Source organism: Bacillus fungorum (assembly GCF_002746455.1).
Taxonomy (GTDB): Bacteria; Bacillota; Bacilli; order Bacillales; family Bacillaceae_G; genus Bacillus_A; species Bacillus_A fungorum.
On sequence record NZ_NWUW01000001.1, the window covers coordinates 286,862 to 400,310 of the forward strand.

The following is a 113,449-nucleotide window of genomic DNA, read 5'->3' on the forward strand; positions in this document are numbered from 1 at the left end:
CCTACGTATGAAGTAAAGCTAGGTGATGTTGCTCAACTTGCCGGAGATGCTGTGGTAGTGCAGTCGTTACAGGATGAGGTAGTTTACAAAATAACAGCGCATGATAAGACGCACGTTGTAATTGATGTTATGAAAATAATTGAGATTATTGGGCGAAAAGCGGCCCATATACAAATTAATTTACTCGGTTCTGGACAAACTCTTGTTGAAATTATATATGAAAAAAAGAAAGTACATCCGATTTTCTTCGGACTAGTATGGTTGTTACTTTTTATTGGAGCGGCCCTTGCAATCATTTATTTCCATGAAGATGTAAGTATGCAACAAGTGCACCAACGGTTATATTACATGATTACGGGAGAATTTAAGGCGCAACCACTTTTATTTCAAATTCCTTATTCATTAGGTCTTGGGTTAGGTATGGTCTTATTTTTTAATCATGTATTTCAAAAGCGAATTAATGAAGAGCCGAGTCCGTTAGAAGTAGAGATGTTCCAATATCAGCAGTCACTTGACCAATATGTCCTTGTTCATGAAAACAAGGACAATATGAAACAACTTGCCGATGATTGAGTCTGGGCTTGTTATATTAATTGGTTTAGCGGGTGGGATTGCAGTAGGTAGCGGATATGTCGCATTTTTAGCTGTACTGGGTATAATCCCTCGTCTAGCTCAAGTAACGAGAAGTGGAAAGCACATTCAATATTTTGAGTGGGCAGTTATTGCAGGTACGTTAACAGGAGCTTGGTGTAGTTTGAAAAACATTACATTTCAAACGTCGCAATATTGGCTTGTTATATTAGGAATCTTTTGTGGCACATTCATTGGAATGCTCGCTGCCGCATTAACAGAAGTGTTAAATGTTTTACCTATTTTAGCGAAACGAGTAGGGGTAGAGGGGAAAATTGTTGTTTTACTCGTTGCTCTTGTACTTGGAAAAGTAATAGGCTCGTTGTTTCACTGGATTTATTTCGTAAAGTAGGAGGCAATATATAAATGACAGGGCGAAAACTAAAGGATGATTACGTAAATAAAGTGAAGGAATACCATCCGAAACCAAATTATTTTATAAATTGTGTTAAGGCATTTCTTGTAGGTGGACTCATTTGTACAATCGGGGAAGTATTGATGAAATTTTATATACATTATTTTCATTTCAGTAAACAACAGGCAGGAAATCCAACAGTTGCAACTCTTGTACTATTATCGGCGATTTTAACAGGTTGTGGTGTATATGATAAAATTGGTCAATTTGCAGGAGCAGGCTCGGCCGTACCTGTTACGGGGTTTGCGAATTCTATGGCGAGCGCTGCGCTAGAACATAAGAGTGAAGGAATTGTGCTGGGTGTTGCTACAAATATGTTTAAGCTTGCGGGAAGTGTTATCGTTTTTGGAGTTGTTGGGGCATACATTATTGGGTTAATAAGATATACTTTTAAAATTTTTATGTCTTAAAGGAGGGGCTAGTATGAGGTTGACAGGAAAGCAAACGTGGGTATTTCAAAATGATATTTATGTGAATGCAACCGGTACTGCTGTCGGTCCAAAAGAAGCTGAAGGCCCTCTTGGGAAGGATTTTGATATTTCATATGATGATTTACATTGCGGAGAGGAAAACTGGGAACTTGCGGAACGAAGATTAATGTCAGATTCAATTCAACAAGTCGTGCAAAAAGGAAATGTAAAAACATCACAAATTGATTTCTTTTTAGCGGGTGATTTATTAAATCAAACAGTGACAGCAAATTATGTTGCGCGTAAGTGGGGGATTCCTTTTTTAGGAATGTTTAGTGCTTGTGCGACTTCGATGGAGACTTTAGCGGTTGGGTCAGCCTTTATAGACGGTGGATTCGCAAATCGTGTTTTAGCAACGGTCAGTAGTCATAATGCAACGGCTGAAAGACAATTCCGTTATCCAACAGAGTATGGGGGACAAAAACCAGGAACAGCAAATTCCACTGTTACAGGTGCGGGATCCATATTAATTAGTAATGAAAAAAGTACCATTAAAATTACGGCAGCTACGATTGGAAAAGTGCAAGATTTAGGAATTGCGAATCCTTTAGATATGGGGTCGGCGATGGCACCCGCTGCTGCTCATACAATTCAACAACATTTTGAAGATTTGAAGAGAAGTGCAGTTGATTACGATTTGATTGTTACCGGTGATTTATCAGCTATTGGAACACCAATCGCGAAACAACTGTTACTGGAAGAAGGTTATGATATTGGGCATATATATAATGATTGCGGATTAATGATTTATGATTCTGGTCAAGAAGAAGTATTTGCTGGTGGTAGTGGTTGTGCTTGTTCAGCTGTTGTCACATATGGTCATTTATTAAGCGAGATGCAAAAAGGGAATTTACAACGAATTTTTGTCGTTGCTACTGGTGCGTTATTAAGCCCGATGATGATGCAGCAGAAAGAAACAATTCCAGCCATTGCACATGGTGTCGTATTTGAGAGAGTGAAGGGAGAGTGAATTGTGGATTTTATATATGCATTTCTTGTAGGAGGCGCTATTTGTGTAATTGGACAAGTATTATTAGATTTCGCAAAGTTAACACCAGCCCATTTGATGGCTATCTTTGTAGTCATAGGAGCAGTTTTAGATGGATTCGGATTGTACGATAAGCTTATAAAGTTTGCTGGTGCTGGGGCGACAGTTCCTATTACAAGTTTTGGACATTCACTATTACACGGAGCAATGCATGCGGCAGAAAAACACGGATATATAGGGATTGGTATGGGTATGTTTAGTTTAACGTCTGCAGGCATTTCTGCAGCGATATTATTTTCATTTTTTGTAGCACTTATATGTAAACCGAAAGGATAAATCAAATGAGACGAAGGGTTGTTTTGGTCACAGATGGAGATGAATATGCAAAGCGAACAATTGAGCTTTTAACGAAGGAATTTGGGGGGAGGTGTATTTCAGCATCACAAAGTAATCCAACCAAATTGACAGGGAAGAAAGTTGTTGAGCTTATTATGCAAACGCCATATGACCCTGTATTTGTCATGTTTGATGACAGCGGATTTATTGGAGAAGGATCTGGTGAAAAAGCTTTAAAATATGTAGCCACACATAAACAAATTGATGTACTGGGGATTTTGGCAGTAGCGTCTAATACACATCATTGGGAATGGGCACGTGTAGATGTAAGTGTAGATCGGAACGGGAATTTAACGGAATATGGTGTTGATAAATTTGGACTTCCAGATGGTGAAATTGGCAGAATTAGCGGAGATACAATTTATTGTTTAGATGATTTGAATGTTCCTGTCATTGTTGGAATTGGTGATATTGGTAAGATGTGTGGAAACGATGAATGGGAGAGAGGATCACCTATTACTAGAAAAGCGATTCAATTAATTTTGGAAAGGAGTGGTTTTTATGACGAAGCCTAAAAAAGTGGATATCCCTATTTCATCTTTCATAAGTGATAATGAAAATTACTTAAAGCAAACAGCTGGACTGGGTGTTACATACGATGTAGGTATTCGTAAATTTCAAATTTTAAATAAAGAAATTGGTGTGTTATTTGTAAACGGACTTTGTGATACAAATTATATTATCCCTATTTTAGAAGAAGCGGTGGATACAAATGAGATAAGGGATGTAGAAGAAGATACAGTGAAGCTTTTAGAGAATCGTTTAATCCATCAACAAGTAAGTAAAGTGAAAACGATGGATGAGGTAATGCTTCAAGTATTATCAGGACTCATCATTATATTTGTGGAAGGTGAAACGGAAGCGTTTGCAATAGATGTTCGTAGCTATCCAGGACGAACGCCGACAGAACCTGATACTGAAAAAGTAGTACGCGGTGCAAGGGATGGATTTGTTGAAAATATCGTTGTAAATACAGCGTTAATTCGTAGGAGAATTCGAGATCCACGTCTTCGAAATGAAATGATTCGAGTAGGGGATAGATCGCAAACGGATATTTGTATTACATATGTACAAGATGTTGCAAATCCAGATTTAGTAAAGATTATAAAACAAGAATTAAATAACATCGATGTCGATGGCATTACGATGGCGGATAAAACAGTGGAAGAATTTGTTGTAAAGCAAAGCTATAATCCATTCCCGCTTATTCGATATACAGAAAGACCGGATGTAGCAGCAAATCATTTATTAGAAGGACATGTGCTAGTACTTGTTGATACATCACCGAGTGCTATGATTACTCCGACAACATATTTCCATCATTTACAGCATGCAGAAGAGTTTAGACAAAATCCAGCTGTCGGTACATTTTTACGGTGGGTACGCTTTTTAGGTGTCTTATTCTCCTTGTTTTTACTACCGTTTTGGTTAGTGTTTGTATTTGATCCAACCCTTTTGCCAGCAAATCTTGCTTTTATTGGACCGACTAAGATGACACATTTACCAATTTTATTACAAGTATTAATGGCAGAGGTCGGGCTTGAGTTTTTAAGGATGGCTGCGATTCATACTCCAACGCCGTTATCATCTGCAGCAGGATTAATTTCCGCCATATTAATTGGTCAAATAGCAATCGATGTAGGTTTGTTTGTACCAGAGGTTATTTTGTATGTAGCAGTTTCTATGATCGGTGCATATGCAACACCGAGTTATGAATTAGGACTCGGAAATAAGGTTGGAAAATTATTTGTTATTATTTTAACAGGTCTCTTCCATGAGATGGGCTTTGTAATTGGTATGACGATATTGATTTTATTTTTAACGTCTATAAAAAGTTTGCAAACACCTTATTTATGGCCGTTTTTACCATTTGATTGGGGCGCATTAACAAAAATTTTACTTCGTCCGACGATGTCTAGTTTAAAAGTACGACCAAGTATTGTAAGACCTCAAAATGTAAAAAGACAAAAATAAACGGGATTATACACCCGTTTATTTTTTTAGCAAAAATTTATTGTTTTTTAACAAAAATCAAACATTTTTTGTGTACACTTAGAGTAGATATTGTGTATGGAAGGGGAAGAGGACATGATTAAATTATTTGTAAGTGATTTAGATGACACGCTCGTTTACAATGTGAATCATATGCAAAAAGAAGATGAACGTGCAATTTGTTGGTTAGCTGAAAAAGGGACAAATATTTGTTTTGCCTCTGGCCGCTTTACTCATCGAATTGATGAAGTTGTAAATAGGTTTGCATTCCCGTATTACACAACGAGTTTAAATGGGGCGACGATGTTACTGCCGGATGGAAAAATATTTCATGAATCAAGTTTTGAAGATGGGATTGCCCAGGAAATATATCGATATATCCATAAAAAGGGACTAGCAGATATTGTTTGTGCAAATGAGCAACGGTATACAAAAAGAAAGAATGAACATCATCATAATTTTGAAACGTATATGGGCGTGCATATTGCTGAGATAGAAGCATTAGAAGAAGAATTTGGTAAGACTGTACATCCTGCGAAATTGTTTGTTTTTGGAGAAGAAGAGACAATTACAGCATTAGATCAAGAATTACGAGAGACATTTCAGAGCGAAGCGGAAGTTTTTATGTCTGGTAAACGCTATGTTGACATTATGCCGAGGGGAGTAAGTAAAGGGAGTGCTTTAAGGCGACTAATGGAACATTTGCAAATTGAAGCAAATGAAGTTGCATGCATTGGAGATTCTTTCAATGATATTTCTATGTTTGAAGTAACCCCGCATTCATTTACTCTGCATCATGCTCATCCATATGTGAAGGAGAAGGCAAATCATATTGTTCGTTCGGTTGAAGAAGCTGTTATGAAATTACCGTTACTTGTATAAAAAAGAAGCTCGTCCGTGACGAGCTTCTTTTTACTTGAATAACGATTTAACAAAATCAATGATACTTGAGAAGAAATCTTTAACTTTATCTAGGAAACTTTGCCCTTCTTCAGATCCTAAAAAGGCAGAAACATGTTCTTTTGCTTTATTTAACTGACTGCCAACTTGATTCCAATCGATATTAAGATTTTTCATTTTATCAAACAGCGCAACTAAGTTATCTAACTGTTCATCCGTTAATGTAATACCAAGCTGATCCGCAATTTTTTTAATTAATGAACGTAAATCTTCAGTCGTTTTCGGCTGCTCTTTGGCAATTTCTTCCTTGATTTTCGCAACAAGTTGAACTGCTTTTTCTTCACCAATTTTATCGCCGAGCTGGGATGTTTGTACCATTTCTTCATTGGCTACTTTTTTTACTTCCTCAGGAATTGCTTTGTTCGATGTTGTTTCATAGGCTTTCATTAAACCAGTTAAAGCAGCAGTTCCTGAAACTTTAAATGGTGCAGTAATTTGAATTTCTGCATCTTTCACACCTGCTGTAATAAGTGCGTTTGTATACATTGCATCTGTTATTGAATTAATGTTTTTTGAACGTACAATGAGACCAGACCCTGGCTTTGTGTATGTGATCATAGAAGAGGAAATTGCTCTCGTACCAATTTGTGCTTTTGGAACAATCCCTTCTAGAAATTTATGTTCTTCCGCATTAGACACAGTAATGATTGTAGCATCTTTTGGTGCTTTCATTTCTTTTAACAGATCTTGTTTTTGTTGTTCAGACAAGTTTTCTCCTAGTGTAACAATTGATTCTCCTTCGATGATGTCTGCAAATGAAGCTGTTGGCATAATAAATACAGCTACAGCTAGTAGCAGAGCTAGTAATTTCGTTTTCACGAAAAATCGCTCCCTTTCTCTTTCTAAAATTTTCGGGCAACACAGTTATTATAGTATATATTTCTTATTTGTCACCTAGCTTTTTCCACATTTCAAAAAAGAAGTATGTAGATTGTCGGATTCTTTTTGTTTCTAGTCATGAATGTGGTAATATAGTGCTGAGATAATTGAAAGGAGACATATACGTATGAAAACTTTAGGATACATATTAATGGAAAATGGTGAAAAAATCGATTTAGAATTTTTCCCAGAAGAGGCACCAAAAACAGTAGAAAACTTTAAAAAACTAGCAGAGCAAGGATTTTATGATGGTGTGACATTCCACCGCGTTATTCCTGGCTTCGTAAGCCAAGGTGGAGATCCAACAGGAACAGGTGCAGGTGGCCCAGGTTACTCTATCCCATGTGAAACTGATGGAAATCCTCATAGACACCTTGTAGGATCACTGTCTATGGCTCATGCTGGCCGTAACACAGGCGGAAGCCAATTCTTTATCGTTCATGAGCCACAGCCACACTTAGATGGTGTACATACTGTATTCGGTAAAGCAACAAGTGGTATTGAAACAGTATTAAACATGCGTCAAGGTGATGTAATGAAAGAAGTTAAAGTTTGGGAAGAATAAGTTAATGGGAAAAGAGAGCTATTGCTCTCTTTTTTGTTTTTTTAATAGGAATGGGTATTTCGTTTACAGTACATGATACAAGTAGTACTGTTATTGTAGTGAAAATATGTCGCTTATGAGAACAAAATTTTAACAAATTACATAGAATACATTAGATTACATGTTTAAAAAATATTTTTTATTACATTAATTTTGCTAGAGTTCATTTGCTCTAAGGTGATGAATATTGAAGTGATAATGAGCGGTGGATGTTTCTTTTAACTTTCATATAACAGCGTTTCTTCTTTTATCTACTTAGAAAAAATAGTACTGAAACATATATTTGACTTTCTTCTTTTCGCTTTGTATGATTATCAAGTTGTTTTAAGCCCTTCTCACTCTGTTGAAAATATTGTAAAATGAATGTGATATGAAAAGAGTGGTTGAGGGGATTAATAGTTTGTAACTTTTGTAAGAAGGGATAAGGGTTATGTTAATTCGTTTTAAAAAAAGTTATGAAAAGATTGCAATGGGGCTTCTTTCATTTATGCCAACTGAAAAAGATGTGAAAACATTACAATTGACTATGAAAGATTATGAAGCAAAGGATGATTGGCAATTGTATTTGTGGAAACAAAATGAAGATTTTGTTGGGATAATGGGGATTGTAAAAAAAGAGAATCAAGTTTTGGAAATCCAGCATTTGAGTGTGAACCCATCTCACCGTCATATGGGTATTGGGACGAAGATGGTTCAAGAGTTAAAGAGTAAATTTCTTGAGTTTACAATTTGCGGAAATGAGCAAACAGCAAGTTTTTGCAAAAAGTGTAAAGGGCTTGAACAAAATATACATTCGTGAAAGCAGAGATAAGTAGTTTATTATCTCTGCTTTCTTTTTTGTAATTGTTCGTTTCGTTCAGCAATGACTTCTGTTCGATCACGTAATGTGTGCTTATGTATTATATATTCGTTAGAAGTAGCATTCACGTCTTTCCAAGGGAGGTTTTGTTTCTGACATAGTTCCATGCAGTGCTTTTCTAATGCTGTATCCGATAAGGGGAAAAATAGCGGTGTAAAACCTTCTTCTTTCTGTATAGATTGCAATCTATCCGTGAGTAAGAATAGAAGTTGTGTCTGGTTTATTCCTAAACGTAGTAAAGGTGCACTGTTTTTTTCTAAAATCGCTATTGCGCTTTTCATCATCTTTTCTGCGCCATTCCAGTTAGAGCGTCTTTGATGGTATAAAGAAACTGCAATTTGAATAAGACCGACTAAGTAATTATCACGATCTCCCCTTGGTTTTGTTTTCCAATATTCTTCTAGTATTTCGTGGCATTCAAAATAATCATAATCTCCGTGAAAATGAATTAAAAATTGTATGTATTCGGTAGGATACATTTTCTTCACCCCTGTTTAACGGTTATAAATACAAGTGTATCATAGAAATATGAACAATAAACGACTAGGGAATTTTCCCTAGTCGTTTATTGTTCATATTAGCAGAAGCAAGCTGCCCCTACAATAATTAGTAAAATAAACAATACAACAAGTAATGCGAACCCACCGCTAAAACCGCAATCAACGTGACCCATAGTTTTTTGACCTCCTACATTGTTCTTACTACACTGTTATCATATGAAGTGGTGGGCATGATGACATAGGCATCGGTCTATTTTTAATTAAATTTCTTAAAAAGGTTGGATAGAACATGAGTATGCTCTATACTTATGTTGTTATAGAAAAAATGTGGTGGGATGCTTTGTGCAGTATAATTTTAAAGTAGAGGCTTTTGAAGGGCCTTTAGATTTATTGTTACATTTAATACATCGTTATGAAATTGACATATATAATATTCCTGTAGCGGAAATTACAGAGCAATATTTATCTTATGTTCATACGATGAAAGAACTACAATTAGATGTTGCAAGTGAGTATTTAGTAATGGCTGCAACGTTATTACAAATTAAAAGTAAAATGTTGTTGCCGAAACATGAAGAAGATGTACTTGATAACGGTGATGACTTTATAGATGATCCTCGTCAAGAATTGATGGAGAGGTTAATTGAATATAAGAAATATAAGCAAGTTGCTACTGAGCTAAAAGAAAGAGAACAAGAAAGAGCACAGCTATATACACGTCCGCCAATTGATTTTACATCATTGCAACAAGAAGAGGAGACGAACTTGCCTCTTGATGTTACGTTATATGATATGCTAGCGGCATTTCAAAAATTAATGCGCCGTAAAAAAGCAAAGAAACCTGTAACAACACGTATTACTCGTCAAGAAATACCAATTGAACAGCGCATGACTGATATTTTAAAGCAGTTAGAAATACAAGGTGGTCGTCAAAGTTTTTATGATTTGTTTGTTGATGATGAACGGGAAATAATGGTTGTAACATTTTTAGCGGTTCTTGAGCTTATGAAAAATCAACAAATCATAATTGAACAAGAACATAATTTTGATGAAATTTTCGTATCAAGCTATACTAAATCTGCATAGAGTTAGTATGGAAAATGGGATAGAAATACTCTATCTCATGCTAGGTTTGAATGTATCGTTTGGAACAAGAGAAAAAATATTGAACCGAACGCATTAATTGTGATTCGGTTTTTTGATGTGTATTTTTATGGAGAAAATAGGAGGAAGGAGCTCGTAAAATGGATAGAACAGAACAGAAATCAATTATTGAAGGGCTTTTATTTGTTTCTGGTGATGAAGGGATTTATCCAGAACAAATAGCGAAAGTCCTTGAAATTGAAGGAAACGAAGTAATCGATATTTTAGAAGAAATGCAAAAAGAATGTGAAGGTGCACACCGCGGTTTGCAAATTGTACAGTATGCAAAAGTATATCGTTTTGCTACAAAGAAAGAACATGCATCGTACTATCAAAAACTAATAGATATCCCAACAGCTGCTTCGCTCTCTCAGGCTGCTCTAGAAACGTTAGCGATTGTTGCATATCGTCAACCAATTACAAGAACTGAAATGGAAGAGATTAGAGGGGTAAAAACCGATAAGGCGTTACAAACGTTAGTTTCACACTTACTTATAAAAGAAATGGGAAGAGCAGAAGGACCTGGGCGTCCTATTTTATATGGAACGACAAAAGAATTTTTGGACACGTTTGGATTAAAAACATTAGATGATTTACCTCCGCTTTCTGAAGAAAACGAACAAATGAATGAAGCGGATTTATTCTTCGGTTCTTTACAAGAGATATCGAAATAAAAGCTTAGCATTTTGCTAAGCTTTTTTTGTATATCAATTATATACCGTGCCATACTAATTGAAAAAAGGAGACGAGTTATGAGAGGTATGCGAAGTATATTATTATTAGTTTCTGTTTTGTTATGCTTTTCTTTAAATAGTGCATCGGCTAAAAGATATATGATGTCTATTCATACTGCGTCTCCTTTACATATGCAGCGGCAACATTTTGGTAAAATGAAAGTGAGTTTCTTAAAAGTAGGGCAAGGTGATGCAACACTTATTACATTGCCAAATGGACAAACGATGTTAATTGATGGGGGACCTTATGAAGCCGGTGAGGTTATTATCCAAAAACTAATGGAAAAAGGGATTAACCATTTAGATGCTATCGTCAGTACTCATCCTGATATGGATCACATTGGAGGGCTCATTCCGATTGTAGAGCAAATGCCGGTTTCACTTATATTAGATAGTGGAAAAACATATAGTTCTTTTACTTATCACACGTATCGGAATCATATTAAAAAAAGAGGAATTCCTTTCGTTTCAGTAAAAGAGGGACAATACATACCGCTAGATCCGCATGTGTCCATACAAGTATTAAACAATGGGAAATCAAAAGATGAAAATAATGAATCTTCAATTGTGTTAAAGGTACGATACGGAAAAGCGGATTTTTTACTAATGGGTGATGCTGATGTGCGGACGGAAACTGAAATATTAAAGCAATTTGATGTACATGCAGATGTGTTAAAGGTGGGACATCACGGCTCATATACTTCAACAAGTGAAATGTTTATAAAGAAGGTAGAACCACAGTTCGCGATTCTTTCATATGGGAGCAGAAATCCGTATGGACATCCGCATCAGAGTGTAGTGAGACGATTAAAACGACATGGTATAATGATATATGGAACAAATAAACGTACAATAGAAATGGAAACAGACGGCGAGCATATTACAATAGGCTCTAGTGGATTAATGCCATTACTTAAGTGAGTAATATGATAGGGAGTATTCTCCCTTTTTGGAAAAGTGAATAACATATATTATAATTGCAAGAGACGCACCAAATTTCCTTTTTGTTAAACAAAGAGGAAATTTCATTAGAATGTATAGACAACTACTCGTGCATATATTAAGATGGAATTAGGCGAATAAGGTAATAATAACAAGTAGGTATTTCATGGGAAAGGATCGATGAAAATGAAAACGCAAGTTGTCATCAATGCCAAAATTTATACAGGTCAAGAAGTAGTGGAAAACGGATTTATTCGTTACGCAGAAACAATTAAAGAAATTGGTTTGATGGCTCAATATGTATCACAAGAAGATGAAACTGTTTTAGATGCGGCAGGAAAAATTGTGATTCCAGGTATGATTGATGTTCATATTCATGGTGGATACGATATTGATGCGATGGATGCAAATAGCGATGGGTTAGTAACTCTAGGGAAAGAAATGTTAAAAGAAGGAGTTACAACTTACTTCCCAACAACAATGACACAAGCTCCAGAAGCAATTGAAGCAGCACTACATGCTGCGAAGGAAGCGAAAGAAAAAGGAGCACATTTCGAATATATTCACTTAGAAGGACCGTATGTTTCAAAAAAACGTGCAGGTGCACAACCACTTGAACATATTGTTCCTGCGAATATTGAACAATTTAAACAATGGCAGGAAGCAAGCGGGAATCTAATTAAATTAGTAACATATGCACCTGAAGAAGAAGGTGCGTTAGAGTTTGAGCAGTATCTTGCTGAAACTGGTGTTGTTGGCACAATGGGGCATACAGATGCAATTGATGCGCAACTAAAAAATAGAAACATTACACATGCAACGCACTTATACAATCAAATGCGTGGATTACATCACCGTGAACCAGGAGTTGTTGGTCATGTGTTATTAAATCCAGATGTAATGGTTGAAGTAATTACAGATGGTATTCACATTCACCCTGATATGGTGAAATTAGCATATAAATTAAAAGGACCGAAAAAAGTAAGTGTTATTACTGACGCAATGCGTGCAAAAGGTCTTGAAGATGGATTATATGAGCTTGGCGGACAGCCAGTACATGTAAAAGATGGTAGTGCTCGATTAGAAGATGGAACGTTAGCTGGTAGTATTTTAAAAATGGATCAAGCTTTCCGAAATGTAATTGAATTTACAGGTTGTTCAATCGAAGATGCAGTACTGATGACATCAGTGAACCAAGCAGAAGAGTTTGGATTAAATAATAAAGGTGCATTAGCGGTAGGAAAAGATGCAGACTTTGTTGTGATGAATGAAGATTTACATGTATATGATACGGTGCGTTTAGGAATTCATATGAAGGAAGGGAAGTAATTAAATGAATATTCTTGTTGTAAAAACTCCAGAAGAACTAGCAGAAGCAGGTTATAAATTAATTGAAGAAGTTGTAAAAACAAAAGAAAATCCAACATTAGGAATGGCTACAGGAAGCTCTCCATTAGGTATTTATGCAGAAATGCGAAAAAATAAACTTGATACAAGCCGTGTAACCACTGTAAACTTAGATGAGTACGTAAATTTACCACATGAAGATAAAAACAGCTATCACTATTTCATGCAAGAACAGTTGTTTGATCATCTTCCATTTAAACAAACTTATGTACCAAACGGGATGGCAAGTGATTTAGAGGAAGAGTGCAAACGTTACGAGGGCATTCTAGCTGCTAACCCAGTTGACCTACAGATTCTTGGAATCGGTGAAAACGGTCACATCGGATTTAACGAACCAGGAACACCGTTTAATTCTCCAACAAACATTGTTGAATTAACAGAATCTACACGCCAAGCAAACCTTCGCTTCTTCGAAAAAGAAGAAGATGTGCCAACTCATGCGATTACAATGGGAATCGGAAGCATTATGAAAGCGAAACAAATTCTACTTGTTGCTATGGGTTCTAAAAAGGCAGAAGCTCTTAAAGAATTATTGCAAGGTGCATATAGTGAAGCGTGTCCTGCTACAGTTTTACAACGTCATCCGAATGTAACCGTAATCGCTGATCAAGAAGCTCTATCTTTATGCAGTGAGGCGATTGCTGATGAACATCGACAAGTATTCACCATTTCCGATCTATTATCAGATTCAAGAGTGGGTGAAACAGCTAATTGAGGACGGCGAATGGAAGCCGGGAGATAAAATCCCATCTGAGAATGAACTTTGCGATAAGTTCGAAGTGAGTCGTATGACAATCAGACAGGCGATTAATAATTTAGTGGAACAAGGTTATTTATATCGGAAACGTGGAATCGGTACGTTTGTCCAACTTCCGAAAGTGGAACAAAAGTTGCAAGGAATGACGGGATTCACAGAAGATATGATTTCTCGTGGGATGAACCCAAGTAGTCAATTACTTAGTTTCCGCCTAGTTCCAGCTACTGCGAAAATAGCAGACCGGTTGAGAATACAGGAGGGAGAGTCGGTTTATGAAGTGAGACGTATTCGTTTAGCTGATGATGAACCGATTGCTTTTGAGACGACATATTTGTCGCCAGCTCTTGTAAAAGATATTAACGAAGAAATATTGCAACAATCTTTATATGAACATTTAGAGAAAAAACTGGGCTTTAAACTTGTTAGCGCTACTCAATCAATTGAAGCTTCAATTGCAACGGATAATGAAGCTGAACATCTGCATATTCCTAAAAAGGCGCCTGTACTTGTAATGCGCCAGTGGTCATATTCAGAAGGTGAAGTGCCGTTAGAGTATGTGAAATGTATTTATCGCGGGGATCGTTATAAGTTTATTACAAACATCGCACGTAATAAATAATATATTTCAGTTTGTGAAGTACAGTGAAGTGTAAATTGTTTAACATGTAAAGAAATAAAAATACGACTCATCCTTACAAGGAGTGAGTCGTATTTTTATTATGAGCAATTACGTGGTTAACAGCGTCTTTAACCTTATTTACTACATAGTGAGCGTGTTCTTTTACTGCTTCATCTGCTTGAGACATAGCAAAACTGTGAGGAGTTAAAGAAAACATTGGAATATCATTATAAGAATCCCCTATGCAAGCAATTTCCTCTGGTTGTATTTGAAACTCTTTTAATAAAATAGAAATAGCAGAACCTTTACTAATATTAGGTGGCATTACATCTAAACATTGTTCTGCTGAAATGAAGGTACTAACTTTTTCGTGGAATTTTTCATCAATTTTTTTCTGAAGGAGTTGTAAGCTTTCCTTTGTTCCACCGACAGAGATTTTATTTGGGAAAATTGTATCGTCAATTTTCTGTAATAGATGAGGTTCTTCAACAGAAGTCATCGTTATTTGTTGTTCCAGCTCATGAATAAACGGTGTTTTCTCTTCAATGTAATAATTATGCTCATCACTTACATAACGAAAATAAGGATCTTCATTTGTCATTGCTAACAGATCAGGTAGAATACTCGAATCGAATGTTGCGGATAATAGTTGCTTGTTTTCGTGTGTGTACACGAAAACACCATTTACACTAATACGATGGAAATTTGTATTTACAGCTTTCATTAAGCTTGCAATTTCATTATCAAGTCGGCCAGAAGCGAAACAAAGAATAACATTTTGCTCAGCAAGACTACGAAGTGCTACAATATCCTGTTCGTCAATGAAACCTCCATGTTGCATCATTGTACCATCGATATCACTTACAAACATTTTAATCATATTGCGGTCTCCTTTCTATGTACAGTTGCTCTTACATTATACGCATCATATATAAACATGTCTAAAAAATGAATTTTTATGAAATGGTAGATGTTTTACATTGACGACAAAGAAGGATGTTCTGTAACATAAAAGCAGGCTATTTAAGTACGAGGGTGGTGTTATATGAGTAATTATCTAGAAATTAAAAAAGTTTTAAATAATAATGTCATCATTGCTAGCCATCCTGAACACGAGGAAGTAGTAGTGATTGGTAAAGGAATTGGATTTGGAAAAAAAGCGAAAGATGTATTGGAGCAAGAACAAATTGAAAAAATGTTTGTTTTAAAAAATGAACGTGATCGTGAACAATACAAACTGTTAGTGCCGCATGTGAGTGAAAAATTAATTGAATTAATGAATGATATTATGTTCTATATTCAAGAAAAAGCAAAATCACCATTGAATGAACATATTCATATCGCTTTAACAGATCATATTTCTTTTGCAATTAAGCGATTAAAACAAGGACTTACAATTGATAATCCTTTTTTAGTTGAAACGAAAATGCTCTATCCAGAAGAGTATGAAATTGCTGAAGGTGTTGTAGACCTTTTAAATTCTCGTTTGCAAATTACATTGCCAGAAGGAGAAATTGGTTTTATTGCACTCCATATTTACAGTGCACTTACAAATTCAGATTTATCTTCAGTTAATCAAAACTCCCGTCTCATTGCACAGCTTGTATCTTTAATTGAGACAAACTTACAAATTACATTAGACCAAGAAAGTATCCACTATTTACGCCTTATTCGTCATTTGCAATATGCTATTGAACGGGTGAAAAAAGGAGAGAAAGTAGAGGAATCACAAAGTTTTGCTGAGTTATTAAAGGCGGAATATCCTGTCTGTTATAATTTAGCTTGGAAGCTAGTTAAGGTCATGCAAACAGAATTGCAACTTCCTGTATATGAAGCAGAAAGTATATATTTAACGATGCACCTGCAGCGCTTAATGAAAGCAGAGCATGTGTAAAAAGACATATATTTTTGTCTAAAATGAAAACGTTAAAAAAAATCATTGAATCGCTTACAATAGTTATGTATAATAACTATTGCAAAGTTATACAATTTTCGACAAACACATTAAGGTAAGTAACGAAAACGTTTGCCGTAATTATAGTGAACTTATACGTAAAACTATTTTTGACACGTGTTACTGATTCGATCAGGCATGAGTGGAGAAAAGCAAGGAATGTAAGCTAGAGAAAGGGATATACTACCCTTTGTATAGCTATCGTTCTATCTTTTTTTCCTCATGCCTTTTTGGCGTTTGTCGGAAGGTATCAATATAGATAAGAGAGGAAGGGTTTCCATGTTTAAGAAGATCTTTGGTGTTCTTCAAAAAGTCGGAAAAGCGTTAATGCTTCCAGTAGCGATTTTACCGGCAGCAGGTATTTTACTTGGATTTGGTAATGCATTTCAAAATCCACAGTTAACAAATGTTATTCCTGCATTAAAAGCAGATTGGTTCGTAATGGTAGCAAAAATTATGGAACAATCTGGTGATATTATTTTCGCTAACCTTGCATTATTATTCGCAGTTGGGGTAGCAATTGGTTTAGCTGGTGGAGATGGAGTAGCTGGTTTGGCAGCATTCGTCGGCTACTTAATTATGAACAAAACGATGAGTGTGTTCTTAGAAGTAGATAAGCTAGTAAAAGTAACAAGTTCTGGAGCAGACCCAGTAAAAATTGGATTTGCAGATCCAGCATATGCAAACGTATTAGGAATTCCAACGCTACAAACTGGAGTGTTTGGTGGTATTATCGTCGGTATAGTAGCGGCATATTGCTACAATAAATACTTCAACATTGAATTACCATCATACTTAGGTTTCTTCGCAGGTAAGCGTTTCGTACCGATCGCAACTGCAACATTCTCTTTAGTAGTAGGTATTATCATGTGTTTCATTTGGCCATACATTCAAGGTGGCTTAAATACGTTCTCACATCAAATGATTGATGCAAATAGAACATTAGCGGCATTCATATTCGGTTTAATTGAACGTTCATTAATTCCATTTGGATTACATCACATTTTCTATTCACCGTTCTGGTTCGAATTCGGTCAGTACACAAATGCAGCTGGCGAATTAATCCGTGGTGACCAAAAAATCTTTATGGCACAGTTAAAAGACGGTGTAGAATTAACAGCAGGTACATTTACAACTGGTAAATATCCGTTCATGATGTTCGGTCTTCCAGCAGCAGCTTTAGCAATGTACCATGAAGCACGTCCAGAAAATAAAAAATTAGCAGCAGGTATTTTAGGTTCTGCTGCATTAACATCTTTCTTAACAGGTATTACAGAACCACTTGAATTTTCATTCTTATTCGTAGCACCAGTACTATTCGGAATTCATGCCGTATTCGCTGGTCTATCATTTATGACAATGCAAATTTTAGGTGTTAAAATTGGTATGACATTCTCTGGTGGTTTAATCGACTTTATGTTATTCGGTGTACTACCAGGCCGTACAGCATGGTGGTGGGTAATTATTGTTGGTCTTGTACTAGCTGTTATTTACTACTTCGGATTCCGCTTTGCAATCCGTAAATGGGATCTAAAAACACCTGGTCGTGAAGTAGCAAATGCTAATGACGGTGCAGGGAAAGCAGAAGCTGGTGAACTTCCTCGTGAAGTATTAGTAGCACTTGGTGGTAAAGAAAACATTGCTTCTTTAGACGCTTGTATTACTCGTTTACGTGTTCAAGTTAACGAACAAAAGAATGTAAACAAAGATCGCTTAAAAGAGCTTGGTGCAGCGGGTGTACTTGAAGTTGGAAATAACATTCAAGCTATTTTTGGACCGAAATCTGACACATTAAAATCACAAATTCATGATATTATGTCAGGTCGTACACCTCATGTTGAAAAAGAAGAGCCTGTAGAAGTAGAAGAAGCTCCTCAGCAAGTTGATGCAAACGAAACAATCGTTTCACCAATTGAAGGGAAAATCTTACCGATTACAGAAGTACCTGATCAAGTATTCTCAGGGAAAATGATGGGAGACGGATTTGCAATCGAGCCAACAGAAGGAACAGTAGTTTCTCCAGTTAACGGTGAGATCGTGAACGTATTCCCAACAAAGCATGCAATTGGTATTCAATCTGAAGGCGGAAAAGAAATTTTAATCCACTTTGGTATTGATACTGTAAAATTAAATGGTGAAGGTTTTGAAGCACTTGTAGCACAAGGCGACAAAGTGAAACAAGGACAACCATTATTAAAGGTAGATCTTGCATTTGTAAAAGAAAATGCACCATCTATCATTACACCAATTGTCTTTACGAATTTACAACAAGGGCAACAAGTCGAATTGAAAAAAGATGGAAATGTCAAGAAGGGCGAAAACGCTATTATTGACATTCAGTAGGAATTTGACGCAAAATGTTTATAATTATAATAGGCGATGTGGTTGACCGAACATCGCCTATTATATACAATAGATGATGTAGTACTCACGTCTATACAACTAAAAAATACTGTAATTTAAAGGAGATAAATTATCATGGAAAAAATCTTTAAAGTAACTAGCGACTCAGGAATTCATGCTCGTCCAGCAACTCTACTTGTAAACACTGCAAGCAAATTTGGTTCTGACATTAACTTAGAGTATAACGGAAAGAACGTTAACTTAAAATCAATCATGGGCGTTATGTCTTTAGGTATTCAACAAGGCGCAGAAATTAAAATCACTGCAAATGGTGATGATGCAGCTCAAGCACTAGCAGCTATCGAAGAAACTATGAAAAACGAAGGATTAGGAGAATAATGACTCTTAACATTCAAGGGATCGCTGCATCAAGTGGGATTGCTATTGCAAAGGCTTTCAGACTTGAAAATCCTGAATTTAACATTGAAAAGAAATCAATTACAAACGAAGCTGCAGAAATTGCACGCTTAGACGCTGCGCTTGAGAAAGCAAAAACTGAATTAGAAGCTATTAAGGACCACGCTTTTGCTGAGCTAGGTGCTGATAAAGCTGCGATCTTTGAAGCACATTTATTAGTGTTAAATGATCCAGAACTAGTAAACCCAGTAAAAGATAAAGTAAATAGTGAAAAAGTAAATGCTGAATTTGCAATGGATGAAGTTGCATCAATGTTTATTTCTATGTTTGAAAATATGGATAACGAATATATGAAAGAACGTGCTGCGGACATTCGTGACGTAACAAAACGTGTTCTTGCACATTTACTAGGAATTAACTTCTCAAATCCTGGTACAATTTCTGAAGAAGTAATCATCATTGCTGAAGATTTAACACCATCTGATACAGCTCAGTTAAACCGCAAATATGCAAAAGGTTTCACTACTGATATCGGTGGACGTACATCTCACTCTGCAATTATGGCTCGCTCTATGGAAATTCCGGCTGTTGTTGGTACGAAAGTTGTTATGGAGAAAATCCAAAACGGCAATATCGTAATCATCGATGGTTTAGATGGAGAAGTAATTGTAAATCCATCAGAAGAAACTCTTCGCTCGTTTGAAGAAAAGAAAGCGAAATTTGAAGAGCAAAAAGCTGAATGGGCAAAATTAAAAGACCAAGCTACTGTCACAAGTGATGGACATCACGTTGAGCTTGTTGCAAATATCGGAACACCAAATGATGTACAAGGTATTATCGATAATGGCGGAGAAGGCGTTGGTTTATACCGTACAGAATTCTTATACATGGGCCGTGACAATCTTCCAACAGAAGAAGAGCAGTTCGAAGCTTATAAAGCAGTTCTTGAAGGTGTAAAAGAAGGTCAACCTGTTGTTGTTCGTACACTTGACATCGGTGGAGATAAAGAACTTCCATACTTACATTTACCAAAAGAAATGAACCCATTCTTAGGATACCGTGCAATTCGCTTATGTCTTGATGAGCAAGATGTGTTCCGTACACAACTTCGTGCATTACTTCGTGCTAGCGTATACGGTAACTTAAAAATTATGTTCCCAATGATTGCAACTCTTGATGAGTTCCGTCAAGCGAAAGCGATCTTATTAGAAGAGAAAGCGAAACTTGTAGAAGCGGGTACAACTATTTCTGATTCTATTGAAGTTGGTATGATGGTTGAGATCCCAGCTTCAGCAGTATTAGCAGACCAATTTGCAAAAGAAGTTGATTTCTTCTCTATTGGAACAAATGACTTAATCCAATACACAATGGCTGCAGATCGTATGAACGAGCAAGTATCATACTTATACCAACCATATAACCCATCTATTTTACGTCTCGTAAAAATGGTTATCGATGCTGCTCATAAAGAAGGCAAATGGGCTGGTATGTGTGGTGAGATGGCGGGAGATTCACTTGCTATCCCATTATTATTAGGATTAGGTTTAGATGAGTTCAGTATGAGTGCAACATCTATTCTTCCTGCAAGAACACAACTAAGCAAGTTGTCAAAAGCAGAAATGGAAAGATTAGCAGAAAAAGCATTAACGATGTCAACTGCTGAAGAAGTTGTTGAACTAGTTAAAAGCATATAATCAATAAAAAACCTGAGTCGATTTGAAATCGGTCTCAGGTTTTTTCTATGAGAAAAGTGAATCTTATTTTCTTACTATAGAAGATAAGGAACAGAATTAGATAGCGATAGCAACGATATCAGTTGGGCATACACGTAAAATACCAGTAAAAGTATTGTTGTGACGGTTCTTATCATCTTTATTGTTATCTTTATGATCTTTGTCATGACGAGCTAAAGCAGAGAAAAGAGCAACACCGTTACAGAATCCTTCAAAAATTACATTGCGGAATGATTCGTGACCTCTAATGATTAAAAGAGAAAGTTCTGTTCCAACTGAAATGCTAGCAAGTACGTTACATACAGCTGGTTGTTGTGGTCTAACTACTTCTCTCTCTTTTTCACGATGGTTGTGCTCTCTTTCACGATGATGACAGTCTCTAAAGTTATCACAGCATCCAAATGATCCAAACATAATCCTCATCACCCCCTTCACACTTATAATCTATGTAAGTTCAGTAGTTGGTGATTGGACAGAGCGTGGAATTTTTCTAGGGGATTTTCTCATTTTAAAAGACTAGGTGGGTATTTAGTAAGGAATGATGTTTAAAATAGGGGAAGTATCACAAAAAAAATGTAAAGACCACCGGAATGAATGAAATAGGTAGCCTTTACACTTTTTTGCTTTTATATAAAACGATGATATATACAGGAAGAGCTAAGAGTAGTGGTAGAATGGATCGTGCAGTATGTTTTTCTGATTCTAATTGAAACGCTTCTTCTTTTGGAAATTGTAATACTGAAATGTTTGCAGCATCGCCAATAAAATATAGAAGCAGTACAGTTACTATGTAACATAAAAGTGCAATAAAGCTTCCGTATGAACTCAATGAAAATCCCTCTCTTGTTATCTATTTGTTATCATTGTATCATAATTGTAACAAAAACACACGGTTATATTTCGGTGTTTTAACAAAATTCGACACAAAACGCCATTTTTGTATATGGAAATAGCATAAAATTTACTATTTTTTTATGTATTGATGTCGAATAATACATTGTAATATTACGGATGTGTGACAGAACAGAACAGAAAAGAAACGAAGGTAATGAAATTACCTTCGTTTCTTTTCTGTTCTGTATTAACGGGCAGTAAGTCCCCTACTGATTAAAGTTATACTTTATTATTTTGCCCATTCACTCACTTGCTCTACGCTCATTCGTGGTGCAGGATGGCCTTTTAAAGTTGATTCACCAATTGTAATAAGCATAATTGGTACGTAACGAGATGAAACATTGAATTTTTCTGTAAGTGCTTGAGGGTTGAAACCACCAATAGCACAAGTATCCCAGCCAGTTGCTTTAGCTGCAAGCATAAGTTGCATTGCTGCTAAAGATGCATTTGAAAAAGCTGCATCTCTTGGGAATTGCTCACGAGCATATGCAGACTCAATATTTTTAGCTAAGCGCTCTTTTGCTTCTTCTTTCATAAATCCTTGTTCTACAATTGGACCATAAACTGGTTCAACGTTTTTATAAGCTTCTAAATCACCTAAAATAGCGACTACAGCAGAAGCATCAAGAATTTGTTGCTGGTTATAAGCAATTGGATGTAATCGTTTCTGTACATCTTGACCTTGGAATACAAGGAATTTCCAGTGCTGCAAGTTCCAAGCAGAAGGTGCTTGAGCAGCGCCCTTTAAAATCTCGTGTAACTCTGTAGATGAAATTTCTTTCTCTGGGTTGAATGCACGTGTAGATGTGCGTTCGTATAGAACATTAAAAAAGTTGTTGTTTGTCATTATATATCCTCCAAATTACATATTAAATTATGAAAAAATATATGTAATATATTCTACTTACATTTTGTAAGTTATCGAATTTAAGAATATAATATCTTTATTTTAATTGTCAAGTTTTAAAGAGGAAGCTAGGGCATTCATACAAACGATACAATTCCTATAATCATACACTAAAAAAGGAATTTATAGAGTAAAAAAGCGAAGAGAACATTCTCAATTAGCTTGTTAACATGTATCCCTCACTTATTAAAGTTTTTAGAGTACATTCTTTTATAAAATGTTTGTGAGGAATTCAGTAGAACAAGATATATGAAGTGAGTGAAGACTAGTGATGAACATACTACATTTTTTATTAGAGAATACGGTTTTCCAAAATGTATTACAAGATCTTCAGTTAAATGTCCTTTATATAGAAAATGGATGCACACATCAACAAACGATAGAAAATATCCATCCAAAATGTATGTTTATAGCAAATAGTTTTGAAGAAGGGGAATTGTTGTTTCAGAGGACTAAACCACATATTGTAATTGTGTATGTAACAGAATTTTCTCAAATAAAATATATAAAAAATATGTATAATCCACAGAGTACTTTTATTGTTATTTGGGATCAACAGATAACAAGCGAGTTTGCAGAGGTGCTTACGTTAGGAATACGTAATATTGTGATAGCCCCTGTGACTCCACAAATAGTGTTAGAGGAAGTAAATAAGAGTTTGTATCAGCTTTCTTTAGTACGACAAGTAAGTTTGCAACAAGAACTACTTCAAACGATGTTTGATTTTCAAAATGACCTATTATTTATAGTAGAAGACGATGAGATTGTTGATTGTAATACAAATTTTTTAGAGTTTTTCGGATATGAAAATTTGTTTGCCTATCGTGAGCAACATTTAGTATTTGCTGAACATTTTATTAAAGAAAACGGATACTATTCAACAACTCATGATATAACATGGTTAGATGATACATTATCATATGATAGAAGAATTAGGATGTCCAATTATGAAGGGGAAGTGTCAACCTTTTTATTGCGTGCGACACAATTGCCAGAAGATTTATCAAGATTTATTGTGAAATGTACAGAGATTACAGAATTAGATACAATCTATCAAGAACAAGAAAGGCTTGCTATGATAGATTCGTTAACAGAGATTTATAATCGTTTGAAGTTCCAACAAATACTAGAGGCAGAATGGGATAATGCGATGCGTAACAAGGAAAACATAGCACTTATTTTATTTGATATAGATAATTTTAAAACAGTAAATGACACGTATGGCCATGATTTTGGTGACTTAGCATTAATTCAGCTTGCAGAGCTTATGAAATCTAAAGTGGAGCAGCGACATGTATTTGCAAGGTGGGGAGGAGAAGAATTTATTATATTAGTAACTAATACAGTAGAAAAAGAAGCATTTCAGGTTGCGGAATCATTACGGTTTTTCATTGAAACAAAGCAATTCTCAGGGATTTCGAAATTAACAGCGAGTTTTGGAGTCGCATTATATGAACAAGGGATTACAAGAGAAGAATTAATGCAAAGAGCGGATATTGCATTATATGAAGCGAAAAAAAATGGGAAAAATCAAGTGTGTGTATATAGAAAAGAAAAAAAGTGATTTTTCGCAACAAATTGTTGCGATTTTTTTTTTTTGTTTGATAATAGAAGATGGGGGTTATGAACGAAGGAATTATGGAGGAACAACATGATAAAAAAAATAGTGACGATGGCTTTGCTGTCTGCTGTAGTTTGTGGTGGAGTATACTATTTTCTCTATAATACCAATATAAAGGAAAGCACTGTATTAACAACTAATGTGAATCCTATTATTGAATCGGAAGTACAAGAGAATATAGAAGAAAAAGAAGAACAGCAAATTGATTATGCTAGTATATCTCAAAAGTTAGATCAATATTTAATAGGAAAGCAATTTAATGGAACAGTTTTAGTAACAGATAAAGAGCATGTTATATTGAATAAAGGATATGGATACGCTGATGTTCAAAATAAGATAGAGAATACGCCTCAAACAAAATATCGTGTCGGTTCTATTACGAAAACAGTCGTGGCTACATCTATTTTGCAGCTGCAGGAACAAGGGAAGCTAAATATTCAAGATAATGTAAATAAATATATTCCCTCTTTTCCAGTAGATAAAAATATCACCTTATATCATTTGTTAACACACACATCAGGTTTACCGGAAAGTGGAAAAGGGAAAGTGAATGCGGCTTCCCGTAAAAATTTAGTAAATTGGATTGGAAGTCAAACATTAGAATTTCCACCAGGCGCAGGCTGGAGATATACAGATTATAATTATATGGTGCTTGCCTATATTATAGAAAGTATATCAAAAAAACCTTTAGGAGATTACATAAAAGAAAATATATTTACTAAAGCAGAGATGCATGAATCTGGTATGGGAAATATGGCTGAGGGAGATCAGTATTTTACTAAAGGATATGTAAAGAAAGAGAATGTACTTGAACCTGCACAGAAATTATTAATGGATTGGTTATATGGATGCGGTGAGATGTATACGACAGTTAGAGATATGAAGAAATTAGACGAAGCGATTATAAATGGGAAACTTCTTTCTGAACAAAGTATACAAGCGATGTTTTCACCTTCATCAGAACGAAAATATGCATTTAGTTTTTATATATACCCGGATTATTTTTATAATCATGGTGTACTATCTGGTTGGAACACTTTCAATAATTTTAATAAAGAAAAAGGGACCTTTGTTATTTTATTTTCAAATGTGAAAAACAGTATGGATGATGATTTTAATAAAGAATTTCGAAAGATGGTAAGTGATTTATTAGAACAAAGGGGATGAGAAAATGGAAAATAAAAATTTATCAATAGGTTTCATCGGTATTGGTGTAATGGGAAAAAGTATGGTGCGTCATTTAATGCAAGATGGTCATAAAGTATATGTATATAATAGAACGAAAGCGAAGACAGATTCTTTAGTGCAAGATGGTGCAAATTGGTGTGATACACCAAAAGAGTTAGTAAAGCAAGTTGATGTTGTAATGACTATGGTTGGATATCCACATGATGTAGAAGAAGTGTACTTTGGGATAGATGGTATTTTGGAGAATGCAAATGAAGGCACGATAGCAATTGATTTCACGACATCTACACCAACATTAGCAAAACGTATTAATGAAAATGGTAAAAGTAAGAATATATATACGTTAGATGCGCCTGTATCTGGAGGAGATGTTGGTGCGAAAGAAGCAAGACTCGCAATTATGGTCGGTGGCGAGAAAGAAATATATGAAAAATGTTTACCGTTATTTGAAAAACTAGGAACAAATATTCAGTTGCAAGGACTAGCTGGAAGTGGACAACATACAAAAATGTGCAATCAAATTGCGATTGCTTCTAATATGATTGGAGTATGTGAAGCAGTTGCCTATGCGAAAAAAGCTGGACTAGATCCAGATAAAGTATTAGAGAGTATTTCAACGGGGGCAGCAGGTAGCTGGTCATTAAGTAATTTAGCTCCTCGAATGTTAAAGGGAGATTTTGAACCAGGGTTTTATGTAAAGCATTTTATGAAAGATATGAAGATTGCTTTAGATGAGGCTGAAAAATTGCAATTACCAGTACCAGGTTTAAGTTTGGCGAAGGAATTGTATGAAGAGCTAGTGAAAGATGGGGAAGAGACTAGCGGAACACAAGTATTATACAAAAAATACATAAGGGGGTAAATGAGATGGATCTTCAAAAATTTGATGAGATGATTGATGCTGTACAACGAGCAACTTGTATACAAATTAATGAAAAACAAAAAGAAGCTTTTAAGCAAAAATATGATTTTGAACCGAAATTCGAATATGGAAGAGATGAGGAAGGGCATTACGTTATTCGAACTTCAAAAAAGATGCTAGAAGAGATGGAGTTTTATTTAGCATTGAAATATGATCGAGATGGAGTTGACCTTTATATGCAAGCAGAGATTGACGGTATATGCCACGTATCGGTTAGCTATAGTGAAGACGCCTTGCATTTACAAGAATTGTTTCAATTTCTAGAAGAAAATAAATAAAAGTCCTCGAATGAGGACTTTTATTTATTTAAGTATATTTAATTTTATAATTATAAGCTAGAAGCACGGCGGCATCGTTCAATTGGGAATGGAATAACTTGCGCGATGTGATTAGGACCAAATTGTTTTGTACGAGCATGGCGTATTATATAAAATGCACACAGAATTGAAATAGGAATAGCACCGAACAAACCAAAAAATAAAGCGCTTACACAAGATGCAACAAAACCTAAAACACCAACTTCTAATTCTTCCATAATAGCTCCTAGAATAATAGGAAGTGCTCCACACGTAACCCCTAGTATAAGTGCGATAAGTAAACTCATGATTATCCCCCTCTGTTTGCGATATTTTTTCCTTCTTAGTTAATTGTAGTATATCATATACAAAACAGAATTTTCAGAAAAAATTCAAAAAAAGTTCAATAAATGTTCAAAAATTGTTAAGAAATACACTTGAAAAATAGAAGGATAAGATCGCTTTTGAAAGGAAGGACGCATATGTTTGAGAAAATAAAAAATCAGGCTTATTTCATTTTTTGAAATAAGCCTGCTCCATAGGAGGATGTATATATGTAGAGTGAATAAAAGGTTGGAAAAGGGGGTCCAAGTCCTTTTATTCAACTAACTACCTTAATAGATTGGAACCCAGCCTTCAGTTGTAACAAAAATACGAATAGCTACAACTTGACGATCATCTTGCAAGGTAAAATAATGTCTTGCATTTTCAGGAACAGATATGAGATCGCCTGGCTCAAGTTCAACGTCAAAGAATGTTCCATCTTTGCCTTCAATAGCAAAGATGCCATGCCCACTAACAATAAAGCGAACTTCATCATCAGTATGATGGTGTTCTTTTTGAAAATTAATTAATAATTCGTCAAGGTTAGGTGTGCTATTTGAAAGTGAAATTACATCATGTGCTTTATAACCTCGGCGTGCTGAAACATCAGCAATTTCTTTTGAAAACACAGCTAATATTTCAGCTTTGTTTTCATCTGTTAATGAGTAATTTTCTTTTAAATGAGTAGGAAGTTTGGAAATATTCCATTTCTCATATAAAACGCCTTCCTCTTGTAGAAATTTTGATACTTCTACCTCATTTTCAATGCGAGTATTTATTTCATGAATACGAATTTGCGCCATTAGAAACGCCTCCTTGAATTAATAATAGTTTTATATGAAATTGGAATAAAAACTCATAAGCTTCTAATCTTTTCTTTGCATCAAAGCTATCTCGGCCCCATACGGTAATACCATGGTTACGGATTAATACTGCCCCCGAATCTCCCTGTATATGCTTGCGGAAGTTTTCTCCAAGCGTTGGGATATGAGCATGGTTTTCGATAATAGGAATGTGAATTGTTGCACCTTCTTCCCAAATATCGAGAGCTTTAATAATTTCTTGATTTTGAAGTGTGACGGCATCACTATATAAATTTGTGATGACATTATTATCAGTTGTATGAACATGAAGGACGCACCCGGCATTCGTATTGTTATAAATATGTGTATGCAAGATTGTTTCTGCTGAAGGACGTAATTCAGTCTCTAATACGGGAACCCCTAGATGATCTACTAATAGAAAATCATCTGGAGTCGTTTTTGTTTTATCTTTACCACTTGCTGTAATGAGAAAAGTGAGTGGTTCATGACTAACCTTTATAGAAATATTACCACTCGTTGCTGGAAACCAATTTCGTGTTGTTAATTCTTTTTTTATCTCGCTTAAGTCATACCATTGACGAAAAAGTTGTTTCATAATTTCACCTCCAACAAATGTTTTAATGCAGTTTGAACATCGTGAAACGTTTCAAATGCTGTATAAGAAATATGATTTTCTTCACATTTTGTAATAAGGAAATCACGAGCGAACACTTTATCCGCTTGTTTCGCAGCTTGTAAATCAGTAATTGAATCTCCAATTACAATATGGAAGTCATTTGTATCACTCAATTTACGGATGAGTGATGATTTACATAATCCGCAATGATTTTGACAATGATGATCACAAGGATGAGGCCAATTCACCGTAATGTATTCATTTGAAAAATCTGTTTCATTACAGTAAATTTGCTCTTTCGGAATGAGTCCTTGTAAGAGTGGATAGACAAAGAAATCCATTCCACCTGATATAACATAAAAGGAAATATGGTTTTCATTTACAAATTGTATAAATTCATGAAAACCATTCCGAATTTCGGCAGTCTCTATTAAAAATTGAATAATTTCATCGTGCAGATTAGTAGGTATTAATTGAAATAATTGAGAAACACCTTCTTGAATAGATAGCTCTTGTGATAAAATTCTATTCTTTACTTCTTCAGCTTCTGGTGGTGCGAATTTCTCCATAATGGACATAATGTTATCATTATTTGTAATCGTGCCATCGAAATCACAAAATACTTGAATACTCATAATTTCACCTCATGAGAGGGATTTCCCCATATTTGTAGTGCACTATGCAAATTTATGTCATCTACTTCATGGAGTGGTTTATTTTGCAAAGTAGCATCAATTGCAGTACGGAAAGCTTTACCGCCGCCCTGCGCTCCATTTGGATGTCCGTGTATTCCACCGCCAGCATTAATAACAACATCTTTACCGAAATCTCGTATAATAAAGGGAACGAAACCAGGGTGAATACCAGCAGATGGGACAGCAAAACTTTTCTTGAAAAATGCATCTTCCTCAGTTAAATAATTTGAAATGTTGAGAGCCTCTTCTTTTTCTAGCGCAACACTTCCATATGGAGATGGGAATAAAGAAAAATCAGCTCCAGCATAACGTAGTAGCTTTCCGAGTAATAATGGAGACGAGATTCCATATAACTTCGATGCTGAATAAGCACCACTTACAGCAGGATGTGCCATAATAGGAACTGGGATTTCATCATCTTCTGCAAGTGATTGTAGTACATCTAGTCCGTAAGCAAATACGTTAAATAATAGGATATCAGCACCAGCTTGCACTGCGCGTTTCGCATTTTCTTTTAAATCAAAAGTTCGTCCTGTTAAATTTACGGCATATAAAGTTTTATGGCCGTATGTTTCATAGACTGATTGTAAAACTTCTTTTCCAGATACTATTCGCTTTGTGAGTGGTGTTAATGAATTCTCAAATAATATTTCATCATCTTTTACTATATCTACACCACCAATTGCTTGATCACGTAATTGCGTTTTTAAATACCCAATATTTCGTCCAATCATTCCTTTGAAAATACTCATTAAAAGAGGACGATCATGCACTTGTAAAAGGTTTCGGATACCATCTATACCGAGCTTTGGACCAGGGAAATGTTTTTTTAACTCGTCTGAAAAAGTTAAGTCAATTAATTTTACTTCGCCATCAAGTGATAGCTTTCCGAATGTAGTTGTTAAAATCGCTGGTAAGTCTGGACTGAAGTTTAATAACGGATATTCGATTTTAATAATCCCACGTTGTACCTTTTTGCGTAGATATGAATTTGTATGTTCTTGTTCATTTAATTCCTCAATATGGATCACGTTGCCTTTATGTTGTTTTAATTGTTCTTGCAATAAGTGTGGCAAATGAGTCCAAGAGCCAATTGTTAAACCGAGTGCAATTTGCTCAGCCTTTTTTTCTAAGTTATGTGAATCGTCATGAATTAAATACGTCGCTATAATTCCGCTCATAGTTATAACCTCCTAGTTAAATAAAAAAACCTCTCAGCTAAGGAGAGGTTTTTTTACAACCAGCTCCTTATCTGTCAGCATAACGCTGCGAGAATTAGCACCGTGTCTACAATTATGTAGATCGGTTGCCGGGCTTCGTCGGGCTCGTCCCTCCACCTGCTCTTGATAAGAAGTATTTAGAAATGTTTAAATTTTTAAGATAACTGAATTTTGTCAGATATTTTTCATGTTGTCAATTACTTTTTGAAAAAATTTAATTTATCAATTCGATTAATGGCTTCTCGTAATCTATCTTCTGTATGCAAGAGACCAACACGGACATACCCTTCGCCATGCTCACCAAATCCAACACCAGGAGCAACTGCGACATGTGCTTTTTCTAGTAAAATATCAGAAAATTGCTCAGAGGTATATCCTTTTGGAACAGGAAGCCATGCAAAGAATGATCCTGTTGGAATGTCTACATTCCAACCAATTGAGTGACAGGCTGAAATAAGAGCGTTTCGTCGAGATTCGTAACTATTTACAAGGTCTATTACGCAAGACTGTGAACTTAATAGTGCTTCGCGGGCAGCATCTTGAACTGCACCAAAAATACTAACATACATATGATCTTGCAATAGGTTAATTGTTTCAATCACACTTTCATTCCCCACTGCAAAGGCAATACGCCATCCAGCCATATTAAAAGTTTTTGATAATGTATAAATTTCAATTCCTGTATCTTTGGCGCCGTCTGCTTGTAAGAAACTAACTGGTTTTTGACCATCAAACCCAATAGCGCCGTAAGCAAAATCGTGAACGACTAATATATTATGTTCATTAGCAAAATGAATGGTTTCGTCAAAGAAATCTTTTGATGCAGTAGCACCAGTAGGATTATTAGGATAGTTTAAAAACATTAATTTTGCACGCGCGGCAATAGATTCATCAATTTTTGTATAATCCGGTAAAAAATTATTTTCTGCAATAAGTGGCATTGTTTCAAAATGAGCTTTTGCTAAAGCAACTCCTGATAAATAATCCGGATATCCTGGATCTGGAACGAGAATGGTATCGCCAGGGTTTGTAAAACAAACTGGTAATTCTACTAACCCAGCTTTTCCGCCAAATAAAATGGCAACTTCCGTTTTGGGATTTAATTCTACGCCGTATTCACGTCGATAGAATGTTGCCACAGCTTCTTTTAAACTTTCATGTCCGCGAAATGGCGGATATTTATGATGAATGGTCTTTTCGGCAGCATCTTGTAAAGCTTTTACGATATGCTGCGGTGTTGGTTGATCCGGATTACCTTGTCCTAGATTAATAACATCGTGACCTGCTGCAACGACTTTGTTAACTTTTGCAACAAGTGAAGCGAAAAATTGTGTTGGCAATGATGTTACTATCTCAGAAGGTTGAAATAATTTCATACTTTCCACCTCTTTTGAAAGTTGTTACAATTCTAGTGACAAATGATATAATCTTTCCAGTATTTTGTAAAGAAAAAATTAAGAATGGGGCTGACAAAATGAAAGTCGCATGTATTCAGATGGATATTGTCTTTGGAGATGTAGAAAAAAATATTGAGAATGCTAAAAATAAAATAAGCGAAGCAATGAAGGAAAGACCAGATGTTATCGTCCTACCAGAACTATGGACAACAGGTTATGATTTAACGAGGCTTTCTGAAATTGCAGATAAGGATGGATTGGAAACGAAAGAAAAATTGATAGAATGGTCGAAACAATATGGTGTACATATTGTTGGTGGTTCTATAGCAAAGCAAACAGAGCAAGGTGTTACAAATACAATGTATGTTGTAACTAATAAAGGAGAACTAGTCAATGAATATAGTAAAGTGCATTTATTTCAGCTTATGGATGAACATAAATATTTAATCGCTGGAAATAGTACTGGTGAATTTAAGTTAGATGATGTAGAGTGTGCCGGCACAATTTGCTATGATATTCGTTTTCCTGAGTGGATGCGGGTTCATACTGCTAAAGGAGCAAAAGTTTTATTTGTTGTAGCAGAATGGCCATTAGTTCGTTTAGCACATTGGCGTTTGCTATTGCAAGCAAGGGCAGTTGAAAATCAGTGTTATGTTGTTGCATGTAATAGGGCAGGAAAGGATCCAAATAATGAGTTTGCCGGTCATTCTTTAATTGTCGATCCTTGGGGCGAAGTTGTTGTAGAAGCAAATGGAGAAGAATCAATTTTATTTGGAGAGCTTACATTCGGGAAAATTAAAGAAGTACGCAAAGGAATTCCAGTTTTTGCAGATCGACGTCCAGAATTATACAAATAAAATGTTGACAAGTGATTTTTATTCTTGGTATAGTCTTCAACATAAAGTTAAAAATTCTAAAAAATTATACAACTCTTATCAAGAGCAGGTGGAGGGATTTGGCCCGATGAAGCCCAGCAACCGACCGTAATACCATTGTGAAATGGGGCGTTTATTTACGCCAAAAGGCACGGTGCTAATTCCAGCAGAAAGTTTACTTTCTGGCAGATAAGAGGGGAGAAGATAAACTTCAAACCTCTTTCTTAGTGGAAAGAGGTTTTTCTATGTTAGAAAAACCTCTGAATTTAAAAAGGGGGAGAAGACGATGGGATATTATTCATTAACTGAAACAACAGCTATACAATATGCGAAAAATCATGGCTATTTTGAAGCGAAGGCAAATGTCATTTGTCATGAAATTGGAGATGGAAATTTAAATTACGTGTTCAAATTAGATGATGGAGAGAAATCAATTATAATAAAACAAGCACTGCCTTATGCGAAAGTAGTTGGTGAAAGCTGGCCGTTGTCTATAAAAAGAGCAACGATTGAAAGCAAGGCATTACAAATTTTTGCGAAGTATGTGCCGGAATATGTGCCGGTAGTGTACAGTCATGATGAAGAGTTAGCGATAACAGTAATAGAAGACTTATCAAGACTAACAATTACAAGAAAAGGATTAATAGACGGAGAAGAATATCCGCTTTTATCCCAGCATATCGGTCGTTTTCTAGCACATGTTTTATTTTACACTTCAGATTTTGGTTTACAGTCAGAAGAGAAGAGGGTACTAGAAGGTACCTTTGTAAATCCGGACCTTTGTAAAATTACAGAGGATTTAGTGTTTACAGATCCGTTTGGACATTATGATACAAATGATTATGAGCCAGATTTACAGCTCGTGGTTGATGAACTTTGGAGTGATAAAACTTTAAAACTAAAAGTAGCACAATATAAATATAAGTTCTTAACAAGAAAAGAAACTCTTATTCATGGTGATTTACATACTGGTAGTATTTTTTCGTCACCTTCTGAAACGAAAGTGATTGATCCAGAATTTGCGACATATGGCCCATTTGGATTTGACATAGGTCAATTTATTGCAAATCTATTATTAAATGCTTTATCTAGAGAAGAAAAGAGAAGTGTACTATTTTTCCATATAGAAAAGACGTGGAGTTATTTTGTAGAGACTTTTACAAAGTTATGGATTGGAGAAGGTGTAGAAGCATATACGAAAGAAAAACAATGGTTACCAATTATTTTGCAAAATATTTTTACAGATGCCGTTGGATTTGCTGGATGTGAGCTTATCCGTAGAACAATTGGCCTAGCGCATGTAGCTGATTTAGATGAAATAACAAATAAAGAAACAAGAATTCAAGCTAAGAAACAAGCGTTATCTTTAGGTAAAGAACTAATAAAATATGAATCTAAGAACGCTGATATTCAGTTGTTCCGGGCATTATTTCAACAGACGGTTTTTGGAGGCGTAAAAGCATGAGTACAATTGTTACTATTCCGAGGTCTGTCAGTTGGAAAGGTGATGCCATTGCAGTATTAAATCAAACAAAGTTGCCGCATAGCACAGAATACAAAACATTAACGACGATTGAAGAGGTATGGAAAAGTATTGTCATGCTAGAAGTACGAGGAGCACCTGCAATTGGAATTGTAGCTGCATTTGGCTTGGCGCTTGCATCGAAAAAATATACTACTTTACATATTGAAGAATTTCAAAAGAAGTTTAATAGAGATTGTAATTATTTAGGTACGTCACGTCCGACAGCAGTCAATTTATTTTGGGCAATCAATCGCATGAGAGAATCGATTCGAGAAATTACTACAATAAAAGAAGCACAAAAAATATTAGAAGAAGAAGCGCTTCTCATTCAGCAAGAAGATGAATCAGTATGCCGGAGTATTGGAGAACATGCCTTAACATGTTTTAAAGACGGTGATAACATTTTAACAATTTGTAACGCTGGCAGTATCGCAACTGCTAGATATGGTACTGCATTAGCACCGTTTTATATTGGGAAAGAAAAAGGTGTACATTTACGTGCATATGCGTGTGAAACGAGACCAGTTTTACAAGGTGGCCGCTTAACGACGTGGGAATTGAAGCAAGCAAATATTGATGTGACTCTTATTACAGATAATACTGCGGCTCATGCTATTCAAACGAAAGAAATCAACGCGATTATTGTAGGAGCGGACCGGATTGTCGCAAATGGAGATACAGCAAATAAAATAGGGACAATGAATTTAGCTATATTAGCAAAATATTTCGGTATCCCGTTCTACGTTGCAGCTCCGTTATCTACATTTGATATTACGAAACAAACAGGCACTGAAATTGTTATTGAAGAAAGAGACGAAACAGAAGTTACGAAAATTTTTGGGAAACAAGTGGCACCAATTGGAACTGATGTTTATAATCCTGCATTTGACGTAACACCGCATGAATTAATTACAGGTATTATTACTGAGAAAGGTATTATACGTGGAGATTATAAGCGAGAAATTGCATCATTGTTTGAAAAAACAAGCTAATGCATAATAGCTTGTTTTTTTATGCCTAAATGTGTTCTTTTCTCTTATTTATATAATGAAAGGAGGCGAGAAAGATGGAAGAGTGGATCAAGATGATAGGTAATGTAGGGTTTCCTATTGTTGTAACATTATATTTACTCCATCGAATTGAAAGTAAATTAGATGGGGTAATTGTTGCAATAGAAAAGTTGCCGCGGCAATTACTACAGTATGACGATCCTCGGGATAAAAAATAAAGTTTGCTCTTCGTGAGCAAACTTTATTTTTTTATTGAGCAGTATAACCACCATCGATAACGACAGCTTGTCCAGTTATACCTTTAGCTTTTTCACTCGCTAAAAACATTGCATAATCAGCGATTTCTTGTACTTGTAATAAGCGTTTTTGTGGTACAAGTGGATAAATGACATCTTCTAAAACATTTTCAAGTGGTACATTTCGTGTAGTGGCTAAGTCTTGTAATTGATTACGTACGAGAGGGGTATCGACATAACCGGGACAAAGGGCATTTACAGTAATACCATGGGTAGCGCCTTCTAAAGCGGCAACTTTCGTTAATCCAATTATGCCATGTTTCGCGCTATTATAAGCAGCTTTTCCAGCAAATCCAACGAGGCCATTAATGGAAGCGACATTAATAATCCGGCCATATTTTTGCTTTTTCATAATCGGAAAAGCATGCTTAATTGCGATAAACGGAGCAACTTGCATAATTTTAATTAGTAGCTCGAATTTTTCAGTTGGAAAGTTTTCAATGGGTGAAACGTGTTGCATTCCTGCGTTGTTAATTAATATATGTAATGAACCGAAATGATTAACTGTTTGAGAAATTGCGGCTGTAATTTCTTCTTCAGATGTAACATCACATTTTAAACCGATAGCTTGGTAGCCTTCTTTTTGTAATTGTTCAGCAGCTTCTTTTGCACGTTCTTCAAGACGATCGGTAATAACAACTTTTGCACCTTCTTTTGCAAAAGCGTTTCCCATTTCATAACCAATACCACTTGCAGCGCCTGTTAAAAAAACAACTTGATTTGTAACCATGATGAAAAACATCCCTTCATAATAAAATTCTCATATTGCTCTATTTAGAGAGTGGATTATAAAAATCCTGCAAAGATTTGGAAAAATAGTGTTAGCTATCTTGTTTTGCAAAATAGTCTCTGCTATACTATTTTGTAAAGCAAGATACTTACGCTTATCTATCTTGTAAAACAAGATAGTGGGAGGATTTGAGTTATGTCGACAAGTCAAATGCTGAAAGGGATTTTAGAAGGATGCTTACTTGCTATTATTTCTGAAGGTGAAATATACGGTTATGAAATGAGTGAAAAACTAGCAACGTATGGCTTTACAATGGCGAGTGAAGGAAGTATTTATCCGTTATTAATACGAATGCAAAAGGAAGGATTAATAATAAGTGTAATGAAGGAATCTCCATCTGGTCCAAAGCGAAAATATTATACATTAACAGAAAAAGGCGAGGAAGCACTTGATGAATTTATGGATCGCTGGGAAGCGATGCAAAGTAGTGTAGAGCGTCTACTTGAGGGGAAGGGGAGTAAAAAATAATGCTATCAAGTGAAGCACGAAAGTTTTTATTAGATATGAGATTATTTTTAGCGGCAAAGAGTGTGAAAGAAAGCGACATTGAAAGCTTTATCGAAGACGCAGAACTTCATTTAATAGAAGGTGAGACTGATGGGAGCAGTGTAGAAGAAATTTTCGGAAGCTCACCGAAAGAATATGCAAATGAACTTGTAAAAGTGATGGAAAGAGGTAGGCAAGAAACGTGGAAGCAAATTGGTTTTACAGTAATGAATATCGTTTCGTTTTGGATTATTGCTTCTATCCTAATAGTGAATAACGGATTATTACAGATGTCACTTATTCAGTGCGTGGGGTATAGTTTGTCATTGATTTTAGTTGTTATAGGTCCTAATTTTCTACTTCGCAAAATGACCTTCGTAACAAGTTTTACAAAAACGTGGTTTTCTATGTGGTTTTTAGTTATGATTGCGCCAATGTTTTTAATGGGGGTTGTTACAGTATTAGATGTGATATATCCTACAAAAATGTTTATATTCACCCAAATGCAAAGTTATATATTAGCTGGTGGTATTTTCATCATTACAGTAGCGATAAATATATATTTTGATGGATGGTTTAAAAACTTATATTTAATCATTCCACTTTCGATTATGTTAGTGTTTAAAACATTTACATCAGAAGATCTCGTGCCGATGTTATTTCAACTTATATGTTTATACGGAAGTTTGTTTGTTTTAATTTTCCTTGAAATTATGATGAAGACGAATAGAAGAGAAGCGATTAACTAAGGGAGGGATTATCATGAAGATTTCTAAAGAAGGAGAAAAGTTTTTAATTGATACGAAAGTGTATTTAATAATAAAAGGAATTAAAGAAGAAGATGTGGACGCTTTTCTAGAAGATGCAGAGCTTCATTTAATAGAAGGAGAGCAAGAAGGAAAGACGGTAAGTGATATATTTGGTGATTCGCCAAAAGAGTATGCGGAAGAATTAGCGAAAGAGATGGAGAAGGATAAAGGTGGAAGTATAAAGACTATTTTAGGAATGATAATTGGAATAGGGGGATATTGGTTACTTACAAATATTTTATTTGAAAGCCCAAATCATGAATTTACATTAACGAATGTACAATTGATTGGATACCCAATTGTTTTAATGATTACGATTGTAGGAATTATATTTGCTTTTAAAATGTCATCATTTAAGAGTAAAATAAAAGAATTTAGCATTATTTATGTAGCATCTTTGCTACCTATTTTATTGCTAGTATTATTAATGTTTATGAATAAGTGGTATGGGACACCTGTATTGCAATTAACTACTATGCAAAGTTATATATTAGCTGGAATTGTCTTATTAGTGTTGTTAATTGGTGAAGCGTACATACTTGGATGGATTGGAATATTAGCTGTTATCGTGCCATTATTCATTATGTTTGTATTTAAAGGATTGGGAGAGAAAAATCCATATTGGGGAATGTTAGAGTCTATACTTCTGTACGGTAGTTTATATGTATTAATGCGTTGGTCTTTCAAAAATGAGGAGAAAAAAACTGTAAGCTAGTAGTTTGGAAGGAGGGAATGCGATGCTTTCTCAAGAGTCACGAGATTTCCTTGCAAATACAGGTACTTATTTAACAGCAAAGGGGATAAGTGAAAAAGATATTGAATCCTTTTTAGAAGATGCAGAAATGCATTTAACTGAAGGTGAAAAAAGTGGTAAGAGTGTAGAGGATATATTTGGTGATTCACCAAAGGAATATGCAAATCAACTTGTAAAAGAAATGCAAGTTGATTATAAACGGAATTTAGGATGGCTAGCTACAGCTATTATGAGCATATTATGCTATTGGACTGTTCCAGATCTTTTATTTCGAAATTTAAATGAACCTTACATCATTTCTTTAATAGGGTTAATTGGATATCCGATTATCTTAGTGTTAATGATTGTGGGAGGGATATTATTTTTAAGAGGTGCTAGTTTTCAACGGAGTATGTTGAAAAAGAGCTTACTGCTATTTGGAGCAGTAATACTTACTTATTTACCAGTATTAATAATGTTTTTAAAAGATTGGTATAGTTTTCCTTTTTATGAAATCCCTCAATTAGGAAGATATTTAATTGGAGGAGTTCTACTAGTGATAACAACGATTGTGAATGTTCGGTCTCTTGGTTGGGTTGGTTTGTTTGTGTTAGGAATCCCAATTTTTATGATAGTGATGGTTGAACAACTAGTAAGAGTATTTTTCTAATGAGAAATTCTAGAAATAAAAGAAGAGGATGAGCATATATGTAAATCATACTTATATGTATATTAACTATTATGTTTCTAGAATTAATGACTTTAGGAATTTATACTGCCTTCACCAAAAGAGCATAATTAATATTTTAAACATCACGATATATTTTGTTCCTCGTTTTAATAGGAAAGTGGCTGCTCTGGATATACAATAAATTATTTCCAAAGAAATACTATATTTTGATTTTTAGAGGGATTCTGCTTAGGTGTATAATGTATCCTTTGCAGCCGGTATATCGTTAATTAATTGGAATAGATTGTTTTAAACAATAACAAAATCGTTACTATTTTTTTCTTTGCAATAAAGCACTTTGTAAAGAGAGTGCTTTTTGTTCGTTTGTTAATAGCGACTGAATATGAACATTTTCAGGGCGCGGGACTATCGGATACATAAGATTTGTTGGAGAAGGATGGTGCTCCGAGCCAGTTGGGGAATGGGGATCTGAGTGAGTAAGTTTTCCGTGAACACGTCTTGTAAATAAAATATGACCAATTTCGTGAGCGAGCGTATATATATTTTTCATAGGAGCAGCCGAGTTCGTTAAAACGATATACCCTGTAAGTTGCTGCTGTTTTGCTAAAGAGTAAGCACAGGCAATTACTGCTGTTTCTTTGAAATAATCACTGCCAATATAACAAATGTAAAGGTCGCATGCAGGAGCTTCATTTACACACGTTTGAAAAAAGGATGCTAATTTTTCCTGGCTTTGAATAGAATTTTTATAACTAATTTCACGGTCAGAAAAACGGAAAAGTTCATTTAAAACAATTACTTTTTGAATTTGAAATGTAATCGGGTGCCAAATTGACTCTGCAACTGCTAAATCTTTTGCGATACGGTCATTAGAAATATCGGCGCCTGGAGTAATGCAAATACATATATTGACGTATGGATCCATAAGGAACACCTCAACTGAAAAAATTCTTCCTATAATATATGTTGGGAAAAGACCCTATGTATGGATAAACGCCTTGTTTATTACAAGTCGAAAAAATTTCATAGTTCTATAACGTAGTGTGATCATCTTTTTGATATAGTAAAGAAAAGGGGGAGAATATATGTATACATTAAAAATCGTTTCAGACAGAGAAGCTCTTTATCAATTTGCAAGTTATGTAAGAGTTGTGCAAGGGGTGGAAGATGTATATGTAGAGGTGGGAGAACCTTTATATGAACATCCATTAATGAAATTTTATGTACATATTAAGCTGGAGGAAACATATGACCAGCATAAAGCGTTACAAGAAATAGCAAGATTAGTAGAATTGGGACGCTTTACATATGTTCATTATCGTAATGATGAAATTGAAGAAGCTTTTGAAGCTGTAAAATATGAAAGTTTTAAGAAATAAAGGTGAAAAAAGGAGGCGAAAGCTTCCTTTTTTTCTTTAAAATTACATCAACAAAAGGAGAAAAATTTTGTTATGATAAGGAAGGGTGAGGAAAGGAGAGTTTACATATTGGGGTATATTGAAGAGTTACGCAAAGTCGTTGGTACAAGGCCGCTTATTCTAGTAGGGTCAGCAATTATTATCTTAAATGATAATCAAGAAGTATTGCTTCAATATCGTTCAGATACATATGATTGGGGTGTACCTGGTGGCGCGATGGAGCTAGGAGAAACGACAGAAGAAACTGCACGCAGAGAACTATTTGAAGAGACGGGACTAAATGCGAAAATTATGCAATTTATCGGGGTTCTTTCGGGAAAAGAAGTGTACTTCCAATATCCAAATGGAGATGAAATTTTTAATGTAATTCATTTGTATCAGGGTCATCATGTGAGTGGAGAATTAAGGCTTGATCATGAAGGATTACAGCTTCAATATTTTCCGGTAGATAAGTTACCGAATTTGAATAAAACAACAGAGAAGATTTTACAAAAATTCCTATACGCGTTAACAGAATAGAAGGTTAATTCCTTCTATTTTCATTATATTAAATATTTTGATTTTTTAGTATGTTTATAGTATGATAGGTGTAGACATACATCTTATGGAATTTCACCTAAAAACTGACTAGGGTACATAAGAGAGGGGCAAGTGCAAAATGCATAATGTTGTTATTACAGCTGCAGTTCGTTCGCCAATTGGAACTTTTGGGGGAGCGCTAAAAAATGTAACGCCAGTAGAATTAGCTGTTCCTGTACTTCAGGAAGCTGTAAAACGAGGCGGGGTAGAACCACACGAAGTTGATGAAGTGATTTTAGGTCATTGTATTCAAAGAACTGATGAAGCAAATACGGCGAGAACGGCTGCATTAGCGGCAGGATTTCCTGACACAGTTACAGGTTATACAATCCAACGCCAATGTTCTTCAGGTATGCAAGCAATTATGTCGGCTGCAATGCAAATTCAATTAGGTGTAAGTGAAGTTGTCGTTGCAGGTGGAGTAGAAGCAATGAGTTCAAGCCCTTATGCATTGAAACAACACCGCTGGGGACAACGCCTACAACACGGAGAAATTCGTGATACGGTGTGGGAAGTGTTAGAAGATCCAATTCATCATATTATGATGGGGGAAACAGCGGAAAATTTAGTTGAACAATATGAAATTACAAGAGAGGAACAAGATGAAGTTGCGCTTCGCAGTCATACATTGGCGCTAAAGGCAATCGAGTCTGGATACTTTGACGATCAAATTGTTCCTATTACGATAAAAGAACGTAGAAAAGAAGTAGTATTTTCGAAGGATGAACATCCACGTACAGATATTACAGCAGAAAAATTAGCAGGATTAAAACCAGCTTTCCGTAAAGATGGATCTGTAACTGCAGGGAATGCATCTGGTCTGAATGATGGAAGCGCGGTTCTAGTATTAATGAGCGAAGAAAAAGCGAAAGAAAAAGGCTTACAACCGTTAGCTAGAATTGTTGGATATTCAGTAGCTGGAGTAGATCCGAAAATTATGGGTATTGGACCAGCACCAGCAATTCGTAAAGGATTAGAAAAAGTAGATTGGTCATTAGAAGATGCAGATTTACTGGAAATTAACGAAGCTTTCGCTGCACAATACTTAGCTGTAGAGAAAGAATTAGGCTTAGACCGTGAAAAAGTGAACGTAAACGGTAGTGGTGTAGGACTTGGACATCCAATTGGTTGTACAGGAGCTCGTATTACAGTAAGTTTAATTCACGAATTAAAAAGACGTGGTTTAGAAAAAGGAATTGCCTCTTTATGCGTTGGTGGTGGTATCGGGGTTGCCTTATTTATAGAAGCACTATAAAAAAGAAGCAGCTATTGCTGCTTCTTTTTTTACGATTCAAATAGATGATGAAATAATCGATCACGATTTTCAAAGAAAAGTTTTGTTGTTTGGTAATGCTCGGTTTCTTCTAATGTGGATTCGTGAATTCCCTCTTGTGTTAAAGAATATATAGTGGATTCAGGATAAGCCATTAAAATAGGAGAATGCGTCGCAATAACAAATTGTGAACCTTGTTCCGCTAGTTCGTGCATTCGAATGAGCATGGAAAGTTGTCTCATCGGTGATAGAGCTGCCTCAGGCTCATCTAAAATGTATAAACCTTGTCCTGAAAAACGATTCATAAATAAGGAGAAGAATGACTCACCGTGTGATTGTTCGTGAAGTGAAACACCGCCATAAGATTTTATAGCATCTATTTCATCAATATAAGAAGCAACATTATAAAATGATTCAGCACGAAGAAAGAAACCGTCGTTTGGTATATTGAAACTTTTGGAAATTCGAAGGTATTCATGTAAAGATGAATGTGAATCGTTTGTGCTAAAGCGAAAGTTTTTCGTTCCACCTTCTGCATTAAATCCTAAAGCAATTGCAATTCCTTCTAGTAATGTTGATTTACCCGTTCCGTTTTCCCCAATAATGAATGTTACATTTGGGTGGAAAGCTAGTGATTGTAATGTTCGGATAGCGGGTAAACAGTAAGGATATGCAGAGAAACTAGGAATATTTTCTTTTTTTAATGTGACATTTTTTAAAAAGGGTACGTCAATCAATATATAAACCTCAATTCATAAAGGATTTTGATTCTAAAAAGGCAGCAAATACAAGTGTAAGACAGCTTGCGGCTAGAATTGTATACTGAAGTGCGCCAAAACCGAGACCTTCCCAGCCGAAAGTCATCCTCTTCCATATAAAAATGAAAAGAACGCTCATAAAGCCAACGAGAGCAGGCGTGTATTTTATAATTTTTAAGTGCTTCCATAGAAAAAAGCTGGTGTATGTACTTAAAAACAAGATAAACAGAACAAGAAAAAAGACAAGTGTTAATGACACGTAAATCCCTCCTTATTTTCTGAATATTTCATGTGGATTATAACATGTAAAATATCATATTCCAATGTGAAAATAAATATTGCATCAAGATCAATTCTCTCGTTATGATAGATGGTATTCTATTGAAAATATGAAGAGGAGTTACAATATGCCGTTTGCATTTGCACATCCAGCAGCAATTCTTCCTTTTGCGAAAAAGCATTCTCAATATATTTCAGTAACGGCTCTTATATTTATCGTTCATGCGTTCGTAAATCCCTATTTTCATATTTTCCAAATTGGAGGTATAATAGTATCTGGACTGACAAGTTCATTTTGTGGACTTCTCATTGTTTCTATAGTTTACAAGGCAAGGGACTAATTTTATATTCATGAATGATAGTGTTAGGAGAAATTATATGATGAAAGCATGGAAAAGTATTTTTGTTTTATGTAGTTTTCTTCTTATGTTAAGTGGTTGCTTCCATCAAGAAGAAAAGAAAGTTGAACCGAAGAAGAAAGAAGTTATTCCTGAAACAAAGGAGTATGGCGGGCGTGAGCTGAAAAAAGTAGGACAAAAAGTGAAAGAAACAGGGTGGGGTACTTTTAAGTTAGAACAGATTCATTCTGTGAATCAAACATTTGAAGTAGCGCCAATGAAAATTCACGTACAAGATGTGAAAGTAATCTCATTATCACAGATGAGTAAAGAGGCAAAAAATACATTAAAAGTATATACGGCATTAACTCCTGAAGAAGTAAAGCGTAGATTAGGAGATAAAGTAAGTCAAGAAGATGCGGATTTATATGCATCGCTAAGTGGAACAGAGATTAGTGATACGATTCGTTACGTTGAAATTACATATAAGGTGGAAAATAGCGGGAATAAAAATATGCAATTTTTCTCTATGAATGATGTTACGATTAATGATAAGCAACATTTTAAAGTAGCAACGCAAAACTTTTTATATGATGAAGATACGCTCGTTGGTACAAAAAATGTATCAAGAGAAGACTACAAGCCTGGTGAAACAAGAGATGGTATTATCGGTTTAATACTTGATGATGGAAAAGAAAAGGTAAAGGATATTAAGTTTACAACAGATAATGTAGTGGCAGGAGATACAGAAACGCAAGATGTTGTAAAAGAGCAACAAACTTTTAATATCTCACTTTCTGAGTAAGATATTTTTAAAAACATGTAAGAAAAAACAGTCAGCACTTATAATATTATGCTGACTGTTTTTTCTGTTCTTTTATGTATGAATCTACATTTTGAAAAGGTACCTTAATTTTAAATGCATCTTTTTGTTCACGAAATTGCTTTTCATTATAGGGGCCAAAACGTTTATTATGCTTTACGTCAATAATCCAATAATGCTCACTTTTTTTATTTGTAATTGCTGCGTCAGGATTATTCGGATCTGACTTTTCCTCAATTTGTTTTGCAATAATGTATTTATCATCCCAAGCAATGTCTGTAATTTTTGCAGGAATGTATTGTGTGGCATATACAGCATCTTGCGTGGGGAAAAGTTCAAATGCATTTCCAGAAGTACGTATGAGTTCATATTCATCGTTAATCGTATAAGTTATATGATTTGTATTTCCAGCACAACCGGCTAATAGGAAAGCGACGAATAGGATTATCCATTTTTTCAATATGGGAACCTCCTTTACAATGCTGTTGTAACACATTGTACAAGAAAAGTAAGAGAAACGCTAGTTTACAATGTTTTTTAGAAGTGGTACGATGAGACGGGTAAAGAAGGATATGAAGGAGTCGACATAAAATGAAGTTAAAGATGCATCGTCCAGCGCTTGTAATGAATCGCATAGGTGCTTCCCTAATTGACATGTTTTTAATCTCGGTTATGTATGGTGCAGTAGTAGCTATTATGACCGGAAATTATAGTGCTATTTTTAATCGCTTTAATATTAGTTTTGGTGATTATAGATATGATCTTGCAGTAGTTTTTATATTAATGGTGATATATTTTATTTTATTACCTTTTATTTGGAACGGTGTTACCCTTGGTAAAAAGGTAACGAGAATAAAATTAATTTCACTGAAGAGTGAAAAGTTAACAATACAAACATTAATCATACGATTTTTTGTATTGTTATTACCTAACATATTATTACTTGGAATTCCAATGTTATGTAACGTATATATGATGTTATTCCGCAAAGATAATTGTGGTTTTCAAGATTTAATTACAAAAACGAAAGTGATAAGTCTTGTATAAGAAAAAGACCTTTTTATACATATTATAAAAAGGTCTTTTTTTCTTATTATATATTTTAAAGGGTATATAATAAGAAAAGGTTAATTCGATATCATTTTTGTTTTTAATAGATTGAAAATTAAGAAAATGTTACAATAATTAAAATAATATCTTTATATAATAAGGGGGAAATTGAAATGACTGGAGGTAGCGTAATCTTTTGGGGGATTTTAATTTTCATCGGTTTAGTGTTCGATCAGCGTAATAGTAAGAAAAAAGAAGGAGTAAAAAAGTAATCGCTTACAAATGAATAAGCAACTTTTCTTGCTTGCAGACTAATCTCATAAAGGAGTATACTGAATGACGGTAAGACTTATAGAAGGGGTAATGAAAATGAAGCTTGCAGGAAAAGTTGCCATCGTAACTGGCGGTGGCATCGGTATTGGACGTAATACAGCTCTTTTGTTGGCTAAACAAGGCGCAAAAGTAATTGTGACGGACATTGATCAAGAAAGTGGACAAGCAACAGTGGAGGAAATTACGAATCTAGGCGGAGAAGCACTTTTTGTATCCTATGATATGGAAAAGCAAGGAGATTGGCAACGCGTAATCAGTATTACTTTGAATGCATTCAGTCGCATTGATATGCTTTTTCAAAATGCTGGTTTATATAAAATAGATTCTATATTTTCACGCCAACAAGAGAACGATTCCAATGTACTTTGTATTAATGACGTATGGATAGAGATAAAACAATTAACGTCATCTTTTATGAAACAGCAAGAAGAAGTGGTGCTGAGTGACTTACCGATTTTCGGTATTATTGGCACGAAAGGACAATCATTTCATACAGTAGAAGCCCTCGTATAATAATGAAAACCGCCCTCAATATATGTGGACGGTTTTTTTGTATGTTATATTGTAGGAAATTATTTTTTAACGAATACGTTGTTCGGTTTGGCTATCAAAGAAATGCGCTTTATTCATATCAAATGCTAGTTTAATTTGGTCACCAGGTGAGAATGTATGTCTTGCATCAACACGTGCTGCAAAATCTTGATTTCCAAGTTTCATATATAAAATAGATTCAGCACCTAACAATTCAGCAACTTCTATTTTTGTTGTGAAGGCAGTAGATTGTGAAGCTTCTAAAAATAATAGTTCATCATGAATGTCTTCAGGACGAATACCTAAAACAATCTCCTTATTTACATAGCCTTGTTCACGTAATAGTTTCATTTTTCCTTCAGTTACTTTAATTTTTATTGCATTGTCTATAACGAAATCGGTTTCAGTTAATTTACCACGGAAGAAATTCATCGCTGGAGAGCCGATAAATCCACCAACGAAAATATTTTCAGGTGTTTCATATACTTCTTTTGGAGTACCGATTTGTTGAATTTTTCCGTCTTTCATAACAACAAGACGAGAAGCCATTGTCATCGCTTCAGTTTGATCATGCGTTACATAAATTGTTGTCGTTCCAAGGCGGTGGTGTAACTTAGAAATTTCTGAGCGCATTGCAACACGTAATTTAGCGTCTAAGTTAGATAAAGGCTCGTCCATTAAGAACACTTTCGCGTCTCGAACGATTGCTCTCCCTAACGCAACACGTTGACGTTGTCCACCGGATAAAGCTTTCGGTTTTCTATCTAAATATTGTTCCAGTCCTAAAATTTTTGCTGCATCTTTCACACGACGATCAATTTCATCTTTTGGTATTTTTCTAAGTTTTAATCCAAATGCCATATTATCATACACACTCATATGTGGATATAGAGCATAGTTTTGGAAGACCATTGCGATATCGCGATCTTTTGGAGGGACATCATTCATTAGCTTACCATCAATTGAAAACGCTCCTTTTGAAATATCTTCAAGTCCAGCCACCATTCGTAATGTTGTAGATTTTCCGCATCCAGAAGGACCGACAAATACGATAAACTCTTTATCTTGAATGTGTAAATTAAAATCTGTTACAGCTGTTACGTTATTATCATATATTTTATAAATATTTTCTAATTTCAGTTCTGCCATGGTATTTCCCCCTAGAAATAATTATGCAAACGTTTTCTTTGAGTTCATTATAAACTAATAGATTCAAAAAATAAACAAAAAAATAAAACGTTTTCATACATTGGAAGAATATTAGTAAATTTCGTATGTTTTCTTAGAAAAATAAGAATAAAAGTTGTAAGCGCTATTTTAAATTAAGATAGAATCTGTTATCATTCATTAATGAAAACGTTTGCGCCTTAAAAAAGAAAATCGAATTATTAATGAAATGGGGTAGCATAATGGAAAAACAGTGGTGGAAAGAAAGTGTAGTATATCAAATTTATCCTCGTAGCTTTATGGATAGTAACGGTGATGGTATAGGTGATCTTCGTGGTATTATCTCAAAGCTAGATTACTTAAAAGAATTAGGAATTAATGTAATTTGGTTATCACCGGTATATGAATCTCCAAATGATGATAATGGTTATGATATAAGTGATTATTGTAAAATAATGAATGAGTTTGGAACAATGGAAGATTGGGACGAGCTATTACATGAAATGCATGAACGTAATATGAAACTTATGATGGACTTAGTAGTGAATCATACTTCTGATGAACATAATTGGTTTATTGAATCACGTAAATCAAAAGATAATAAATATAGAGATTACTATATATGGCGTCCTGGAAATGATGGAAAAGAACCGAATAACTGGGGAGCAGCCTTTAGTGGATCTGCGTGGCAGTATGATGAAATGACAGATGAATATTATTTACACCTGTTTTCTAAAAAGCAGCCAGATTTAAACTGGGATAATGAAAAAGTAAGACAAGATGTTTATGAAATGATGAAGTTTTGGTTAGAAAAAGGAATTGATGGATTCCGTATGGATGTTATTAATTTCATTTCTAAAGAAGAAGGGTTACCAACAGTTGAAACAGATGAAGAAGGGTATGTTTCAGGTCATAAGCATTTTATGAACGGTCCAAACATTCATAAATATTTACATGAAATGAATGAAGAAGTATTGTCTAATTATGATATTATGACGGTTGGTGAAATGCCTGGTGTAACGACAGAAGAAGCGAAATTGTATACTGGGGAAGAACGAAAAGAATTACAAATGGTATTCCAATTTGAACATATGGATTTAGATTCGGGAGAAGGTGGAAAATGGGATGTGAAATCATGTTCACTCCTTACCTTAAAAGAGAATTTAACGAAGTGGCAAAAAGCATTAGAGCATACGGGATGGAATAGCCTGTATTGGAATAACCATGATCAGCCTCGCGTTGTATCTCGTTTTGGTAATGATGCAATGTATCGCACTGAATCTGCGAAAATGTTAGCGACGGTTCTTCATATGATGAAAGGAACACCGTATATTTATCAAGGAGAAGAAATCGGAATGACGAACGTTCGATTTGAAACAATTGATGAATATAGAGATATTGAAACGTTAAATATGTACAATGAAAAAGTGGTAGACCGTGGTGAAGATAGAGGAAAGGTAATGGAATCTATTTATATAAAAGGCCGAGATAATGCTAGAACGCCGATGCAGTGGGATGATAGAGAACATGCTGGATTTACAACAGGTGAACCTTGGATTACGGTAAACCCTAATTACAAAGAAATTAATGTGAAACAAGCAATCCAAGATAAAGACTCAATTTTTTATTACTACAAAAAATTAATTGAGCTACGCAAAAATAATGAAATAGTTGTGTATGGATCATATGATTTAATATTAGATAATAATCCTTCTATTTTTGCATACGTAAGAACATATGGAGAAGAACAACTTCTTGTTATTGCAAACTTTACTGCGGAACAATGTGTATTTGAATTACCTAAGAACATTAGTTATAGTGAGGCAGAGTTATTCATACACAATTACGACGCGGGAAGCGCATTGATAGAAAACATGACATTACGTCCATATGAAGCAATGGTATTTAAATTGAAATAAGAGAAAGCCTTATACTACTTCGGTATAAGGCTTTTTTGTCACCATTTTAATATAGAAAATCCATATGGTGGAAGTGTAACTTGTAATACACTTGCTTCCGCTGAAAATTCTTCGTTTGTATAAATGTTAATGATTTTCTTTCCAGTAACATGGAGAGGCAGTGAAGCTGTAATGTCACTATTAGTCGGATTTAAAACGAAAAAGATAGTTTCATCTTCAAATGTTTTCGTATAAGAAATATAATTATGTTCATCATTTGCTTCGATGAATTGGAAAGTACCATGTCCTCCAAATGCTTTATACTGCTTTCGTAATGAAATTAATGTTTGTACATGTGTAAATAATAGATGATCTTGTTCTTTCATATCCCAAACCATACATTTGCGGCAATCTGGGTCCATACCGCCGTCCATACCAATTTCGTCTCCATAATAAATACAAGGAGAGCCGATGAAAGAAAGGTGGAATACATAAAGTAACTTTAACTTATTTTTATCTCCGTTACATGTTGTCAATATTCTTGGTGTATCATGGCTGTCTAATAAATGAAATGCTGCTTCATTTACATTCATAGAGTAGGAATGGAGAGATTCTGTTATTTGTTTCATAAATTCATTTGCCTTAATGGAATCGTTAGCAAAGTAGGACAGTAGAGCGTTTGTAACAGGATAGCTCATTACAGCGTCAAATTGATCTCCTTGTAGCCATGGAAGTGCATCGTGCCAAATTTCTCCTAAAATATATACTTCAGAATTTAATGCCTTTATCTCACTTCGGAATTCTCTCCAAAAGTTATGGTCGACTTCATTTGCTACATCAAGGCGCCAACCGTCTATATTGAATTCTCTTACCCAATAACGCCCTACTTCAAGTAAGTATTCTTTTACATCCGGGTGTGCTGTGTTTAATTTCGGCATATACGGTGTAAACGCGAAAGTATCATAATTCGGGAGTGGCTCAGTTCGAATTGGGAACTCATGAATATGGAACCATTCTTTATATGCTGACTGCTCACCATTTTCTAGTACGTCTTGAAATTTATCGAAAAAGTATCCACTATGATTAAATACAGCATCGAGCATTACTTTTATACCGTGTGTATGACATGCCTGAACGAGTGCTTTGAACGTTTCTTTTGTGCCAAATTGCGGATCGATTTCCATGTAGTCAATTGTGTCATATTTATGGTTTGAATGTGCTTTGAAAATAGGTGTGAAATATATTCCCGAAATTCCAAGCTTAACAAGGTAATCAAGGTTTTGAATAATACCAGCAAAATCTCCGCCGAAAAAATTAGTTGGAGTTGGCTCAGCGCTGCCCCAAGGAAGGGTGTTTTCTGGATTTAGCGTACGATCTCCATTAGCGAACCGTTCTGGGAAAATTTGGTACCAAACAGTATCTTTAATCCAGGAAGGTGCTTTGAATACATCATTTGCATGAATAAATGGAAAACAGAAAAAGTTACCAACGTCATCATTTGGAATGCTGGAAAAAAATCCACGTTCGGCATAAATAAGCGTTTCTGTCTCCGTTTTTAATTTGAATCCGTAACGTAAGCGCTTAAATTTTGGCTCGATAGCAATGGACCAATAATCAAACAATGCAGTAGAACCAGTTTTTTTCATCGGTGTACTTGAAGAAATCCACTTCCCGTCTTTCCATTCATAAGGATCACCATAAATAAGAGTGGCGCTTTGAACATCGTCTCTTTTAGTACGTATTCGGATGTGAATCGTTTTTTCATCGTAAGCATATGCATAATTATCTTTTGGCCTATGATAAACGGCTTCTTTAAGCATATAGAAAATCCCCCTTTAATATCTCCATGCATATTGTTCCCTTAAGTATAATAATAAAGCATATGTTGCAAACGATTGCTTTTTGCATAGCTTTAATATTGCTTATAAGAGTAGTATTCATTTCATATAAAGTCAATGTATAAAGAGTGTAGTAATAATATTTTTAAATTAATATTTGCAAAATGAATAAAAGAATGTATAATGATAGACAAATAGCGCAAACGTTTTCATAGATTGAGATGTTGTTTGCGCTTCTATTAAACTATCCAATGCAAACGTTTTCAATTATTAAGGTACATATACAATTCAGGGAGGTTTTTGGGATGAAGAAAGCATTATCATTATTAACGGTTTCAGCATTATCAATTGGTATGTTATCTGCATGTGGACCGAAAGATTCAGGGAAAAAAGAAGAAAGTAAAGCGAAGAAAGATTACGATCTTCTCGTTTGGGAAGATGATAAAAAAGGTGTTGGTTTAGAACCAGCAGTGAAAAGCTTTGAGGAAAAATATAAAGTAAAAGTAAAAGTTGTTGAAATGCAAATGACAGATCAAGTGAAAAAGTTACGCCTTGATGGTCCAGCGGGGACAGGACCAGATGTTGTAACATTGCCACATGATCAAATTGGTAACGCAGTAACAGAAGGTTTACTTTCTGAAGTGAAAGCTGATGATGCGGTAAAGAGTAAATTTACTGATTCATCAATAAAAGCACAGACATATAACGGAAAATTATATGGTTTACCAAAAGCAATTGAGACACCAATCTTTATTTACAATAAAAAATTAATGCCAAAAGCACCAGAAACGATGGACGAGCTGTTTAATTTCTCAAAAGAATTTACGAAGGATGGCAAGTACGGATTTTTAACATTAGGAGATAACTTCTACTTTGCTAATGCTTTCATGGCAGGTATGGGTGGTTATGTGTTTGGTGAAAAAGATGGAAAGCCAAATGCAAGTGATGTTGGATTAAATAATAGCGGAGCAGTACAAGGTGCTGAATATCTTCAAAAATGGTACAAAGAAAAGTTATTCCCAAAAGGTATTATCGGTGAATCTGGTGGACCTGCTGCTGATGGGCTATTTAACGAAGGAAAAGCAGCATCTATCATGAACGGCCCATGGGCGTTCCAAGCAATGGAAAAGAACGGAATTGATTATGGTGTTGCTCCAATGCCGAAATTACCAAATGGTCAACCAATGAAAACGTTTGTTGGGGTTAAAGGATGGCATGTAACAAGTTTCTCTAAACAAAATGATTTAGCTACAAAGTTCACTGAATGGGTAACGAATGAAGAAAACGCAAAAATTAGATTTGAGAAAACAAAAGAAATTCCTCCAGTAAAAGCAGTAATGGAAGATCCAATTATTAAAGATAACGAAGCTGCAAAAGCAGTTGCAACACAATCTGAAAATGGAATTCCAATGCCAAACATTCCAGAAATGCAAGAAGTATGGAAACCAGCTGGAGATGCGCTTCAATTAGTTGTTACGGATAAAGAGGCACCAAAAGCAGCGCTTGATAATGCAGTGAAGCAAATTAAAGGTAATATTGAGGCAAATCATAGTAAGAAAAAATAAGGTGAAATTCGTGCTTCTAATATGAGGGGCACGAATTCTCTCCCAGAAAAAAGGGGGAAGGAACATGCAAACATCTATGGAACCAGCAAACGGCCTAAACGGTTCAAAACATAGGAAAATGGCAACCATGTTATCAATCATTCCAGGCGTGGGCCAAATGTATAATAAACAATTTGTAAAAGGTCTTATTTTTCTAGTATTAACAGGTTCATTTATTGTAGCCTTTGCTGATTTATTAAATATGGGATTATGGGGAATTGTAACGCTTGGGACAGAAGTTCCACGTGACCATTCTGTCTTTCTATTAGTAGAAGGAATCTTGGCACTCATTGTCATCGTGTTTGGACTTGGAATATATGCATTTAATTTATATGACGCATATCAAAACGGGAAGAAACGTGATATAGGAACACCATTAAACTCTGTAAAAGAGCAATACCGTAATTTACTAGATCAAGGTTTTCCATATTTAATGGTTTCACCAGGTTTTCTATTACTTATCTTTGTAGTTGTATTTCCAATCATCTTCGTAATTTTAATTGGATTTACGAACTATGATTTATATCACTCTCCTCCGGCTAAATTAGTAGATTGGGTAGGATTTAAAAACTTTATTGATATCTTTACATTACCGATGTGGAGAGAAACGTTTTTAAGTGTATTTTCTTGGACTGTCATTTGGACATTCGTTGCAACGACATTACAAGTTGCGCTTGGTATTTTCTTAGCGATTATCGTAAATCAGCCTGGTATTAAAGGGAAGGCAATTATTCGAACAATCTTCATTTTACCGTGGGCAGTTCCAGCATTCGTATCTATTCTTGTTTTCTCAGGTATGTTTAATGAAACATTTGGAGCAATTAACAATCAAGTATTGGCTTTATTCGGAATTGAAAAGATTGCTTGGATGACAGATCCATTTTGGGCGAAGGTTGCTTTAATTATGATTCAAACGTGGCTTGGATTCCCATTTGTCTTTGCAATGACGACAGGTATATTGCAATCGATTCCAGGAGAATTATATGAAGCAGCTACAGTGGATGGAGCTACTGCTTGGCAACAGTTTCGTAAAATTACATTACCACTTGTTCTATATGCAACAGCACCAATATTAATTACGCAATATACGTTTAACTTTAATAACTTTAGTATCATCTATCTATTTAACGGCGGAGGTCCTGCTGTAGCTGGACAAGACGCAGGTGGAACAGATATTTTAATTTCATGGATTTATAAGTTAACGATGACTTCGGCGCAGTACGGGAAAGCAGCAGCTCTTACAATGATATTATCGTTAATTGTTATTACAGTTGCGTTATGGCAATTTAAGAGAACAAAATCATTCCAAGAAGAGGATATGATGTAAATGAATATTAAAAGACAAAAGATGTTACGTCTCTCATTAAGTTATCTCGTTATTTTCGTAATGTGTGCCATCATTTTCTATCCATTATTATGGATTATTGGCTCATCGTTTAATCCGGGTGATAGTTTATCTGGATCAAGTATTATTCCGCAAAATGCAACGTTAGATCATTATCGTAAGTTATTAGATTTAGAGAATAGTAATTATTTACTATGGTATAAAAACACATTAAAAGTAAGTGTTTTAACGATGATTTTTTCAGTGTTAGCAATTAGCTTTACTGCTTATGCATTCTCGAGATACCGTTTTGTTGGAAGAAAAAATGGTTTATTAACATTTTTAATTCTGCAAATGATTCCAAACTTTGCAGCGTTAATCGCTCTATACGTATTAGCGCAGTTAACAGGATTAATTGATACGCACCTTGCATTAATTTTAATTTATGTAGGCGGGGCAATCCCAATGAATACATGGCTTATGAAAGGGTATTTTGATACGATTCCGAAAGAATTGGATGAGTCAGCTCGTATGGATGGGGCAGGACATTTCCGTATTTTTTGGCAAATCATTATGCCACTTGCAAAGCCGATCGTAGCGGTTGTGGCGTTATTCACTTTCATCGGTCCATTTACAGATTTCATTTTAGCGAGTATTATTTTGCGCACACCAGAAAATTATACGTTAGCAGTTGGGTTATATGAAATGGTAGCGAAGAAATTTGGTAATGAATTTACAACGTTTGCAGCGGGTTCAGTATTGATTGCAATCCCAATTTCAATTTTATTCCTATCATTACAAAAATACTTTATCTCTGGTTTAACTGCTGGAGGTACGAAAGGATGAAAAATGGGACATTACGTCCCATTTTTCTTTTCATCTCCCTATAAAAAATTTTATAGGGAGATGAAAAGAGATTTGACATCACATATGAAAAGAAGTGAAATAAATAGTATATTATAGTATAGGAAAAAAGAGCTATATCCCTTACAATACATGGAGAGGGAGAATAGGATAGGTTTTGCAAGATAGAATCAATGAAAGTTTATGACTTCTCCTATTACTTGCAACGGGTGCAAGATAAAAATATATACAAAATGGCAGAGAATTGAAAGGAGGGGGATTTTTATGACAGTTACAATTAAAGATGTGGCGAAGAAGGCGAATGTAGCACCATCCACCGTTTCTCGTGTAATTGCTGATAATCCAAGTATAAGTGAAAAAACAAAGCGTCGTGTTCGGAAAGTAATGAGTGAACTAGGGTATCATCCCAATTTAAACGCAAGAAACCTAGCTAACCAAACAACAAAAACACTTGGCCTTGTTATGCCAAGTTCTGCAAGTAAAGCTTTTCAAAATCCGTTTTTCCCAGAAGTTATAAGAGGGATTAGTTCATTTGCACATGTGGAAGGGTATGCGCTTTATATGTCGACAGGTGAAACGGAAGATGAAATTTTTAATGGTGTTGTAAAGATGGTGCAGGGACGCCAAATTGGTGGCATTATTCTTTTATATTCAAGAGAGAATGATCGGATCATTCAATATTTGCATAAACAAAATTTCCCGTTCGTATTGATCGGGAAACCATATGATCGTAAAGAAGAAATTACATATGTAGATAATGACAATTATACAGCTGCAAGAGAAGTGGCAGAATATTTGATTTCATTAGGTCATAAACAAATCGCGTTCATCGGCGGTGGATCTGATTTACTTGTAACGAGAGATCGTTTGGCTGGTATGAGTGATGCTTTAAAATTAGCAGACATTTTATTGCCGAAAGAGTATATTTTACATTTTGATTTTTCAAGAGAAAGTGGTCAACAAGCCGTGGAGGAATTAATGGGGCTAAAGCAACCACCGACAGCAATTATGGCAACGGATGACTTGATTGGACTTGGTGTGCTAAGTGCACTTTCTAAAAAAGGATTCGTTGTACCGAAGGATGTTTCTATTGTAAGCTTTAATAATGCTTTATTATCAGAAATTGCGAGTCCGCCACTTTCGACAGTTGATGTGAATATATACCAGCTAGGATATGAGGCAGCAAAAGCTTTAGTTGATAAAGTAGAGAATGCGGAGTCTACTGCAAAGTGTATCATTATTCCGCATAAATTACTGAAGCGTCAAACTTGCGATCATTATGCATAAAAAAAGCTAAGAGTTTAACTCTTAGCTTTTTGTTGTAGAAAAGCTTCTAAACGGTCACAGCCTTCTTTTAAAGTTTCGATACTATATGCATAAGACAAGCGAAGGTAGCCTTCACCATATTCAGAGAATGCTGTTCCAGGAACGACGGCAAGTCCAGCTTCTTTGACAAGGTCAAGTGCAAAATCAAATGATGAAGATGTTAAATGGCCAACATATGGGAATAAGTAAAATGCACCTGTTGGCTTTTCAACTGTTAAGCCCATTTGAATGAGTCTATTATATACGTAATCAAGGCGTTTTTTGTATTGATGACGCATCATTTTTGGTGCATCTTTAGCAGCTGTTAATGCTTCAATTGCAGCATATTGAGCGATTGAAGTAGCGCACGTTACGTTGTATTGATGAACTTTTAATATATGCCCAGCTAAATAGCTTGGTGCGAATAATAGACCGATACGCCAGCCAGTCATAGAATGAGATTTTGATAAACCGTTAATGACGATAGTCTTTTCACGCATTTCTGGGAAATGAGCGATAGATGTATGCGTTTGTTCATATACAAGTTCGCTATAAATTTCATCAGAAAGGACGAAAATGTTTTTATCTTTTAAAACATGTACAATATCTTGTAGTTCTTCTTTTGATAAAGTTACACCAGTTGGATTAGAAGGATACGGTAGTACGACGCATCTTGTTTTTTCTGTAATGGCATTTTCTAGTGCATTGGCTGTTAAACGGAAGCCAGTTTCACGAACATCGATAAAAATAGGTGTTGCGCCACATAACCGAATAATCGGTTCGTATCCTGGATAAATAGGGGCAGGTAAAATGACTTCTGTTCCTGGCTCTAAAATCGTTCGAAATGCAACATCAATTGCTTCACTGGCACCGATTGTAACGATGGTTTCGTTTTCAGGTGAATAATGTAAATCGTAGTTATCTTTTACAAAGTTACAAGCTGCCTTGCGTAATTCTAGTAAACCAGCGTTATGTGTATAGCTTGTATAGTTTTCTGTAATAGCCCGTTTTGCTGCTTCTTTTACGAGAGAAGGTGTAGGAAAATCGGGTTGTCCAATTGTTAAAGAGATAAGATTATCATAGTTTTGAATCATGTTAGAGAATTGACGGATTCCAGAAATTTGGATGTCCTTTACTCTAGGATTAATGAATTGTTCCATTGTATCTCCCTTTCTTCCGTTTGAAAATTAAGTTCATTTTAACATATTTTCTATGATTTCGCTTGCGTATATATTATGTAGAAAGAGAGGGTTAACAGAAAAAAAGCCGCTGTAAGCGACTTTTTAATATCCGTATTCCCAATCTATTTCATCTTCATTCCAAAGTACAGAGGATACTTTGCCAAGGTTAACGACTGATTCATTCACAGCACATGTGCAATTTTCTTCTCCTGTTTTATGCTGTAACTCTTCATATACTGATTTCTCAACATTTTCTAGAACGACCAAATTTTCTTCTTTTAAAACAAGCGTAGTACCCGCCATATTTATCTTCCTCCTACTAAAATAATGATCACTTATTTGTAAACATAGATAGTATGGATTATATGCTGTATTTTGCTATAGTTGTCCGTCTCATGAAGTATTTTTTATTTTCTTTGTAATCCGTATTCATTGTATACTGCCGGGCAGAAATTTGGTACAGGGTTTACATTCATTTCGAAAATCTGTAACAATTATTATGTGTTGTTAACAAAGAATTAACAAATATGTTAAGAAAAATCAAAATTTTAAAACAAATAAACCCGTAAAATGATATAATCATATCAAAATACATATAGGGGATGAGAGGCTATGGAGCTGATCCGTGATTTAATGATCCAAATTGCCATCATTATTTTGCCACTATTTTTATATGAAGCGATTCGTTTAAATCGTTATCAAGAAATGCCTCCGAAGCCGAACCGCTACTTTATTATGTTTTTATCTAGCATTACACTCGTTCTCTCCATGACATACTCTATTTGTTTTGGTGATGTTTGTGGGTATAACTTTCATCTAATCCCAATTGTTAGTGGTTTTCTATATGGCGGGATTGTTGGTGTAATCCCGGCCGTTATTTTTGTTGCATATGAATGGGCGCTAAAAGGAGTGAGCCTTCTTCCAGTCATAGAAGTAATATTCCTATTGATAGTTCCACTGTTTTTATCAAAGAAATGGTCTCTATTTTCAAGGGATAAGAAGCTGATTTTAGCATTTATGATTTCATCATTGTACGTGCTTGTTTCTTTAGTGATTGGCATGATTAACGTTCTGTTAGAAACAGGGTTTACACCGTATATTTCGCACCTATATAGCGGATATATATTTGCTTCGCTTATTATGGTTATGACAATGGTATTTCAGGTGTACTTAACAGAATATTTAAACGAAAATGCAATACTACGTACAGAGATGCAAAAGTCAGAAAAGCTTAATATTGTAAGTGAGTTAGCGGCAAGTGTTGCACATGAGGTTCGAAATCCGCTCACTGTTGTTCGTGGTTTTATACAATTGCTAGAAAGTACGGAAGATGTGAAGAATAAGGATTATATGCGTCTTGTACTAGCCGAATTGGACCGAGCGGAACAAATTATTTCAGATTATTTGAATTTAGCAAGGCCACAAATTGAGAAAAAGGAACACATTTGTTTATCGGCGCAATTAATAGAAATGACTACACTTATGTCATCATTTGCAGCGATGCAAGGTGTATATTTGCAAGTTGAGATTTCTGAAAGTCTTTATACAATCGGTGATAAGACAAAATTGAAGCAAGCAATTATGAATGTTGTTAAAAATGGTATTGAAGCCATTCAAGGAAATAAAGGATATTTAAAAGTAACGGCTATGCAAAAAGATGAAACGATTGTAATACGAGTTAAAGATAGTGGTGTTGGAATGACGAAAGAGCAGTTAGCAAGGCTCGGACAACCGTATTATTCTTTAAAAGAAAAAGGAACAGGATTAGGGCTTATGGTAACATTTAGTATCTTACAAGCGCATAATGGTACGCTGGAATATAAAAGTGAAAGTGGGAAAGGAACTGAAGCAATTATTATATTACCAGCTGTAAGAAATAAGGAATAAAAGTTACCGATGGAGGGTAACTTTTTATTTTATATTGTTTATTCATTTGTTTTTTCTTGTTTTGCTCGGCTAAATAAGCCTTTAAATGATTGCAAGAATCCTTGTTCTTTTGAGGCAGCAACCATTCTTTTTGTTTCTTGAATTTCACGAATAACTTGCATAAGTTGTGCATCACGATTAATGTCTTTATTATAAATTTGATTTACGAGTTTATTCATTTTTTCTTCTTGCTTAGATTCTCGTTTATACATATGATTCATTAATAAGTCCATCTTTTCTTTCTGAAGGGCATCTGTTTGAGCGGCATGAACCATTAACTCTTGTAGCATTTTTTCTTGAGAGCCTTCTTTTACATAAACTTGTTGCATCAATTCATCTAGCTTTTCATCTTTTAAACGATTTTGGGTAATAAGGGTAGAATTTTGATGAATAATTGCTTCATTTAACTGAGCGAGCATTTCAAGTTTTAACATGAACTCCTCAAAGTTACGTCCATCTTCTTTTTCTTTCGGTTGTATCTCTTGCTTATCTTGTATAACTGGTACAGGTGGGGCCTCTTTTTCTTTTAAAATAATTGGTATCGTTTCTGAAATGTCTTCTTGCAATGTAGCAGCTCTTTCATGTATAGATTTCAATAGTTTCAAATCATCCAGTTTATAAATACGAGCATCAGCTGTTTTGGAAATCATATAACCATGTTCCTCTAACAGTTGACTATATTTACGGACTATATGTTTTGGGATGCCTGTTTTATTCGTGACATCTTTCGTTTTATAGGTAGCTTCCATGATATTTCCTCCCCAAAAAGTATCGTATATATCATTTCAATCTTTTATGAGGACTTCCTTTGAAAAAGAATGTCGGAAGGTTATTAGTTTTCTACAGCATTAGTGAAAAGGTGAAGAAAAATGATAGTTTTTGGCGGAATGGCAAAGAAGAGCTAAAATAATGTCTGAAAACATATACAGGAGAAGTTTGTTATAATAACTGAGGAAAAGAAACTGGTAGAATCATGGAGGTATACATGAACCAATTAAAAGGTATTATCATTTCAATTATTGCAATTCTTTCTATTTTAGTAGCGGTTTATGAAGTACTTGTTCCAAAGGAAACAAGTATCAAAAAAACAAATGCGTATGATCAAGTTCTAGAATTTCCGAAAGAGAGATATCCAGAAACAGGGAAACATATTACGGATGCGATAAAAGAAGGACATTCAGAAGTTTGTACAATCGACCGTGGTGGTGCTGCGGAGAGAAGAAAATTATCGTTAGCTCCATACCCATCAAAAAAAGGGTATGATCGTGATGAATGGCCAATGGCGATGTGTAAAGAAGGCGGAAAAGGAGCACATATCCAATATATAAGTCCAGCAGATAACCGCGGAGCAGGGTCTTGGGTAGGAAATAAGTTAGATAAATACCCAGATGGCACGCGTGTGAAATTTGACGTAAAGTAGTAGTTGCATATTTCATAATGAAGGAGGAGGGGAACGATGGAGTTAACAATTTCTTATTCGCAATTAATGTTGATGAACTATGACGGTGATCAGCCTTACGTTGACTGGACGGATGAGGATTTTGAAAGAGGTTATGCGAAGGCGGATGGAACTGTTATTTTTGAAGCACTTTCTGATTATACTTGTGAAATAAAAGTAACTTGCGGGAAACATATTGAGAAAGAAGAAGTGGTTAGAACGGTTACAGTTCCTTTTACAGTTGAAAATGAATGTATCGTTGTAACAAGTATTCTTTCAAATAAATTTCAAATCCCTATTCCGAATGGTGAGTATACAGTTGTATTACAGGCAACTCCTCTTGAAGAACCAACGGATGATGAATTATATAAAATACAATATGAATTCTTTTTTGAAAGTAAAGAATAAAAAATGGGTTATCCTTTTTGAGGATAACCCATTTTTGTTATGCGTTTGTTTTTAGTAGGGAACGAGCATCTTTTGCTGCTTGCACCATGTGTTCTAAAGCTGGAATAACTTCTTCTGTTCTTCTCGTTTTTAAACCACAATCAGGATTAATCCAGAAATATTTAGGATCGCATACTTGTAAAGATTGTTCTACGATTTTATACATTTCATCTTTGCTTGGTACACGTGGGCTATGAATATCATATACACCTAGACCGATGCCTTTTTCATATGTTGTGTGTTTTAATGTATCAATAAATTCTCCGTGGCTTCTGGATGTTTCAATAGAAATCACATCTGCATCTAATGCGCGAATCGCGTCAACGATATCTTCGAAGTTACTGTAACACATATGAGTATGAATTTGTGTTTCATTTGCTACAGAAGAAGTTGCTAAAAGGAAGGATTGTACTGCCCATGTAATATAAGCGTCCCAATCTTTTTCTTTTAGTGGCATACCTTCACGAAGTGCTGGCTCATCGACTTGGATTACTCGAATTCCGGAAGATTCAAGTAGTTCAATTTCATGACGAAGAGCTAATGCGATTTGATACGAAACTTCTTTTCTTGGAATGTCATTTCGAACGAAGGACCAATTTAAAATCGTAACAGGTCCAGTTAACATTCCTTTTACAACTTTCTTTGTTAAGCTTTGTGCATAAACAGTTTCCTTAATAGTCATTCCGTTAATAAAGGCTACATCACCATAAATAACAGGTGGTTTTACGCAGCGGGAACCATATGATTGTACCCAACCGTTTTTAGTGAATGAGAAACCAGCAAGGCGCTCACCGAAATATTCGACCATGTCAGTTCTTTCGAACTCACCATGAACAAGAACATCAAGACCAATTTCTTCTTGGTAACGAATCCATTTTTCTGTCTCTTTTTCAATAAATTGTTCATATTGTTCATTTGAAATGACACCGTTACGCCATTCTTTTCGTGTTTGACGAACTTCAGTTGTTTGCGGAAAGCTACCGATAGTTGTTGTTGGTAACAACGGTAACTCCAGAGCAACTTGTTGTAATTCGTATCGTTTTTCAAATGGAAGAGGACGTGAAAAATCTTCTTCTTTTAGTGCTGTTCGTGCTGCTTTAACATCTTCACGGTTACGTGCAGCAGATGAGCGAATTGTATGATGTACATTTCGATATGTTTCTAGCTCATTACTGATGCTTTCTGTACCTTGAGTCAGAGCAGAATGAATAAGAACTAACTCTTCTAATTTTTGATTTGCAAATGCTAGCGCATCAAATAGCTCAGTCGATAAGTGGGTTTCTTCTGTTTTATCGATTGGTGTATGCAATAAGCTACAAGAAGGCTGAACGATGAAATCTTTCGTTTGGACTTGTTTTTGTAACGTTGTAAATAACGTAAGAACTTCATCAAGGTCAGCTCTCCAAATGTTACGGCCATCTATACAACCGATAGCTAAAGTTTTATCGGCTGGAAATCCATATTTTGAAATAGCATTTAGATTACCCTCTTTACCATGAACGAAATCTAATCCAATACCGGACACAGGGAATGTAATAATTTCTTCGTAGTTTTCTTCTACGCTATCAAAATATGTTTGTAAAAGAAGAGTCGCATTTGGAACTTCTTTACGAATAGCTTCGTAAATTTCTTTTGCATGTTGAATTTCATCTTTAGTTAAAGAAGCGAAAATCGGTTCATCAACTTGAATGACTTGTGCACCAGCTACATGTAGTTCTGAAAGCAGTTGTACGTATGGTGCAACTAACTGTTTTAAAATCGTAGCAAATTGTTCTTGTGTATAACCTTTAGCTAATTTCAAGAAAGTATATGGTCCTAAAATAACAGGCTTTCCATCTACTCCTAATTCTTGTTTTGCCTCTTCGTATAAGCGAAGTGGACGATTATCTTTTAAAGAGATTTGTAATCCCTCTTCATATTCAGGAACGATATAATGATAGTTTGTATTAAACCATTTTGTCATTTCGGAAGCTACGTGATCTTTAGAGCCACGCGCCATTGCAAAATATACATCAAGGTAAGATGTAAACTCAGAAAAACGTGATGGGATAAATCCTAGCATATAAGCAGTATCCAAAACGTGATCATAATATGTAAAATCGCCAATTGGAATGAGTTCAATCCCTTTTTCCTGCTGTACTTTTACATGTTGAAGGCGAATTTCTTTCATTGTTGTTAAAAATTGTTCTTCATCGATTTTATTGGACCAAAAAGCTTCCAATGTTTTTTTCCACTCTCGTTGTAGTCCGATACGTGGATAACCTAAGTTACTTGTTTGAATTGCCATTTTAAATTCCTCCCTAATTGAAAGTAAGCATTTCCGTTTACTAGGAAATACCTATAACAAAAAGTACAAAGGCATAGAAAATAAGCCTTCCTTTTTGTTTTAACACCTCATCATCATCCGTGAATCTATCAGTGTTGTTAAAACAGGCAGGTCTCCTGACTTATGCTTCATATAATTTCTTTCACCTTCCCGTTTTCACAGTGGCACTAACAAAGAAATCTCAGCATTTACAGTGGCGGGACCGTGTTGGAGTTTCACCAAGCTTCCCTTTTAAACACGAAACGAAATGTTCGTGTACCTATTTTCCTTTTGAAAGGAAGTTAACAAGCAATATGATATTGAAACAAATTCTAACACAATTTTTGGAATTTTGTCTACTGTTTTAAAATAAGAAAATTCTAAAGTTTTTTATTTTAATCATTTTTATTTTTCTGATTTTTCAAAGTGAAGAAAAGTGAGTACTTGTATAGAAATAAGACGCCAGTATGTTATTTGAAAAACAATTTATATTCTGGAATAAGAGAGGGGATTGGATGGTTCATTTCGAAATAGTAAGTTATCACAAAAAAGAACAAGATTGCTGTATAAAGATGAATATACTAAGTTTATAGAAAAGTGAGATTTTATGAATTTCAGACAAAGAATTGAATACAGTTTGGATGAAAACCAACATCCTTTTTATATAGAATTTTAAGAAATAACTTTCCATTATGGGACGTTAGTGATGAATAAATCTTAGATTTTCAAACGACTGTATTGTTATATTTTTGAGCACCGTGAAGTATCTTATATCGAAAATTAAACAGCTATATGATACCCCCGTCCTAAATTAGAACGGGGATATGCTTATGTTAGGTTTTAAAATTAAATAACTTTATTGTCTTTTTACAGTTTTTTCTTTGTAAGTTTAATCCTCATCTATATCAATCTCTGAAAGCCGCCCTGCAACTGCATCTGTAAGAAGGGTGTTTAACCATTGCAATTCAACTGTAATATGTTCAATAACGCTTTGTAAAATATATAGTTGTGCACGTGGAATTTGTCCTTTACTACAATCATAAATAGTTTGCATTTTATGTAAATATTGAACGGTATCATTTTTCTTCTTTTCTAAAATGGGAATTAACTCTTGATCATCACCAAAATGAGCGAAAGAGAGTGCTGAATAAATTGGTTTATATATTTGATTTTTTGCCTCGAATTGTTTTAATAGTAACGTGTGAAATAACCGTTTTCCTTCTTCTGTTATATGAAAGATTGTTTTATCTGGTCTATTCGTATCTCGAACAATTGTGGTAATACGAATTGCACCCTGCTTTTCTAATTGCTCGAAGGCGTAGTAAAGTGATCCTTTTGCATATTTAATATAACAATCCATTTGTCTTTCTTTCATGATGTGCTGCACTTCATATGGATGTTTATCTCCTTCGAGTAGCAAGCCGAGAATGACTAATTTCATGCTCATGCTGTTTCAACTCCTGTATATAGAAACTTAATCCCGATTGGTGAGGGATTATAATCAGTGGGAATGGTTCTTTACTGATCAAAGATTTACTTTATATATTATAAACGGCATACCCTTTTTCATAAAGGGTATGCCGTTTCTTTTTTCTATACTAACTTACTTGCTTTTGTTTTTGTTTCGTTTTTGGTCCGGTAAAGAGGCGTTCATTTCCCATAAGTAAAATACAAATAATACTTAATACAGCCGGGATAAGTGCCCAGAAGAATGTACTGGCAATAGATGTAGCAAGAGCTTCTTTAATACCAGTTAATATTTCAGCTGGCATTTTATCGGTAGCACCTGGTGATAATAAGAAACTTGTGTCTCCGCCCTTTGGAGCTAATTTTGCTAGTTCAGGAGGGAACACAGTGTTTAGTTTATCTGTAAAAATATGATTTTGAATGGTACCGAAAATCGTTACACCAAGGGTCATACCGAGTGAACGGAAGAATGAGTTTGTTGATGTAGCAGAACCACGGTCTCTCATTTCTAATTTGTGGATAGAAGACATACTTAAAACTGAGAATGAGAAACCAACACCAAGTCCAGCGAGAACCATAAATAGCGTTACGAGTACACGTGGTGTGTCCATTGTTAAAGTACTTAGTAAATAAATACCAAGAACGAAGAAAACACCAGACATAATCATGATATTACGATAACTTGTTCGAGAAGCTAACTGTCCACCTGTTTGACTTCCAATTACAGAGCCGACCATCATAGGTGTTAAAATCAATCCAGCATTTGAGGCTGAACCACCGAGAACACCTTGAACGAAGATTGGGATATAAACTGTACAGATGATAAAAGCGGCACCATAGAAAAAGGCAACTCCTTGGCTAGCTGCGAATAAAGGTTTTTTAAATAGATGGAAAGAAATGATAGGCTCAGTTGCTTTTCGTTCTACGAAGAAGAAAATAATAAGCATAATAACAACTGTTGTAAATAAACCGATAATTACAGTGGAATTCCAAGCGTATTCTTTACCACCAAGTTCTAAGGCGAACATTAAGCAAACGATACTAATAACAAGTGTAATAGCGCCAGCCCAATCAATTTTTTGTTTACTAAATTCTAGAGATTCACTGTAGTATTTAGTAATAAAGAAGAAGGAGATAAGTCCTAATGGAATATTAATATAGAAGACCCAATGCCAACTTATATAGTCTGTAATATAAGCGCCTAATAAAGGACCGAATACACTAGATGTCCCGAAAACCGCACCGAATAGCCCTGTCATTTTTCCGCGCTTTTCTGGTGGGAATATATCGTACATAATTGTGAAGGCGATAGGCATAAGAGCACCGCCACCAATCCCTTGAATTGCTCTATAAATACTTAGCTGCTCAATACTAGATGCTGTTCCACAAAGTGCAGAACCAAATAAGAAAAGAATGAGGCCACCAATATAAAAGCGTTTCCGTCCGTACATATCAGAAAGCTTTCCGAAGATAGGCATACCCGCCATTGTTGCTACCATATATGCAGACGTGACCCAAACGAACTTGTCAAATCCTCCTAGGTCTCCAACAATTGTTGCCATTGCTGTTGCAACGATTGTATTATCCATTGCTGCCATTAAAATACCAAGTAGTAAACCAGCAACAACAAATTTTGTCTTGTTGGAGTCTTTTTTTGATAATTGAGATTCCAAATATAACCCTCCTTTAATAATAAGTACACTATATTAAGTTTTGAGTGCAGCGCATAAAGATTTGAAGTATAGTTCTTTCAAATAATTTACACAAGTGCACTGACAAAGCCATAAATAATATTATAGTCAAATTTGACTATAAGGCAAACTTTTTCTTCCGTCAAAATATTCTGTTGTATGGGCAGCGAAAGAGTGAGTAATACTTAATATTGGTATAAAGTCAATGAAGGAAATTGTAAAAAAATATTTCAGTAAGAATCCCTTCTGTTAACAGAGGAAAAATGGTTTTTTCTTTATATTGTCGAATAGGATAAAAGGAAGAGTAATAACTATATATCGTTTGTAACAAGCGTTACTAATATCGTGTAGGGAGACAGAATAAGGTCGTATGGATGATGCATCTGAAATGGGGTGAATATTATTATGAAAATGTGGAAACGAATTTCGGATCAAGGAAGGCGTTCAATCCAGCTACAACCGGTATTATGGATTGATGGCTCAAAAAAGGAAAATGAATGTCCTAATGTAGCAGTTACATTACAAATCCGTAGTATGTATAAAGAAAAATTTTCATATGAACTGACCTATGATGTAAACGACATACTTATTATTCGAATTGAAGTCGAAAATAAAGGAATGGAAATGATTTCACGAGTTGTAGTAAGTCATATGATTCGAGATTATTTTGCATATATTCCAAATTCATTAAAGGTTGATAAGGGGATGAGCGAGTTTCTGTTCCAACTTGTAAGGTGGCGAATCGATAATTTATTACCGAATGAGAAGGTAGAACTAATTTGTAAAATAAAAGCAAATAAAGATAAAGCACTCAAAAATGCATTATTTCAGGCTACATATACATTTCAATATAAAGGATTGCCATATGGTCCGCAGCAAACAAATGAAGTTGTTGTGCGGCAATGATAAAAAGGAACCTGTATGAAAGGTTCCTTTTTTAGTGAAGGTTGTGTTTTTTGAGTATTTTTTTTTGCTCGACTCCTTTTTTTCCTACATAATTATTTTTATAACCAAAATATAGAATGAAAAGAAAAGAAATAACATTTACAATAGCGTCAATTTGATCATTTGTAATAAAGTTTACTCCGAAAGAATTAAATAGTAATTTTAAGGATAACAGAAATCCTGCTAGTAAACGTATAATATCTGATAGATTTTCTTTTTGTAGCAAATAGGTCCCTCCTTTCTAAAAACGATATATAGTATATATATGAAATAAAATAGAAATGGTAGACAAGCTTAAGTGAAAATGTACACCTAATATGTACATTTTTTTATTTTGTAGAAAAACATAATTGTTATAGAAACATATATTGTTATAGAAAGGAGGGGAAGTATGAAGCATAAAGGGAAAATTAGTGGATTATTACTTGGGAATACAGTGGCAGTTACAGAATGGATTGCGCTTCAGGATGTAATTACAAAACTGGATTCGCGATCATTTTATACCGTCTTTATTATTTATATATTGCAAATGATACTCAGTTATTATTTTGGACATTGGTATGATAAAAGAGCGAGTGGGCGTATGGATACGGAAGTAGGAGGAATGGCAAGTAATGATTTTGTAGTTGATTTTTTTGAGAAAGTAGCTGCTTTATCAGAACGGGATTCTCATTATATTACAGTGTACATTCTTTCTGTGAAAGAATGGAAAGGACTAAAAGAAACAGTGCAAGAAAAAAAAATGGAGGTGTTAGTACAAAAATTGGAGAGTACGATTGTAAAGACAATTCGTAAAGGGGATGTCGTTACTAAGTGGGATGAAAATAAGTATGTTATTGTGGCAGTTGATAACGGACATGAAAAGTCGACAATAACAAACCGATTAATGAAAAATATTGAAAGTGAAATAGAAAATGGCTTGTTAAGTATGACTTTATTATTTGGAGCTGCTAGTTATCCAGTTGAAGGAAAAACTTTTGAAGAATTGTTAAGAAAGGCACAAAATCAATTGTACCAGCATAGGAATTTGTAAGGAAATAAATAAAACTTTGATTTAAAGAAATATGATATAAAGAAGTTTTGAATGTAACATTTTTTTGACTTTTATTACAAAAAGAACTTTTTTTGTAATAAAAGTCTTTAAAAATATATGGAATAAGCATATAATTATGATGGATGTGTCAATGCATTTTGCACAATGTGTTTCATTTTAAAAGTGTAGAGGAAAGCATGCTCTACACTTTTCCTTTTTAGGGAATGACAAGAATAATTGTAAGTTGTTGCAAGGTAGCGTTTGTACTGTGTAAAATGAACAAAGAGATTATTTGATAGAAAGCGGGAAAGGGAATGATAGAATGATAGACGTGAGAGAACAACGAACATCTTTTATCAGGTGAATGATTACTGTTGTTCTTCAAATTATTATGGCTGTGATGAATTCCGTTGTACTTTTATGTAATACATAGTATGAACAGGTTTTAGAAAGTGCCAAGTAAAAGATGGATATGAAACTGCTATTGAGTTCAAAAACGTAAAATGTAATTTCAAGTAATACAATTTGTACAAGCATTATAAACAATATCAATGATTTTCGTAAAAAAGGTGCGAGTGTGGAGTTTATAGAAGGATATATAATTTCATAGCTTTTTACACGATGATCGTATATAAGTAGGAGGAAAAAGATGTTGAAATATAGTAAATTAGCAATTGTAACTGCATTATCAATGATTTTACTAGCCGGTTGTTTCGGACCGAAACCAGAAGAGGAATTATATGTAGCGTTTGAAAATGCTGCAAAGCAAGAAAAAACAATGTTTGAAGATGCAAAGAAACTTGAAACTTTAGAGAAAGAGGGACAAGAATTATATAACCAGATTGTGCAAGAAGGAAAAGATAATAATCAAACTGTTAAGGAAAAATTGAATCAAGCAGTGAAAAATACAGATGAACGAGAAAAAGTGCTAAAAAAAGAAAAAGAATCTTTAAATAAGGCACAAGAAGAAGTGACATCAGCAGATAAATATGTGAAGAAAATTGAAGATAAGAAATTAAAAGATCAAGCGGATAAAGTGAAAAGCACATATGAGAAACGACACGATTCATTTAACAAGATGTATGATAGCTATAATAAATCGTTAAAACAAGAAAAAGAATTATATACAATGTTACAAGATAAAGGTACAAAATTAAAAGATATAAGTGAAAAAGTAAAAGTAGTAAATCAATCTTATAAGGATATTGAATCAGAAAAAGATAAGTTTAATGAATTCACGAAATCTTATAATACAGAAAAAATAGCTTTTTATAAACAAGCAAATATTAAAATTAAAGAAGAGAAAAAATAAAACAGTTTGGCCTACACTTGGCCAAACTGTTTTATTTTTTTGTATAAGTACGACTATACCATGGGACAGGTTCACTTAATTTTTTTTCTTGTTTTAGTGCTTCAGGACCAATATAATCTTGAAGTGTTTTTTTTGCTACTGTTAAAGATAAGGTTGTTTTCGGGTTTCGATAGGAGGATTCAAGGTGACCAAGATGTGGTAGGATTCGAAAATCTTCTTTCGTAGGAGGGATATGGAAAAAATAATCGCCTAAACGTATAAGAACATCAGATTGTTGTTGGCTAAAACGTGGATTTCTAGAAAAATGTAATCCTTCTTTAATAGCTTTTTTTTCAGCAATTAAACGTTCTAAAGCTGTTTTTTTTAACCAGTATAAATACTTAGGATTAGTTGCGGCTTTAGCATGACGATTCACAACGAAAATAGATTGAGCTAGTCGATTAATAGAATGTTGGTTTTGTAATTGAGATTGTGGTTGTGAAGGTTTCATATTGAATCTCCTTTCAATTTTTCATTATTATACCATAAATAAAATAGGTTTTTATTATATGCAAAAAATGATTGTATATATTTTCAATATTAAAGCAATATTGTTACAAAAAACAACTATTTTGTATAATAGTAATAGAATGTGTTTTAGAAATTTGATAATGAAAGAGTGAGAAGTTTGAAAGAAATATTAAAACAACAATACGCCATTATAGATATTGGCTCTAATACAATGCGTTTAGTTATTTATGAAAAGCAAAACGGAGGTTTTTATAAAGAGATTGAAAATACGAAAGTGGTCGCTCGGTTAAGAAATTACTTAGTCGATGGTATGTTAATTCAAGAAGGAATAGAAGTATTGTTACAAACATTATTTCAATTTCAAGAAAGTACACGATTCCATCAGTTGCATCATGTACTTTGTGTTGCAACAGCGACAATTAGACAGGCCGAGAACCAAGAGGCAATTAAAAAACTTGTTGAAGGACAAACAGACTTTACTCTTAGAGTATTATCAGAATATGAAGAAGCACGTTACGGCTATTTAGCAGTTATGAATTCAACTTCGTTCTCTGAAGGAATTACAGTAGATATTGGTGGAGGGAGTACAGAAGTTACATACTTTCGTAATAGAGAGATTTTAGAGTATCATAGCTTTCCTTTTGGAGCACTTTCTTTAAAGCAACAATTTATTAAAGAGGATATACCTACTGAAGAAGAGTTGGAAAAGATTCAAACGTACTTAGAACATCAATTTCGAACATTACCATGGTTAATTGATAAGAAATTGCCTCTTATTGCAATTGGTGGTAGTGCGAGGAACTTAGTAAAAATTCATCAAAATTTAATTTGTTATCCTATAGCAGGGGTACATTTATACAAGATGAAAGAAGAAGATATTAAAAATGTGAAAGAGGAATTGGAAGCATTGTCGTTCATAGAACTTCAAAAATTGGAAGGATTGGCAAAAGATCGAGCAGATACAATTATTCCAGCAGTCGAAGTATTTCATACGCTTGTTAATGTGATAGAGGCACCAGCATTTGTATTAAGTAGAAAAGGGTTACGAGAAGGTGTTTTCTATGAAGAGTTGACAAAAGATTTGGGGATTTCATATTATCCGAACGTAGTTGAAGAAAGTTTGTATTTATTATCACATGAATATGAAATGGATATGGAATTTGTAATGCAGCTTATTAAACATGGAAGATTGATTTGTCAACAGCTTGAAGAAACAGGACTGATTTCTATGTCAGTACAAGACTGGAAAGTATTCCATCAAGCAGCGAAAGTATTTAATATAGGTAAATATATAGACGAAGAAGCGAGCCGCTTACATACGTTTTATTTATTAGCGAATAAAACAATTGATGGTATGATGCATAAAGAGCGAGTTAGATTAGCGCTTATTGCGTCTTATAAATCAAAAATGTTATTCAAACAACATTTGTCTCCATTTGAAGGATGGTTTGATAAAAACGAACAAAAAAAAATTCGCCTATTAGGGGCTGTTTTACAATTTTCAGCAGCTCTAAATATAAGACAAAGATCGCTTGTTGAATCGATATCTATAACAGAAAGTAAAGAAGGATTAACATTTAAAATTGTATGTGAGCAATCGGCATTAGCGGAAAAAGTGCAAGCTGAAAAGCAAAAAAAACAGTTGGAAAGAGTATTGAAAACGACTATTAACTTATCCTTCGAATCAAAATGTTAAGTTGTACGGATGTCTTTACAAAAAATTAACACTTTGGAATATTGTAATTTGTTAAAATGAAAGTAACTAAATTATAGTAAAAAAGTTTCAAGGGGAAGTGTGAAGAGGATGGAATTATTGAAGGGGAATACAGTAAATTTAAATGATACAGCTTATTACAATAATAGAGAATTAAGTTGGTTAGCATTTAATGAACGTGTACTACAAGAAGCACAGGATGAAACGAATCCGCTCTTGGAAAGGTTAAAGTTTATTAGCATTTTCAGCTCAAATTTAGATGAATTTTTTATGGTACGCGTGGCAGGATTGAAGGATCAAGTGAGTGCCGGTTTTAACCAACCAGAGAATAAGGCTGGCTTAACACCAAAAAAACAATTAAATAAAATTACGATAAAGACCCATGAATTAATGACTGTACAATATGATACGTTTAAAAATTATGTGTTGCCAGCGCTGGATCTAGAGGGGATTGAGCGTTTAACATTCCTTGATTTAACGAAAGAACAGAGAGAATTTATAGAAGAGTATTTTGATGAGCAAATTTTCCCAGTCTTAACACCTGTAGCTATCGATGCATATCGTCCATTTCCGATGTTATTAAATAAAAGTTTAAATCTAGCTACTCTTTTATATGATGAGAAACAAGTGGAGGAAGAAAACCGTACGAAGTTAGGAATTGTACAAGTTCCTTCATTACTCGAACGTTTCATATTTTTACCGAGTGAAGGGCAGAAGCATAAATTCATTTTATTAGAAGATGTAATTAGTGGTTTTACTCATAAATTATTTACAGGATATAAAGTATCATCTGTTACTCGTTTCCGTATTACACGCAATGCAGATTTAACAATTCATGAAGAAGGTGCGAGGGATTTATTAAAGGTGATTGAAAAAGAATTGAAAAAGCGTAAGTGGGGAGCTGCTGTACGTTTAGAAGTTGGCAAAGAGCATATTGATGAAAGAGTATTAGCATTATTATATGAGGTGTTGGAAGTAAAAGATGAAGATGTGTATATAATGGATGGACCGTTAGATTTAACATGTCTATTTTCTTTATATAAAAAGCTAGCTCCTTTATATGAACATCTAGTATATCCGGCTCTTATTCCGCAACGTCCTCAAGACTTAGGTGATGCGGAAGATGTATTTGAAAAAGCGATTGAGCATGATATTTTATTACATCATCCTTTTGAATCGTTTCAGCCAGTAGTTGATTTTGTCCGTGATGCGGCAGACGATCCGAATGTACTTGCGATTAAACAAACGTTATATCGAGTAAGTGGGGATTCGCCGATTATTCAGGCGCTAAAGATAGCGGCTGAAAAAGGAAAGCAAGTGACAGTATTAGTCGAATTAAAGGCAAGGTTTGATGAAGAAAATAATGTGCATTGGGCTAAAGAATTAGAACAGGCGGGCTGTCATGTTATTTACGGTGTAAGTCACTTGAAAACACATAGTAAAATTACGCTAGTTGTACGAAGAAAAAACGGAAAAATTGAAAGGTTCGTACATCTTGGGACTGGAAATTATAATGATGCAACAGCAAAGTTATATACTGATTTCGGGTATATTACATCACGAAAAGACTTTGGGGTTGATGCAACAAATTTCTTTAATTATTTGAGTGGTTACACAACAAAGCCACATTTTCATCATTTATCGGTTGCGCCATTTGATATAAGAGAGCAATTTATGGATTTAATAGATGAAGAGATCCGTTATCATAGGCAATATGGAAATGGATATATTATCGCTAAGATGAATTCATTAACAGATAAACCATTAATAAAAAAAATGTATGAAGCATCACAAGCTGGAGTAAAGGTAGAGCTCATCGTTCGAGGAACATGTTGTTTAAGACCTGGCATTCCAAATGTAAGTGAAAATATTCGGGTAGTTAGTGTTGTCGGGAGGTATTTAGAACATAGCCGAATTTATTATTTCCATCATAATGGAGAAGAGAAAATATACTTATCTTCAGCTGATTGGATGACGCGGAATATGGAGAAGCGAGTAGAAATATCTTTCCCGATATTAGATATTGAAATGAAGGCGAGAATTAAGGCGATTTTACAACTTACATTAGCTGATAATGTGAAAACACGTGAACAGAATAAATCTGGTGACTACTACTATGTTATTAATAGTAGTACAGAAGAAATTGATAGCCAAGTGAAGTTGTTTAAGATGGCGTATCAAAACACAGATGCTGAATAATGAGAACAAAGTAAAAAACCTCTTAAAAAAGAGGTTTTTTACTTTGTTCTCTACTTATTATACGTTCTCTAAATAGAAGGATGTGTAGAGAGAATAGTTTTTATTGTAAGCGTGTTAATGGGTCATGAATCGGTTAAGAAAGGGAATAACATTGGTAGAATTGTTGCGGTACATTAATAATAGTATGGTTGTTGACAAGGTCCACCATAACAAGGATAAGGTGTTGGCGGTGGGAAAGGTGGTGGATATGGTGGATATGGTGGATAATATGGTCTAGGACCGAAAGCTAATGCTCCACCGAGCAGTCCACCAGCAATGCCAGCCAGAAATGGAACGCCAAAAAACGGAAAGAAGCGTGAGTCGCCTACTGGACCAATAGGTGCTGAACGGACTGGGATTGGTTGATAATATGGATACATGAACAAACCTCCTTTATTGGACTCACTTTTATCATATGGTAAATGAAACGTGGATGAGCGCGTACAAGAAAGGATATGTAAGAAATTAGGCGGATTATTACGAATGTTGGAGCTTGAAAATCGTAATTTCAGGTTTTGACATAAATCGGAATGGGACACGTGTTCTTCCAAGACCTCGATTGACATAGAGAGCTAAATCTTGAATTGTATAGAAACCTTCAACATAGTTTTTAGCAAGTGATGGAGTAATAATAGCACCTAAAAAAGGAATTTGTACTTGGCCGCCATGGCTATGACCAGAAAGTTGTAAGTTAACTGGATAGTTAGCAATTTGCGGTGCAATATCTGGCTCGTGAGCAAGAACAATGTTATAAGTGTTTTGCCTCGCGTGTTGTAGTGTCTCCTCTATTTTTGGTTTGCCTAATAGTATATCATCAAGACCGAAAATGGAAATTTCACTATTATCCAGTAGACGGATTCTCTTTTCACTATTTAGTAATAGTTCAAATCCAGATTCACGCATGATATGTTCGTAGTATTCTGTTCCATATCCGCCGTGATCATGGTTACCATAAATAGAAAATTTACCGAAAGGTGCTTGTATATTTTTTAAAATGGATGCAACGAAAGGAGTGTCAGTATATGTTTGATAATTATCAATGAGATCGCCAGTAAAAAGAACAATGTCGGGATTTGCAGCATTAATTTTAGAAACGATTTGAGATAAATGGTGAAGAGAGAAATAGTATCCGAGATGTAAATCGCTAAATTGAAGAATCTTCATACCGTGAAAACTTTTTGGGATGAGTTGTGATTTAAGTGTATGCTCTGTAAAAGAGATTAAATGTGGCTCAATATATTTAGCGTAATAGTATCCGATGCTAGTGGTTATAAGTGAATATAGACAAGTGCGGATTCCAGTTTTTAAAAAATCTCTTCTTGTAATTTTCTTCATAAAAATATGAGTATACCTATTTGACTTATATCACATATGTTCGTTCTATTTACAGGTTACCCAAATCTCCTTTCAGTTTATTTAAAATATATTTTAAATAATAAAAAAGTAGTATAGATTAAGGAAAAATGAATGAAAAGAAACCTCTTTATGTTAAAATATCAGAAAAATTTAAAAATATAAAGATTTCTATTAAATAAAATGATAAAATGAATGTGTATTCATTTTTTGGAGGGGATGTATGTGAAAGAAAAGGTAGTTATTATAACAGGTGGATCGAGCGGAATGGGAAAAGGAATGGCAACTCGTTTTGCAAAAGAAGGGGCACGAGTTGTTATTACAGGACGTACAAAGGAAAAATTAGAGGAAGCAAAGCTGGAAATTGAACAATTTCCAGGGCAAATATTACCTGTACAAATGGATGTGAGAAATACGGATGATATTCAGAAAATGATTGAACAGATTGATGAGAAGTTTGGACGAATTGATATTTTAATAAATAATGCAGCTGGAAACTTTATTTGTCCAGCAGAAGATTTATCCGTGAATGGCTGGAATTCCGTAATTAATATTGTGTTAAATGGTACATTTTACTGTAGCCAGGCTGTCGGAAAATATTGGATTGAAAAAGGTATAAAAGGGAATATCATTAACATGGTAGCAACATATGCATGGGATGCAGGTCCAGGAGTTATTCATTCGGCTGCAGCGAAGGCTGGAGTATTAGCAATGACGAAGACACTCGCTGTTGAGTGGGGACGTAAATATGGAATACGAGTTAACGCTATCGCGCCAGGACCAATTGAACGTACGGGCGGTGCTGATAAATTATGGATTTCAGAAGAAATGGCTAAGCGTACGATACAAAGTGTTCCGCTTGGAAGACTAGGTACGCCAGAAGAGATTGCAGGTCTAGCTTATTATTTATGTTCAGATGAGGCTGCATACATAAACGGAACTTGCATGACAATGGATGGAGGACAACATTTACATCAATATCCATTTTAAAAGGGATGAGAAAATGAATATTTGATTTATTTTTTTACGGTTAAATGTGACGGAATTGTGACATATGAAAGAAAAGTGTTTACAAGAGGTCATATATACGTTATATTTAAGACCTCTTTTTTCTTCATAGTAGAATTGCTAATTCCCCTTAGCATTTTACCCCTCTAATCCCTTCAGGAAAACTGAAGGGATTTTTTATTATTTTTCCGTAAATATCATGTTATAATTTTGAAAAGTAAAGGGAGGGAAGCACGTTGATAGATGCATTAGATGTAATGAGTAACTTAGATAAAGTCCTTCCTTATTATCAAGCTATTTTTAGTGCTGATGAGCATACTGTAATTGGATATGAAGTAGTAGGACGTATTCAAACAGAAGAGGGCATACAAAGTTTAGCGTCTTTCTTTCATGATGATTCTATTCCAAGTGAGTTTCAACTGGAAGCGGATAACATTATAGTAGAAAAAGCTTTAAACCGTTATTTAGAAAGTGATCAAAAACTATTATTATTTATACATCGGAATGCTAACGTATTAATGAACGATGATGATGAAAGTTTGCTTCAACTTTTATTGATGTATGAAAAACAAGGTTTAAATTTGAAACACATTGTTTTAGAGATTACAGAACATGAATGTAAAGAAGATATAGAGCAATTTAATCATTTGCTTATGTATTATCGTACATATGGTATTCAAATTTCGATTAATAAAGTCGGAACAGGTACAAGTAATTTAGAACGTATTAGCGTGTTAGCACCGGATATTTTAAAGGTAGATTTAACAAACTTAAGACAAACTGCACTTTTACAATCTTATCAAGATATTTTATATTCTTTATCATTACTTGCTAGAAGAATTGGTGCGACATTGTTATATGAAGAAATAGATGCTTTTTATCAACTACAATATGCTTGGAAAAACGGTGGTAGATACTATCAAGGGAATTATTTGAAAGAATGCTTACCTGATTTTATTGAAACGAACGTTTTGAAAGAACGACTTGGTAATGAGTGTCATCAATTTATTCAACATGAGAAGAAGAAGTTACAAAAGATTTATAATTTAACAGAAATGTTACGTGATCGAATTGGTGATGTTCTAGCCAAACAGAAAAAGAATGAAGATATAAATGATTGGTTATTACAATTTAGTCAAAGTGTATCACAGTGTAGTTTTCGTATATTTATTTGTAACGAAGATGGTTTCCAACAATCAGGAAACGTTATGAAAAAAGATGGGGAATGGATTGTGATGCCTGAGTATTATATGAAGAACTGGAGTTGGCGTCCGTATTTTCTAGAAAACATCATGAAAATGCGTTTTGAGAATAAGGCAAGACTTTCAGATTTATATGCTGATATTGAAACCGGTGAGATGGTACGAACATTTTCTTTCCCAATTGATGATGAAAACTTTTTATTTATAGATTTATCGTATGAATATTTATATGAAGAAGATGTTTTATTTTAATGCACGAAGAGATTCGTGCATTTTTTGTTTGTTTTTATCATAAATTGGTAATAGTGAAAATGGTGATGAAAATGCTGTCTATCGTTGTAAAGATTTTACGAACGAAACAAGCCCTTTCTTTGCATAATCATTGTTACAATGAATACTACAAAGACAAGTTTTCTTAAAAGGAAGGTGAAAAAATGAGGAAATATGGAATATGGTTAGTGCTATTTGTATGCGTTGCCTTTCTAGTTGGTTATAGTGTTACAACTGTTTTAGGAAAAGAGGAAGTGAAAGTCGATCGGAAAGAAGTGTTTACAACGATCCAAAAGGGTTATGAAACCCAATTTTCAATTCGTGGGAAGCATTTGCCGATGAATAAAATGATAGAAACGTTATCACCATATTTTACAGAGAACTTCCTTCAAGTATTTACAGATGAAAATAGTAGAAGTGATAAACAAAGTGGGGAATATCTACTTCCAGCAAAAGAAGCACCGTTTTCGTTTAATTCAGAAACGAAAATGTCATATGATGAAGAGCATAAAATTTTATATGTATATGAGCGGGCAAAAAGTGGGCAATATCAAATAGTAACATTGCAAAAAGATCAAGGAAAATGGAAATTGGCCGGTTATCATGAAAGCCAAGAACTTTTAACTGAAATAAAAAGATTACAACAATTATAAAGTGAAACTTTAATCAGTGGGGGGCATCTCCCGCTGATTATTAGCCGCCCAAATCGGGTGTTTACTTCCTGAAAATAGCGGGATAAAAATAGGAATAGGTCTTTACCTATTCCTATTCTATATTGAGTAGCTGTTGTAATTTTTCAATTTGAAAACCAGCAACAACTTCTCCATCAATTACAACCGTTGGAGTTGAATAAGAATCATAGTCATATAACAGACGATTGCGTGCAGCGGCGTCTTTTTTTACGTCAAACTCTTCATATACAACGTTATTATGCTTTAAAAATTCTTTCACAATGACACATGGCGGACAATCAGGTTGTGTGTAAACCTCAATTTTTTTCATTGTATTTCCTCCTCTTTTCTGTTTTTTATTATATTCTTCCAGTATAAAAATCGCAATAAAGAAGGGAAAAGATGTTCTTTCTGTTTTTTCCTTCGTATTTCGACAAATTTTTAGTTGAGTTTCTGGCCAATAACCTTTATCCTAGAGTGTGGAACATTTTTTCTGTTATGACGGATAGAATGAGTATAGCTGTAAAACCTATTGGTAGGAAGATCAGAGAAAGGAGAGATTTCATGTCTCTACTCCAAGGAATTTTAACTCGACTTGTTAGTCTACAAGAACAAGCTGAAAGCGGTGAAGTAGCACAACGCTATTTTGAAGTGAACGGTGAGCGCAAATGTAGCGTGAAATTTTTCGATAAAAGTGAAATGTATGAGTTAGAAGTGTATCAACAAGGTGAAAAACCTCAAGTGTATCAATTCGATAATATCGACATGGTTGCAATTGAGATTTACGATATCATTTCTTGATACATATAAAAAAGGTGCTGCCATATGGCAGCACCTTTTTTAGTTCTATTACTTTTTAGTATATATGTATAGGGATTTTTCATTTTTCCTACAATGGTAATAAAGTGAAATTGTAATTAGTGGAGAATCTTCGTCCTATACTGCTTATTAGCCATCACCAATTGGGTGTTTACGTATAGTAAATGGTGGGATGAAAATCATGAGGGGGTGTGTTGTATGGAACGTTTACCAGTGGTGATTTGTCCTAATTGTCACAATGCTGCGGAGATTATTCATGTATTAACGGCTCAATCTAATCAAAATGTAATTTATACGTGCCCAGTTTGCCATTATGTAATTCGGAATATTGAAACGAATAAAGGGTAGGAAGTTATAATTTTTGTTTTTGTCCCATACAATGAGAATACGAAAAGTCTGTCTAATTGAAAGGACGTGACTATGTGGCCGGTGAACATAAATTTTATAATGTTTCAGAGAGACATTTAAATTTTGATATGGTCTTTACCCGTATTTGTAATTTCATTGAAAAGGATCCACGAAATTTATATCGTTTATCCATTGGGACAGACTCACAAGCGCATCAAAAGGATACGAGGTTTATTACGGCAATTCATATTCATCGCGTTGGAAAAGGCGCCTGGGGGTGTTTACACCATAAATCAGTAAAAGATAAGCCAGCAACTTTACGTGAGAAAATATATTTAGAGACGCAATTTAGTCAAGAAATCGCATGCCTATTTACTCCAAATCATATACAAACAATATGGGATTTATTGCATCCATATGCGCAAGATGGGGCTGGATTTATAATGGAAATTCACTTGGATATCGGAAATGATGGTTTAACAAAAGAATTTATTCTAGATATGACAGCGAAAATTCAAGCGATGGGATTAACAGCGAAAATTAAGCCGGATGCTTATGCAGCGTTTAGTTATGCAAATCGATATACGAAATAAAAATAATTTTTATATATCCTTCGCAAAAAACTGAATATTACATCTATTAAATAGGCTGGAAATTTTATATAATAAGAGTAACGATGCGAGTATAAGGAGAGGGGTATATGAAAAGGGAATTTGTTTTAACGGAAGAAGAGGAAAGTTTGTTACTAGATATTTTATTTCAGCAAAATTATGCGAGTGAAATTTTAGCTGTGGAACTTACAGATATTGAGAATGGTTTAAAAAAGACAGATGTGATGCAATATAAAAAAATTACAAGGTTATTTTACAGATTAAAAAATAAAGGGTATTAAGCGCTACCGAAATGGTAGTCTTTTTTTGTGTTGTATGCTAAAATAACTGTGTAATTTTGTTTTTATTGAAATAATGTAAGGACAAAATAATAATGTGAAAACGCTGTCATAAAATATGAATAGAGCCGGTAATTATAAGCAGGAAAAAGGGAAAATGGGGGATGTAACATGATTAGTATTCCGAAAGACGAGTTTCAACAAATTTTTGTGAAAGATTTAATCATTTCATCAGAAAAAGTAGCACATGTCCAAATAGGGAATGGTTTAGAGCATGCTTTGCTCGTTCTTGTGAAATCTGGATATTCGGCGATACCTGTTTTGGACCCGATGTATAAATTGCACGGGTTAATTAGTACTGCTATGATTTTAGACGGTATGTTAGGGCTAGAACGCATTGAGTTTGAAAGACTTGACGAAATGAAAGTAGAACAGGTGATGAAGGAAGACATTCCGGTTCTTAAGTTAGAAGATTCATTTGCGAAAGCTTTAGAAATGACAATTGATCATCCTTTTATTTGCGCTGTTAATGAAGAGGGATATTTTGAGGGGATTTTAACACGTCGAGCAATTTTAAAATTGTTGAATAAAAAAGTAAGGCAGTATAATCGATAATGTGAGAAAAGTGACTTCATAGAAACGGAGAAGTCACTTTTTTTCGTGCATATCAGTTGTGTATGTATTATATTTAAAAAGATAAAAAATATAAGAGTATGTAGTTAAATTAAGGATGAAAAGCTTATTGAGATAAGGTGTATGGAAGCTAAGGAAAGAGGGAGAAAGTTGCAAATTGATGATTTTCAAATGATGGTTGTGTTAGCTCAGGAATCAAATATGAGAAAAGCGGCGGAACGTTTATTTGTTTCACAACCTGCGCTTAGTCAACGATTACAATCTATGGAGAAACAATGGGGAATGAAGTTTTTTATTCGTTCACAAAAAGGATTGACAATTACACCTGAAGGGGAAAAAGTCGCAAATTATGCAAAAGAAATGTTACAAAGGGAAGAGGATATTAAAAGTGAGCTAGCTGTTTTTAGAACAGAAACGCACGGAACATTAAAAATAGCTGTTGCATCAGTTATTGGTCAATATTGGCTTCCTCCTGTTTTGAAGAAGTTTGTGCAAAAGTATCCTTCTGTGAAGATATCGCTGTTTACTGGCTGGAGTAGTGAAGTGCAAAAGCAATTTTATGAAGGAGACGTTCATGTTGCTATACTGAGAGGATCACAAGAATATAAAGGCCAGAAGCAACAATTATTTGAAGATGAACTTTATTTAGTGGATAAAGAAATAAAAGATATTTCGATGTTAAAGGAAACAAATAGACCATTTATTCAATTTAAAAGTGATTCGACTTATTATGGACAAATACAAAATTGGTGGTATGGTTTATTTTCTAATCCACCTAAGCGAACAATTGTCGTTGATCAAATTGAGACTTGCAAACAACTCGTTTTAAATGGTATAGGCTATGCTCTTTTACCTTCTACTGTTTTAAAAGAAGTACAGGAAAATATGTATGAAACACCTGTTCAATTAACGAGAGAAACATGGTTATTGACGAGTGAATCAGCCAGACAATTAAAGCAAGTACAAGCATTTTTAGAAATTATAGAAGAAATTCAAATGGAAAAATAGGATTATTATCTTGCTACTCGCTCTATCGTTTGGTAGAGTAACATTATAAATGGATTTAGGAGGCAACAAGAATGAAAATGGTGGACGCTAACGAGATTATTTCGTTTATTCAAAAAAGTGAAAAGAAAACTCCTGTAAAGGTATACATAAAAGGGGATTTAAAAGAAGTAACATTCCCTGAAACGGTACAAGCATTTGTAAATAAAAAGTCTGGTGTATTATTTGGAGAATGGTCTGAAATTAAGACAATTCTTGATGAAAATAGCAAGCACATTGTTGATTATGTTGTTGAAAATGACCGTCGTAATTCTGCAATTCCAATGCTTGATTTAAAAGGTATTAAAGCTCGTATTGAGCCAGGCGCTATTATTCGTGACCACGTTGAAATCGGCGACAACGCTGTTATTATGATGAATGCAACAATTAATATCGGTGCTGTAATTGGTGAAGGTTCTATGATCGACATGAACGCGGTACTTGGTGGACGTGCAACTGTTGGTAAGAACTGTCACGTAGGTGCGGGTGCAGTACTTGCAGGTGTTATTGAGCCGCCTTCAGCAAAACCAGTTATCGTTGAAGACGATGTTGTAATTGGTGCTAACGTAGTTGTGTTAGAGGGAGTTACAGTAGGTAAAGGTGCAGTTGTAGCAGCGGGAGCTGTTGTAACAGAAGATGTACCTCCATATACAGTTGTTGCGGGTACTCCAGCGCGTGTAATTAAAGAGATTGATGAGAAGACAAAAGCAAAAACTGAAATTAAACAAGAGCTTCGTCAATTAAACCCAGAGAAATAAAAACAAAAAAAGCGTAAGGGCATAAACGGGCTCTTACGCTTTTTATAGATAGAGGTGCAAAAATGGCAGTGAGCAAATTCGTTCAAATTCGTAGAGACTTACACAAAATACCGGAAATTGGATTTAAAGAGTGGAAAACACAACAGTATATTTTAGATTACATAGGAACGCTTTCGAATGAACATGTGGAAGTGAAAGTATGGAAAACGGGTGTCATTGTTAAAGTAAATGGAAAAAATCCAGAAAAAATTATAGGTTATCGTGCAGATATAGATGGTTTACCAATTACAGAAGAAACTGGATATGAATTTGCTTCTATTCATGAAGGAATGATGCATGCATGTGGACACGATGTGCATACAACAATCGGTTTAGGCCTTCTAACAGCAGCTGTAACAGAAAGAATAGATGATGACCTTGTGTTTCTATTCCAACCAGCTGAAGAAGGGCCAGGAGGGGCTCTTCCTATGTTAGAGAGTGAAGAGTTAAAAGAATGGAAGCCGAATATAATTCTTGGTCTTCATATTGCACCTGAATATGCTGTAGGAACAATTGCAACAAAAGAGGGGCTATTATTTGCGAATACATCAGAGTTATATGTCGATTTAAAAGGGAAAGGTGGACATGCAGCCTACCCGCATACTGCAAATGATATGATTGTTGCAGCAAGTCATCTTGTGACACAACTTCAATCCGTTATAAGTCGTAATGTGAATCCTCTTGATAGTGCAGTAATTACAATCGGAAAAATAACAGGTGGTACAGTTCAAAATATCATAGCAGAAAAGTCTCGGTTAGAAGGAACGATCCGAACGTTATCAGTGGAATCAATGAGTCGTGTTAAAAGTAGGATTGAGGCAATTGTTGCAGGTATAGAAGCTTCCTTCCAATGTGAGGCGGTTATTGACTACGGAGCGATGTATCATCAAGTATATAACCATGAAGCATTAACGAGAGAGTTTATGCAATTTGTAAGTGAAGAAACTGATATGAATGTAATTACATGTACTGAGGCGATGACAGGTGAAGATTTTGGTTATATGCTTCAAGAGATTCCTGGATTTATGTTTTGGCTTGGAGTAAATTCAGAATATGGTTTACACCACGCAAAATTAAAACCAGATGAAGAGGCTATTGAGAAAGCTATCGTATTTTTAGATCAATATGTGAAGTGGAAAGGAACTAGAAAGTGAACTTGTTCACCAACTTTGCAAAAATTTAAAATGGGTACTTGTTAGTTCCAGGGCGAAAACAACTTTCATATTTGCTTTGGATAGACATTGGCATACAAATGGATAAAGTAATGAGCAGTGGTTTTGAGCCGCTGCTCATTATTCATTATCGCTTATTGAGAAGATGATTAGCTAACTAGCTTATATATGTTTACATTTCATGTGGAAAGTGTGTAAAATCAAGGTGAAACATAGAAAAAAGGGTGGGGAATTACGTGCAAATTAGCAGTGCAATGTTGTGTTTCGTCTTATATGCGTATGTTATTATTGCGGCGGTGTATTTTGGGATAAGTTTTTATGCCTACCGTCTAGTAGATAATCATGAATATGACGAAACATATAAATGGGTGAAGAGATATTTATCCCCTGTATTAGAAATTATGAATGGGTTTGTGCTCTTTTTATTTATTGGATTAATTGCTTTCTCAACGAGTTTGGTAGGGAATAAAACGACATTATTTGTACTAGGTATCATTATTTTTATGTTGTTAGGAATACGGATTGGTAACACAGTGTTTTGGAATGAAAGAAAAGTAGATGGTTGGACTGGAATGTTAATCCCCTGTATGTTAGCGGCTATCGTGACAAACATAGAGCATGAGTATTATCAATTACATTTTTGGCTCATTATCGTTTTAACAATTCTTTCAGTTTTATACATAAGTACGGTAGTACTAACATACATTGCGCATGAAAAAGGTGATGTTAAAGGAACTCGCTTCTTTAGAGGACGAGCATTATTTTGGAGCGTGCCAACGATGGCGGTTATAGGGATTATTGCGATATTAGTAAATGGGTATCAATTTACTAATTGGCAACTGTTTTTAGAAAATTGGTGGATTTTCATTCTTTCGTTTATCGCTTTTTTAGGTGCAACGCATTATTTATTCCATCAACATCATTATATACTGGCATTGTTATTCGCATTTACACAACTATTATTTGCTTTCTTCGGACAAGAAACGTTATTATTCGTTTTTGAAACATTTAGTTCATTTGGGAATATATTTGTATTTGGTATGTTAATTTTTAGTATCGCATTTTATTTACAACAGTATTTTTATATGCAAAAACAAAAATAAGAAAGATATACAGGTTTTTGTAGTAAATCTAAAGTATGTTACAATAAAAATACATAGTATTCGATGTTATTGGAGGAATTCCTGTGGGTGAAAAAGAGAAAGAATTTGCTGTCATTGGGCTTGGACGTTTTGGTGGAAGTATTTGCCGGGAACTCGCTCAATTAGGTATGGAAGTCATGGCAATTGATTCAGATGAGGATAAAATTAATGAGTTTGCAAATATAGCTTCGCATGCTGTAATTGCAGATTCAACAGATGAGATGGTATTAAAAAGTCTTGGTATTCGTAATTTTGATCACGTAGTCGTTGCTATTGGAGACAATTTAAATTCAAGTATTTTAACAACGTTAATTCTGAAAGAGTTAGGTGTAAAAAATATTACTGTAAAAGCTCAAAATGATTACCATGAAAAAGTATTAAGTAAAATAGGGGCAGATCATATTGTGCACCCAGAGCGTGATATGGGAAAAAGGATTGCTAATAATATTGCATCAAGTAATGTATTAGACTATCTTGAGCTTTCAGATGAGCATAGTATTGTAGAGATTATTGCAAATAAAAAAATTGATGGTCATTCTTTAATCGAATTAGATATTCGTGCGAAGTTTGGATTGAATATTGTAGCGATTAAACGGGGTAAAGAAGTTATTGTGTCTCCTCGAGCTACGGAAAATATTCAAGCGGGAGATATATTAATTGTAATTGGTCATGACGATGAAGTAGATCGTTTTAAACACTTTTTAAGATAATGGAAAAGGACAATACCATGAAGGTATTGTCCTTTTTCTTATATTTCCATAATGATTGGTAAAATCATTGGACGACGTTTCGTTTTCTCGTATAGGAATGGTGCTAATGTATCTGTAATTTCATTTTTAATTTCAGACCATTGTGTTGTTTTGCGTTCCATTACTTTTTCTAAATGAGTTGTAATTAATGTTTGAGCATCATTAATTAAATCACTACTTTCGCGCATATAAACGAAACCACGTGAGATAATATCAGGTCCTGCTGCAACTTTAAACTCTTTCATATCAATGCTTACAACTACAATAACAAGACCTTCTTCAGAAAGAATACGACGATCGCGTAATACGATATTACCGATATCTCCAATACCATTTCCGTCAATGTAGACAGATCCAGATGGTATTTTACCAGCTACGCTTGCTTCATCAGAACGCAGGGCAAGAACATCTCCATTATCCATGATGAAACAGTTTTCTTCTGGAATACCACAATCATTTGCTAACTTCATATGCATACGTTGCATACGATATTCACCGTGAATTGGCATGAAATACTTCGGTTTAATTAGACGAAGCATTAGTTTTTGTTCTTCTTGCCCGCCATGTCCACTCGTATGAATGTTTGACAGTTTTCCGTGGATTACATCAGCACCAGCACGATACAACATGTTAATTGTACGGCTTACACTAATTGTATTACCAGGGATTGGTGAAGAAGAGAAAACAACTGTGTCGCCAGGAATGATTTGAATTTGACGATGAGTACCATTAGCAATACGTGAAAGTGCTGCCATTGGCTCACCTTGACTACCTGTACATAAAATAACAACTTTATTAGCCGGTAGGCGGTTTAGTTGAGATGCATCTATGAATGTATCCTTCGGACAACGAATATAACCGAGGTTTTGTCCGATTTCAATCGCTGCCTCCATACTTCGGCCAAATACAGCCACTTTACGGTTGTTTTCAACAGCCGCTTCGACAACTTGTTGCAAGCGATGGATATTTGACGCAAAGGTTGCGAAGATAATACGACCTTCTACTTTGCGGAAAATATCTTGAATACTATCACCAACACGGCGCTCAGACATTGTAAAGTTTGGAACTTCACTGTTTGTACTGTCAGATAAGAGACAAAGTACACCGTCTTTTCCGATTTCAGCCATTTTTGTTAAGTCCGCTGGTTCGCCGACTGGTGTGAAGTCAAATTTGAAATCTCCAGTATGAACCACTTGTCCTTGAGGTGTTTTCACAACAACTCCGTATGAATCTGGGATACTGTGAGTTGTACGGAAGAAGGAAACAGATGTCTTTTTAAACTTAATAACATCATCTTCTTGAATTTCATAAAGTTTTGCTTTACGAAGTAATCCGTGCTCTTCTAATTTGTTTTTGATTAGTGCAATTGCTAATTTTCCGCCATAAATCGGAATGTTCACTTGACGTAATAAGTAAGGAATTCCACCAATATGATCTTCGTGACCATGTGTAATGAATAATCCTTTAATTTTATCTTCGTTTCGCACAAAATAAGTGTAATCTGGTATTACATAATCGATTCCGAGGAGTTCGTCTTCTGGAAACTTAATTCCAGCGTCAATTATAATAATTTCATCTTGAAATTGAACAGCATATGTATTTTTACCGATTTCACCAAGTCCACCTAAAGCAAAAACGGCTGCTTGATCATTCTTTAGAAATTTCATATGACTATACGATTTCCGCTAATGTTAAATCAGCGTTTTCTTTTTCATATTCAAGATGATTGCCAGTCACAGACTGAACGAATTCGATATTATATGCGAACTTATTTAATTTTTTACGAACATCCTTTTCAGACGTAGCCTCTAAGTATAAAACTTTTGTATTTTCACGTACCGGAACCTCAGTTAATTTTTCTTGATAAAATACTTTAAAAATCATTTGGAAAACCTCTCCTTGTCTATGTTTTGCATTATCTGTTACTTATTATAAAGCAAACAGTCACGATTTTCATGTTTTTTCGAATGAGAATGAAGAAAAAGCCCGAAATGGGCACAATTTAAGCGATTGTCTTTTTACGGACTAGATCTTTTAAATAACGCTTGAGCTTTTTCTTCAGCTTCTTCAGCATGATTACTCCTTCCTTTCCTTATTTTAAACATGCATATTACTAGTGAAAATTCCATCTCTGCTATAAGAAAGAGGACAAAAGTGAATGTTGAATCTTGTCCTTTCTCATACAGGGAAAGTTATTCTATAGTAACGATTAGTAGCCGTTAGTTATAGGTATAGTATGAGAAAAAATAGAAAAGAAAATTCATACGAACAAGTATCCACATTTTTTACTAATATATATGCGGGTTTCATAAATAAGGTCAGAAAGTGAACGCTTTCTTCACAGATGTTTAATATGTTATACTTTTTTTTAGCATTTGAAAAGCGATAATCAAAATAGGAATATAGAGTAACAGAAAGGATTTTGACAAATGAATCATAAAATTGTCTTTTTTGATATTGATGGAACATTATTAGATCATGATAAAAAAATTCCGCAATCTACAAGAGATGCAGTAAAAGAGTTACAAGAGAAAGGTGTGCATGTAGCAATTGCAACAGGGCGTGCGCCATTTATGTTTGAAGATATTCGTAAAGAACTTAATATACATAATTATGTTAGTTTTAATGGACAGTACGTTGTATTTGAAGATGAGGTAATATTTAATAATCCATTACATCCAGATGCTCTTCATAAGTTTACTCAGTTTGCAAAAGAAGAAGGATATCCACTTGTATATCTTGATCATCAAGATATGAGAGCATCAGTGGAATATCATGATTATGTGAAAGAAGGTTTTGGAAGCTTACACTTTGAGCATCCGGCATACGAACCTAATTTCTATGAGAAACGTAATATTTATCAAACACTTCTTTTCTGTGAAGTGAATGAGGAGGAAAAGTTTATTAATCAGTACCCAGACTTTCATTTTATTCGCTGGCATGCGTATTCAATGGATATCATTCCAAATGGTGGCTCTAAGGCAAAAGGGATTGAGAAATTCATTGAAAAATTAGGGTTTAACCGTGAACAGGTGTATGCATTTGGAGATGGCTTAAATGATTTAGAAATGATTGAAGCAGTTGGGACAGGTATTGTGATGGGGAATGGTCATGAAGACTTGAAAAAGCTTGCAAATCATGTGACAAAGGATGTTAGTGAAGACGGTATATACCATGGATTAAAATGGGCTGGATTGTTATAAACGAATATGGAACCCATTTCATATAGTAAAAAGGCGGAAGATTATCTCCCGCCTTTTTTATTATCGCTCTAGAGGTTTTGAATCGTCAGGAGCAGCAAATGGATTTTCTTTATTAATGTGGTCATAGAACATAACACCATTTAAATGGTCAATTTCATGCTGAAATACAATTGCTGGTAAACCTTTTAAACGTAATTTTACTTCTTCGCCGCTGATAGATGTTGCTTTTACTGTAATTCTTGTGTAACGAGGTACATAACCAGGTACTTCACGGTCTACTGATAGACAGCCTTCACCACTTTGTAAATATGTACGTTCAACAGAATGACTAATGATTTTTGGGTTGAATAATGCATGACTATATAGCGTACCGTCCGTATCTGTTACATGAACCGCAATCATTTTTTTTGAAATACCGATTTGCGGAGCCGCTAATCCGATTCCAGGGCGTAAACTATATTTTTCAGCCATTTCAGAATCTTGGCTATTTATTACAAATTCAATCATTTCTTGAAGTGTATTTGTATCTTCTTCGCTCGCTGGTATGACTACCTCTTCTGCAACGTTTCGCAAAATAGGATCTCCTTCGCGAATTATCTCTTTCATTGTAAGCATATGTAATCTCTCCTTTCCCCCTTAGTCTATCAAAGGAGATGGAAAAAGTCATCGGCAAGTAAAGGGAAGCGCTTTGGAAAGCGTTTTACTATAGAGTATGTATGTAATAAAAAGAACAGACGGCAAAGCCGTCTGTTTCTTTCAATAGTTGTTTCATTTTACATTAGCGAATGCAAGCAGCACCAACGATAATTAAAAGAATAAACAACACAACGATTAAGGCGAAGCCGCGTCCAGAACCGCCACAAGAACCGCCATAACCGTAGGAAGGGTATGAACAAGTTGGATAGCAATATGAGTATCCGTACATGAGATGACCTCCTTTATCATTTCCCGCTAATACTGCGGTTACTATAATGTATGGGAAGAGGAGTAAAAATGTATGGGTAATTACCTATAAAAGGAAGAAGAGTTTGTATATTTTTGCTAAGAAGAGAGAAAAACTAAAGAGAATTAAATCGTTTACATATTATTCTAAGAGAAAAAACAAGTTAAAAAGGGAATAATATAACAGTAGGTTAATGCTTACTAATACAGATGTGAAAAATAAAAACACGTTTGTGTAAAAGAAACCTGCAGATTATTTATAAAAAAACGTATTCAAAGTAATTGACATCGTAATTAGAATAGTTGTAAACTAAAAAACGTGATCAAGATTGTATTAATATGTTTCTGAAAAAACATTAGTACAGATTGTTAGGTACACAAAATTATTCTCAACCGACAGAGAAATTTGTTGGTTTACATTGTTGCGTTTTCAGTCTAGCTAATAGATAGTGAAAGCGTTTCAGAATATGGTTCAAGAGAGGAAGAGGTGAACGGAATGGGTACTAAAACAAAAAAGACCCTATTTAATGTTGATGAGCAAATGCAAGCTATCGCAGCTCAATTTGAAACATTACAAATTTTAAATGAAAAAGGCGAAGTTGTGAATGAAGCAGCTATGCCTGAATTATCTGATGATCAATTAAAAGAATTAATGCGCCGTATGGTGTATACTCGCGTACTAGATCAACGTTCTATTTCTTTAAACCGTCAAGGACGTTTAGGTTTCTACGCACCAACAGCTGGACAAGAGGCTTCTCAATTAGCAAGTCATTTCGCACTTGAAGCAGAAGATTTCATCTTACCAGGATATCGTGATGTGCCACAATTAGTATGGCACGGACTACCATTATACCAAGCATTCTTATTCTCTCGTGGACATTTCATGGGTAACCAAATGCCTGAGAATGTAAATGCACTTGCTCCACAAATCATTATCGGTGCGCAAATCATCCAAACTGCTGGTGTTGCGTTAGGTATGAAACTACGTGGTAAAAAATCTGTTGCAATTACTTACACTGGTGACGGTGGTGCTTCACAAGGTGACTTCTATGAAGGTATGAACTTTGCGGGTGCATTCAAAGCTCCAGCAATCTTCGTTGTACAAAACAACCGTTATGCAATCTCTACTCCAGTAGAAAAGCAATCTGCAGCTAAAACTGTAGCACAAAAAGCAGTAGCAGCAGGTATTTACGGAATTCAAGTAGACGGTATGGATCCATTAGCTGTATACGCAGCAACTGCTTTCGCTCGTGAGCGTGCAGTAAACGGTGAAGGCCCTACTTTAATCGAGACTTTAACATTCCGTTACGGTCCACATACAATGGCTGGTGATGACCCAACTCGTTACCGTACAAAAGATATCGAGAACGAATGGGAACAAAAAGATCCAATCGTACGCTTCCGTGCATTCTTAGAAAACAAAGGCCTATGGTCTCAAGAAGTTGAAGAGAAAGTAATCGAAGAAGCAAAAGAAGATATCAAACAAGCAATTGCTAAGGCTGACCAAGCTCCAAAACAAAAAGTTACTGATTTAATGGAAATCATGTACGAAAAAATGCCTTACAACTTAGCTGAACAATATGAAATTTACAAAGAAAAGGAGTCGAAGTAAGCCATGGCTCAAATGACAATGATTCAAGCAATCACTGATGCTTTACGCGTTGAAATGAAAAATGATCCTAACGTACTTGTGTTTGGTGAAGACGTTGGTGTAAACGGCGGTGTATTCCGTGCTACTGAAGGTTTACAAGCTGAATTCGGTGAGGATCGTGTAATGGATACTCCACTTGCAGAGTCTGGTATTGGTGGACTTGCAGTTGGACTTGCATTAGAAGGATTCCGTCCAGTTCCAGAAATCCAATTCTTCGGTTTCGTATATGAAGTAATGGATTCAATTTCTGGTCAATTAGCTCGTATGCGTTACCGTTCTGGTGGACGTTGGACTGCTCCTGTAACAGTTCGTTCTCCATTCGGTGGCGGTGTTCATACTCCTGAACTACATGCTGATAGCTTAGAAGGATTAGTGGCTCAACAACCTGGTCTAAAAGTTGTTATTCCATCTACTCCATACGATGCAAAAGGTCTTTTAATTTCTGCGATTCGTGACAACGATCCAGTTATCTACTTAGAGCATATGAAATTGTACCGTTCATTCCGTCAAGATGTACCAGAAGGCGAATACACAATTGATTTAGGTAAAGCTGATATCAAACGTGAAGGTACAGATGTATCTGTTATCGCTTACGGTGCTATGGTTCACGCTGCATTAAAAGCTGCTGAAGAACTTGAAAAAGAAGGTATCTCTTTAGAGGTTGTTGACTTACGTACAGTTCAACCATTAGATATCGAAACAATCATCGCTTCTGTTGAAAAAACAGGCCGCGTAGTTGTAGTTCAAGAAGCACAAAAACAAGCTGGTATTGCAGCTAACGTTGTAGCGGAAATTAACGACCGTGCAATCTTAAACTTAGAAGCTCCAGTTGTACGTGTTGCAGCTGCTGATACAGTATTCCCATTCTCTCAAGCTGAGAGCGTATGGTTACCAAACCACAAAGATATTGTTGAAGCTGTTAACAAAGTAATGAACTTCTAATTTTTAGTTATTCATGTGCAAAAGAAATCAGCACATGCTGATTTCTTTTGCCATATTCCATAATAAAGAAATGAATCAGGGGGCTGAATTCCGTGGCATTTGAATTTAAACTACCAGATATCGGTGAAGGTATCCACGAAGGTGAAATCGTAAAATGGTTTATTAAACCAGGCGACGAAGTAAACGAAGATGACGTACTTCTTGAAGTACAAAATGATAAAGCAGTAGTAGAAATCCCTTCTCCTGTTAAAGGTAAAGTACTTGAAGTACTAGTAGAAGAAGGAACAGTTGCAATTGTAGGAGATACATTAATTAAATTTGATGCTCCTGGATACGAAAACCTTAAATTTAAAGGTGACGATCATGATGCAGCTCCAAAAGCAGAAGAAGCAGCAGAAGAAGCTCCAGCAGAGGAAGCTACTCCAGCAGCAACTGCAGAAGTAGTAAATGAGCGTGTAATCGCTATGCCATCTGTTCGTAAATATGCTCGTGAAAAAGGTGTAGACATTCATAAAGTAGCTGGTTCTGGCAAGAACGGTCGTATCGTAAAAGCTGACATCGATGCATTTGCAAATGGTGGACAAGCAGTAGCAGCAACTGAGGCTCCAGCAGCAGTAGAAGCTACTCCAGCAGCAGCGAAAGAAGAAGCACCAAAAGCACAACCAATCCCAGCTGGTGAATATCCAGAAACTCGTGAGAAAATGAGTGGTATCCGTAAAGCAATTGCGAAAGCAATGGTTAACTCTAAACACACAGCTCCTCACGTAACATTAATGGATGAAGTAGATGTAACAGAACTTGTTGCTCACCGTAAGAAGTTCAAAGCTGTTGCAGCTGACAAAGGTATTAAATTAACTTACCTTCCATACGTTGTTAAAGCTTTAACATCTGCATTACGTGAATACCCAATGTTAAACACTTCTTTAGACGATGCTTCTCAAGAAGTTGTTCATAAACATTACTTCAACATCGGTATCGCAGCTGATACAGACAAAGGTCTATTAGTACCAGTTGTTAAAGATACAGATCGCAAGTCTATCTTCACAATTTCTAACGAGATTAATGATCTTGCTGGTAAAGCACGTGAAGGTCGTTTAGCTCCTGCTGAAATGAAAGGCGCTTCTTGCACAATTACAAACATTGGTTCTGCAGGTGGACAATGGTTCACTCCAGTTATCAACCACCCAGAAGTAGCAATCCTTGGTATCGGCCGTATCGCTGAGAAGCCAGTTGTGAAAAACGGTGAGATCGTTGCAGCTCCAGTATTAGCATTATCTCTAAGCTTTGACCATCGTTTAATTGACGGCGCAACTGCTCAAAAAGCATTAAACCAAATTAAACGTCTATTGAATGACCCACAATTATTAGTAATGGAGGCGTAATAACAATGGTAGTAGGAGATTTCCCAATTGAATTAGATACAGTCGTTGTTGGTGCAGGTCCTGGTGGATACGTTGCGGCAATTCGTGCAGCACAATTAGGTCAAAAGGTAGCAATCATCGAAAAAGCTAACCTTGGTGGCGTATGCTTAAACGTTGGATGTATTCCTTCAAAAGCGTTAATCAATGCAGGTCATCGTTATGAGAATGCAATGCATTCTGATGACATGGGTATCACTGCAGAGAACGTAAAAGTTGACTTTACAAAAGTTCAAGAATGGAAAAACGGCGTAGTTAAGAAATTAACTGGCGGTGTTGAAGGCCTTCTTAAAGGTAACAAAGTTGAAATCATTCGCGGTGAAGCTTACTTCGTAGATGCTAACACATTACGCGTAATGACTGAAGATGCAGCTCAAACTTATACGTTTAAAAATGCTGTTCTTGCAACTGGTTCTACACCAATCGAAATTCCAGGATTCAAATACTCTAAACGTGTTATCAACTCTACAGGCGCTTTAAGCTTACCTGAAATTCCTAAAAAACTTGTTGTAATCGGCGGCGGTTACATCGGTATGGAATTAGGTACTGCATATGCTAACTTCGGTACAGAAGTTACTGTAGTAGAAGCTGGCGACGAAATCTTAGCTGGTTTCGAAAAAGCTATGAGCTCTGTTGTTAAACGTGCTCTACAGAAAAAAGGTAACGTAAATATCCATACAAAAGCTATGGCTAAAGGCGTTGAAGAAACAGAAACTGGCGTAAAAGTTAGCTTCGAAGTTAAAGGTGAAATCCAAACTGTAGAAGCAGATTACGTATTAGTAACTGTAGGTCGTCGTCCAAACACTCAAGAAATCGGTCTTGAGCAAGTTGGAGTTAAAATGACTGACCGCGGCATCATCGAAATCGATGAGCAATGTCGTACAAACGTACCAAACATCTATGCAATCGGTGATATCGTTCCTGGACCACCATTAGCTCACAAAGCTTCTTACGAAGGTAAAGTAGCTGTTGAAGCAATTAGTGGCCATGCGTCAGCTATCGATTACATCGGAATTCCTGCAGTATGCTTCACTGATCCAGAATTAGCATCTGTTGGTTACACTAAGAAACAAGCTGAAGAAGTTGGAATGACTGTAACTGTATCTAAGTTCCCATTCGCTGCTAACGGTCGTGCATTATCATTAAATAGCACTGACGGTTTCTTACAACTTGTAACACGTAAAGAAGATGGCCTTCTTGTAGGTGCTCAAGTTGCAGGTGCAGGCGCTTCTGATATTATTTCTGAGATTGGTTTAGCTATCGAAGCTGGAATGACAGCAGAAGATATCGCTCAAACAATCCACGCTCACCCAACATTAGGTGAAATCACAATGGAAGCAGCTGAAGTTGCTCTTGGAATGCCAATTCACATTGTAAAATAATTTAAGTAATGAAAATAGCCCATCTCTTATTTAAAGAGATGGGCTATTTTTTATCCTTTTCGGCAAGAAGACTCCATCTGATTTGTGTTACGGGTGAAGTCCAATAATTCAGGTGGAGATGAATTACCGCCAGAAGGTAGACCAAACACTTTTGTTTCATTCATAACAATTTTCCCGGGGCGAATATTTGTTTCTTGTTGTCTTACGATATAATCTGTCGTAGATAAGGAGGGAATAGATTGTAAGACAACGAAAGTGGATAATAATCATCATTCGGTTACTTGGGCCAAAAGGAATTACGATGGAGACCATGTTCACATTTTGCTCCGTTTCGTTCCAAATATTGATTTGTCAAAAGTGATTAACAATTACAAAATTATTTTAATGAACTCTCTAAGAAAGGTGGTGAAAACAATGGCTAGAAAGAAAGCAGTGAAAGTATTACGTAAACAAAAGAAAAAAGAAACCGTGCAACGATTCACTCAGAAACAGAATATCGGACGTGCTTGTTTTACTGCAAAAGAATTTCGCTTACTGCAGCGCATATCACATAGTTCAAAAGCGTTGCGAAAAGTTGGCTTGTACACCATGAAACAAAGTTATTTGAACTATAGTAAAATGGCTACTGTAAAAGAAGTGGACACTGCTATGCAAAACGATATGAATTACTCGGGCATTCAATCAAACTCTGTTCAAGCAATTCGTAGAGCCTTATTTACACAAGTGAAGAGCTTTTTTAAAGCATGGGAACAGTGGAAGAAAAAATCTGAAGCATTCACAGGTCGTCCTAAGTTTCCGAATTATTCTGGTTCAACTGACAAACGAATCATTGAAATCTATCAAGTTCCAAAAGTGGATGATAACGGGTATTGGATGATTCCAATGAATGTGGCATTCAGAAAAAAATTCGGTTCCATTAAAATACGTATGCCTAAAAACTTAAGGAATAAAAAAATCTCCTACATTGAGATTGTACCGAAGCAAAAAGGTCGGTTCTTTGAGGTGCATTACACATATGAAATGCACGTTTCTCAAATGAAGAAACAATCCACGACTATTAGTAATGCTTTGAGTTGCGATTTAGGTGTAGATAGATTATTAAGTTGCGTGACAAATACAGGTGATACATTCTTAATTGATGGGGAAAAATTAAAATCCATTAACCAATACTTCAACAAAATGATACGTAATCTACAACAGAAAAATATTGAAAATGGACTTTCAAAACGCGTTGTAACAAATAGAATGGCTGCACTTTGGCATAAACGAGAAAGACAAATAAATTGAATCGTTAGAACATATATGAATCCAAAAGCCATATATATGCTTTCGTATAATATGTAATTGATTCAAACTTAATCCCATATATTAATAAAATAGAGCATGTCAAAGGAGAAGGTTCCATGAGAATATTACATGTTATATTTTATCATTTTTTATTATGGAGTGGTTTTTCTGTTGTATTATCATTGTCAAATGGTGATAAGTTGCATTACAAAGTCATTCTATTTTTTGTATTTCTTTATTTAGCATATGTGATCGCATATTTTGTATTGCAAATTAGAAAGCAGGCATTATTCCTTACGTGTTCAAATTGCATACTTTTCTTAATTATATTTTCTATTTTTTAAATTAACGTTTATAGAAATACATTGTTCTTCCATTAAATAATTGTAACTCTCCTTCTAACTTCTTCGCTAGAAAACGGCAAAATTCATTTGCTTTCCCTTTATCACCAAATGTTGCATTAGGTGGCAAAGAAACCTGAATATAAGATTGTTCCTTTTCTATACCAACACCAACATAAATGGAGTCATATCGATCGTGAGTAGATTGTAGTTTTAATGTTGTTGCTGATGTATCTAAAATTTCATAAGGAAAAGCGGTATTTGTATAGGCGTAATTAATTTGAACACCAGTTTTGGAAGTAACTGTTTTATAATGATGAAAAAGTTGTTTTATATCATCTATTGAAACGGATTGTTGATTGGATTTAGGTACAAGCGTAATAAAGGCATGTTGCATATAAGTTCCCCCTAACGTAGTAGAATACTATCATTCTACATCCTACTGAATTTTTTGACAATTAAAAGGAGTATTCCTTTTTTTGTTTAATATACTAATGAAAGGTGATGTGGAAAGGTGGAAACCGATGTTTGAAAAATTGTATGATGAGCATGAAAGTGTGAAGGTACGATTTTTGGGGTTTATGACACATGATACTCGTTATGATTTTGGTGTTATTTATACAAATATGTTTTTTGGAAAGCCACTCATTGTTTGCATGCAAACAGGAAGATCTACTTTACTTGGACGAGATGATGTAGAGAATGTTCAATATTTGCAGGAAATTTTTAAGTTAGGATCAGAAGGCGAAGCAGCGGAGTTAGCTCAGTTTTTCTCATTTCTAGTTCCAACGACTTCTTTGCATGCGGAATATGAAGAATAATTAACAAAAAACAGTCGTACGTATAAATACGGCTGTTTTTTGTTTTGAATATCGCATACTAATTTAATTTAAAAATATTTAATGTGTTATACTGAAAACCTATTGACGTAAAAAGTATAACATATTAAAATGAAGACAGAAAGTTAAGCGGTTACAAAAAAGTTTTTGGGATTATAAACTTAGGGGGAAATGAAAAATGGGAACGATCGTATGTCAAGATTGTGAAGGTACAATTGCACACTTCGAGGATGAAAAAGTAACGGTACTTTACGGGAAATGTGGATCTTGCGGATGTGATCACACAGAGCATACAAAAGCCCAATAATGGATAGGAAATAGACAGCTAAAAGTTTTTAGGACCATAAACTTAGGGGGAAATGAAAAATGGGAACAATCGTATGCCAAGTATGTGAAGGAACAATTGGACATTTTGAGGATGAGAAAACGACAGTACTATACGGAAAATGTGGAACAAATTGTGACTGTGCTAGTAGAGATAATGCGAAAGCTTAATGATAAATAAGTAGATTACTATTAAAACTTAGGGGGAAATAAAAAATGGGAACAATCGTATGCCAAGTATGTGAAGGAACAATCGGACATTTTGAAGATGAAAAATCAACAGTACTATACGGAAAATGTGGATCTCATTGCGAATGTGATCATAAAGAACATACAAAAGCTTAAATAAGAAAAAGCGTCTACATATGTAGGCGCTTTTTTTAATAAATTGTAGTTGTATGGCCAACTGTTGCAACGATTGCATCATCTCTAATTGGAATAAACCCTATGGATGTCTGTGGAGTGCTAGGAGAAGCGTGGTGGCTCATGAGACGGCTATCAATACGGGTAATAGTATCGGTCAAGAAAGCTGAAATGAAAGCGTAAGGGACTCGTCGCTCATTTAACGCGTATATAATTTCCTCTTTTGTTTTTACACCTACGCCATGTCCGTAAAAAAAGAAATTTCCTAGATAGATTGTATTTTCTCCTTGCCACTCGATTGTAGCTGGATTTACTTGTGGATTTTTAAAATAAACGAGATCACCTGGGACAAGATCGCCACCTGTTTTTGTTATAAGCTTTAAATCTTGATCGTAGTCCCACGTATAAAGTAAAAGGTTTGCAAATAGACGATTGAAAGTTTCTGCATTGTACAATGATAGTAAAGCTTTGTAAAAAATAATGATCATAGCGGTGGCGCATTCAGTTCCATATAGTTTTCCATTTTTAAAAATATCTTGTATAGCAATGGAAGGGGGTATGTTTGGAAGGAGTTCGAATCCTCCACGTGACGTTCTTTTCCAATACTGTGGGTTACAAAAGGATTGTTGAAATGTACGAAACTGAAATCCACTTTGAAAAAGTTCTAATGCAGAAGTAATAATATTAACTCGTAAATTTAGATCAAAGCTGAGTTCATCAGCTGTTCGGAAGGAATAAACTTCTTGATTTCCTGCCATTATCGATAAAATTTGTTGTTTCTCAGATGCAAAGGGCTCATATTCATTTGTGATATAAGGATGTACAATAGAACGGCCTATTACAATCATAATAGTATCCCCACCTATACGTTACATTACTTAATATCGTATGAGGGAAAGGAAAAAGGGTGAAAGAAAAGCCTATCAACTGATAGGCTTGTACTCTTTAATCACACGTAATGTCTGTAATGTCATATCTTCAGGACCTTGTACAGGTAAACCTGCTTCTAAGTTTTTACGAATATACTCTAAGTTATCTTGTGTAATAATTTCCCCCGGAGTAAAGATTGGAATCCCTGGCGGATAAACCATAACGAAATCAGCTATAATACGACCTGCTGCATTTTCAAATGGAATGACTTCTGTTTCCGAATAAAAAGCATCTCGAGGAGAAAGTGCTAGCACTGGTATTTCTGGAATTTCTACTTGTATTCGAACACCTTTATCAGCTTTATTTCTAAATGTTGCTGATAAATCTTGTAATGCTGCAATAAGTGTATTTGTATCACTTTCTGTATCTCCAAAAGTGATAAGACATAGTATGTTGTATAAATCTGAGAGTTCTACTTCAATGTTATATTGCTCTCTAAGCCATACTTCAGCCTGATGGCCTGTAATACCTAAATCTTTTACAGATACAATTATCTTTGTAGGATCATAGTTAAAAGTAGCATCCGTACCTAGCATTTCTTTTCCAGGACAGTAAAGATGCTCAATATCATTTATAGCATCACGAACTTGTCCTGCTAATTGTATTGTTTGTTCTATGAGTGCCGTTCCTTCTGTAGCAAGACGTTTTCTAGCAACATCTAGGGATGCTAACAAGATGTAAGAAGTTGATGTAGTCGTCAGCATGCTAATAATAGATTGAACATGTTTTACGTTCACAAGACCTTCTTTCACATTAAGAATAGAACTTTGTGTTAAAGATCCACCTAATTTGTGAACACTTGTTGCTGCCATATCTGCACCGGCTTGCATCGCTGACATTGGCAGTTCATCGTGAAAATGAATATGGACACCATGAGCCTCGTCAACGAGTACAGGAATATCGTAAGAATGTGCTAATTGTACAATCTGTTCTAAGTCAGCAGCAAAGCCAAAGTATGTTGGGTTAATAACAAGTAAGCCTTTCGCATCTGAGTGCTCTTCAAGTGCTTTTTTGACAGATTGAATTGTAATTCCATGTGAAATACCGAGTTTTGGATCGATCTCAGGGTGCATAAAAATCGGTTTTGCACCTGAGAAGATAATAGCTGACATTACTGATTTATGCACGTTTCGTGGCACTAGGATTTTGTCACCAGGACCGCAAACGCTCATCACCATTGTCATTATTGCGCCACTTGTACCTTGAATGGAAAAAAAAGTATGATCTGCACCAAATGCAGCGGCTGCTAAATCTTGTGCTTCTTTAATCATACCTTTTGGATGATGTAAATCATCGAGCGGCGCAATATTAATTAAATCAATTGCTAATGCATTATGCCCAATAAATTCGCGAAATGTAGGATCCATGCCCTGTCCTTTTTTATGACCAGGAATATGGAATTGAATTGGATTTCGCTTACTGTGCTCAACTAAAGCGGTAAACAATGGTGTTTCGTATTGGGACAATCTATACACCCCTTCTTCTTCGTAATATTTAGTATTATTTGTTTTATATAATCCTGTTCTAAAAAAGTTAAGTCCTTTTTTAGGATGAGACTTGTTTTTCTGCCATTCACAAAATCGTTTTTGAGATGGTAGGTTCACTTTATTTTCTATAAAACAAAAGCATTATATCACCAATAATTATAGATGTATAGAAAAAATATTTTTACAGTGGATATGTTGAATGATTATTTCGAATTTATTTGCAGAGGAAGACAATTCCACCATAAGGAATAAATAGTGTATAATGCAAAGTGGCTATAATGAAGAAGAAAGACTCTCTTTAAGAGAACCTATTGAAATAAGAAGAAATGATAAATGAGGTGCAAAATGGAATATCAATATCCGTTAGATTACGATTGGTCAAATGAAGAAATGGTTGCAATTGTGAAGTTTTATGAAGCAATCGAGAAAGCATATGAAAAAGGAATTATAAGAGAAGAGTTAATGGGATTATACCGTCGTTTTAAAGAGATTGTTCCATCAAAAGCAGAAGAAAAGAAAATTGATAAAGAGTTTCAAGAAGTAAGTGGGTATTCTATATACCGTGCGATTCAAAGGGCTAAAGAAATTGAAGAACAAAAGCTCGTTAAAATGTAAAAAAATTTTGAAAAATAAAAACTGAAGTGATATAATGTGATAACAACTAAAAACGGACAATATAAATTGTCCGTTTTCTACTATCGATTACAAAGTGCATATAAAGGAAGGAGTGATTGCATCGTAGATTCAATCTTAGCAAGGAATTGTTCGTTGGTCATTGCTGAAAACTCCTCTGGTGATATATGAATACCAACTAATAATTCTGCTTTTTTCACAGTAGCTAGACGTTCAATCATCTTTTGTAAGTCTTCTGTTTCAAGTGTTTTATGTAATTTTACACTTGGTTTAGTATGGTCAATGGACCAAACGAAGTCATTTGGAATATTTGTTTTTAAATCATTTAAATGTTCTAAGAAGGCGTGAGCCGTCTCCACTTTTTGTGGACACTCATAGATTAAACCAAAGTATATGAAGGCATGAGTACCCCATAATCCAATTTGGAAATGTGGTAGCATTTTATATCCGCGTTTATTTGTTGAAAAAGCAACCCAAGTATCGTTTGGTGGATTGACTTTGCGACGTGCATGTTTTGCTACATGATAAAAAAAGTTTTCATCAGTTTGTTTGGATAAATACGCTGCAAACTGTTCCCCTAAAGCTTCTAGCTTAGGATGAATGTTCGTTTTAATTGCACTCATTCGTTCTTCGAGACCATCAACTGTAAAAACCTCAAAATCAGTTGATTTGAATGTTTGTAGTGTCATGATTGTTCCTCCAACTCCTATTTTGCTTTTATTTTAGCATAGCTTGTACTATTCATAAAAAAAACAGCACAAAAAAATTTAAATAAAAAAATATAATTTTGTTGCATAGATGATTTATCCAACATAGTATAGTATAAAACAAAAAATCAGAAAATTTAATCAATTATAGTCCGAGGGCAGACGAATATTGGGAGGAGGCAAATAATATGAGACAGGTGATTAATGCGTTAAAGAGAACAGATGCTGAAAAGAGAATACCGGTGCTACGTTTGGAGCTAGATTATGAATTAGCGACTTTATATGATGCGATGATGGAAAATGATAAACAGAAAAAAGAAGAGTGTGTACAAAAGTTAGAAGTGTTAAGACTTGAAATGATTCGTTTAGAAGCGTAATAATAGTATATGTATAAAAAATTAGTTGGTGCGAACCTTATAAAGGGTTCGTTTTTTCTGTGAACAGTATAGATCGGAGTGTTTAAACATGCAAGAAGTATGGAAAGACATCGATGCACATGCCAAACAGTGGATTCGAGATGCAGGAGAGCGTTTAATGGCATCAATGAAAAAAGCACTTATTATAGAAACGAAATCCAATGCAGCTGATTTAGTAACAAATATGGATCGAGAAATAGAGCAGTTTTTAATTGGGAAAATTAAAGAAACATTCCCGAAGCATAATATTTTAGGGGAAGAAGGTTACGGAGATGAGATAACTTCTTCTGCTGGGGTTGTTTGGTTAATTGATCCAATTGATGGCACGATGAACTTTGTTCATCAAAAAAGAAATTTTGCAATTTCAATTGGAATTTATGAGAACGGTATCGGAAAGATTGGACTTATTTATGATCCAGTTCATGATGAATTATATCATGCGCTAAAGGGGGCTGGAGCATTTTGTAATGAAGTACCAATACCTTTATTAGAAAAAGGGACTGTAGAGCAAGGTATTGTAGCTTTAAATGGGATATGGCTTACCGACAATCCATTGCTTAATATGGAAAGTATGATGGCGCTTGTTAAGAAAGCAAGGGGCACGAGATCATATGGCTGTGCAGCGTTAGAGATGGTATACGTTGCAACAGGAAGAATAGATGCATATGTAACGCCGAGATTATCACCATGGGATTTTGGCGGGGGACAGATAATAGTAGAGGAAGTTGGAGGTAAGGTGACAACATTCTCTGGAGCCCCACTTTCTATTATAGAAAAGAGTAGCGTATTGGTTGCAAAACCAGGTGTGTATGAAGAGGTGCTACAATTTATATCGGAGTAACAAAAAAAGTAAGAGGCTGTATACAGGCTTCTTACTTTTTGACGTTATTGCGATTTACGCATTTTTCTTTTTGTTACAAAACCGTATCCAACTGTAACAAATGTGCCGATAATGCAAATAATAATACCGATGGGACTGTTTTCAGCAATCATAATGCCGATACCGATTAAGAAAATAACACCGATAATTGCAGTTAATAAAAAGCGATATTGAATGTGTTCCATTTCTTCACCCTCCAATCTCATTTTACTTTCACAAAAGTAAGAATACAACTATATTTTCATTCTTGATTTTATTTTAATTGCTATTGTATCCCCTTCGCTCTTATAATAGAGAAGGATTAAAAAGACATTAGGAGTTGGACATGTTGAAAAAACGACAAGATTTACGTAATATAGCAATTATTGCCCACGTTGACCATGGTAAAACAACACTTGTTGACCAGTTATTACGTCAAGCGGGGACTTTCCGTGCGAACGAACACGTTGAAGAGCGCGCAATGGATTCAAATGATCTAGAAAGAGAACGCGGTATTACAATTTTAGCGAAAAATACTGCGATTCACTATGAAGATAAAAGAATTAACATTTTAGATACACCTGGTCACGCTGACTTCGGTGGAGAAGTAGAACGTATTATGAAAATGGTTGATGGCGTTTTACTTGTTGTTGATGCATATGAAGGTTGTATGCCACAAACACGATTTGTTTTAAAGAAAGCTCTTGAGCAAAACTTAACTCCAATCGTAGTTGTAAACAAAATTGACCGTGACTTCGCTCGTCCTGATGAAGTAGTTGATGAAGTAATCGACTTATTCATCGAACTTGGTGCAAACGAAGATCAATTAGAGTTCCCAGTTGTATTTGCATCAGCAATGAACGGAACAGCAAGCTTAGATTCAAACCCAGCAAATCAAGAAGAGAATATGAAATCATTATTTGATACAATTATTGAACATATTCCAGCACCAATTGATAACAGTGAAGAGCCACTTCAATTCCAAGTAGCACTTCTTGATTACAACGACTATGTTGGACGTATCGGAGTTGGACGCGTATTCCGCGGTACAATGAAGGTTGGACAACAAGTTGCTTTAATGAAAGTAGACGGAAGTGTGAAACAATTCCGCGTAACAAAATTATTCGGTTACATTGGATTAAAGCGTCAAGAAATTGAAGAAGCAAAAGCTGGAGATTTAGTAGCTGTTTCTGGTATGGAAGACATTAACGTTGGTGAAACGGTATGTCCGGTTGAGCATGAAGATGCGTTACCATTATTACGTATTGATGAGCCAACACTACAAATGACGTTCCTTGTAAATAACAGCCCATTTGCAGGTCGTGAAGGTAAGTACATTACATCTCGTAAAATTGAAGAGCGTCTTCGTTCACAATTAGAAACAGATGTAAGTTTACGTGTAGACAATACAGATTCTCCTGATGCATGGATCGTATCTGGACGTGGAGAGTTACATTTATCGATTTTAATCGAAAATATGCGTCGTGAAGGCTATGAACTACAAGTATCTAAGCCAGAAGTAATTATTAAAGAAGTTGATGGCGTAAGATGTGAGCCTGTAGAGCGTGTACAAATCGATGTACCTGAAGAATACACTGGTTCTATTATGGAATCTATGGGTGCGCGTAAAGGTGAAATGTTAGATATGGTGAATAACGGAAACGGTCAAGTTCGCCTTACTTTCATGGTTCCAGCACGTGGTTTAATTGGTTACACAACAGAATTCTTAACATTAACTCGTGGTTACGGTATTTTAAACCATACATTCGATTGCTACCAACCAGTACACGCTGGACAAGTTGGTGGACGTCGCCAAGGTGTTCTAGTTTCACTTGAAACAGGAAAAGCATCACAATACGGTATTATGCAAGTTGAAGACCGTGGTGTAATCTTCGTTGAACCAGGTACAGAAGTATATGCTGGTATGATCGTCGGAGAACACACTCGTGAGAATGACTTAACAGTTAACGTTGTGAAAATGAAACAACAAACTAACATTCGTTCTGCAACGAAAGATCAAACTTCAACAATGAAAAAACCACGCTTAATGACTTTAGAAGAGTCGTTAGAGTACTTAAACGATGACGAGTTCTGTGAAGTAACTCCAGAATCAATTCGTTTACGTAAAAAGATTCTTGATAAGAGCGAACGTGAAAGAGCTGCTAAGAAAAAGAAATCTGTAGAAGCGTAAAAAATAGAACAGCTACCTTAAATTAAGGTAGCTGTTTTTTTATGTTTATTTTTTAGAATATTTACTCTTTTTTAGTGGACAGTATTTTTTTCACGGGTTACTCTTGTATTAAGTACATAAAGAAATTTTGTTTTTTATGAGAAGGGGGGATAAATAGTGTTAGAAAGAATGTCTTTTTTTGCGAAATTATGTAAAGTTGATGAAAATCCAGAGCTAGGGATGTGGTTACTGTATGGCATCATTATAATATTAAGTGCACTTGTGTATAATTTAGGTTTTGCAAGAAAGCTATCCATAATAAAAAATATAGTGATATATATATCGTTAGCGATTGGATGTACAGTTTTAACTTTCTTTGCAGTTTTTTTACCTGTTGGAGAGGGACTTGTTGTAGCGACAATTGTGCTTGGGATTTATAGATTGCGATTACATCAAGCAAGACAACAAAAAGCAGGGTGAGGGGGCGAAGTTTTATGCGTTCAGTGCAAGATGCATTATATAATTGGTTAACAATTAAAACAGTTGCCGAAGCACGTCCAGATGATAATGCAGCAAAAGAAACGTATTTACTATTTCAAAATATGATATATGAAGAGCACAAATTAAAGAATGTGGAAGTTGAAAAGAACGAAGAAATGTATTTGATTTCATATGAAATGAATGGGGAACGAAAATCTGCACGGTTTCCATTAGAAGCTATTGATTGTTTCTTGGATCAAATGAATCGTGAACCTGAAAAATATAAATAAGTCCTTATCTATATGATTAAGGACTTATTTACATTTTACCAATCGTCTTCGACTTTTTTATCACGATATAGTCGGAAGTTACCACTTGCATGACGTTCTAGCGTACGTTCTGCAATTCGTTCCGAACATTCCATGCACATATATGTATGAATAGGGCGATTACGCAGTTTTTTTGCCGTAGGATTTTCATCATCTAACATATCTTTTTTATCACAAATCATACATTTGACTCTCATTTCGTCACCTCAATACGAATTCTATCAATATAAGTATATCATGGAAGTATAATGTTTTTGAATAATAGCGGGAAAAAATAATATTTTCGCAATTCAAAAAATAAGTTATGATAAGGATATATTAAGTATATTTGGAGGTGGAAATATGGCGAATGTAGTAGAGCCTACATTAACAGATGATTTAGTACAAATGTTACGTAAAGAGTGTATTGTTATGGTAGCAACAACAGATTTTGAAAAACAAGTTCCTAACGTAAGTGCTATTTCTTGGGTGTATGCAGTGAGTAAAACTAGTATTCGATTTGCGGTAGATCAACGTTCTCGTATTGTGGAAAATATACGGCATAGTACTGGGGTGGTATTGACTATAATGGCGAATGAATCCGTATTTTCCATAAGTGGTGCAGGCGAAATTTTGACTGATAGAATGGAAGGCATTCCTCTAAAATTAACTGTAATAGAAGTAAATGTACAAGAAGTACGTGATGTTATGTTTTATGGTGCAAAACTTGCAACTGAACCAACATATGAAAAAACATATGATCTTCGGGCAGCAAAAAAGCTCGATAACCAAGTGTTAGTAGGAATGAAAGAATTATAAATGCGATAAATAGGAAAGCCAGTTAGTAACTTTTGTAATTAGTTATTGTGATTTTATGTTAATAATTATAATTAAAAGTAATATATTGAATAGAAATGAATAAAAAATAAATAAAAGGTTTAATGGCTATACATTTCGATTCTACCTCGTTTATACGGTACATATAATTATAACAATGGTTCGTCCATATTTTCTGGATGAAACCCTTGTTCTACAAATTTAAAAGTGGAGTCAGGGGGTAACAGGTTGGATAAAATTTATGTGTTAGATACGAATGTACTTTTGCAGGATCCTTTATCTATTTTTTCATTTGAAACCAATGAAGTAGTGATTCCAGCAGTTGTATTAGAAGAGGTGGATTCGAAAAAACGTTATATGGATGAAGTAGGACGAAACGCTCGTTATGTATCTAAGTTAATAGACAAATTTCGTGAAATAGGAAAGCTGCATGAAAGTATTCCGCTAGAAAACGGCGGTACATTTCGTATTGAATTAAATCATCGTTCATTTGTTCAACTACAAGATATTTTTGTAGAAAAAACAAATGATAATCGAATTTTAGCTGTAGCAAAAAATCTATCTTTAGAAGAACAAGAAAAAGAGGACGGGAAGTCTGTTATTTTAGTAAGTAAAGACGTGCTCGTAAGGGTAAAAGCTGATGCGATTGGTTTGAAGGCGGAAGATTATTTAAGTGATCGTGTAATTGAAGTAGATAATATATATTCAGGATTTTTAGAAGGATATATATCAAAAGAGCAATTAGATTATTTTTATGAAAAAGGCGAATTGCCTTTATCCGAAATTGCAAATCATCCTTTTTATCCAAATCAATTTGTAGTAATGAAAGATGCATTAGGAGGATCTAGTTCAGCACTTGGCATTGTTGATCACTTAGGTAAGAAGGTAAAGAAACTTATTTTTCACAATGAACAAGTATGGGGAATACGACCACGAAATGTACAGCAAATTATGGGATTAGAATTGTTGCTTCGTGAAGATATTCCGCTAGTAACATTAACGGGGAAAGCTGGTACAGGAAAAACATTACTAGCTTTAGCTTCGGGGCTCATGCAAACGGAAGATTTAGGACTATATAAAAAACTACTCGTTGCAAGGCCAATTGTTCCAGTCGGAAAAGATATCGGTTATTTACCAGGAGAAAAAGAAGAAAAGTTAAGACCGTGGATGCAACCGATTTTTGATAATCTAGAGTATTTATTTAATACGAAAAAGCCAGGAGAGTTAGATGCTATTTTAGCTGGAATGGGTTCGATTGAAGTAGAGGCTCTTACTTATATACGCGGAAGAAGTATTCCAGATCAGTTCATTATAATTGACGAAGCACAAAATTTAACGAAGCATGAAGTGAAAACGATACTAACAAGGGTAGGAGAAAAAAGTAAAATCGTATTAATGGGCGATCCTCAGCAAATTGATCATCCGTATTTGGATGAGTATAATAACGGTTTAACATATGTTGTAGAGAAGTTCAAAGAACAACGTATTAGTGGTCATGTAAAATTTGTTAAAGGGGAGCGATCTAATTTAGCTCAACTAGCAGCAGATTTATTATAAAAGGAGTGAGCCGAGGCTCACTCCTTTTTCTTCCAAGTATACACTTTAAATCATTGTAAATTTACGGATGTTACGGATTGGATTTTGTCTATTAGATCCATCATTGTAATATAGATGAACAGGTCCATCCTCTTTTAATGGTTTTCCTTCTTTTGAAAAACCAAGAATAGCATTTTTGACAGTTTCTAATGGAAGCGTTATTGTATGGTCTACTGTTTCGATCTCGACTTGCGTAGCGTCCTCTAAAATTTCGGCGTTAGCAAGAAATGGATGAAATGGTATACCAAATGTCCCAGTAATCAGTTGTTCTTTTTTATATTTCTTTACACTTTGCTGTATTGGCGGGAAGGCAGCACCATCACGGATTTCACGATCCCAATGTTCTGAAGTGTTTTTTAAGTAAGCTTCTAGTTCAGACGTGTTTTCTCTCGTTTCATCAAAGTAAGTTGTCAAATCTACTTTTCGATCATCAAAGATCCAAACGGTTGGATCAATAGTGATTGGAAAACGAACTTTTCCATTAATAAATAAAATTTCGCTCATTGTGGTTCCCCCATTTGTGTTATACTCCCACTTTTCAGTATAATAGTATTAGACACGGTTGTCACAAAAAATGTTTCTATTGCAATTTATTAAAACTATCGCTAATATTAATAGATAGGAGAGAGTAGGACGGAAACGGAGGGAATCAATTTGGCGTCTGAGACAGTATCAAATCATCAGGAAAAGGCACTAGCCCTTCTACAAGCGGATGCGGAGAAGATTTTAAGACTTATTAAGGTGCAAATGGACCATCTTACAATGCCGCAATGTCCATTATATGAAGAAGTGTTAGACACGCAAATGTTTGGACTATCCCGCGAGGTCGATTTTGCAGTTCGCCTTGGTCTTATTGCAGAAGAACAAGGGAAGGCAATGTTAGGAGAGCTTGAACGTGAGTTATCTGCACTTCATGAAGCATTTACAAACAAACAACAATAACGGGTTCAAATAAGGGGGCTCAAACTGAAAAAGTTTGGGCTTTTTATTTGTATAATAAAGCAGGAAGAATCAATGTACATATGGAATACAACAATAATTAAATTGGAACAGAGAGAGGAAATGAAATGAAAAGAGTATGGAAATCAATGGATTATTCATTATTACTTCCTCTTGTTATCTTATGTGTGTTGGGAGTTATAATGGTATATAGTTCTAGTTCCATTGTCGCGATTTCATCGAAATATAACTGGCCAGCAGATTACTTTTTTAAAAAACAATTAGTTGCTCTTGCTATTGGAACGGTAATGCTTGTGATTGTCGTTATAATCCCTTACAAATTGTGGAGGAAAAAAATAGTTCTTACAGCAATGGGGTTAGGGAGTATCGGCTTACTAACAGCAGCTTTCCTTTTCGGTAAGGTAATCAATGGTGCAAAAGGGTGGATACTAGGTATACAACCAGCTGAGTTTGTAAAAATAGCAGTTATTATTACGCTAGCAAGTTTTTTTGCTAAGAAACAAGAGAGGCAAACCCCTTTTTTCCAAGGGATAATACCTCCCCTATTTGTTGTCGGTGGATCGATGGTATTAATTTTATTACAAAATGACTTAGGGACTGACATATTAATAGGTGGAACAGTGTTAATTATGTTCTTCTGTTCAGGAGTTAATGTTAACTTGTGGATAAAAAGATTTTTATTAACATCTGTCGTGTGGATTCCGGCGTTGTATTTTATCGGAAATTATAAATTAAGTGACTACCAAAAAGCTCGATTTTCAGTTTTTCTTGATCCATTTAGTGATCCGCAAAAGGATGGATTTCAATTAATAAATTCATTTATTGGAATTGCCTCAGGTGGGTTAAATGGTAGAGGATTAGGAAATAGTATACAAAAGTATGGCTACTTACCAGAGCCACAAACGGATTTTATTATGGCGATTATATCTGAAGAACTAGGTTTTGTAGGTGTAGCTATCATTTTAATCTGTTTATTACTTATTATTATTCGCTCGTTTAGAGTGGCACAAAAGTGTAAAGACCCATTTGGAAGTTTAATTGCGATTGGAATTGCAAGTTTAATTGGAATACAAACTTTTGTTAATGTTGGTGGTATGTCTGGATTAATACCGCTTACAGGAGTACCTTTACCGTTTATTAGTTATGGTGGTAGTTCCTTATTGGCTAATCTAATCGCGATGGGTATATTATTAAATATTGCTAGTCATGTAAAACGACAAGAGAAACAACAAAATGAGATAACGAAAGAAAGAGAGCAAGATGGACCACGTCTTGTAGTTGTAAAATAAAAAACACATTGTGCTTTAGAGCGCGATGTGTTTTTTATTTTAGAAAGGTTAAATATGATGTATTAATTGGCTGTGATAGCAAAAAATATATCACATTTAATTAAATGTGATATACAATTAAGTTGTTAGAAAAGGAATAGTTATGCTATACTATTTTTGTGAAACAAATTGATCAGAAAACTTATCATTTGTTAAAAAATAAGGTATGATGGATAAAAATAAAGTGAAGCTTTCTAAGTATAATATAATGTAGAAAGTGAAGAACTTCACGCTCTTTATGGTGTGTATATATTTTATCTCTAGAGTGGTAGGAAAGTAGAGGGGGAAAATCATGACAAAGCTGCAACGTATTCAAAAAGTATTGGTAGCTAACCGTGGAGAGATTGCAATTCGTGTGTTTCGAGCTTGTTCGGAACTTGGATTAAAAACAGTTGCAATCTATTCTAAAGAGGATAGTGGTTCTTATCATCGTTATAAAGCCGATGAGTCCTATTTAGTTGGGGAAGGGAAAAAGCCAATTGATGCTTATCTAGATATTGAGGGCATTATTGAGATTGCGAAAAGTAATCATGTAGATGCAATCCACCCTGGATATGGTTTCTTGTCAGAAAATATTCAATTCGCAAAACGTTGTGAAGAAGAAGGAATTATCTTTATCGGTCCAAAGAGTAAGCATTTAGATATGTTTGGAGATAAAGTGAAAGCAAGAACACAAGCGCAGCTAGCACAAATTCCAGTTATTCCTGGTAGTGATGGTCCAGTAGATTCAATAGAAGAAGTCGAAGAATTTGCTGAAAAGTATGATTACCCGATTATTATTAAAGCTTCCCTTGGCGGTGGCGGTCGTGGTATGCGTATTGTACGAACTAGTGAAGAATTAAGAGAATCGTATAATAGAGCAAAGTCAGAAGCAAAAGCAGCCTTTGGTAATGATGAAGTATACGTAGAAAAATTCGTTGAAAAACCTAAACATATAGAAGTTCAAATTTTAGCAGATGAAGAGGGCAATGTTGTTCATTTATACGAGCGAGACTGTTCTGTACAACGCCGCCATCAAAAAGTAGTAGAAATTGCACCTAGTGTGTCGCTTTCAGATGATTTGCGTCAGCGTATTTGTGATGCCGCTGTTAAGTTAACGAAAAATGTAAATTATTTAAACGCAGGAACAGTTGAATTCCTTGTAAAAGATGATAATTTCTATTTCATTGAAGTAAATCCACGTGTTCAAGTAGAACATACGATTACAGAAATGATTACAGGGGTAGATATCGTTCAATCACAAATTTTAATAGCTGATGGACATGCATTACATAGTAAAATGGTAGGCGTTCCGAAGCAAGAGGAAGTTGTTGTGCATGGATTTGCAATCCAATCTCGTGTAACGACTGAAGATCCACTAAATAATTTCATGCCGGATACAGGGAAAATTATGGCATACCGATCAGGTGGGGGCTTTGGAGTTCGTCTTGATACAGGTAATAGTTTCCAAGGCGCTGTTATTACACCGTACTATGATTCTTTACTTGTAAAAGTTACAA

Annotated in this window: 129 protein-coding genes, 3 pseudogenes and 3 riboswitches (2 of these 135 cut by a window edge); of the genes and pseudogenes, 90 read left to right on the top strand and 42 right to left on the bottom strand. The window is 35.0% G+C overall.

Annotated elements, in window-relative coordinates:
• From spoVAA to CO726_RS01735, 8 genes are all read left to right on the top strand, one after another.
• A protein-coding gene (gene spoVAA, locus CO726_RS01700; protein WP_099683112.1) for a stage V sporulation protein SpoVAA crosses the window boundary here: on the top strand, nt 1–573 show its 3' portion. Its footprint begins 48 nt before the window's first position; only the last 573 of its 621 coding nucleotides appear in the window; its start codon lies beyond the left edge, outside the window; its stop codon occupies nt 571–573.
• A complete protein-coding gene (gene spoVAB, locus CO726_RS01705) occupies nt 566–982 on the top strand; it encodes a stage V sporulation protein SpoVAB (protein ID WP_099683113.1) in 417 nt (138 codons plus the stop codon). Before spoVAA ends, spoVAB begins: the two co-directional genes overlap by 8 nt.
• A gap of 14 nt (nt 983–996) precedes the next feature.
• Nucleotides 997–1,455, top strand: coding sequence for a stage V sporulation protein AC (gene spoVAC, locus CO726_RS01710; RefSeq protein ID WP_099683114.1), 459 nt, complete (start codon nt 997–999; stop codon nt 1,453–1,455).
• Nucleotides 1,456–1,468: 13 nt separating this feature from the next.
• A complete protein-coding gene (spoVAD, locus tag CO726_RS01715; protein ID WP_099683115.1) occupies nt 1,469–2,485 on the top strand; it encodes a stage V sporulation protein AD in 1,017 nt (338 codons plus the stop codon).
• Nucleotides 2,486–2,488: 3 nt separating this feature from the next.
• Nucleotides 2,489–2,839, top strand: coding sequence for a stage V sporulation protein AE (gene spoVAE / locus CO726_RS01720; RefSeq protein WP_099683116.1), 351 nt, complete (start codon nt 2,489–2,491; stop codon nt 2,837–2,839).
• A gap of 5 nt (nt 2,840–2,844) precedes the next feature.
• A complete protein-coding gene (spoVAEA, locus tag CO726_RS01725) occupies nt 2,845–3,414 on the top strand; it encodes a stage V sporulation protein SpoVABEA (protein ID WP_098758575.1) in 570 nt (189 codons plus the stop codon).
• Nucleotides 3,401–4,873, top strand: coding sequence for a spore germination protein SpoVAF (spoVAF, locus tag CO726_RS01730; RefSeq protein WP_098758576.1), 1,473 nt, complete (start codon nt 3,401–3,403; stop codon nt 4,871–4,873). Before spoVAEA ends, spoVAF begins: the two co-directional genes overlap by 14 nt.
• A gap of 96 nt (nt 4,874–4,969) precedes the next feature.
• On the top strand, nt 4,970–5,773 hold the full coding sequence (locus tag CO726_RS01735) for a Cof-type HAD-IIB family hydrolase (RefSeq protein WP_136699318.1): 804 nt from the start codon (nt 4,970–4,972) through the stop codon (nt 5,771–5,773).
• A 30-nt stretch (nt 5,774–5,803) separates the two neighbouring features.
• On the opposite strand, the gene CO726_RS01740 is transcribed toward CO726_RS01735, so the two are convergent.
• Entirely contained in the window at nt 5,804–6,670 is an 867-nt protein-coding gene (locus CO726_RS01740; protein WP_000850502.1) for a DUF1002 domain-containing protein, read from the bottom strand.
• Between the two features lie 187 nt (nt 6,671–6,857).
• Here CO726_RS01740 and CO726_RS01745 point away from each other — a divergent pair, with 187 nt between their 5' ends.
• The 3 genes and pseudogenes from CO726_RS01745 to ribT all read left to right on the top strand — a co-directional run bounded on the left by CO726_RS01745 (nt 6,858) and on the right by ribT (nt 8,133).
• Nucleotides 6,858–7,295: a peptidylprolyl isomerase gene (locus tag CO726_RS01745; RefSeq protein ID WP_000853783.1), complete on the top strand. Its 438-nt coding sequence runs from the start codon at nt 6,858–6,860 to the stop codon at nt 7,293–7,295.
• A 219-nt stretch (nt 7,296–7,514) separates the two neighbouring features.
• Nucleotides 7,515–7,697 (top strand): annotated as a pseudogene (locus CO726_RS32285) (hypothetical protein).
• A 67-nt stretch (nt 7,698–7,764) separates the two neighbouring features.
• A complete protein-coding gene (gene ribT / locus CO726_RS01755) occupies nt 7,765–8,133 on the top strand; it encodes a GNAT family N-acetyltransferase RibT (protein ID WP_000908397.1) in 369 nt (122 codons plus the stop codon).
• Between the two features lie 20 nt (nt 8,134–8,153).
• On the opposite strand, the gene CO726_RS01760 is transcribed toward ribT, so the two are convergent.
• Nucleotides 8,154–8,672: a DUF309 domain-containing protein gene (locus CO726_RS01760; protein ID WP_098758579.1), complete on the bottom strand. Its 519-nt coding sequence runs from the start codon at nt 8,670–8,672 to the stop codon at nt 8,154–8,156.
• A 98-nt stretch (nt 8,673–8,770) separates the two neighbouring features.
• Entirely contained in the window at nt 8,771–8,866 is a 96-nt protein-coding gene (locus tag CO726_RS01765) for a YjcZ family sporulation protein (RefSeq protein ID WP_000510194.1), read from the bottom strand.
• 169 nt (nt 8,867–9,035) lie between these two features.
• Here CO726_RS01765 and scpA point away from each other — a divergent pair, with 169 nt between their 5' ends.
• From scpA to phnF, 6 genes are all read left to right on the top strand, one after another.
• Nucleotides 9,036–9,779, top strand: a complete 744-nt coding sequence (gene scpA / locus CO726_RS01770) for a segregation/condensation protein A (RefSeq protein WP_001199758.1) — start codon at nt 9,036–9,038, stop codon at nt 9,777–9,779.
• 158 nt (nt 9,780–9,937) lie between these two features.
• Nucleotides 9,938–10,510: a segregation/condensation protein ScpB gene (scpB, locus tag CO726_RS01780; protein WP_000376224.1), complete on the top strand. Its 573-nt coding sequence runs from the start codon at nt 9,938–9,940 to the stop codon at nt 10,508–10,510.
• A gap of 78 nt (nt 10,511–10,588) precedes the next feature.
• The gene (locus tag CO726_RS01785; RefSeq protein ID WP_099683118.1) at nt 10,589–11,491 is read left to right on the top strand and encodes a ComEC/Rec2 family competence protein; all 903 of its coding nucleotides are present in this window, start codon (nt 10,589–10,591) and stop codon (nt 11,489–11,491) included.
• Between the two features lie 207 nt (nt 11,492–11,698).
• Nucleotides 11,699–12,841: an N-acetylglucosamine-6-phosphate deacetylase gene (gene nagA / locus CO726_RS01790; protein WP_098758655.1), complete on the top strand. Its 1,143-nt coding sequence runs from the start codon at nt 11,699–11,701 to the stop codon at nt 12,839–12,841.
• 4 nt (nt 12,842–12,845) lie between these two features.
• On the top strand, nt 12,846–13,634 hold the full coding sequence (gene nagB / locus CO726_RS01795; protein WP_098758582.1) for a glucosamine-6-phosphate deaminase: 789 nt from the start codon (nt 12,846–12,848) through the stop codon (nt 13,632–13,634).
• Nucleotides 13,564–14,295 (top strand): phosphonate metabolism transcriptional regulator PhnF, encoded by a 732-nt coding sequence (gene phnF / locus CO726_RS01800; RefSeq protein WP_002194085.1) that lies wholly within the window; start codon nt 13,564–13,566, stop codon nt 14,293–14,295. The genes nagB and phnF overlap by 71 nt, the downstream gene beginning before the upstream one ends.
• Before the next feature lie 73 nt (nt 14,296–14,368).
• Here phnF and CO726_RS01805 read toward each other — a convergent pair whose 3' ends face one another.
• On the bottom strand, nt 14,369–15,175 hold the full coding sequence (locus tag CO726_RS01805) for an HAD family hydrolase (RefSeq protein WP_099683119.1): 807 nt from the start codon (nt 15,173–15,175) through the stop codon (nt 14,369–14,371).
• A gap of 165 nt (nt 15,176–15,340) precedes the next feature.
• Between CO726_RS01805 and glcT the strand changes: the two genes are divergently transcribed.
• From glcT to ptsP, 4 genes are all read left to right on the top strand, one after another.
• The gene (glcT, locus tag CO726_RS01810) at nt 15,341–16,189 is read left to right on the top strand and encodes a glucose PTS transporter transcription antiterminator GlcT (protein ID WP_099683120.1); all 849 of its coding nucleotides are present in this window, start codon (nt 15,341–15,343) and stop codon (nt 16,187–16,189) included.
• 339 nt (nt 16,190–16,528) lie between these two features.
• Nucleotides 16,529–18,592, top strand: a complete 2,064-nt coding sequence (gene ptsG, locus CO726_RS01815; protein ID WP_099683121.1) for a PTS glucose transporter subunit IIABC — start codon at nt 16,529–16,531, stop codon at nt 18,590–18,592.
• Between the two features lie 135 nt (nt 18,593–18,727).
• Nucleotides 18,728–18,991: a phosphocarrier protein HPr gene (ptsH, locus tag CO726_RS01820; RefSeq protein WP_000411079.1), complete on the top strand. Its 264-nt coding sequence runs from the start codon at nt 18,728–18,730 to the stop codon at nt 18,989–18,991.
• Nucleotides 18,991–20,703 carry a phosphoenolpyruvate--protein phosphotransferase gene (gene ptsP / locus CO726_RS01825; RefSeq protein WP_099683122.1) on the top strand — a complete coding sequence of 571 codons (1,713 nt, stop codon included), beginning with the start codon at nt 18,991–18,993 and terminating at the stop codon, nt 20,701–20,703. Before ptsH ends, ptsP begins: the two co-directional genes overlap by 1 nt.
• A gap of 96 nt (nt 20,704–20,799) precedes the next feature.
• Here ptsP and CO726_RS01830 read toward each other — a convergent pair whose 3' ends face one another.
• The 3 genes from CO726_RS01830 to CO726_RS01840 all read right to left on the bottom strand — a co-directional run bounded on the left by CO726_RS01830 (nt 20,800) and on the right by CO726_RS01840 (nt 22,483).
• Nucleotides 20,800–21,156 (bottom strand): DUF3915 domain-containing protein, encoded by a 357-nt coding sequence (locus CO726_RS01830; protein WP_099683123.1) that lies wholly within the window; start codon nt 21,154–21,156, stop codon nt 20,800–20,802.
• A gap of 196 nt (nt 21,157–21,352) precedes the next feature.
• The gene (locus CO726_RS01835) at nt 21,353–21,571 is read right to left on the bottom strand and encodes a hypothetical protein (protein ID WP_099683124.1); all 219 of its coding nucleotides are present in this window, start codon (nt 21,569–21,571) and stop codon (nt 21,353–21,355) included.
• A gap of 294 nt (nt 21,572–21,865) precedes the next feature.
• On the bottom strand, nt 21,866–22,483 hold the full coding sequence (locus CO726_RS01840) for a nitroreductase family protein (RefSeq protein ID WP_099683125.1): 618 nt from the start codon (nt 22,481–22,483) through the stop codon (nt 21,866–21,868).
• A 331-nt stretch (nt 22,484–22,814) separates the two neighbouring features.
• Between CO726_RS01840 and CO726_RS01845 the strand changes: the two genes are divergently transcribed.
• From CO726_RS01845 to CO726_RS01860, 4 genes are all read left to right on the top strand, one after another.
• Nucleotides 22,815–24,107 (top strand): GGDEF domain-containing protein, encoded by a 1,293-nt coding sequence (locus CO726_RS01845; RefSeq protein ID WP_136699320.1) that lies wholly within the window; start codon nt 22,815–22,817, stop codon nt 24,105–24,107.
• An 87-nt stretch (nt 24,108–24,194) separates the two neighbouring features.
• Nucleotides 24,195–25,331 carry a serine hydrolase domain-containing protein gene (locus CO726_RS01850; RefSeq protein ID WP_136699322.1) on the top strand — a complete coding sequence of 379 codons (1,137 nt, stop codon included), beginning with the start codon at nt 24,195–24,197 and terminating at the stop codon, nt 25,329–25,331.
• A gap of 4 nt (nt 25,332–25,335) precedes the next feature.
• Entirely contained in the window at nt 25,336–26,214 is an 879-nt protein-coding gene (locus CO726_RS01855) for an NAD(P)-dependent oxidoreductase (protein ID WP_099683126.1), read from the top strand.
• Between the two features lie 5 nt (nt 26,215–26,219).
• Nucleotides 26,220–26,552 (top strand): DUF3909 family protein, encoded by a 333-nt coding sequence (locus tag CO726_RS01860; RefSeq protein ID WP_099683127.1) that lies wholly within the window; start codon nt 26,220–26,222, stop codon nt 26,550–26,552.
• 50 nt (nt 26,553–26,602) lie between these two features.
• Here CO726_RS01860 and CO726_RS01865 read toward each other — a convergent pair whose 3' ends face one another.
• The 6 genes from CO726_RS01865 to CO726_RS01890 form a co-directional block, all read right to left on the bottom strand.
• Nucleotides 26,603–26,878 carry a hypothetical protein gene (locus tag CO726_RS01865; RefSeq protein WP_000054667.1) on the bottom strand — a complete coding sequence of 92 codons (276 nt, stop codon included), beginning with the start codon at nt 26,876–26,878 and terminating at the stop codon, nt 26,603–26,605.
• A gap of 306 nt (nt 26,879–27,184) precedes the next feature.
• A complete protein-coding gene (locus CO726_RS01870) occupies nt 27,185–27,697 on the bottom strand; it encodes a 1,2-dihydroxy-3-keto-5-methylthiopentene dioxygenase (protein ID WP_000057306.1) in 513 nt (170 codons plus the stop codon).
• Entirely contained in the window at nt 27,675–28,313 is a 639-nt protein-coding gene (locus CO726_RS01875) for a methylthioribulose 1-phosphate dehydratase (RefSeq protein ID WP_099683128.1), read from the bottom strand. The genes CO726_RS01870 and CO726_RS01875 overlap by 23 nt, the downstream gene beginning before the upstream one ends.
• On the bottom strand, nt 28,310–28,969 hold the full coding sequence (mtnX, locus tag CO726_RS01880) for a 2-hydroxy-3-keto-5-methylthiopentenyl-1-phosphate phosphatase (protein ID WP_099683129.1): 660 nt from the start codon (nt 28,967–28,969) through the stop codon (nt 28,310–28,312). The genes CO726_RS01875 and mtnX overlap by 4 nt, the downstream gene beginning before the upstream one ends.
• Nucleotides 28,966–30,210, bottom strand: a complete 1,245-nt coding sequence (mtnW, locus tag CO726_RS01885; protein ID WP_098758596.1) for a 2,3-diketo-5-methylthiopentyl-1-phosphate enolase — start codon at nt 30,208–30,210, stop codon at nt 28,966–28,968. The genes mtnX and mtnW overlap by 4 nt, the downstream gene beginning before the upstream one ends.
• Nucleotides 30,211–30,274: 64 nt before the next feature.
• Nucleotides 30,275–30,382: riboswitch (SAM riboswitch) on the bottom strand.
• A gap of 64 nt (nt 30,383–30,446) precedes the next feature.
• Nucleotides 30,447–31,625 carry a pyridoxal phosphate-dependent aminotransferase gene (locus CO726_RS01890; RefSeq protein WP_099683130.1) on the bottom strand — a complete coding sequence of 393 codons (1,179 nt, stop codon included), beginning with the start codon at nt 31,623–31,625 and terminating at the stop codon, nt 30,447–30,449.
• Nucleotides 31,626–31,639: 14 nt separating this feature from the next.
• Between CO726_RS01890 and CO726_RS01895 the strand changes: the two genes are divergently transcribed.
• The 4 genes from CO726_RS01895 to CO726_RS01910 all read left to right on the top strand — a co-directional run bounded on the left by CO726_RS01895 (nt 31,640) and on the right by CO726_RS01910 (nt 35,274).
• Nucleotides 31,640–32,503: a carbon-nitrogen family hydrolase gene (locus CO726_RS01895; protein ID WP_136699324.1), complete on the top strand. Its 864-nt coding sequence runs from the start codon at nt 31,640–31,642 to the stop codon at nt 32,501–32,503.
• Between the two features lie 72 nt (nt 32,504–32,575).
• Nucleotides 32,576–32,717: riboswitch (SAM riboswitch) on the top strand.
• Nucleotides 32,718–32,807: 90 nt separating this feature from the next.
• Nucleotides 32,808–33,986: an S-methyl-5-thioribose kinase gene (gene mtnK / locus CO726_RS01900; RefSeq protein ID WP_099683131.1), complete on the top strand. Its 1,179-nt coding sequence runs from the start codon at nt 32,808–32,810 to the stop codon at nt 33,984–33,986.
• Nucleotides 33,983–35,038 carry an S-methyl-5-thioribose-1-phosphate isomerase gene (gene mtnA, locus CO726_RS01905; RefSeq protein ID WP_099683132.1) on the top strand — a complete coding sequence of 352 codons (1,056 nt, stop codon included), beginning with the start codon at nt 33,983–33,985 and terminating at the stop codon, nt 35,036–35,038. The genes mtnK and mtnA overlap by 4 nt, the downstream gene beginning before the upstream one ends.
• 74 nt (nt 35,039–35,112) lie before the next feature.
• Nucleotides 35,113–35,274 carry a YvrJ family protein gene (locus CO726_RS01910; protein WP_000393331.1) on the top strand — a complete coding sequence of 54 codons (162 nt, stop codon included), beginning with the start codon at nt 35,113–35,115 and terminating at the stop codon, nt 35,272–35,274.
• Nucleotides 35,275–35,305: 31 nt separating this feature from the next.
• Here CO726_RS01910 and CO726_RS01915 read toward each other — a convergent pair whose 3' ends face one another.
• Complete coding sequence (locus tag CO726_RS01915; protein ID WP_099683133.1) at nt 35,306–36,082, bottom strand: 3-hydroxybutyrate dehydrogenase; 777 nt, start codon at nt 36,080–36,082, stop codon at nt 35,306–35,308.
• A 195-nt stretch (nt 36,083–36,277) separates the two neighbouring features.
• On the opposite strand from CO726_RS01915, the gene CO726_RS01920 reads away from it, so the two are divergent.
• From CO726_RS01920 to CO726_RS32290, 5 genes and pseudogenes are all read left to right on the top strand, one after another.
• Nucleotides 36,278–36,610 carry a PadR family transcriptional regulator gene (locus tag CO726_RS01920; protein WP_099683134.1) on the top strand — a complete coding sequence of 111 codons (333 nt, stop codon included), beginning with the start codon at nt 36,278–36,280 and terminating at the stop codon, nt 36,608–36,610.
• Nucleotides 36,610–37,377 (top strand): DUF1129 domain-containing protein, encoded by a 768-nt coding sequence (locus tag CO726_RS01925; protein WP_099683135.1) that lies wholly within the window; start codon nt 36,610–36,612, stop codon nt 37,375–37,377. The genes CO726_RS01920 and CO726_RS01925 overlap by 1 nt, the downstream gene beginning before the upstream one ends.
• 13 nt (nt 37,378–37,390) lie before the next feature.
• Complete coding sequence (locus tag CO726_RS01930; protein WP_099683136.1) at nt 37,391–38,152, top strand: DUF1129 domain-containing protein; 762 nt, start codon at nt 37,391–37,393, stop codon at nt 38,150–38,152.
• 22 nt (nt 38,153–38,174) lie between these two features.
• Entirely contained in the window at nt 38,175–38,840 is a 666-nt protein-coding gene (locus tag CO726_RS01935) for a DUF1129 domain-containing protein (protein WP_099683137.1), read from the top strand.
• Between the two features lie 86 nt (nt 38,841–38,926).
• A pseudogene (locus CO726_RS32290) lies at nt 38,927–39,153 on the top strand (DNA-binding protein).
• An 18-nt stretch (nt 39,154–39,171) separates the two neighbouring features.
• Here CO726_RS32290 and CO726_RS01945 read toward each other — a convergent pair.
• Complete coding sequence (locus tag CO726_RS01945; protein WP_099683138.1) at nt 39,172–39,786, bottom strand: ImmA/IrrE family metallo-endopeptidase; 615 nt, start codon at nt 39,784–39,786, stop codon at nt 39,172–39,174.
• 160 nt (nt 39,787–39,946) lie between these two features.
• On the opposite strand from CO726_RS01945, the gene CO726_RS01950 reads away from it, so the two are divergent.
• The 3 genes from CO726_RS01950 (at nt 39,947) to CO726_RS01960 (ending at nt 42,113) form a co-directional block, all read left to right on the top strand.
• On the top strand, nt 39,947–40,240 hold the full coding sequence (locus tag CO726_RS01950; RefSeq protein WP_029439797.1) for a DUF3928 family protein: 294 nt from the start codon (nt 39,947–39,949) through the stop codon (nt 40,238–40,240).
• A gap of 108 nt (nt 40,241–40,348) precedes the next feature.
• On the top strand, nt 40,349–40,798 hold the full coding sequence (locus CO726_RS01955; protein ID WP_000540524.1) for an NUDIX hydrolase: 450 nt from the start codon (nt 40,349–40,351) through the stop codon (nt 40,796–40,798).
• Nucleotides 40,799–40,937: 139 nt separating this feature from the next.
• On the top strand, nt 40,938–42,113 hold the full coding sequence (locus CO726_RS01960) for an acetyl-CoA C-acetyltransferase (protein ID WP_099683139.1): 1,176 nt from the start codon (nt 40,938–40,940) through the stop codon (nt 42,111–42,113).
• A gap of 29 nt (nt 42,114–42,142) precedes the next feature.
• On the opposite strand, the gene CO726_RS01965 is transcribed toward CO726_RS01960, so the two are convergent.
• Nucleotides 42,143–42,868, bottom strand: coding sequence for an AAA family ATPase (locus tag CO726_RS01965; RefSeq protein ID WP_099683140.1), 726 nt, complete (start codon nt 42,866–42,868; stop codon nt 42,143–42,145).
• A gap of 10 nt (nt 42,869–42,878) precedes the next feature.
• Entirely contained in the window at nt 42,879–43,148 is a 270-nt protein-coding gene (locus CO726_RS01970) for a hypothetical protein (protein WP_099683141.1), read from the bottom strand.
• A 148-nt stretch (nt 43,149–43,296) separates the two neighbouring features.
• Between CO726_RS01970 and CO726_RS01975 the strand changes: the two genes are divergently transcribed.
• On the top strand, nt 43,297–43,509 hold the full coding sequence (locus tag CO726_RS01975) for a DUF4184 family protein (RefSeq protein ID WP_220389082.1): 213 nt from the start codon (nt 43,297–43,299) through the stop codon (nt 43,507–43,509).
• Between the two features lie 37 nt (nt 43,510–43,546).
• Entirely contained in the window at nt 43,547–44,311 is a 765-nt protein-coding gene (locus CO726_RS01980) for a hypothetical protein (protein WP_099683143.1), read from the top strand.
• Between the two features lie 46 nt (nt 44,312–44,357).
• On the opposite strand, the gene CO726_RS01985 is transcribed toward CO726_RS01980, so the two are convergent.
• Nucleotides 44,358–44,789 carry a DUF3997 domain-containing protein gene (locus CO726_RS01985; protein ID WP_099683144.1) on the bottom strand — a complete coding sequence of 144 codons (432 nt, stop codon included), beginning with the start codon at nt 44,787–44,789 and terminating at the stop codon, nt 44,358–44,360.
• Nucleotides 44,790–44,920: 131 nt separating this feature from the next.
• Here CO726_RS01985 and CO726_RS01990 point away from each other — a divergent pair, with 131 nt between their 5' ends.
• The 3 genes from CO726_RS01990 to CO726_RS02000 all read left to right on the top strand — a co-directional run bounded on the left by CO726_RS01990 (nt 44,921) and on the right by CO726_RS02000 (nt 46,225).
• Entirely contained in the window at nt 44,921–45,376 is a 456-nt protein-coding gene (locus tag CO726_RS01990; RefSeq protein WP_099683145.1) for an RDD family protein, read from the top strand.
• Between the two features lie 176 nt (nt 45,377–45,552).
• Nucleotides 45,553–45,651 carry a hypothetical protein gene (locus CO726_RS01995; protein ID WP_000145657.1) on the top strand — a complete coding sequence of 33 codons (99 nt, stop codon included), beginning with the start codon at nt 45,553–45,555 and terminating at the stop codon, nt 45,649–45,651.
• 64 nt (nt 45,652–45,715) lie between these two features.
• A complete protein-coding gene (locus tag CO726_RS02000; RefSeq protein ID WP_000218416.1) occupies nt 45,716–46,225 on the top strand; it encodes an SDR family NAD(P)-dependent oxidoreductase in 510 nt (169 codons plus the stop codon).
• A 66-nt stretch (nt 46,226–46,291) separates the two neighbouring features.
• Here CO726_RS02000 and CO726_RS02005 read toward each other — a convergent pair whose 3' ends face one another.
• Nucleotides 46,292–47,392 (bottom strand): ABC transporter ATP-binding protein, encoded by a 1,101-nt coding sequence (locus tag CO726_RS02005; RefSeq protein WP_099683146.1) that lies wholly within the window; start codon nt 47,390–47,392, stop codon nt 46,292–46,294.
• A 260-nt stretch (nt 47,393–47,652) separates the two neighbouring features.
• On the opposite strand from CO726_RS02005, the gene malL reads away from it, so the two are divergent.
• Nucleotides 47,653–49,329, top strand: coding sequence for an oligo-1,6-glucosidase (malL, locus tag CO726_RS02010; protein ID WP_099683147.1), 1,677 nt, complete (start codon nt 47,653–47,655; stop codon nt 49,327–49,329).
• A 38-nt stretch (nt 49,330–49,367) separates the two neighbouring features.
• Here the strand turns inward: malL and CO726_RS02015 are convergent, their stop codons facing one another.
• Nucleotides 49,368–51,128, bottom strand: a complete 1,761-nt coding sequence (locus tag CO726_RS02015) for an alpha-glycosidase (protein WP_099683148.1) — start codon at nt 51,126–51,128, stop codon at nt 49,368–49,370.
• A 323-nt stretch (nt 51,129–51,451) separates the two neighbouring features.
• On the opposite strand from CO726_RS02015, the gene CO726_RS02020 reads away from it, so the two are divergent.
• The 4 genes from CO726_RS02020 to malR all read left to right on the top strand — a co-directional run bounded on the left by CO726_RS02020 (nt 51,452) and on the right by malR (nt 56,225).
• Nucleotides 51,452–52,711 (top strand): extracellular solute-binding protein, encoded by a 1,260-nt coding sequence (locus tag CO726_RS02020; RefSeq protein WP_098758614.1) that lies wholly within the window; start codon nt 51,452–51,454, stop codon nt 52,709–52,711.
• Between the two features lie 64 nt (nt 52,712–52,775).
• Nucleotides 52,776–54,077 (top strand): maltosaccharide ABC transporter permease MalC, encoded by a 1,302-nt coding sequence (gene malC, locus CO726_RS02025; protein ID WP_001194990.1) that lies wholly within the window; start codon nt 52,776–52,778, stop codon nt 54,075–54,077.
• A complete protein-coding gene (gene malD, locus CO726_RS02030; protein ID WP_001022608.1) occupies nt 54,078–54,920 on the top strand; it encodes a maltosaccharide ABC transporter permease MalD in 843 nt (280 codons plus the stop codon).
• 282 nt (nt 54,921–55,202) lie between these two features.
• Complete coding sequence (gene malR, locus CO726_RS02035) at nt 55,203–56,225, top strand: maltose operon transcriptional repressor MalR (protein ID WP_098758615.1); 1,023 nt, start codon at nt 55,203–55,205, stop codon at nt 56,223–56,225.
• Between the two features lie 14 nt (nt 56,226–56,239).
• Here the strand turns inward: malR and CO726_RS02040 are convergent, their stop codons facing one another.
• Both CO726_RS02040 and CO726_RS02045 read right to left on the bottom strand, forming a co-directional pair.
• The gene (locus tag CO726_RS02040) at nt 56,240–57,403 is read right to left on the bottom strand and encodes an aminotransferase A (protein WP_099683149.1); all 1,164 of its coding nucleotides are present in this window, start codon (nt 57,401–57,403) and stop codon (nt 56,240–56,242) included.
• A gap of 123 nt (nt 57,404–57,526) precedes the next feature.
• Nucleotides 57,527–57,727 carry a hypothetical protein gene (locus CO726_RS02045; protein ID WP_099683150.1) on the bottom strand — a complete coding sequence of 67 codons (201 nt, stop codon included), beginning with the start codon at nt 57,725–57,727 and terminating at the stop codon, nt 57,527–57,529.
• 309 nt (nt 57,728–58,036) lie between these two features.
• Here CO726_RS02045 and kinB point away from each other — a divergent pair, with 309 nt between their 5' ends.
• Nucleotides 58,037–59,311, top strand: coding sequence for a sporulation sensor histidine kinase KinB (gene kinB / locus CO726_RS02050; RefSeq protein ID WP_098758618.1), 1,275 nt, complete (start codon nt 58,037–58,039; stop codon nt 59,309–59,311).
• Nucleotides 59,312–59,349: 38 nt separating this feature from the next.
• Here the strand turns inward: kinB and CO726_RS02055 are convergent, their stop codons facing one another.
• Nucleotides 59,350–60,099, bottom strand: coding sequence for a DUF3967 domain-containing protein (locus CO726_RS02055; protein WP_099683151.1), 750 nt, complete (start codon nt 60,097–60,099; stop codon nt 59,350–59,352).
• Between the two features lie 236 nt (nt 60,100–60,335).
• On the opposite strand from CO726_RS02055, the gene nucA reads away from it, so the two are divergent.
• Both nucA and comJ read left to right on the top strand, forming a co-directional pair.
• Nucleotides 60,336–60,770 carry a DNA-entry nuclease gene (nucA, locus tag CO726_RS02065; RefSeq protein ID WP_099683152.1) on the top strand — a complete coding sequence of 145 codons (435 nt, stop codon included), beginning with the start codon at nt 60,336–60,338 and terminating at the stop codon, nt 60,768–60,770.
• 36 nt (nt 60,771–60,806) lie between these two features.
• Nucleotides 60,807–61,196 (top strand): competence protein ComJ, encoded by a 390-nt coding sequence (gene comJ / locus CO726_RS02070; protein WP_087966210.1) that lies wholly within the window; start codon nt 60,807–60,809, stop codon nt 61,194–61,196.
• Between the two features lie 37 nt (nt 61,197–61,233).
• On the opposite strand, the gene metE is transcribed toward comJ, so the two are convergent.
• From metE to CO726_RS02090, 3 genes are all read right to left on the bottom strand, one after another.
• Nucleotides 61,234–63,522: a 5-methyltetrahydropteroyltriglutamate--homocysteine S-methyltransferase gene (gene metE, locus CO726_RS02075; RefSeq protein ID WP_099683153.1), complete on the bottom strand. Its 2,289-nt coding sequence runs from the start codon at nt 63,520–63,522 to the stop codon at nt 61,234–61,236.
• 128 nt (nt 63,523–63,650) lie between these two features.
• Nucleotides 63,651–63,839: riboswitch (cobalamin riboswitch) on the bottom strand.
• 590 nt (nt 63,840–64,429) lie between these two features.
• Nucleotides 64,430–64,987 carry a PadR family transcriptional regulator gene (locus CO726_RS02085; RefSeq protein WP_099683154.1) on the bottom strand — a complete coding sequence of 186 codons (558 nt, stop codon included), beginning with the start codon at nt 64,985–64,987 and terminating at the stop codon, nt 64,430–64,432.
• 151 nt (nt 64,988–65,138) lie between these two features.
• Nucleotides 65,139–66,680 (bottom strand): MDR family MFS transporter, encoded by a 1,542-nt coding sequence (locus CO726_RS02090; protein ID WP_099683155.1) that lies wholly within the window; start codon nt 66,678–66,680, stop codon nt 65,139–65,141.
• A 423-nt stretch (nt 66,681–67,103) separates the two neighbouring features.
• On the opposite strand from CO726_RS02090, the gene CO726_RS02095 reads away from it, so the two are divergent.
• Nucleotides 67,104–67,604, top strand: a complete 501-nt coding sequence (locus tag CO726_RS02095) for a hypothetical protein (RefSeq protein WP_098758626.1) — start codon at nt 67,104–67,106, stop codon at nt 67,602–67,604.
• A 31-nt stretch (nt 67,605–67,635) separates the two neighbouring features.
• On the opposite strand, the gene CO726_RS02100 is transcribed toward CO726_RS02095, so the two are convergent.
• Nucleotides 67,636–67,869: an SPP1 phage holin family protein gene (locus tag CO726_RS02100; protein ID WP_099683156.1), complete on the bottom strand. Its 234-nt coding sequence runs from the start codon at nt 67,867–67,869 to the stop codon at nt 67,636–67,638.
• 165 nt (nt 67,870–68,034) lie between these two features.
• Between CO726_RS02100 and CO726_RS02105 the strand changes: the two genes are divergently transcribed.
• Both CO726_RS02105 and CO726_RS02115 read left to right on the top strand, forming a co-directional pair.
• Nucleotides 68,035–68,676, top strand: a complete 642-nt coding sequence (locus tag CO726_RS02105; protein WP_099683157.1) for a diguanylate cyclase domain-containing protein — start codon at nt 68,035–68,037, stop codon at nt 68,674–68,676.
• A 649-nt stretch (nt 68,677–69,325) separates the two neighbouring features.
• The gene (locus tag CO726_RS02115) at nt 69,326–69,988 is read left to right on the top strand and encodes a YkyA family protein (RefSeq protein ID WP_099683158.1); all 663 of its coding nucleotides are present in this window, start codon (nt 69,326–69,328) and stop codon (nt 69,986–69,988) included.
• Between the two features lie 31 nt (nt 69,989–70,019).
• On the opposite strand, the gene CO726_RS02120 is transcribed toward CO726_RS02115, so the two are convergent.
• Nucleotides 70,020–70,478 (bottom strand): YkyB family protein, encoded by a 459-nt coding sequence (locus tag CO726_RS02120; RefSeq protein ID WP_000804864.1) that lies wholly within the window; start codon nt 70,476–70,478, stop codon nt 70,020–70,022.
• Between the two features lie 177 nt (nt 70,479–70,655).
• Between CO726_RS02120 and ppx the strand changes: the two genes are divergently transcribed.
• Nucleotides 70,656–72,194 carry an exopolyphosphatase gene (ppx, locus tag CO726_RS02125; RefSeq protein WP_099683159.1) on the top strand — a complete coding sequence of 513 codons (1,539 nt, stop codon included), beginning with the start codon at nt 70,656–70,658 and terminating at the stop codon, nt 72,192–72,194.
• A 108-nt stretch (nt 72,195–72,302) separates the two neighbouring features.
• Nucleotides 72,303–74,411 carry a polyphosphate kinase gene (locus CO726_RS02130; protein ID WP_099683160.1) on the top strand — a complete coding sequence of 703 codons (2,109 nt, stop codon included), beginning with the start codon at nt 72,303–72,305 and terminating at the stop codon, nt 74,409–74,411.
• A 173-nt stretch (nt 74,412–74,584) separates the two neighbouring features.
• Here CO726_RS02130 and CO726_RS02140 read toward each other — a convergent pair whose 3' ends face one another.
• Nucleotides 74,585–74,830 carry a hypothetical protein gene (locus tag CO726_RS02140; RefSeq protein WP_099683161.1) on the bottom strand — a complete coding sequence of 82 codons (246 nt, stop codon included), beginning with the start codon at nt 74,828–74,830 and terminating at the stop codon, nt 74,585–74,587.
• A 97-nt stretch (nt 74,831–74,927) separates the two neighbouring features.
• A complete protein-coding gene (locus CO726_RS02145) occupies nt 74,928–75,785 on the bottom strand; it encodes a metallophosphoesterase (RefSeq protein ID WP_099683162.1) in 858 nt (285 codons plus the stop codon).
• Nucleotides 75,786–76,028: 243 nt separating this feature from the next.
• Between CO726_RS02145 and fadH the strand changes: the two genes are divergently transcribed.
• The 3 genes from fadH to CO726_RS02160 all read left to right on the top strand — a co-directional run bounded on the left by fadH (nt 76,029) and on the right by CO726_RS02160 (nt 78,936).
• Nucleotides 76,029–76,793 (top strand): 2,4-dienoyl-CoA reductase, encoded by a 765-nt coding sequence (fadH, locus tag CO726_RS02150; RefSeq protein WP_000660902.1) that lies wholly within the window; start codon nt 76,029–76,031, stop codon nt 76,791–76,793.
• 254 nt (nt 76,794–77,047) lie between these two features.
• The gene (locus tag CO726_RS02155) at nt 77,048–78,265 is read left to right on the top strand and encodes an EAL domain-containing protein (RefSeq protein ID WP_087958528.1); all 1,218 of its coding nucleotides are present in this window, start codon (nt 77,048–77,050) and stop codon (nt 78,263–78,265) included.
• Nucleotides 78,266–78,447: 182 nt separating this feature from the next.
• A complete protein-coding gene (locus CO726_RS02160; RefSeq protein ID WP_099683163.1) occupies nt 78,448–78,936 on the top strand; it encodes a DUF3993 domain-containing protein in 489 nt (162 codons plus the stop codon).
• A 112-nt stretch (nt 78,937–79,048) separates the two neighbouring features.
• On the opposite strand, the gene CO726_RS02165 is transcribed toward CO726_RS02160, so the two are convergent.
• On the bottom strand, nt 79,049–79,285 hold the full coding sequence (locus CO726_RS02165; protein ID WP_000717880.1) for a glutaredoxin family protein: 237 nt from the start codon (nt 79,283–79,285) through the stop codon (nt 79,049–79,051).
• Nucleotides 79,286–79,518: 233 nt separating this feature from the next.
• On the opposite strand from CO726_RS02165, the gene CO726_RS02170 reads away from it, so the two are divergent.
• The 10 genes from CO726_RS02170 to CO726_RS02215 all read left to right on the top strand — a co-directional run bounded on the left by CO726_RS02170 (nt 79,519) and on the right by CO726_RS02215 (nt 86,508).
• The gene (locus CO726_RS02170; RefSeq protein ID WP_000055151.1) at nt 79,519–79,755 is read left to right on the top strand and encodes a YkuJ family protein; all 237 of its coding nucleotides are present in this window, start codon (nt 79,519–79,521) and stop codon (nt 79,753–79,755) included.
• Between the two features lie 216 nt (nt 79,756–79,971).
• The gene (locus tag CO726_RS31645; protein WP_099683164.1) at nt 79,972–80,121 is read left to right on the top strand and encodes a hypothetical protein; all 150 of its coding nucleotides are present in this window, start codon (nt 79,972–79,974) and stop codon (nt 80,119–80,121) included.
• 74 nt (nt 80,122–80,195) lie between these two features.
• Nucleotides 80,196–80,714, top strand: a complete 519-nt coding sequence (locus tag CO726_RS02180) for a ribonuclease H-like YkuK family protein (RefSeq protein WP_098344965.1) — start codon at nt 80,196–80,198, stop codon at nt 80,712–80,714.
• Between the two features lie 107 nt (nt 80,715–80,821).
• Nucleotides 80,822–81,013, top strand: a complete 192-nt coding sequence (gene abbA / locus CO726_RS02185; protein ID WP_000817794.1) for an antirepressor AbbA — start codon at nt 80,822–80,824, stop codon at nt 81,011–81,013.
• Between the two features lie 168 nt (nt 81,014–81,181).
• Entirely contained in the window at nt 81,182–81,625 is a 444-nt protein-coding gene (gene cbpB / locus CO726_RS02190) for a cyclic-di-AMP-binding protein CbpB (RefSeq protein WP_098952810.1), read from the top strand.
• Between the two features lie 141 nt (nt 81,626–81,766).
• Nucleotides 81,767–82,651, top strand: a complete 885-nt coding sequence (locus CO726_RS02195) for a transcriptional regulator CcpC (protein WP_098758635.1) — start codon at nt 81,767–81,769, stop codon at nt 82,649–82,651.
• A 71-nt stretch (nt 82,652–82,722) separates the two neighbouring features.
• Complete coding sequence (gene dapD, locus CO726_RS02200) at nt 82,723–83,445, top strand: 2,3,4,5-tetrahydropyridine-2,6-dicarboxylate N-acetyltransferase (protein WP_098758636.1); 723 nt, start codon at nt 82,723–82,725, stop codon at nt 83,443–83,445.
• Between the two features lie 62 nt (nt 83,446–83,507).
• The gene (locus CO726_RS02205; RefSeq protein WP_099683165.1) at nt 83,508–84,638 is read left to right on the top strand and encodes an N-acetyldiaminopimelate deacetylase; all 1,131 of its coding nucleotides are present in this window, start codon (nt 83,508–83,510) and stop codon (nt 84,636–84,638) included.
• A 254-nt stretch (nt 84,639–84,892) separates the two neighbouring features.
• A complete protein-coding gene (locus CO726_RS02210) occupies nt 84,893–85,759 on the top strand; it encodes a hypothetical protein (RefSeq protein ID WP_029438058.1) in 867 nt (288 codons plus the stop codon).
• Nucleotides 85,760–85,842: 83 nt separating this feature from the next.
• Nucleotides 85,843–86,508: a potassium channel family protein gene (locus CO726_RS02215; RefSeq protein WP_000504032.1), complete on the top strand. Its 666-nt coding sequence runs from the start codon at nt 85,843–85,845 to the stop codon at nt 86,506–86,508.
• A gap of 38 nt (nt 86,509–86,546) precedes the next feature.
• On the opposite strand, the gene rnjA is transcribed toward CO726_RS02215, so the two are convergent.
• Entirely contained in the window at nt 86,547–88,214 is a 1,668-nt protein-coding gene (gene rnjA, locus CO726_RS02220; protein WP_000670368.1) for a ribonuclease J1, read from the bottom strand.
• A 4-nt stretch (nt 88,215–88,218) separates the two neighbouring features.
• Entirely contained in the window at nt 88,219–88,431 is a 213-nt protein-coding gene (locus CO726_RS02225; RefSeq protein ID WP_098667483.1) for a DNA-dependent RNA polymerase subunit epsilon, read from the bottom strand.
• Between the two features lie 545 nt (nt 88,432–88,976).
• Here CO726_RS02225 and CO726_RS02235 point away from each other — a divergent pair.
• Entirely contained in the window at nt 88,977–89,750 is a 774-nt protein-coding gene (locus CO726_RS02235; RefSeq protein ID WP_099683166.1) for a Cof-type HAD-IIB family hydrolase, read from the top strand.
• 60 nt (nt 89,751–89,810) lie between these two features.
• Here the strand turns inward: CO726_RS02235 and def are convergent, their stop codons facing one another.
• On the bottom strand, nt 89,811–90,365 hold the full coding sequence (gene def, locus CO726_RS02240) for a peptide deformylase (protein ID WP_099683167.1): 555 nt from the start codon (nt 90,363–90,365) through the stop codon (nt 89,811–89,813).
• A 163-nt stretch (nt 90,366–90,528) separates the two neighbouring features.
• Nucleotides 90,529–90,675, bottom strand: coding sequence for a YjcZ family sporulation protein (locus CO726_RS02245; RefSeq protein ID WP_000274562.1), 147 nt, complete (start codon nt 90,673–90,675; stop codon nt 90,529–90,531).
• Between the two features lie 513 nt (nt 90,676–91,188).
• Here CO726_RS02245 and pdhA point away from each other — a divergent pair.
• The 6 genes and pseudogenes from pdhA to CO726_RS02280 all read left to right on the top strand — a co-directional run bounded on the left by pdhA (nt 91,189) and on the right by CO726_RS02280 (nt 97,716).
• Entirely contained in the window at nt 91,189–92,304 is a 1,116-nt protein-coding gene (gene pdhA, locus CO726_RS02250) for a pyruvate dehydrogenase E1 component subunit alpha (RefSeq protein WP_099683168.1), read from the top strand.
• 3 nt (nt 92,305–92,307) lie between these two features.
• Nucleotides 92,308–93,285 carry a pyruvate dehydrogenase complex E1 component subunit beta gene (gene pdhB / locus CO726_RS02255; RefSeq protein WP_000068166.1) on the top strand — a complete coding sequence of 326 codons (978 nt, stop codon included), beginning with the start codon at nt 92,308–92,310 and terminating at the stop codon, nt 93,283–93,285.
• Nucleotides 93,286–93,377: 92 nt separating this feature from the next.
• Nucleotides 93,378–94,667 carry a pyruvate dehydrogenase complex dihydrolipoyllysine-residue acetyltransferase gene (pdhC, locus tag CO726_RS02260; protein ID WP_099683169.1) on the top strand — a complete coding sequence of 430 codons (1,290 nt, stop codon included), beginning with the start codon at nt 93,378–93,380 and terminating at the stop codon, nt 94,665–94,667.
• A gap of 5 nt (nt 94,668–94,672) precedes the next feature.
• Nucleotides 94,673–96,085, top strand: coding sequence for a dihydrolipoyl dehydrogenase (gene lpdA / locus CO726_RS02265; protein WP_099683170.1), 1,413 nt, complete (start codon nt 94,673–94,675; stop codon nt 96,083–96,085).
• Nucleotides 96,086–96,406: 321 nt separating this feature from the next.
• A pseudogene (locus tag CO726_RS02275) lies at nt 96,407–97,369 on the top strand (transposase); the annotation flags it as partial.
• Between the two features lie 119 nt (nt 97,370–97,488).
• Nucleotides 97,489–97,716, top strand: a complete 228-nt coding sequence (locus CO726_RS02280; protein WP_001221351.1) for a hypothetical protein — start codon at nt 97,489–97,491, stop codon at nt 97,714–97,716.
• 1 nt (nt 97,717) lies between these two features.
• Here CO726_RS02280 and CO726_RS02285 read toward each other — a convergent pair whose 3' ends face one another.
• Entirely contained in the window at nt 97,718–98,110 is a 393-nt protein-coding gene (locus CO726_RS02285) for a DUF1885 family protein (protein WP_099683171.1), read from the bottom strand.
• A 127-nt stretch (nt 98,111–98,237) separates the two neighbouring features.
• On the opposite strand from CO726_RS02285, the gene CO726_RS02290 reads away from it, so the two are divergent.
• The 4 genes from CO726_RS02290 to CO726_RS02305 all read left to right on the top strand — a co-directional run bounded on the left by CO726_RS02290 (nt 98,238) and on the right by CO726_RS02305 (nt 99,221).
• Nucleotides 98,238–98,534, top strand: a complete 297-nt coding sequence (locus tag CO726_RS02290) for a DUF3055 domain-containing protein (protein ID WP_098758641.1) — start codon at nt 98,238–98,240, stop codon at nt 98,532–98,534.
• Nucleotides 98,535–98,730: 196 nt separating this feature from the next.
• Nucleotides 98,731–98,859, top strand: coding sequence for a GapA-binding peptide SR1P (locus CO726_RS02295; RefSeq protein ID WP_000536778.1), 129 nt, complete (start codon nt 98,731–98,733; stop codon nt 98,857–98,859).
• 59 nt (nt 98,860–98,918) lie between these two features.
• Nucleotides 98,919–99,047 (top strand): GapA-binding peptide SR1P, encoded by a 129-nt coding sequence (locus CO726_RS02300; RefSeq protein WP_000536805.1) that lies wholly within the window; start codon nt 98,919–98,921, stop codon nt 99,045–99,047.
• A gap of 45 nt (nt 99,048–99,092) precedes the next feature.
• Entirely contained in the window at nt 99,093–99,221 is a 129-nt protein-coding gene (locus CO726_RS02305) for a GapA-binding peptide SR1P (RefSeq protein ID WP_000536796.1), read from the top strand.
• Nucleotides 99,222–99,256: 35 nt separating this feature from the next.
• On the opposite strand, the gene CO726_RS02310 is transcribed toward CO726_RS02305, so the two are convergent.
• Both CO726_RS02310 and speA read right to left on the bottom strand, forming a co-directional pair.
• Nucleotides 99,257–100,087: a protein-glutamine gamma-glutamyltransferase gene (locus tag CO726_RS02310; RefSeq protein ID WP_098758644.1), complete on the bottom strand. Its 831-nt coding sequence runs from the start codon at nt 100,085–100,087 to the stop codon at nt 99,257–99,259.
• A gap of 75 nt (nt 100,088–100,162) precedes the next feature.
• Entirely contained in the window at nt 100,163–101,635 is a 1,473-nt protein-coding gene (gene speA, locus CO726_RS02315; RefSeq protein WP_220389083.1) for an arginine decarboxylase, read from the bottom strand.
• Nucleotides 101,636–102,001: 366 nt separating this feature from the next.
• Between speA and CO726_RS02320 the strand changes: the two genes are divergently transcribed.
• A complete protein-coding gene (locus CO726_RS02320; RefSeq protein ID WP_063223155.1) occupies nt 102,002–102,271 on the top strand; it encodes a UPF0223 family protein in 270 nt (89 codons plus the stop codon).
• Between the two features lie 80 nt (nt 102,272–102,351).
• Here the strand turns inward: CO726_RS02320 and CO726_RS02325 are convergent, their stop codons facing one another.
• The gene (locus CO726_RS02325; protein WP_000175083.1) at nt 102,352–102,978 is read right to left on the bottom strand and encodes a YktB family protein; all 627 of its coding nucleotides are present in this window, start codon (nt 102,976–102,978) and stop codon (nt 102,352–102,354) included.
• Between the two features lie 206 nt (nt 102,979–103,184).
• Here CO726_RS02325 and CO726_RS02330 point away from each other — a divergent pair, with 206 nt between their 5' ends.
• A complete protein-coding gene (locus CO726_RS02330; protein WP_001250168.1) occupies nt 103,185–103,373 on the top strand; it encodes a hypothetical protein in 189 nt (62 codons plus the stop codon).
• A gap of 88 nt (nt 103,374–103,461) precedes the next feature.
• Nucleotides 103,462–104,253, top strand: coding sequence for an inositol monophosphatase family protein (locus CO726_RS02335; RefSeq protein ID WP_098758647.1), 792 nt, complete (start codon nt 103,462–103,464; stop codon nt 104,251–104,253).
• A 44-nt stretch (nt 104,254–104,297) separates the two neighbouring features.
• Here the strand turns inward: CO726_RS02335 and CO726_RS02340 are convergent, their stop codons facing one another.
• Nucleotides 104,298–104,477 carry a DUF5325 family protein gene (locus tag CO726_RS02340; RefSeq protein WP_000400127.1) on the bottom strand — a complete coding sequence of 60 codons (180 nt, stop codon included), beginning with the start codon at nt 104,475–104,477 and terminating at the stop codon, nt 104,298–104,300.
• Nucleotides 104,478–104,617: 140 nt separating this feature from the next.
• Here CO726_RS02340 and typA point away from each other — a divergent pair, with 140 nt between their 5' ends.
• The 3 genes from typA to CO726_RS02355 all read left to right on the top strand — a co-directional run bounded on the left by typA (nt 104,618) and on the right by CO726_RS02355 (nt 107,211).
• Nucleotides 104,618–106,462 (top strand): translational GTPase TypA, encoded by a 1,845-nt coding sequence (gene typA / locus CO726_RS02345; RefSeq protein WP_000914759.1) that lies wholly within the window; start codon nt 104,618–104,620, stop codon nt 106,460–106,462.
• A gap of 156 nt (nt 106,463–106,618) precedes the next feature.
• Nucleotides 106,619–106,921, top strand: a complete 303-nt coding sequence (locus CO726_RS02350) for a YlaH-like family protein (RefSeq protein ID WP_098758648.1) — start codon at nt 106,619–106,621, stop codon at nt 106,919–106,921.
• A gap of 14 nt (nt 106,922–106,935) precedes the next feature.
• A complete protein-coding gene (locus tag CO726_RS02355) occupies nt 106,936–107,211 on the top strand; it encodes a hypothetical protein (RefSeq protein WP_098667494.1) in 276 nt (91 codons plus the stop codon).
• Nucleotides 107,212–107,246: 35 nt separating this feature from the next.
• On the opposite strand, the gene CO726_RS02360 is transcribed toward CO726_RS02355, so the two are convergent.
• The gene (locus CO726_RS02360; protein ID WP_097846076.1) at nt 107,247–107,447 is read right to left on the bottom strand and encodes a YlaI family protein; all 201 of its coding nucleotides are present in this window, start codon (nt 107,445–107,447) and stop codon (nt 107,247–107,249) included.
• Between the two features lie 145 nt (nt 107,448–107,592).
• On the opposite strand from CO726_RS02360, the gene CO726_RS02365 reads away from it, so the two are divergent.
• Together CO726_RS02365 and CO726_RS02370 are read left to right on the top strand one after the other, a co-directional pair.
• Nucleotides 107,593–108,048 (top strand): pyridoxamine 5'-phosphate oxidase family protein, encoded by a 456-nt coding sequence (locus CO726_RS02365; RefSeq protein WP_098758649.1) that lies wholly within the window; start codon nt 107,593–107,595, stop codon nt 108,046–108,048.
• A 246-nt stretch (nt 108,049–108,294) separates the two neighbouring features.
• Nucleotides 108,295–109,623 (top strand): PhoH family protein, encoded by a 1,329-nt coding sequence (locus CO726_RS02370; protein ID WP_000358079.1) that lies wholly within the window; start codon nt 108,295–108,297, stop codon nt 109,621–109,623.
• 45 nt (nt 109,624–109,668) lie between these two features.
• Here CO726_RS02370 and CO726_RS02375 read toward each other — a convergent pair whose 3' ends face one another.
• The gene (locus CO726_RS02375; protein WP_099683174.1) at nt 109,669–110,166 is read right to left on the bottom strand and encodes a molybdopterin-binding protein; all 498 of its coding nucleotides are present in this window, start codon (nt 110,164–110,166) and stop codon (nt 109,669–109,671) included.
• A gap of 150 nt (nt 110,167–110,316) precedes the next feature.
• On the opposite strand from CO726_RS02375, the gene CO726_RS02380 reads away from it, so the two are divergent.
• The 3 genes from CO726_RS02380 to pyc all read left to right on the top strand — a co-directional run.
• Nucleotides 110,317–110,604, top strand: a complete 288-nt coding sequence (locus CO726_RS02380; protein ID WP_000135695.1) for an Fpa/YlaN family protein — start codon at nt 110,317–110,319, stop codon at nt 110,602–110,604.
• Between the two features lie 125 nt (nt 110,605–110,729).
• A complete protein-coding gene (gene ftsW / locus CO726_RS02385; protein ID WP_099683175.1) occupies nt 110,730–111,911 on the top strand; it encodes a putative lipid II flippase FtsW in 1,182 nt (393 codons plus the stop codon).
• 331 nt (nt 111,912–112,242) lie between these two features.
• On the top strand, nt 112,243–113,449 hold the 5' portion of the coding sequence (gene pyc / locus CO726_RS02395) for a pyruvate carboxylase (protein WP_099683176.1). It continues 2,240 nt past the right edge of the window; the window shows 1,207 of its 3,447 coding nt (coding positions 1–1,207); its start codon is at nt 112,243–112,245; its stop codon lies off the right edge, out of view.

What these genes read in the sequence shown, in the direction of transcription:
- spoVAB (WP_099683113.1), top strand. Translation starts at nt 566, where the DNA reads ATGATTGAGTCTGGGCTTGTTATATTAATTGGTTTAGCGGGTGGGATT.
- spoVAC (WP_099683114.1), top strand. Translation starts at nt 997, where the DNA reads ATGACAGGGCGAAAACTAAAGGATGATTACGTAAATAAAGTGAAGGAA.
- spoVAD (WP_099683115.1), top strand. Translation starts at nt 1,469, where the DNA reads ATGAGGTTGACAGGAAAGCAAACGTGGGTATTTCAAAATGATATTTAT.
- spoVAEA (WP_098758575.1), top strand. Translation starts at nt 2,845, where the DNA reads ATGAGACGAAGGGTTGTTTTGGTCACAGATGGAGATGAATATGCAAAG.
- spoVAF (WP_098758576.1), top strand. Translation starts at nt 3,401, where the DNA reads ATGACGAAGCCTAAAAAAGTGGATATCCCTATTTCATCTTTCATAAGT.
- CO726_RS01735 (WP_136699318.1), top strand. Translation starts at nt 4,970, where the DNA reads ATGGAAGGGGAAGAGGACATGATTAAATTATTTGTAAGTGATTTAGAT.
- CO726_RS01745 (WP_000853783.1), top strand. Translation starts at nt 6,858, where the DNA reads ATGAAAACTTTAGGATACATATTAATGGAAAATGGTGAAAAAATCGAT.
- ribT (WP_000908397.1), top strand. Translation starts at nt 7,765, where the DNA reads ATGTTAATTCGTTTTAAAAAAAGTTATGAAAAGATTGCAATGGGGCTT.
- CO726_RS01760 (WP_098758579.1), bottom strand. Translation starts at nt 8,672, where the DNA reads ATGTATCCTACCGAATACATACAATTTTTAATTCATTTTCACGGAGAT.
- CO726_RS01765 (WP_000510194.1), bottom strand. Translation starts at nt 8,866, where the DNA reads ATGGGTCACGTTGATTGCGGTTTTAGCGGTGGGTTCGCATTACTTGTT.
- scpB (WP_000376224.1), top strand. Translation starts at nt 9,938, where the DNA reads ATGGATAGAACAGAACAGAAATCAATTATTGAAGGGCTTTTATTTGTT.
- CO726_RS01785 (WP_099683118.1), top strand. Translation starts at nt 10,589, where the DNA reads ATGAGAGGTATGCGAAGTATATTATTATTAGTTTCTGTTTTGTTATGC.
- nagA (WP_098758655.1), top strand. Translation starts at nt 11,699, where the DNA reads ATGAAAACGCAAGTTGTCATCAATGCCAAAATTTATACAGGTCAAGAA.
- nagB (WP_098758582.1), top strand. Translation starts at nt 12,846, where the DNA reads ATGAATATTCTTGTTGTAAAAACTCCAGAAGAACTAGCAGAAGCAGGT.
- phnF (WP_002194085.1), top strand. Translation starts at nt 13,564, where the DNA reads ATGAACATCGACAAGTATTCACCATTTCCGATCTATTATCAGATTCAA.
- CO726_RS01805 (WP_099683119.1), bottom strand. Translation starts at nt 15,175, where the DNA reads ATGATTAAAATGTTTGTAAGTGATATCGATGGTACAATGATGCAACAT.
- glcT (WP_099683120.1), top strand. Translation starts at nt 15,341, where the DNA reads ATGAGTAATTATCTAGAAATTAAAAAAGTTTTAAATAATAATGTCATC.
- ptsG (WP_099683121.1), top strand. Translation starts at nt 16,529, where the DNA reads ATGTTTAAGAAGATCTTTGGTGTTCTTCAAAAAGTCGGAAAAGCGTTA.
- ptsH (WP_000411079.1), top strand. Translation starts at nt 18,728, where the DNA reads ATGGAAAAAATCTTTAAAGTAACTAGCGACTCAGGAATTCATGCTCGT.
- ptsP (WP_099683122.1), top strand. Translation starts at nt 18,991, where the DNA reads ATGACTCTTAACATTCAAGGGATCGCTGCATCAAGTGGGATTGCTATT.
- CO726_RS01830 (WP_099683123.1), bottom strand. Translation starts at nt 21,156, where the DNA reads ATGTTTGGATCATTTGGATGCTGTGATAACTTTAGAGACTGTCATCAT.
- CO726_RS01840 (WP_099683125.1), bottom strand. Translation starts at nt 22,483, where the DNA reads ATGACAAACAACAACTTTTTTAATGTTCTATACGAACGCACATCTACA.
- CO726_RS01845 (WP_136699320.1), top strand. Translation starts at nt 22,815, where the DNA reads ATGAACATACTACATTTTTTATTAGAGAATACGGTTTTCCAAAATGTA.
- CO726_RS01850 (WP_136699322.1), top strand. Translation starts at nt 24,195, where the DNA reads ATGATAAAAAAAATAGTGACGATGGCTTTGCTGTCTGCTGTAGTTTGT.
- CO726_RS01855 (WP_099683126.1), top strand. Translation starts at nt 25,336, where the DNA reads ATGGAAAATAAAAATTTATCAATAGGTTTCATCGGTATTGGTGTAATG.
- CO726_RS01860 (WP_099683127.1), top strand. Translation starts at nt 26,220, where the DNA reads ATGGATCTTCAAAAATTTGATGAGATGATTGATGCTGTACAACGAGCA.
- CO726_RS01865 (WP_000054667.1), bottom strand. Translation starts at nt 26,878, where the DNA reads ATGAGTTTACTTATCGCACTTATACTAGGGGTTACGTGTGGAGCACTT.
- CO726_RS01870 (WP_000057306.1), bottom strand. Translation starts at nt 27,697, where the DNA reads ATGGCGCAAATTCGTATTCATGAAATAAATACTCGCATTGAAAATGAG.
- CO726_RS01875 (WP_099683128.1), bottom strand. Translation starts at nt 28,313, where the DNA reads ATGAAACAACTTTTTCGTCAATGGTATGACTTAAGCGAGATAAAAAAA.
- mtnX (WP_099683129.1), bottom strand. Translation starts at nt 28,969, where the DNA reads ATGAGTATTCAAGTATTTTGTGATTTCGATGGCACGATTACAAATAAT.
- mtnW (WP_098758596.1), bottom strand. Translation starts at nt 30,210, where the DNA reads ATGAGCGGAATTATAGCGACGTATTTAATTCATGACGATTCACATAAC.
- CO726_RS01890 (WP_099683130.1), bottom strand. Translation starts at nt 31,625, where the DNA reads ATGAAATTATTTCAACCTTCTGAGATAGTAACATCATTGCCAACACAA.
- mtnK (WP_099683131.1), top strand. Translation starts at nt 32,808, where the DNA reads ATGGGATATTATTCATTAACTGAAACAACAGCTATACAATATGCGAAA.
- mtnA (WP_099683132.1), top strand. Translation starts at nt 33,983, where the DNA reads ATGAGTACAATTGTTACTATTCCGAGGTCTGTCAGTTGGAAAGGTGAT.
- CO726_RS01910 (WP_000393331.1), top strand. Translation starts at nt 35,113, where the DNA reads ATGGAAGAGTGGATCAAGATGATAGGTAATGTAGGGTTTCCTATTGTT.
- CO726_RS01915 (WP_099683133.1), bottom strand. Translation starts at nt 36,082, where the DNA reads ATGGTTACAAATCAAGTTGTTTTTTTAACAGGCGCTGCAAGTGGTATT.
- CO726_RS01920 (WP_099683134.1), top strand. Translation starts at nt 36,278, where the DNA reads ATGTCGACAAGTCAAATGCTGAAAGGGATTTTAGAAGGATGCTTACTT.
- CO726_RS01925 (WP_099683135.1), top strand. Translation starts at nt 36,610, where the DNA reads ATGCTATCAAGTGAAGCACGAAAGTTTTTATTAGATATGAGATTATTT.
- CO726_RS01930 (WP_099683136.1), top strand. Translation starts at nt 37,391, where the DNA reads ATGAAGATTTCTAAAGAAGGAGAAAAGTTTTTAATTGATACGAAAGTG.
- CO726_RS01935 (WP_099683137.1), top strand. Translation starts at nt 38,175, where the DNA reads ATGCTTTCTCAAGAGTCACGAGATTTCCTTGCAAATACAGGTACTTAT.
- CO726_RS01945 (WP_099683138.1), bottom strand. Translation starts at nt 39,786, where the DNA reads ATGGATCCATACGTCAATATATGTATTTGCATTACTCCAGGCGCCGAT.
- CO726_RS01950 (WP_029439797.1), top strand. Translation starts at nt 39,947, where the DNA reads ATGTATACATTAAAAATCGTTTCAGACAGAGAAGCTCTTTATCAATTT.
- CO726_RS01960 (WP_099683139.1), top strand. Translation starts at nt 40,938, where the DNA reads ATGCATAATGTTGTTATTACAGCTGCAGTTCGTTCGCCAATTGGAACT.
- CO726_RS01975 (WP_220389082.1), top strand. Translation starts at nt 43,297, where the DNA reads ATGCCGTTTGCATTTGCACATCCAGCAGCAATTCTTCCTTTTGCGAAA.
- CO726_RS01980 (WP_099683143.1), top strand. Translation starts at nt 43,547, where the DNA reads ATGATGAAAGCATGGAAAAGTATTTTTGTTTTATGTAGTTTTCTTCTT.
- CO726_RS01990 (WP_099683145.1), top strand. Translation starts at nt 44,921, where the DNA reads ATGAAGTTAAAGATGCATCGTCCAGCGCTTGTAATGAATCGCATAGGT.
- CO726_RS01995 (WP_000145657.1), top strand. Translation starts at nt 45,553, where the DNA reads ATGACTGGAGGTAGCGTAATCTTTTGGGGGATTTTAATTTTCATCGGT.
- CO726_RS02000 (WP_000218416.1), top strand. Translation starts at nt 45,716, where the DNA reads ATGACGGTAAGACTTATAGAAGGGGTAATGAAAATGAAGCTTGCAGGA.
- CO726_RS02005 (WP_099683146.1), bottom strand. Translation starts at nt 47,392, where the DNA reads ATGGCAGAACTGAAATTAGAAAATATTTATAAAATATATGATAATAAC.
- malL (WP_099683147.1), top strand. Translation starts at nt 47,653, where the DNA reads ATGGAAAAACAGTGGTGGAAAGAAAGTGTAGTATATCAAATTTATCCT.
- CO726_RS02015 (WP_099683148.1), bottom strand. Translation starts at nt 51,128, where the DNA reads ATGCTTAAAGAAGCCGTTTATCATAGGCCAAAAGATAATTATGCATAT.
- CO726_RS02020 (WP_098758614.1), top strand. Translation starts at nt 51,452, where the DNA reads ATGAAGAAAGCATTATCATTATTAACGGTTTCAGCATTATCAATTGGT.
- malC (WP_001194990.1), top strand. Translation starts at nt 52,776, where the DNA reads ATGCAAACATCTATGGAACCAGCAAACGGCCTAAACGGTTCAAAACAT.
- malD (WP_001022608.1), top strand. Translation starts at nt 54,078, where the DNA reads ATGAATATTAAAAGACAAAAGATGTTACGTCTCTCATTAAGTTATCTC.
- malR (WP_098758615.1), top strand. Translation starts at nt 55,203, where the DNA reads ATGACAGTTACAATTAAAGATGTGGCGAAGAAGGCGAATGTAGCACCA.
- CO726_RS02040 (WP_099683149.1), bottom strand. Translation starts at nt 57,403, where the DNA reads ATGGAACAATTCATTAATCCTAGAGTAAAGGACATCCAAATTTCTGGA.
- CO726_RS02045 (WP_099683150.1), bottom strand. Translation starts at nt 57,727, where the DNA reads ATGGCGGGTACTACGCTTGTTTTAAAAGAAGAAAATTTGGTCGTTCTA.
- kinB (WP_098758618.1), top strand. Translation starts at nt 58,037, where the DNA reads ATGGAGCTGATCCGTGATTTAATGATCCAAATTGCCATCATTATTTTG.
- CO726_RS02055 (WP_099683151.1), bottom strand. Translation starts at nt 60,099, where the DNA reads ATGGAAGCTACCTATAAAACGAAAGATGTCACGAATAAAACAGGCATC.
- nucA (WP_099683152.1), top strand. Translation starts at nt 60,336, where the DNA reads ATGAACCAATTAAAAGGTATTATCATTTCAATTATTGCAATTCTTTCT.
- comJ (WP_087966210.1), top strand. Translation starts at nt 60,807, where the DNA reads ATGGAGTTAACAATTTCTTATTCGCAATTAATGTTGATGAACTATGAC.
- metE (WP_099683153.1), bottom strand. Translation starts at nt 63,522, where the DNA reads ATGGCAATTCAAACAAGTAACTTAGGTTATCCACGTATCGGACTACAA.
- CO726_RS02085 (WP_099683154.1), bottom strand. Translation starts at nt 64,987, where the DNA reads ATGAGCATGAAATTAGTCATTCTCGGCTTGCTACTCGAAGGAGATAAA.
- CO726_RS02095 (WP_098758626.1), top strand. Translation starts at nt 67,104, where the DNA reads ATGAAAATGTGGAAACGAATTTCGGATCAAGGAAGGCGTTCAATCCAG.
- CO726_RS02105 (WP_099683157.1), top strand. Translation starts at nt 68,035, where the DNA reads ATGAAGCATAAAGGGAAAATTAGTGGATTATTACTTGGGAATACAGTG.
- CO726_RS02115 (WP_099683158.1), top strand. Translation starts at nt 69,326, where the DNA reads ATGTTGAAATATAGTAAATTAGCAATTGTAACTGCATTATCAATGATT.
- CO726_RS02120 (WP_000804864.1), bottom strand. Translation starts at nt 70,478, where the DNA reads ATGAAACCTTCACAACCACAATCTCAATTACAAAACCAACATTCTATT.
- CO726_RS02130 (WP_099683160.1), top strand. Translation starts at nt 72,303, where the DNA reads ATGGAATTATTGAAGGGGAATACAGTAAATTTAAATGATACAGCTTAT.
- CO726_RS02140 (WP_099683161.1), bottom strand. Translation starts at nt 74,830, where the DNA reads ATGTATCCATATTATCAACCAATCCCAGTCCGTTCAGCACCTATTGGT.
- CO726_RS02145 (WP_099683162.1), bottom strand. Translation starts at nt 75,785, where the DNA reads ATGAAGAAAATTACAAGAAGAGATTTTTTAAAAACTGGAATCCGCACT.
- CO726_RS02160 (WP_099683163.1), top strand. Translation starts at nt 78,448, where the DNA reads ATGAGGAAATATGGAATATGGTTAGTGCTATTTGTATGCGTTGCCTTT.
- CO726_RS02165 (WP_000717880.1), bottom strand. Translation starts at nt 79,285, where the DNA reads ATGAAAAAAATTGAGGTTTACACACAACCTGATTGTCCGCCATGTGTC.
- CO726_RS02170 (WP_000055151.1), top strand. Translation starts at nt 79,519, where the DNA reads ATGTCTCTACTCCAAGGAATTTTAACTCGACTTGTTAGTCTACAAGAA.
- CO726_RS31645 (WP_099683164.1), top strand. Translation starts at nt 79,972, where the DNA reads ATGGAACGTTTACCAGTGGTGATTTGTCCTAATTGTCACAATGCTGCG.
- abbA (WP_000817794.1), top strand. Translation starts at nt 80,822, where the DNA reads ATGAAAAGGGAATTTGTTTTAACGGAAGAAGAGGAAAGTTTGTTACTA.
- cbpB (WP_098952810.1), top strand. Translation starts at nt 81,182, where the DNA reads ATGATTAGTATTCCGAAAGACGAGTTTCAACAAATTTTTGTGAAAGAT.
- CO726_RS02195 (WP_098758635.1), top strand. Translation starts at nt 81,767, where the DNA reads ATGGAAGCTAAGGAAAGAGGGAGAAAGTTGCAAATTGATGATTTTCAA.
- dapD (WP_098758636.1), top strand. Translation starts at nt 82,723, where the DNA reads ATGAAAATGGTGGACGCTAACGAGATTATTTCGTTTATTCAAAAAAGT.
- CO726_RS02205 (WP_099683165.1), top strand. Translation starts at nt 83,508, where the DNA reads ATGGCAGTGAGCAAATTCGTTCAAATTCGTAGAGACTTACACAAAATA.
- rnjA (WP_000670368.1), bottom strand. Translation starts at nt 88,214, where the DNA reads ATGAAATTTCTAAAGAATGATCAAGCAGCCGTTTTTGCTTTAGGTGGA.
- CO726_RS02225 (WP_098667483.1), bottom strand. Translation starts at nt 88,431, where the DNA reads ATGATTTTTAAAGTATTTTATCAAGAAAAATTAACTGAGGTTCCGGTA.
- CO726_RS02235 (WP_099683166.1), top strand. Translation starts at nt 88,977, where the DNA reads ATGAATCATAAAATTGTCTTTTTTGATATTGATGGAACATTATTAGAT.
- def (WP_099683167.1), bottom strand. Translation starts at nt 90,365, where the DNA reads ATGCTTACAATGAAAGAGATAATTCGCGAAGGAGATCCTATTTTGCGA.
- CO726_RS02245 (WP_000274562.1), bottom strand. Translation starts at nt 90,675, where the DNA reads ATGTACGGATACTCATATTGCTATCCAACTTGTTCATACCCTTCCTAC.
- pdhA (WP_099683168.1), top strand. Translation starts at nt 91,189, where the DNA reads ATGGGTACTAAAACAAAAAAGACCCTATTTAATGTTGATGAGCAAATG.
- pdhB (WP_000068166.1), top strand. Translation starts at nt 92,308, where the DNA reads ATGGCTCAAATGACAATGATTCAAGCAATCACTGATGCTTTACGCGTT.
- lpdA (WP_099683170.1), top strand. Translation starts at nt 94,673, where the DNA reads ATGGTAGTAGGAGATTTCCCAATTGAATTAGATACAGTCGTTGTTGGT.
- CO726_RS02280 (WP_001221351.1), top strand. Translation starts at nt 97,489, where the DNA reads ATGAGAATATTACATGTTATATTTTATCATTTTTTATTATGGAGTGGT.
- CO726_RS02285 (WP_099683171.1), bottom strand. Translation starts at nt 98,110, where the DNA reads ATGCAACATGCCTTTATTACGCTTGTACCTAAATCCAATCAACAATCC.
- CO726_RS02290 (WP_098758641.1), top strand. Translation starts at nt 98,238, where the DNA reads ATGTTTGAAAAATTGTATGATGAGCATGAAAGTGTGAAGGTACGATTT.
- CO726_RS02295 (WP_000536778.1), top strand. Translation starts at nt 98,731, where the DNA reads ATGGGAACGATCGTATGTCAAGATTGTGAAGGTACAATTGCACACTTC.
- CO726_RS02300 (WP_000536805.1), top strand. Translation starts at nt 98,919, where the DNA reads ATGGGAACAATCGTATGCCAAGTATGTGAAGGAACAATTGGACATTTT.
- CO726_RS02305 (WP_000536796.1), top strand. Translation starts at nt 99,093, where the DNA reads ATGGGAACAATCGTATGCCAAGTATGTGAAGGAACAATCGGACATTTT.
- CO726_RS02310 (WP_098758644.1), bottom strand. Translation starts at nt 100,087, where the DNA reads ATGATTGTAATAGGCCGTTCTATTGTACATCCTTATATCACAAATGAA.
- CO726_RS02320 (WP_063223155.1), top strand. Translation starts at nt 102,002, where the DNA reads ATGGAATATCAATATCCGTTAGATTACGATTGGTCAAATGAAGAAATG.
- CO726_RS02325 (WP_000175083.1), bottom strand. Translation starts at nt 102,978, where the DNA reads ATGACACTACAAACATTCAAATCAACTGATTTTGAGGTTTTTACAGTT.
- CO726_RS02330 (WP_001250168.1), top strand. Translation starts at nt 103,185, where the DNA reads ATGAGACAGGTGATTAATGCGTTAAAGAGAACAGATGCTGAAAAGAGA.
- CO726_RS02335 (WP_098758647.1), top strand. Translation starts at nt 103,462, where the DNA reads ATGCAAGAAGTATGGAAAGACATCGATGCACATGCCAAACAGTGGATT.
- CO726_RS02340 (WP_000400127.1), bottom strand. Translation starts at nt 104,477, where the DNA reads ATGGAACACATTCAATATCGCTTTTTATTAACTGCAATTATCGGTGTT.
- typA (WP_000914759.1), top strand. Translation starts at nt 104,618, where the DNA reads ATGTTGAAAAAACGACAAGATTTACGTAATATAGCAATTATTGCCCAC.
- CO726_RS02355 (WP_098667494.1), top strand. Translation starts at nt 106,936, where the DNA reads ATGCGTTCAGTGCAAGATGCATTATATAATTGGTTAACAATTAAAACA.
- CO726_RS02360 (WP_097846076.1), bottom strand. Translation starts at nt 107,447, where the DNA reads ATGAGAGTCAAATGTATGATTTGTGATAAAAAAGATATGTTAGATGAT.
- CO726_RS02365 (WP_098758649.1), top strand. Translation starts at nt 107,593, where the DNA reads ATGGCGAATGTAGTAGAGCCTACATTAACAGATGATTTAGTACAAATG.
- CO726_RS02375 (WP_099683174.1), bottom strand. Translation starts at nt 110,166, where the DNA reads ATGAGCGAAATTTTATTTATTAATGGAAAAGTTCGTTTTCCAATCACT.
- ftsW (WP_099683175.1), top strand. Translation starts at nt 110,730, where the DNA reads ATGAAAAGAGTATGGAAATCAATGGATTATTCATTATTACTTCCTCTT.